We start from the raw sequence: 113,069 nt of genomic DNA, 5'->3' as shown, positions 1-113,069 counted from the left end.
GTTCGCCACGATTGACAGTCATGTTGATGTCGCGCAGCACATGGAACGTGCCATACCATTTGTTCATCGCCGTGATCTGAATGGCAATTTCATCGCTGATCTGCATCTGACTGGTGTCGATTGCGCGGTCAATGCCCGGATCAAGTTGGGTTTTATTCATAATGCCGCCTTTGCGAGGCTGCCTTACCACCTTTCAGCGGCAAGGCGATTTTCATTAGAGGGTGGGCAAGGGTGGCAGCGGCTGACCGAACCATTCTTGTGACAACTCGTTCAACTCGCCGCCCAATGTCTTGTGCATGATGAAGACATTGACCCATTGCAGCAGATCTGAATTGCCTTTCTTCACACCGATGAAGCAAGGTGAGTCGCGCATGATGAATTTCACATCCACGCTCAAGTTGGGGTTGTTGGCGGCAAGTTCTGCGGCGATTGTGTTGCCCGTTACCAACACATCCACCTGACCGGACTGAAAGGCCGAGAGAGTCGCGGCATTGTCGCCAAAGCGGATGATTTCGGCATCTTCAGGGGCAGTGCGGGTCAGTTCCAGATCCTCCAGCGCGCCACCTGTTACCCCTATCTTGAGGCCAGACAGGTCAGCCACCGCGGAAATGTCCAGATCAGCAGATGCGAAAGCGCCTGAATAGAACGGTGCATATGCGGCTGAAAACCAGATCGATTTGGCGCGTTCCGGGTTCGCACCCATCGACGAGATCACGAGATCGACACGATCCGTTTCCAGGTAAGGGATGCGCTGGTTGGAACTGACGGGAATGATGTTCAGCTCCACCCCCAGATCGGCGGCGATCAGCTTGGCTACGTCGACATCATAGCCTTCATGCTCGCCTTCCATCCCTAGCGCACCAAAGGGCGGGAAGCTTTCCGGAACGGCGATATTGATGCTACCGCGTGCCAGGATGTCCGAGAGATCTGCAAGTGCGGCGACGGGGGCTAGACCTGCAAGGCCAAGCCCTGCAGCTATCACGAGGGAACGTAGGGTTTTCATTGGTGTCATCCTTTCATGAATGTCAGTTGAATAGTCATGCAGTCGCAACCGGCTGCAGGGTCTTGACGGTGCCCATCCGGCGTTCGAGATGGCGCGAATAAAGCGAAAGTGGAAAACAAAGGCTGAAGTAAATCAGCGCCATGAGCGGGAAAATGATGTATGGCTCCGTGCCGACAACCGGAGCATTGGCCCAGCGTTTGCCGATGGTCATCAAATCGGTAAAGCCGATGATATAGGCCAGCGATGTGCCCTTGATGATCTGCACCATAAAGCCCACGGTGGGTGCAAGAGCAATGCTGATCGCCTGAGGTGCAACAACAAGGCGGAGCGTTGGCAGGAAGCGTAACCCAAGCGCGCCGGCACCTTCCCACTGACCCTGAGGAACTGCCTCCAAAGCGCCGCGCCAGACATCGGACATATAGGCACTGGAATAAAGCGTCAGCGAAATGCTGGCTGCATACCATGGGTCAATGTTTACGCCGAACAGGCGCGGCACACCAAGTCCCGTCAAGAACAACAGCATCAGAAGTGGGGTCGACTGGAACAGCCAGATATAGGCGATTGTTGCCCGCTTGCCCCATTTGTTGGGTGCGATCCTAATAAGCGCAATTAAAGCCCCCAGCAGGCCGCCCCCGACAAAGGCAATCAACGAAAGATAGATCGTGAATTGGGTCGCATCGAGCAACTGATAGAACACGATGCCATGCGGGCGCCCGAAAATGTCAATTAGCAGCTCTCTCATCGTTGCAAGCCCACCCATGGAAAAAGCAGTCGATACAGTCCGACCATCAGCCCCTTGAAGCTGAGCGAGATGGCGATGTAGATCACCGTCAGGGTCACGAAGACTTCGAACGTGCGGAACGTGCGGCTGTCTATGAAGATGCCTGCGTTGGTCAGGTCGCGCACCCCAATTTCAGAGATGATTCCAGTCGTCAGAAAAAGGAAGATGAATTGACTGCTCAGCGACGGGAACATCTTGCCGATGGCTTGCGGCAGCGTGATTTTGAGAAAAATGATAAATGGCTTGAGCCCCATGGCCTGCGCGGCCTCATCCTGTCCGTTACCCACAGTGTTGAAACCCGCGCGCAGGATTTCCGCAAAATAAGCTGAGAAGTTCAATACCAGCGCAAGCAGTGCATGCGCCCAAAATGGCCATTGATAGCCCAGAAGCAAAGGTAAACCGAACGCCACGAAGAAGAGCTGCACGATCAGCGGGGTGTTCCGGATGAACTCGACATAAGTAGCTGCGACCCAGTGAATACCGAAAACCCGCCTGTGGCGCAGGAATGAAAGGACAATGGCAATCACGAAGCCGATAATCCCCGCAGCCAAGGTCAATCCGGCACTGAGTGCTGCCCCTTCAAAGAGAAGCCGGACGTAGTCGACGTTCCGAAAAATCTCAAAAAACCGTAAATCCACTGCCAGCGCGCCCCATCCTCAATGTCTGGCAACACGCAAAACTACTTCAGGATGCGCGAGCCATATGATTTTTGCGGCAACAGCTTTCGGTTTTCTTTGAAAATAGGGCGTAATTCTACCTAAGCTTCTGATATGATGCTGCAATGTTGAAACCTAGGTGTATTTCGATTTGAAATCCATCGTCTGCCATCAGGACTTATTGCTTAAAAAATGTGCTGACTGATCACAAATAAGTCGCATTGCGATTAGCGGTAACGTCTCCAAATTGAGAAATTTTCTGTTCCCCCTGGCGCTTCGAAGAAACTTGGATTCGATTGCCAAGGCAGCAAAGAATTTGTGATTCACATCCTCCAAAATGAAATTTGGTGTTTGACCATTGACGCCTTGCAGGGGTTTATCAGCGTTCAGCGACCGTCTGAAAATTGCGCGTTCACCCGGGGCGCTGCATCCACAGATCCATAGATGACGCGCAGCCGAAACGGGCTTCGCAGCGCCTCCATAACCGCATCCGCCCCGCCGGAAGGCAGCATCTGGGCGAGACGGAGCAGATCCTGAGCCTTGGCGAAAGACATTTGACTCTGTGCCAGAAATTGACACCATCATAGGCTATTGATCAGCTTGCGCTTTGTCCGCCACTTGCCCTCGCGAAAGTGTTCTCCTGCCCTGGCTGCGGCCGGATTTTTTCGTTGTTTTCGGGGGGTATGCGGGTAGGGCTGAGCACTGGCTGCAGCGCCGGGAGGGCCGGAAGTGGTCTCTCGGGTTGGATGTTCTCCAGACCTCATGACTGCGCTATTTTTAGTGAATTTTGTGTAAGTATATGTAATTTAATGTATTTTTGAAATGTGTGATTGATCGCTGTCGATGACAGCGGCGTTCGTGGCAAGGAACGCAAATCGAATTTTCACCATCAGAACAGTTCAGCGCCGCTGTCGTCATGGATGCGCTCATTCGTCCAGAACGGGGATATCGAAATGAAGCACGTCTTCCCGCGCACCGAGTTTTTCGTAAAGCGCGATGGCGGGCGGGTCGACATAGTCGGCCTGAACGAAAATGACCTGAGCGCCGGCGGTTTGTGCAATGGGCTTCAGTGCGGCGATCAACGCAGTCGCGACACCCTCGCGGCGATGTGTTTCGCGCACCGCCAGATCGTAGATATACACCTCGCTTCTCGCCTGTTCGAACTTCTCAAGGACATATGCGACCAGACCGCCGATCAGGGCATCGCCGTCGAACGCGGCTAGCGCAATCACATGCGGTTTGCCAAGCCAGTCGCGCAGATAGCTATCATCCGGCGCTGCACCAAGATAAGTTTCCGCGTCTTCGAACGCCTCCGCGAAAAGTGCGTTCATGCGGCGCATGGCTGCCAGATCGGTGGGGCCAATACGGGTGATGACATGGGCCATTGTGCTGCACTTTCCTGCTGGGTGTGGTGTCGCGTTCAGCGACATTCCGAATTCTGATTGCGCCGACGCGGCCTGCGGACCTGGAAAAATTCTCGGCCCCTCTGGCGAACAGCGATTGCGACATCGACGTTGCCCGACGTGACTTGCAGCGGCAAGCAAAAATGGCCATTTTTATCGAAGATCCATGAGAAGGCGGGGGTATAAACCGGCTATAAGCTTATTGATCTGGTCGCGATTCATTGCTGAGTTCAGTCACCGTCATGGGGTCGTCCACGCCATCAAGAACCAGTGTCGGGCATTCAATCCTGCCAAGGCCCGCCCGGGCATCCATGCGCCCATATGTCCTACCGCATTCAAGGCGCAGTTTGCTTGTGCAAGATGAGTGGATTACTGCCCCAGCACCGTGATCTTGAGCAGCATCCAGATTGCCATGCCGATCATCATCAGGTTCTCGGTCAAGGAAACGAACCCCAGTGGCACGTTGCTGTCGCCACCAACGCAGGCGCATTTCAACTCTCGCTTGTCGATATAGACCGCCTTGAAGACTGACACTGCCCCGACTGTGCCAATGATCAGGGCAACCGGGATTGACAGCCACATCAGTGCCCCCGCGACCATCAGAACGCCGGCCAATCCTTCGGCAAAGGGATAGACATATCCATAGCGCACCCAGCGCTGCGCCAGCAGATCATAATTCAGAAACATGGTCGAGAAACTCTCGATATCCTTCAGCTTCTGCAGGGCCAACAGGCACATGGAAAAGGCAATGAACCATTCCGCGGCCGTGATGGTCAGTAACCGGCCATAGGCGGCCCAACTGCCCGCCAGTGCCATCGCGCCAGCCATTGCGAACAATGCGATGACCGGGGTGTAGGTGGTGGCATCCTTATCCGGCACATCCTTGCCGAAGTGGCGCAACACGTCGTCATAGCCGCCTATCCGCGCCCCATCGATGAAGATTTGCGGCGTGGTCGCCACCCCATGCTTTTCCTTGAAAGCATCGGTTTCATCACGGCTTGTCAGGTGGTGGTCCTCGACCTCATAGCCGTGCCGGTTGAGCAGATCGAGCGATTTGAGGCCATATGGACATGTGTGTTCCGGCATAACCATCCGGTAAAGGGCTGCTGTTTTCTGCGGGTTCTTGGTCATTTGGTAGCCTCGATGTGATGAAAAGACAGAAGTTTTCGGACCCTGCGTGAGAGATGCCCTTGAAGGACTTGCCGTGTTCGGCGATTTCGATACCAGGTCATCCGATCGGCATGACGGTATCAAAAAGACCTTCCCTGCCACCCACATGGGGCTTCCAGTGGGGGGAAGGTCAATGCCAGGCACCAAACGCGACAGACGATTACGTCACTTGACCATCAACAGACCGGAAACTCTATGCGCGCGCTTACGCATTCTTGTTTCCGGACAGTTTGATCGCGCCGGTTCCGGGTCTTGATCCGGGTGTGCTTTCAGGCGTGTTGTAAGCGGTTTGGGGGCTTTCTGGACTGACATGACCCATAAGAATTTGATCTTGCATAATAATTCTGTCAGGTTGAAATGCGCTGAGTATGGATGCATAGATGCCTCAAGCTTTTGATTTTAAACCGGATGAGCCGACGGCTGAACTAAGAACCATCCATGACCTGAAGTCATGGATGGTGAAAAACGGCTGTAATTTTCTCTCATATCAGATTGACAGTGCCCCTATTTACGAGGGCTTTATTCTCGCAGAAGTCCGTTCATTCTTTCACTGGATTTACACCGAGCGGGGCGTCGAAAGAACAGATATGGTCTTTCGCTGTGAATTGGACGCGGTTTCCTACGCCTACAAGCATATCAGAGATGACGGTTGGGCGTGGAGCCATATGGTTGGCTTCGCCAAAGACAAGGCTCAGCTTGGAGCGTTAAGGAACTGCCTGCAAAGTAGGAACATCGCTTACTATGAAGACGAAATACCCTTTGGCGGCAAAGATGATACAAGATATCGAATTTACGTTCATGGCTCTAGGGCTGAGGCTGTCGCCGATCTTAAACTAGAATTTGGTGCGTAGACACTGCAATCGCCCGGTCGGCAGGTTTCGACCATCCGTAAACTTCGAAAAACAGCCATTCCTTCATCGCGTAGCATCTGGCGGCCCTGTGCGCGATTGTGTGGGATGGCATGACCGGGCAAGTAAGGTCTCGCCCGGTCTGTTGTTCAGGCCCGCAGATGCAATGCTGCGTTTTGATATGGATACCCGAAATCATCCACATCGCGCCGTGAAACTTCGCTGAAACCCAGCGATGTGTAGAAGCGGACGGCCTGTTCGTTTTCGGTATAGACCTCAAGCGACAGTTCGCCCTTCAGGGCCAGCGCATGTGCGACAAGCTTGCGGCCCGCCCCCATTCCCTGCCGGTCCGGCGCGATGAAAAGCCCCCCGATAAAGCTGCCCAGCAGACTGATAAAGCCGATGGCATCATCAGAATGGCAGGCAACCCAGGTTTCTGCTTTCGGCAGGTATTCATCCGCGATCAGTTGACGTTGTTCAAGAAGCCTGCGCTTGCCGATGAACGGATGCGCTATCATCGATGCGTCAAACCAGATGGAGGACAGGATTTCGGTATCCGTCACCCTGTCAAAGGGCCGGATGAGTATGTCTTGGTTCATCATGTGAACTCCGGAAAATTCATGCAAAAGACCGGCACAAAATGTGCCGTGCGATGCCGCTATATGCGGCTCAATCGAAGCCTCTGCGCATAAATCTCCTTCTTGGACGTGACTGACGATAGATTGCGGCGCATTGATCGTCAATCGGCAGGCAAGGGGCCGTTTTGCCCCGCGACCATTCCAGGCGGTAGTTGCTCGTATTGCTGTTTTCGCAGCGCAGCCCGAAAGACTGGCTGATTACGCTTGCCAGTCTCATCACCTGAGTGCGGCACCCGCTGCGCGCAACATCTGTTGGTCTGCGCTTGCAATGACCGGCCCGCGCAGGCGCGCCGCGCGGGCGCGCAATGCATTTGCGCGGTTTTCAAGCGCAGTTGTTGTCAGAAGGTGTGCGTTTGGCCCGTCCTTCGCCTGACGCAACACATCCGAAATGGGCAACAGCGCAGGTGTCGGCCCGGAGGATGATGTCGCTGGCGGCAGATCAGGTCCGGCTGTGCAGGCTGCCAACATTGTCAGCAGCAACCAGATGACCGCGTGTCCGCGTTGAAACCCCGAAATTCCCATCATTCGCCCAGCAATTGCCCCGCCGCAGGATGCGCCAGTTCTGATACGGGCGCAAGGGCCGTAAGCGGCTGGATTGTGCAGGATGGTGCATGACTGGTGCAGATGCATCTTGAATTCCTGCGGAATTTGGGGCCAAGAGGCAAGCCATGGCCCGCAAGAAGAACTCCTCTGCCGAAGTGACCGGCCCGCGTATTCGCGCTGCCGCGCAAGAATTGTTTGCGCGCCATGGCTATGCGGCGGTGTCCATGCGCCAGATCGCTGCCGAAGTCGGCGTGCAGGCGGGGGCGCTGTATCTATATACCCCCGACAAGCAAAGCCTGCTTTTTGACATGATGCGCGACCATCTGGCGGAATTGCTGGACACGCACGCCGCCTTGCCCGAATGCGCCGACCCCATGGCCGCGCTGGAACAGTTCACCCGCTTCCATATCCGGTTTCACAACGCGCGCAGCGATTCGGTTTTTATTGCCTATATGGAATTGCGCAATCTGGAGCGCGCGAATTTCACCCGGATCGAAGCCATGCGCCGCAGCTATGAAGCGCGGTTGCAGGAGGTACTGGAGCGGGGCCGCGCGGCGGGCGTGTTCGATGTGCCCGACACCAAACTGGCCGCGTTTGCACTGATTGCCATGCTGACAGGTGTCAACACGTGGTTCCGCGAAACCGGCAGGCTAAGCCTGTCGCATGTGGAAGACATATACTGGGATATGGTGCGCAAATCCGTCGGGGGGTGACGGTGCTATCATGTTTTTAATTTGCCTGTTTTTTCGGCATATCCGAGGGTTTCGTATTTCTTAAACAATTTATCCTGTTATTCTGCAGAAACAATGAACAGGCGCAGCCAATCTGCGCGGACCAAGGAGGGATTACCATGCTGGATGTCAAGGAACCGGGCTTTCGCGAAAATGTGGATCTGATGTTCCGCCGTGCGGTGGCGCATCTGGATCTGCCCCCGGGACTGGCAGAAAAAATTCAGATATGTAACTCCACCTATACTGTCCGTTTCGGGGTGCGCTTGCGCGGCAAGATCGAAACCTTTGTCGGCTACCGCGCTGTGCATTCCGAGCATATGGAACCCGTCAAGGGGGGCATCCGCTATGCGCCCGAAGTTCACCAGAACGAGGTCGAGGCGTTGGCCGCGCTGATGACCTATAAATGCGCACTGGTCGAAACGCCCTTTGGCGGGGCAAAAGGCGGGCTGTGTATCGACCCGCGCAAATATGAAGAACACGAACTGGAACAGATCACGCGCCGCTTTGCCTATGAACTGGCCAAACGCGACCTGATTCACCCGGCCCAGAACGTGCCCGCCCCTGATATGGGCACAGGCGAGCGTGAAATGGCATGGATCGCGGACCAGTATGCCCGCATGAACACAACTGATATCAACGCGCGCGCCTGTGTGACCGGCAAGCCGTTGAATGCAGGCGGCATCAAGGGCCGGGTCGAGGCGACAGGCCGCGGGGTGCAATATGCGCTGCGCGAATTCTTCCGCCACCCCGAAGATGTCAAGGTCACGGGCCTGTCGGGAAGCCTGTCGGGTAAGCGGATCATTGTGCAGGGTCTGGGTAATGTGGGCTATCACGCAGCGAAATTCCTGCGCGAAGAAGATGACGCCGTGATCACCGGAATTATTGAACGCGACGGGGCCATCGTGAACCCGGCGGGGCTGGACCCGGATGCGGTGCGCGACTGGATTATCCAGACCGGTGGGGTCAACGGGTTTGCGGGCGCGGAATATATTGCCGATGGCGCAACAATTCTGGAATCGGAATGCGATATCCTGATACCGGCCGCGCTGGAAGGGGTGATCAATATCAATAATGCTGATCGTATTCAGGCCCCGCTGATCATTGAAGCGGCGAATGGTCCGATCACGGCGGGGGCGGATGAAATCCTGCGCGAAAAGGATATCGTCATCATTCCGGACCTTTATGCCAATGCCGGTGGTGTGACAGTGTCCTATTTCGAATGGGTCAAGAACCTCAGCCATATCCGCTTTGGCCGGATGCAGCGCCGCAATGAAGAAGCGCATGCGCTGCTGCTGGTCACGGAACTGGAACGCCTGTCGGCGGACAAACAGCTGGGCTGGGAACTGGCCCCCGATTTCAAACGCCGCTATTTGCAGGGCGCGGATGAGTTGCAACTGGTGCGTTCGGGTCTGGATGACACGATGCGCACGGCCTATCAGTCGATTTCCAAGGTCTGGCATGAACGGTCGGACGTGAAGGACCTGCGCACCGCGGCCTTCATCGTGGCGATTGAACGGGTTGCGGCCAGCTACCGCGCCAAGGGGCTTTGATCTGCCGGAACGTCATTTTCGCGCGCCATGACCTTCTGGCGCGCGAAGGCTGATTCACGGTCGGCAAGCCCCAGCAGGTTTGACACAAGGCGCATCAGTCCGTCTTCATTCTCATGCCTGCCGCCATCAGCCAGAATGACAGACCACAAATCTTCCAGCAGGGCGGGGCGATCTTCCAGTGGCACGATGTCCTTGATGGCGCGGGTCAGATGAACCGTGTCGCCTGCGCGTTGCTCAAAAGCGGCGGCCCGCAGGCGCAGGGCGTCGGCATCGGTGACTGGCAGCGTAAAACGCCGCGCCAGAATCGCATCGATCTGCGCAATCTGGCGGTCGTCATAGATGTCGCTTGCGCGGGCGGCCCGTACCAGCAATGCAGCAAGTGCCTGCTGCCCGTCAGGCAAGCCGGTTTCGGGCGCCCCAGACCCGGCATTCAGGGCGCCCATTATTTTCTTCAGTATATTAAGCACTTACAGGCAATCCTTCAACCACTCCAGTTTCATCAGGGGTAAATGTCATGGCCAGCCCGTTGATGCAATGCCGCTTGCCCGTGGGGGCAGGTCCGTCATCAAAGATATGGCCCTGATGGCCGCCGCAATTGCTGCAATGCACTTCAGTGCGGACCATGAAAAACAGGGTGCGGTCAATCTGCGTGCCGGTTGCGCCGTCAATCGCATCCCAGAAGCTGGGCCAGCCGGTGCGGCTGTCATATTTCGTTTCGGACCGGTACAGCCCCTGACCGCAGCCCGCGCAATTATAGGTGCCCGCGCGGGCCTCGTTCAGCAAGGGCGAGCGTTCGCCCAGCAACCGGTTGCTGAAGGCTTCCTCCGTCTTGTGGTCGCGCAGCACGGCGAACTGGGCGGGCGTCAGCCGCGCGCGCCATTCATCCGGTGACAGCGTCAGGGGGAAGCGCGTATCCTGCGCCTGGGCTGCATTTCCTGAAATAACTGCTGCGCCTGCCAATATGAATCCGCGTCTGCTGAACATGGCATTCCTCCTATGGGTTACCTGTGGATTATATGCGCTATACGGGCATCCGGGTGATATTGTTTCAACAGATAGTGCAATGCGCTATCACTGCTTCAACAAAGCTGCGTGATCTGTCATTATCCATCCCATGAGTCTGCCCCCTGGTTTCCTTGATGAACTGCGCAATCGTGTCTCGATCTCTTCTGTGGTCGGGCGCAAGGTCACATGGGATATGCGCAAGTCCAATCAGACGAAGGGCGATTTCTGGGCGCCATGCCCGTTCCATCAGGAAAAATCCGCGTCTTTTCATGTGGATGACCGCAAGGGGTTTTACTACTGCTTTGGCTGTCATGCCAAAGGGGATACAATTAAATTCCTGTGCGAAACGGAAAATATGGGCTTCATGGAAGCGGTGGAAGTGCTGGCGCGCGAGGCAGGCATGACCATGCCTGCACGTGACCCCAAAGCCGCGCAAAAGGCCGACAGGCTAAGCGAACTGGCCGCAGTGACGGAACAGGCCGTGCGCTATTTTCGGCTGCAACTGAACACCAACGCGGCCGCCACCGCGCGCGATTATCTGGCCGGGCGCGGTCTTGGGGCGCAGGCGCTGGAACGGTTTGAAATAGGCTTTGCGCCCGATACCCGGCATGGGTTGTGGGCGCATCTGACGGGGGCGGGCGTTGCCCCCGACAAGATTATCGATGCAGGCTTGGCCGCGCGCCCCGATGATGGTGGCGCGCCCTATGACCGGTTTCGCGGGCGCATCATCTTTCCCATCCGCGACATGCGGGGGCGGTGCATTGCTTTTGGCGGGCGGTCCATGGACCCGAATGCCCGCGCGAAATACCTGAATTCGCCGGAAACCATGCTGTTTGACAAGGGGCGGTCGCTTTACAATGCGGGGCCTGCGCGGGCCGCAGTCGGCAAGGACCACCCGCTGATTGTCGCCGAAGGGTATATGGATGTCATCGCCCTCGTCGAAGCAGGGTTCGGTGCGGCTGTGGCCCCCCTTGGCACCGCGATTACCGAAGATCAGTTGCGCATGATCTGGCGCATTTCACCGGAACCCGTCATCGCCCTGGACGGGGATGAGGCGGGATTGCGCGCGGGCTACCGACTGATGGATCTGGCGCTGCCATTGCTAAGTTCCGAGCAATCGTTGCGCTTCTGCCTGCTGCCCGAAAAGATGGACCCGGATGATGTGCTGCGCAGCGGCGGTGCGGGGGCCATGCGCAAACTGATAGATGGGGCGGTGCCGCTGGTGCGGCTGCTGTGGCAGCGCGAAACCGAAGCGCAGGTCTTCGACAGCCCTGAACGCCGCGACGCGCTGGACAAGCGCCTGCGCGCAGCACTCATGAAAATTGCAGATCCGGGCCTGCGCGCGCATTATGCCGAAGAATTGAAATCACTGCGCGCGGCCTTTTTCCGCGCCGCCACACCGCCCGGACGCGGGGCATGGCGGGCAGGGGGCAAATGGCAGCCGCCACCCGCATCCGCGCTGGCCGCCACACGCAATACATTGCTGGCAAGCGGGGACAGCACTGCCATTGCCGAGAAGATGCGCGAAGAGATCATTCTGGCGATATTGCTGCGCCACCGCGACCTGCTGCGCGAATTCGAATCCGATCTGGAACGTGCGGAAATGCGTGATATGCGCAACAGCGCATTGCGCCACGCCTTGCTGGAAGGGGGGGCACCGCCGGACCCGGAACAGGTTTCCGCGCTTATGGCATTGGGACATGTGCGGATTGCACCACCGGTGCAGAATGACGACATTGATCTTGCGCGCCTGTGCCTGCGCGAGGAATTCGCCAAGCTGCTGGCCCGTCGCGGCGCTGCTGCGGAATTGCGCGACGCGGTCGAGGATCTGGCCCATCTGCCCGATGAAGGGCTGACATGGCGGCTGAAGCAGGCTGCGGAATTGCGCAACCGGTCAGAGCGTTCGAACCTGTCGGATTCCGCCGATCTGGGCGAGGATCGCGCCGCACTTTCGGGGCAGTTAAGCCGATTCATCGAATCACAGGTGTGGATAAAACAGAAAAAATGACCGAATCGTTGCCTTTGCGCACGGTTTGCCCGGTCAAAATGCGTTCTGGAACTGGAAAAACACGTTTCTTTTGCCTACATCAGGTGCAGTCCGCGCTGGCCGCCTGGTGATTCGCCGAATCGATTCGCCTCAGGAATGCCGCGCCTCAGCTTTTCGGGAGCTTTCATGGCCGCCAAAGACACCGACGACACCAGGCAAGAAGATCAGGATAACGAAGGCGGGCAGATTGTCAGCCAGGCCTCGATCAAGCGGATGATCGCGCAGGCCAAGGAACGTGGCTATATCACTTATGAGCAGCTGAACAAATCACTGCCGCCCGAACAGGTCGCGTCCGAGCAGATCGAAGATGTCATGTCGATGCTGTCGGAAATGGGCATCAACGTTGTCGAAGATGATGAAGAAGGCGATGAACCCGACGCCAAGGGTGGCGAGTTGGTGGAAACCAGCGGGTCGCGCGAAGTCGCGGTATCGTCCGGAACGGGCAGCGAAACGCTGGACCGCACAGATGACCCTGTGCGCATGTATCTGCGTGAAATGGGGTCTGTCGAACTTCTGTCGCGCGAAGGCGAAATCGCCATCGCCAAACGGATCGAGGCGGGCCGCAACACGATGATCCTGGGCCTGTGCGAAAGCCCGCTGACATTTCAGGCGATCACCATCTGGCGGGATGAATTGCTGAACGAAGATGTCCTGCTGCGTGATGTTATCGATCTGGAAACCACCTTCGGCAATGCGCTGGACGAGGAAGAAGGCATTCCTGTGACTGACGGGATTGCCGATGCCGCCGCCGCTGCCAGCCCCAAGCGCGAGCGCAGCAACGAGCCGGAACTGGATGCAGACGGCAACCCCATCGCCTCCAATGATGATGATGAGGAAGACGACGAACAGTCGAACCTGTCGCTTGCCGCCATGGAAAGCGCGCTGAAGCCGCGTGTGCTGGAAACGCTGGACCGGATTGCGCGCGATTATGAATTCCTGTCGGAAATGCAGGATCAGCGCATGAATGCCACCCTTCTGGAAGCGGGGCGGTTTTCTGATGATCAGGAACAGAAATACCAGAAACTGCGTGCCGAAATTGTGGAACTGGTGAATTCGCTTCACCTGCATAACAACCGGATCGAAGCGCTGGTAGACCAGCTTTACGGGATCAACCGGCGCATCATGTCGATCGACAGCGCCATGGTTAAACTGGCCGATCAGGCACGCATCAACCGGCGCGAATTCATTGACGAATATCGCGGCGCCGAGCTGGACCCGACATGGTGCGACCGCATGGCCGACAAGGCCGGTCGCGGCTGGCAGGCCTTGATGGAACGTTCGCGCGACAAGGTTGAAGAATTGCGCAACGACATGGCGCAGGTCGGGCAGTATGTCGGCGTTGATATTCAGGAATACCGCCGCATTGTCGGTCAGGTCCAGAAGGGCGAAAAAGAAGCCCGTCAGGCCAAGAAGGAAATGGTCGAAGCCAACTTGCGGTTGGTGATCTCAATCGCCAAGAAATACACGAACCGCGGGCTGCAATTCCTTGATCTTATTCAGGAAGGTAACATCGGCCTGATGAAGGCGGTGGACAAGTTCGAATACCGCCGCGGCTACAAGTTCAGCACCTATGCGACATGGTGGATCCGGCAGGCCATTACCCGTTCTATCGCCGATCAGGCGCGCACCATCCGGATTCCGGTGCATATGATCGAAACCATCAACAAGCTGGTGCGCACCGGCCGGCAGATGCTGCATGAAATCGGGCGTGAACCCACGTCCGAGGAACTGGCAGAAAAGCTGCAGATGCCGTTGGACAAGGTGCGCAAGGTGATGAAAATCGCCAAGGAACCCATCAGCCTTGAAACCCCCATCGGCGATGAGGAAGACAGCCAGCTTGGCGATTTCATCGAAGACAAGAACGCGCTGCTGCCGCTGGACTCTGCCATTCAGGACAATTTGCGCGAAACCACCACGCGCGTGCTGTCATCGCTGACGCCCCGCGAAGAACGTGTGCTGCGCATGCGTTTCGGCATCGGCATGAACACTGACCACACATTGGAAGAGGTGGGACAGCAATTCAGCGTGACCCGCGAACGCATTCGTCAGATCGAGGCGAAGGCACTGCGCAAGCTGAAACACCCCAGCCGGTCGCGCAAGCTGCGTAGTTTTCTGGACCAGTAATGCGCTGACATCAGGGCAGGGCGTCCTGTTCCGGACGCCCTGCAATGCCACAGACTGGTTTGCTACAGCAGTGCATTGTATTTTTGCACATTTCCTGATCGATCTCCCTGAACATATTCAGTTTTGATGTATTCCATCGTGGAAAGTTCTATACACAGTCAAACAGCTGCATTTTTGAAGATGAGAATTGATGTCCGAACCGGAAAACGAATCAGATGTATTTCGTCGGAACCTTCTGCATTTCATGAAATTACGCGGCTTTTCGGCCGCATCCCTGTCCCGCAAGGCTGGTCTGAACAGCCGCGCGGTGAAAGATATTGAAGAACGCCGGACGGGTAGCCCACGAATTTCGACAGTGTTCAAACTTGCGCGCGCGCTGGACATGGCGCCGGAAATTCTGCTGGGCCTTACCGTTCCGCAGGCGGATCATCCGGGGCAGCAGCCTGCCCATGACCCGGAGATTGATGCATTTCTGTCTTCTCTTTCTCAATCAGAGCGAGAATCCCTTGCAGCGTCAATTCGTCATCTGATTCAGCTTGGGCAGAGATAAACTGCCGGAGTGCCCACAACTCCAGGGGGGTGTGGGGCGCGTCGCTTTTCAGGCCGTGAGAATTTTCACACATATTTTTCTTGCCTTCATCGACGCATTCGCGTTGAATTAAGGGTGTACCAGTGAGAGTCGTAGCCTGCGCGTTATTGACACCATAGTGAACACGATCCTGATAGTGCAACCCTAGGTTTAGCAAATCGACGTGAATTCTGGTTGAGTTGCACACTTTTAGGTTGAAAATGTGTTAAAACACATGGTATAGATAGTGTAAGGCGAATTCTCGCTCTGGCAGTCTCTGCCCCCGCAATGAAGGAAACCACTCATGTATGATTACGGAAACGATATGAGTATCCCGCCAATCCCGCGCTTCGACGGGGTTGCTGTGGCCTTCATGGCATTCTCTGACGAAACGCAGGACATGCAGAACTGGGTATATGACATTCTGCGCGTTAACATCATGGCTGTTTCATATTCGGATCGCGCGCTGGAATGGCTGAAAAGCAGCGCGATGAAACTGGATTTCGTCATTGTCGATGTTGAACATCTGGGCGGGGTGCATCAGGCACTTAACTTCTGTCTTGCAATCCGCGCGGCCCTGCCGGACCTGAAAATCATCCTGATCTCTGATGAGGTTGCAGGCGATGATTTCGGCAGCGAGCGCAAGCCTGTCTGTGACGGGACGCTGATGAAACCCATTTCGCAAACCCGGCTTCTGGATGCTGTGCTGATCTGCAGCCAGAACCAGCGCAGCCGTGCGGTGATGGAATACGCCTGATCGCGGCACGCACCACTGATAGTATAAGAAATGCGCCTTTTCAGGCGCATTTTTGTTATTCTGGATCAGGCTGTCAGGGCCGGTTCCTGCCGCGTTCCGTGCGGCCCGCACGCGAAAGGCGCTGTCCTGGCGTTATCGCACATCCGGGCAGGGCAGAACCGGTTCGCAGTATGCGCCACCCGCGCTAGCCATCGATTGTGTCGTCGTCATCCTCGTCTTCGATACTGGCGGCAAGGTCATCTTCTGAAATTTCGACCCAAAGCCCGTCCATCACTTCGCCAATCTTGACGAACTGATCATCGACCAGCTTGTATTCAGCAATTTTCTCACCATCAGCATTATACAGGTTCGCCTGATTGACAGCGTTCAGTTGCAGATTGTTTTCTTCCAGAAACGAAAGCGCCTGTTCATAGGCGTCTTCCAGCGTGAAATCATCATCGTTTTCCGGGGCCTGGATGGTCAGGAAGTAATTGGTTTCAGAAGGTCCGTTATCTTCGACATTCAGGAAGAACTTTACGGCACTGGCGTCCTCGGGCAGGGGGGTGCCGACCTTGTCATCGCCATCGTCATCTGTGATGTCGTCGTCATCATCATCTTTCAGGTCGTCATCGCAGGGGTCTTCATCTTTTGACAGTTTCTCGCGCAGCATGTCCGCTTTCGCCTTCAGCTTGTCAGCCGCGCATTCCAGTGCCGCCGCTTTCTTTGCGCCGACCGCTTCCAGCAGGTCTGCTTTCTTGTCGCCCAATGCACTGAACTTGGCGGCGAATTTCTCGCTCAGGTGGCCGGATTTGCAGGAATAGAAATCCGCTTTCTTGTCGTAAAGCGCGCGCATGCCATCCGCTTTGTCCTGATAATGGTCACGCAGGCTGTCGGCCTTCGCTTCCAGCTTGGCGGCTTTTGCTTCCAGAGCATCGATTTTCTTCTGGATCAGCTTTTCACGTGCCGCGTCGATGTTGCAGTCCTGCTTTATCGGCGCGGGTTTGAACGCGGGGAATTTGGCGGCCTTCATGGTGAATAAGTTTTTGGACAGGAAAGACATGTTTTACCTCATAAACAATCGTATAACATGCGGTTGTAAACGAAGACTTAATTCCCACAATAATCCAAATTGGAAACAATCGGTTTCTGCCAGGATGAACAATCCAAAATATAACCTAAAAATACGATATAAAATCAGTATATTATGGACAGATCTTAATGTTCATCCTGCAGGTCCATCTGCCTGGATAACGCGCCGCTGCGCCGTTCAAACACCAGCAAGGTCTGGTCTTCGGTCAGTACCAGAACCCAGTCCCGCGACAGGGTGACGGCCTGCGCGCGTGCGCCTTCGGGCAGGGAAATGCTGTCGGGCAACCCGATGGGTGCAGGGGCGCGGGCTATCTGGGTGACAAGCAGTCCAATGATGACTATGACGCCAAGGATCATCACACTGGTCAGCACGACAACCAGTCGTTTGACCAAACGCACGTCGGGGGATTGCCCCTCTGGCGGGGGCATGTCCGGGGGCAGGGTCATGGCAGAAACGCCTTTCACAGAATTGAATGTCATCATCGGGCCGCAGCCGCCTGCGCGCCTTGATAAAGCCTTGGCCCGCGATGTGCCAGAGCAAGCCGCGCTGTCGCGGTCGCGCCTTATGCGCATGATCGCCGATGGCGCGGTCAGCCGCGACGGTGTGGTGCTGGACAGCCCGCGCGCGCAGGTTGCCGAAGGCGATGTGTTGACGTTGCGCGTCACGCATGGCGCGGAAATTGCGACTGTTGCGCAGGACATCACGCTGGATGTGCTGTATGAAGATGATGATCTGATTGTCATCAACAAACCCGCGGGCATGGTGGTGCATCCCGCACCCGGTTCTCCCGACCAGACGCTTGTGAACGCATTGCTGCATCATTGCGGTGACAGCCTGTCGGGGATTGGTGGCGAAAAACGCCCCGGAATTGTCCACCGCATCGACAAGGACACAAGCGGGCTGCTGGTGGTGGCCAAAACCGACCGCGCCCATCATGGGCTGGCCACGCAATTTGAACGCCATACGGTGAACCGGCGTTATCTGGCGCTGGTCTATGGCTGTCCGGATGCGGGCGATCCGCGCCTGCGCGGCGCGCGCGGCGTCAGTTTTGAATCCGCGAATATCATGAAGATCACCAGCCAGCTTGCGCGCCATCGCACTGACCGGCAGCGTCAGGCGGTTATCTGGTCCGGCGGGCGGCATGCGGTGACCCGTGCGCGTGTGCTGCAGGCGTTCGGCACACCTGCGCAACTGGCGCTGGTGGAATGCTGGCTGGAAACCGGCCGCACACATCAGATCCGTGTGCATATGACCCATGCCGGGCATGCGCTGGTGGGCGATCCCGTCTATGGGGGCGGGCGGCGCAAATTGTCGCCCAAGGCCCTTAGCGCGCGCGCGATTGACGCCTGCAGCGCATTTCCACGACAGGCCCTGCACGCGGCGACACTGGGTTTCGTGCATCCGGTCACGGGGGATGCGCTGGAATTTGCAGCCCCCCTGCCGGATGATTTTGCCGCCCTGCTGGATGCGTTGCAGACATCACCGGATGACACAAGCAGGTGAGGAGTGTTTCAAACTCTCGTGCCGGTGCGTTTACCTGATAGAAATGATTTTGACGCAGGTTTGCTTGAAACTTCATGGTGTCACGCATATCTGCAACCGGTCGCGACAAGGGGATGTTCATGAGCAGCTATGCCAATCTTCCAGCACCCAGCCCGGAACAGGGGCTAAACCGTTACATGCAGGAAATCCGCCGTTTTCCCATGCTGGAACCGGAAGAGGAATTCATGCTGGCCAAGCGCTGGGTGGACCATCAGGATACGGAAGCGGCGCACAAGCTGGTCACCAGCCATCTGCGTCTGGCGGCAAAAATCGCCATGGGGTATCGCGGCTATGGCCTGCCGCAGGCCGAAGTCATATCCGAAGCGAATGTCGGGCTGATGCAGGCGGTCAAACGCTTTGACCCGGACAAGGGGTTCCGGCTGGCCACCTATGCCATGTGGTGGATCCGCGCCAGCATTCAGGAATATGTCCTGCGGTCATGGTCGCTGGTCAAACTGGGCACCACCAGTGCGCAGAAAAAGTTGTTTTTCAACCTGCGCAAGGCGAAATCCAAGATCGGCGCGCTGGAAGACGGCGACCTGCGCCCCGAAAACGTGGCCCAGATTGCGCGCGATCTGAATGTGTCCGAAGGCGAAGTGATCGCCATGAATCGCCGCCTGTCGGGCGGGGACAGTTCGCTGAACGCGACCATGGGCAGCGAGGAGGGGGCATCCAGCTGGCAGGACTGGCTGGAAGATGAAGACGCCAATCAGGCCGAGGATTACGCCGAACGCGATGAACTGGAATTGCGCCGTGAATTGCTGCTGGAGGCGATGGATGCGCTGAATGACCGTGAACGCGATATCCTGACCGCGCGTCGGCTGAGCGAAGAACCCGTCACGCTGGAAGATCTGTCGCAGCAATTTGACGTCAGCCGCGAACGCATTCGCCAGATCGAAGTGCGCGCCTTTGAAAAACTGCAGGCGCGCATGCGCACTCTGGCGCGCGACAAGGGAATCGTGGTTCCGGTCAACTGACCCGCGCGCAGGTCCGGCCCTGACTGCCCTGCGGCGGGAATGCCGGTCTGGGGTCTTACCTTGCCGGAGCCGCTGAGGGGCTTTCTTGTGGTATGGCGCTTCGTTTCCTGCCCGGATGGCGGCATGTCCGCGCGGCCGGGCAGAAAGCGGGGATGCGCCCCGCAGATGGATGTGCTCCCGAAACGGGAGAGGCAGGTGTCGGGAGCATTCTCATACAGTGGGGAAACTGCAAGGTTTATCGCTGCTCCAGCCTGAAACGGGGTGTGAAACATGCACAAAGCCCGCGCCACAGGTCGGGCCGGGGACTGCCGGTCCCACGCCCGGAGAAGTTCACTTTATGCAGGCGGCATACTCCGGCATTCAAGGCTTGATGTGTCGCTGGCGTACCCGGCAGGCCGCGGGACGGCCCGCCGATAGCGTGGGCCAGCCTTCGGCCTTTGCTCCGCGCCTTTGGGAAGCCCGCAGTTGCCCGCATCAGGCGAACCTCATCCGTAATAATATCTCAGCATTCGGTCTGATCGAGCCATGATTCCAGAAAAAAACCATCCGCCATGCCTGACGCTGATTCCTGAACGACCCCTCAGAAATCGACCGCGATTCCCTTCTTCTCCCAGTCGCCATAGCGCACGGGTTCAGGCCCCTTGCGCCCGCCCAACTCGCGCGGGCGGTCGGGGTCCGGGGTTGCGGCGCGGCGCGCTTCAGCTTCGGCCAGCGCACGTTGCGCCGCATCCGGCAGGGCTGCGCGGCGTTCTGCTTCGGTCAGATCGGGGGTTTCTGGGTCAATCGGGAGCATATGGGGCCTGCTTGTCATATCACTTCCTCTGATATACCCCGATTGTATCAAAGGACAAGAAACCTTCATGCCCCAATCCGCCACACTTGCACCGCGCGCCGCCGCGCTGGACCTGATACACACCGTATTCGAACACCGCCGCAGCCTGTCGGATGCACAGGGTGGTCTTGCCACCCTGCCGCCGGAGGCGCGCGCGCGCGCCGCGCGGCTGGCGCAGGAAGGGTTGCGCCAGATGGACCGGGCTGACCATCTGCTGCGCCGCGCCTTGCGCAAAACCCCGCCCGACCGCGTGTTGTGGGTGCTGCGTCTGGCGACAGTGGAAATGCTGGGCCTTGGCGCAGCTGCGCATGGGGTTATCAATGATGCCGTGGCGCTGACGCGGGGCTGGGCGGGGGAACCCAAGCTGACCGGGCTGGTGAATGCGGTCCTGCGCCAGATGGCGCAGCACAGCGCGCAGGACTGGGCGCAAACCCCTGTGCCGCGCCTGCCTGCATGGCTGCGCGGTGCGCTGCAAAACGCCTATGGCAATCCGGTAACCCAGGCGATCGAGGCTGCGCATCAACACCCCGCGCCGCTGGACCTGACCCTGCGCGATGGTGCGGAACCACCCACAGGGCTGGCGGGGCAGGCCCTGCCCACCGGAACCCTGCGCCTGCACCACGCGGGGCAGGTCAGCGCCCTGCCGGGCTATGACAGCGGCGCATGGTGGGTGCAGGACGCCGCAGCCAGCCTGCCTGCGCGCCTGTTGGGGCAGGTGCAGGGCGCGTCCGTGCTGGATATATGCGCCGCACCGGGGGGCAAGACCATGCAGCTTGCCGCCGCCGGGGCCAAAGTGACCGCGCTGGACATGTCCGGCCCACGGCTGGGGCGGCTGCACGAAAATCTGGCGCGCACCGGGCTGGATGCGGCAGTGGTGCAGGGCGATGCGCTGCACTGGACCCCTGACAGCCCGTTTGACGCCATTTTGCTGGATGCGCCCTGTTCGGCCACGGGCACCATACGCCGCCACCCGGAATTGCCGCATTTGCGCAACCGTGCGGATGTCAAGGCGCTGTGTGCCTTGCAAGCACAGCTTCTGGACCGCGTGCTGGACCCGGCGCAGGGGCTTTTGCGCGCAGGCGGGCGCGTGGTGTACTGCACCTGTTCGCTGCTGCCAGACGAAGGCGAGGCACAGGCCAGCGCGGCCATGGCCCGCCACCGGGTTCAGGCGCAACGGGTCTGCCTGCCCGGTCTGCCGGATGACTGGCGCACGCCCGAAGGTGGAATACGCACCCGCCCGGACTACTGGCCGGACTCTGGCGGGATTGACGGGTTCTATATGATAGTTTTGCAACATATGGGGTAATTTGCCTTCCCACCCGCAAGACTTGCGCGCAAGGGCTGACAATACTGCCGCTTATGGCTATTCTGCGCTGCAACAAACCCCACCGAATTCAGATCATGATTCCAGACAGGTCCGGTTCCCAGTGACGCAGTATTCCACGACAGGTACCCTACAGGTGGGAATGATGGATCGCCTTGCTGCACTGTTGCTGGCGCGGGGGCAGCCTGTGACCGCATTGGTCGCGCAGCCGCAACCGCGTGGCACCGGCCAGTTTGCACGCGGCAAGCAGATGCTTGCAGGCAATTTCCTGATGGCGGGGGAATTGCTGAAATCCGGTGACGCGGTGCCATTTCGCGCAACAACCGCAGATGCGGTGGATGCGCTGCACGGGTTTGACTGGCTGAATGATCTGGCTGCGGTCGGGGACCAGCAGGCCCGCAAACTGGCGCAAAAGGGGCTGGCGGACTGGCTGGCACAATTCGGGCGCGGGCAGGGGCCGGGCTGGGTGCCGGGTGTGGCCGGGCGCCGGTTGCTGAACTGGTTGTCACATGCTGTCCTGCTGATGCAGGGGCAGGAAAAACCCTTTCAGGACAGGTTCCTGCGCGCGCTTGCCCATCATGCCGGTTTTTTGGTCCGCCGTGCGGGGCGCGCAGCGCCGGGACTGCCCCGGATTGCGGCGCATACGGGGTTGTTGTTCGCGGCCTTGTCGCTGGAAGGGTGGGAACGGCGCATAGACCCGACTGCAAAGGCATTGCTGGCCGATTGCAACCGCCAGATTGACAATGACGGGGGTATCGCGACGCGCAGCCCCGAAGACCTGTTGCAGATATTCGTGCTGTTGTCATGGACCGCGCAGACACTGGATGACCTGGGCCGCGCGCCTGATGCCGGTATGCTGGATTTGCTGTCGCGGCTGGGGCGTGCCTTGCGCGCGCTGCGGCATGCCGATGGCGGGCTGGCGCGGTTTCACGGTGGCGGGCGCGGGAATGAGGCCGATCTGGTCGCGGCGCTGGCCATGCATGATGCGCTGTATCGCAATCCGGTTGCAGGCAGCGGGGCAGGGCCGGTCATGGGCTTTGCGCGGCTTGCTGCAGGGCGCAGCACTGTCCTTGTTGACGCGGCACCGCCGCCGGTTGTTGCCGCGCCGTCGCAGGCGCATGCCTCGACTCTGGCGTTTGAGCTGACATCGAACCGGCGTCCGGTCATTGTGTCCTGTGGCGATGGCACCAGTCTGGGCGTGGACTGGCAGCGCGCCAGCCGCGCCAGTGCGTCGCATTCAACGCTGTCGATTGACGGCTATTCCTCTGCGCGGTTTACCGGCACAGACCGTAACCGGCTGAAACTGACTGACGGGCCGCGCCATGTCGGGTGCGAATTTCGCCACACATCCTATTCGCGCGCGGTCGCGCTGTCGCATGATGGCTATATTGACAGCCACGGTCTGGAACATACGCGCTTTCTGGACCTGTCGGCAGATGGCCGGGTGCTGAGCGGCGAAGATATGCTGATTTCCGGCGGGCGCACAGCGCGCAAGCGCTTTGATGATGTGCTGGTGCGCACGCGCGGCGCGGGCATTGCCTATAGCCTGCGCTTTCATCTGCATCCCGAAGTCGAAGCATCGGTGGACATGAACGGCACGGCCGTGTCCATCATGCTGCGGTCGGGGGAAATCTGGGTATTTCGTGCCGAAGGTCATGCGCTGACACTTGCGCCATCGGTCTATCTGGAAAAAGCCCGCCTGAAACCGCGCGCCAGCCTTCAGATCGTGTTGTCCTTGCGCGCGCAAGGCTATACCAGCCAGGTGAACTGGGTTCTTGCCAAAGCGCAGGACACCCCCCTTGCCCTGCGCGATACTATGCAGGAAAACCCGCTGGCTGTGCCCGAACTTTAAGATCTGACCAAGGATGCCTTTTCCCATGACTGACCTTGCCCCGCTGAAACGCGCACTGATTTCCGTTTCCGACAAGACCGGCCTGATTGATCTGGCCAAGGCGCTGGCCGCGCGCAAGGTGGAACTGGTATCCACTGGTGGCACGGCGCGTGCGCTGCGCGAAGCCGGGCTTGCAGTGCAGGATGTGTCGGAACTGACAGGATTTCCCGAAATGATGGACGGGCGCGTGAAAACCCTGCATCCGGGCGTGCATGGCGGGTTGCTGGCGCTGCGCAATGACGAAGCGCATGTCGGCGCGATGGTCGCACATGGGATCAAGGCGATCGATCTGCTGGTGGTGAACCTCTATCCGTTTGAAGCGACTGTCGCACGCGGCGCGGATTATGCCGAAGCGATTGAAAATATCGACATTGGCGGCCCCGCGATGATTCGCGCCGCCGCCAAGAACCATGATTTCGTGACCGTTGTGACGGACCCCGAAGATTACATGCCGCTGCTGTCGGAACTGGACGCGCAGGACGGCAAGACGCGGCTGACCTTCCGGCGCAAACAGGCGCAGCGCGCCTATGCGCGCACAGCGGCCTATGACGCGGCAGTGTCCACTTGGATGGCGGGCGCGATTGATGATGCGGCGCCGCGCCGCCGTGCTTTTGCGGGCACATTGGCGCAAACGCTGCGTTACGGCGAAAACCCCCATCAGGGCGCGGCATTTTACCGCGACGGGTCCGACCGTCCGGGCGTGGCCAGCGCGACCCAGCATCAGGGCAAGGAACTAAGCTATAACAACATCAACGACACCGATGCGGCGTTCGAACTGGTGTCGGAATTCCTGCCATCTGATGGTCCGGCCTGCGCCATCATCAAGCATGCGAATCCTTGCGGTGTGGCGCGCGGGGCGACATTGGCCGAAGCCTATAGCCGCGCCTATGACTGTGACCGGACATCGGCCTTCGGCGGTATCATCGCGCTGAACATGAAGCTGGATCTGGACACCGCCAGGGCAATCACCGGTATTTTCACCGAAGTTGTGATCGCACCTGCCGCTGATCAGGCCGCGATTGATCATTTCGCCACGAAAAAGAACCTGCGCCTGCTGACCACCAAAGGGCTGGCCAATCCGGGCCTTGGCGGGCTTGCGTTCAAGCAGGTGTCAGGCGGGTTTCTGGTGCAGGACCGCGACAATGGCATGATTGGTCTGAATGACCTGAAGGTGGTCACAAAACGCGCACCCACGGATGCGGAATTGGCCGATCTGCTGTTCGCGTGGAAAGTGGCCAAGCATGTCAAATCCAATGCCATCGTCTATGTGAAGGACGGTGCGACAGTGGGCGTGGGGGCAGGCCAGATGAGCAGGGTGGATTCCACCCGCATCGCCGCGCGCAAGGCGCAGGACATGGCAGAGGTTCTGGGGCTGGATGCCGCACCGACCAAAGGGTCGGTTGTCGCATCGGACGCGTTCTTTCCCTTTGCCGACGGGCTGCTGAGTGCCGCTGCCGCAGGCGCGCGCGCCATCATCCAGCCCGGCGGGTCGATGCGCGATGACGAAGTGATCGCCGCTGCGGATGAAGCGGGCCTTGCGATGGTTTTCACCGGCCAGCGTCATTTCCGGCATTAAGGGACACATGGGTATGCGCATTGCAATCGGAGTTGCTGCAACCGTTCTGGTGGCCGATCAGGCCAGCAAATGGGCGGTTGTGGATGTGATGGGGCTGGACCAGCGCCTGTTCATTCCGGTGTTTGACCCGTTCCTGAATTTTGCAATGGCGTGGAATACCGGCATAAATTTCGGGCTGTTCAGTTCCGGAAGCGGGGCGGCGCGTGCGGTTCTGGTTGCGCTTGCGCTGGCCATCTGCGCCTGGGTCTGGGTCTGGGTGCGCCGCGATGGCGCGCGCAAATGGATGCAGGTTGCGGCCGGTTTTCTGATCGGCGGCGCGCTGGGCAATGTGATTGACCGGCTGCGCTGGGGCGCGGTGGCGGATTTCATCAACATGTCTTGTTGTGGTCTGCAAAATCCGTATTCTTTCAACATTGCGGATATTGCGGTTTTTGCCGGTGCTTTCGGGTTGATCCTGTTTTCCGGCCGGGGTGAAAAGCACAAGGATGCAGGTTAGGGCGTGAATCTGCGCGTCTGGACCGTGACAGGGCGTGACGTTGTGATAGGAATGCGCTAAGACCATGCGCGAATGGTAGGATTGAAGGGGGTCCGGAATGGCAGTCAGGCAGGTGATATTTGCAGCCCTTGGCGTGTCCGTGCTGGCATTGGGGGCCTGTTCGGGCGATGGCGATCCCATTCTGATGCACGCAGGTGCGCAGAATCGCGGCCCTGATGAATTTGCTATCCTGCCCACCAAGCCACTGGAGCTGCCCGATGATCTGGCGGCGTTGCCTGCGCCCAATCCGGGTGGTGCCAACCGTGTGGACCCGCAGCCGCGCGCAGATGTCGCGCGCGCGCTTGGCGGCAACCCCGCTGCTGCGGTCAGCCCCGGTGCCATGGATGGCGGGATCGTCAATTACGCCAGCCGTTTCGGGCGCAATGCGGATATCCGCGCGCAGCTTGCCGCCGAAGATCTGGCGCACCGCCAGCGCAATCGCGGGCGGTTGCTGGAACGTGTCTTTGCGGTGAATGTCTATCACAGCGCCTATGAACATATGTGGCTGGATAAATACAGCGAGCTGGAACGCTGGCGCCGTGCGGGCGCACGCACCCCATCGGCCCCGCCGCGTGAATTGCTGGATAACTGATATTCCTGTTTGGTGGGAAGGCTGTGTCCGACCGGTCGCGCATGTCGCGGGGCAGGGTGGGACGCGGGTTTATGCGCGCCGGAGGTGATGACCGGAAGCGGCGGTTGGGATGATTCCAAAGGCGCGGAGCAAAGGGCGCAAGCCCGCCGCGCCACCGGTGGGCCGTCCCGCGGCCTGCCGGTTACGCCAGCGTCACGCCAAGCGTTTGCGCTTAGGATTATGCCGCTTGCATAAAGTGAACTTCTCCTACGCCGGACCGGCAGACCCCGGCCCACCGCTGGCGCGGGCTATATAGGTGCCCCGATCCCCGTTTAACCCTCAATCCCGCGCCAGCACCATCGCTGCCCCCCACTGGTCACAACCGCGTTGCCCCCCTTGCAGCGCCCGGCGCAAGCTGTAACTTCTGGCACAGTTTCGATGTCCTGACCAAAAAGGTATGCGCAAACCATGTTTCCCCGTCTGACGGTCCTTGTCGTGCTTGGCTTGCTGGCGCTGCGCGCCGCCCATGCCGAACCAGTCACCCATGCCAGCCTTGATAACGGGCTGGAGGTTGTCATCATCGAAGACCGCCGCGCGCCGGTCGTGGTGCATATGGTCTGGTACCGCGTGGGGGCGGCAGATGAGCCACCGCAGCAATCGGGCATCGCGCATTTTCTGGAACACCTGATGTTCAAGGGCACCGACACAATGGAACCGGGCGAATTTTCCCGCGTGGTCGAAGCCAATGGCGGGCGCGACAATGCGTTTACCAGTTGGGATTATACCGGCTATTTCCAGCGCGTGGCGTCTGACCGTCTGGAACTGATGATGCAGATGGAAGCCGACCGCATGGCCAACCTGTCCTTCACCGAAGAAGACTGGATGCCTGAACGTGCGGTCGTTCTGGAAGAACGCGGGCAGGTGCTGGAAAGCCGCGTGGGCGGGCAGTTCAACGAAAGCATGATGGCCGCGCTCTATAAGGCGCACCCCTACGGCATTCCGATCATCGGCTGGCGCCATGACATGGAACGGCTGACCGGACAGGATGCGATGGATTTCTATCATCAGCATTACGGGCCGAATAACGCGGTTCTGGTGATCGCGGGTGATGTGGACACGGAACAGGCGCTGGATATGGCGCAGCGGATTTACGGCCCCCTTTCCCCCAATCCCGCAATTACCCCTGTCACCCGCCCGCACGAACCCCCGCATCTGGCCGAACGGCGGTTGGTGTTTGAAGATGCGCGCGTCGGCACCCCCTATGTGAACCGCATGTATCTGGCCCCGGTGCGCCGCGCCGGGGATCAGGCGGAAGCCGCCGCGCTGCAAATGCTGGCGGCCCTTCTGGGGGGCAGTTCCACAACATCGGTGCTGGAACGGCGGCTGAACTTTGAGCAGGGCGTGGCCCTGTCGGCATGGGCCGGGTATAACGGCATGGCGCGCGATTACGGTACATTCACCCTTGGGATTGCCCCCGTCGAAGGGGTGTCGCTGGAAGAAGCCGAAGCCGCACTTGACGCGGTGGTGGCCGAATTCCTGCAAGATGGCGTGGATCAGGCGCAGTTCGACCGCGTGCGCCACCAGATCCGCGCGTCCGAAATCTATGCGCTGGACGATGTGCAGGGCCGCGCGCGCCAATATGGTGTCGGGCTGTCCATCGGGCTGGGGGTGGATGATATTGATACCTGGGTCGACGCGCTGGACGCGGTGACCCCCGAAGATGTGATTGCCGCAGGCCAGATGCTGCTGGACCGACGCAATGCTGTCACCGGCTACCTGACCCAACCCGCGACCACCGCGCCAGAGGTGACACAATGACCCGTTTGCTGGCCCTGACCCTTGGTCTGTTCGTTTTGCTGGCGGCACCCCTGCGCGCAGAAGTCGCGATTACCCCTGTCACATCCGACAGCGGTTTGCAGGCATGGCTGGTGGAGGAACGCAGCATCCCCATTGTCACGCTGGAATTGATATTTGCAGGCGGGTCCACCCTGGACGACGACGCCACCGCCGGTGCGACAAGCCTGATGACCGCGCTTTTGTCCGAAGGGGCAGGCGATATGGACGCACAGGAATTTGCCGCCCGCAGCGAAGAACTGGCCGCGCGGATCGGCTTCAACGCGGGGCGCGACACGGTGTCGGTATCTGTGCAGTTCCTGACCGATGATGCGGATGCAGTGATCGACCATCTGCGCCTCGCCCTGACCGATCCGCGTTTCGATGCGGATGCGGTTGAACGGGTGCGCGGGCAGATGGTGTCGAAACTGCGCCGCGACGCGCTGGACCCGAACACGCTGGCCAGTCGCGCCTTTGCGCAGGCCGCGTATGGCGAACACCCGTATGGGCGGGCCAGTGATGGCAGCGTGGAAACCGTGGCCGCGCTGGACCGTGACACGCTGATTGCCGCCCATCAGGGCGCGATTGCGCGCGACCGGGTGTTCATTGGTGCCGCAGGCGATATCGGTGCCGAAGAACTGGCGCGACTGCTGGACCGGTTGTTTGATGGCATTCCCGAACAAGGCGCGGAAATTCCCGCCCGCGCCGAATTCGCCGCCCCCCCCGGCATAGAGGTGATCCCCTTTGACGGGCCGCAATCAGTGATTGCCTTTGGCCATGACGGTATTGCCCGCGATGACCCCGATTTTCTGACCGCCTATGTCCTGAATGAAGTGTTCGGCGGCGGGCGTTTTGGCACGCGGTTGATGGAAAGCCTGCGTGTGCAGCGCGGCCTGACCTATGGCGTGGGTAGTTTTCTGGCCGCGGGCCTGCTGGGCGAAAGCTATCAGGGGCGTATGTCCACTGACAATGCCAATGCGGCGGCGGCTATTGAGCTGCTGCGCGAAGAATGGGCGCAGATCGCGGAACATGGCATTTCGGATGATGACCTGTCGCGGATACAAACCTATCTGACCGGGGCCTATCCGCTGCGCTTTGACGGCAATGCCGCGATCGCGTCCACGATGGCGTCGATGCAGTATCAGGGCTTTGATATCGATTATGTGAACATCCGCAATGACCTGATTGACGCGCTGACGGTGGAACAGGTCAATGCCATGGCTGCGCGCCTCTATGATGCGGATGCGCTGTATTTCGTGGTGGTGGGCCAACCCGAAGGGCTGGAATAGCGGCTTGGCAGTGGCGCGGTGGGCATGCTATATTCTGTAGCATGAACACCGCACACCGCAATATCCGCCCCGAAATCCGTCAGCTTGACGAAGCCTGCGCCAACCGCATTGCGGCGGGTGAAGTGGTGGAACGCCCTGCATCTGCGGTCAAGGAACTGGTGGAAAACGCACTGGATGCGGGTGCCACACGCATTGATGTGGCCTATGGCGACGGGGGCAAAACCCTGATCCGCGTGCGCGATGACGGGCATGGCATGACGCCCGACGACCTGCCGCTGGCCCTGTCGCGTCACGCCACATCCAAGATTGACGGAAGTGATCTGCTCAATATCCGGTCCTTCGGGTTCCGGGGCGAAGCGCTGCCAAGCCTTGGGGCTGTGGGGCGGCTGGCCATCACCTCGCGCGCGCTGGGGGCGGATGGTGCGACCATTACGGTTACTGGCGGGCGCGTGGGGCAGGTCCGCCCGGAAGCCGCGCAACAAGGCACGCTGGTTGAATTGCGCGATCTGTTTCATGCCACGCCTGCGCGGCTGAAATTCATGCGGTCCGAGCGGGCAGAGGCGCAGGCCATCGCTGATGTGGTCAAGCGGCTGGCCATGGCCGAACCCTATGTCAGTTTCACCCTGTCGGATGTGTCCACTGATACCCCGCGCCAGATATTCCGTGCCGATGCCGCCCAAGGCGCGCTGTTTGACGCGCTCGAAGACCGGATGGCCGCTATTCTGGGGCGTGAATTTACCGATAATGCCATCCGCATTGATGCAGAACGCGACGGGTTGCACCTGACCGGGCTTGCGGGCCTGCCCACTTATTCGCGCGGTGCGGCAGTGGCGCAATATCTGTTCGTGAATGGCAGGCCCGTGCGCGACAAGCTGCTGATCGGGGCGTTGCGCGCGGCCTATATGGATTTTCTGTCGCGTGACCGGCACCCTGTTGCGGCGCTGTTTCTCACCTGCGCGCCGGATCTGGTGGATGTGAATGTCCACCCCGCCAAATCCGAAGTGCGCTTTCGCGATCCGGGGCTGGCGCGCGGGCTGGTGGTCAGCGGGTTGCGCCATGCGCTGGCCAATGCGGGGCACCGCGCATCCAGCACAGTGGCAGGGGCCATGCTGGGGGCCATGCGCCCGCAAACCGCGCCCCATGCGTCGCCCCCCTATCAGATGGACCGCCCGTCCGCGCAGACGCGCGCTGCCAGCTACCAGCTACAGGCGCCCATGGACATGGCCGAAGCACCCGCCTTCTGGACCGGGGCGGAGGCCGTTTCTGCCCGCCATGACAGCCCTGATGTAGGCCATTCCGTGCCTGATGATGCCCCCCTTGGGGCCGCCCGCGCGCAGTTGCATCAGAATTACATCGTGGCTCAGACCGCACGCGGCGTGGTCATTGTGGACCAGCATGCGGCACATGAACGGCTGGTCTATGAACGCCTGAAACGCCAGCGCGCTGAAAACGGCGTGGCAGGGCAGGCGCTGCTGATCCCCGAAATCGTGGAACTGCCCGGCGCGGATGCGGCGCAATTGCTGGCGTTGGCGGATGATCTGGCCGCCCTCGGGCTGGTGATAGAGGCATTTGGCGGCGGCGCGATTGTCGTGCGCGAAACGCCTGCGTTGCTGGGGCAGGTGGATGCGCGCGCGCTGATCCGCGACATTCTGGATGATCTGGCCGATCTGGGGCAAAGCCAGAACCTGCAGGCGCGTATCGATGCGGTCTTGTCGCGTATGGCCTGTCACGGGTCCGTCCGTTCAGGTCGTGCCATGCGGCTGGAAGAAATGAATGCCCTGCTGCGCGACATGGAAGCGACGCCGCATTCAGGCCAGTGCAACCACGGGCGGCCCACTTATGTCGAGCTGAGCCTTGATGATATCGAAAAGCTGTTCGGCCGGAAATGAGCGTTGACTGGACCGACCCGCTGGTAATTGCGCTGGCGCTTGGCGTGGTGGCGCTGCTGGTGTTGTGGCGGGTATTGCGGGCGCTGGCCCCGCTGTCGGGGCTGGATGCGCGCATGTCCAGCCTGTCGGACACCCAGAACCAGCTTGCGGGCGGGCTTGCGCATGTCGCCCAAAGCCAGACACAGGTTATAGGCCTGGTAGAGGCGCGTCTGGCCGATATGGGGCGCTATATGGGCGACACGCTGGCGGGCAATGCCCAGACCACAGCGGCCAGCATGGGGGCCTTGCGCGAACGCTTGCAGGTGATTGATGCCGCTCAGGCCAAGATTGAAGCGCTGTCGGGCAATGTGTTGTCCTTGCAGGATATTCTGTCCAACAAACAGGCGCGCGGCGCGTTTGGCGAAGTCCAGCTTGAAGCGCTGTTGTCAGACGCGCTGCCGCCCGATGCCTTCAGCCTGCAGGCAACGCTGTCAAACGGGCGGCGTGTGGATGCGCTGATCCATATGGCGCAACCGCTGGCAGTGGACGCGAAATTCCCGCTGGAAGCATATCAGGCGCTGACACGCGCACCCGATGACGGTGCGCGCATGACCGCGCGTCGTGCGCTGGCGCAGGCCATGCGCGCGCATATCAAGGCGATTTCCGAACGCTATATCCTGCCCGGCGAAACGGCAGATGGCGCGCTGATGTTCCTGCCGTCAGAGGCGGTCTATGCGGAACTGCACGCCAACCTGCCCGATGTGGTGCGCGAAGGGTTTGTTGCCAAGGTTTGGGTCGTGTCGCCCACAACCATGATGGCCACGCTGAACACATTGCGCGCCGTGATGAAGGATACGCGCCTGCGATCAGAAGCGCGCGCCGTACGCCGCGAAGTGCAGTTGCTGGTCGAAGATGCGGAACGCCTTGGCGCGCGGGTCGCCAAACTGGAAAGCCATTTCGCGCAGGTGCAGAATGACCTGTCGGGCATCCGCATTTCCGCCGACAAGATCACGCGGCGCGGCGCGCGGCTGGATGATTTCGATTTCACCAGATCACCGGAATAAGGGCAGGGCGCATATGCGCCCCGCTGCGGTGCAGGATGGGGCAGGTTGATGCTGTTGCGTACCCCCCAACGCGCGGAATCAAGGCCGACAGGACAGGCCGCCGCGCCACCGGTGGGCCGTCCTGCGGCCTGCCGGTTTTGCTGGTGCTGATTCAGCTCTTGGAGGTCGGGATTATGGAGCCAGCATAAAGCAAACGCATCTCACGTGGGACCGGCAGACCCCGGCCCACCGGTGGCGCGGCTTGGCGCATGACGCGCCATTCAGGCGCAAACAGACCCGCTACAGCAAGCGCCGCGCGATCACCTGCGCCTGAATCTCGCCCGCCCCTTCAAATATATTGAGGATACGCGCATCGCACAGAATGCGGCTGATCTGGTATTCCAGCGCGAACCCGTTGCCGCCATGAATCTGCAGCCCGTTATCGGCCGCGGCCCATGCCACGCGCGCGCCCAGCAGTTTGGCCATGCCCGCTTCCAGGTCGCAGCGGCGGTCTGCATCTTTTTCACGGGCGCTGAAATAGGTCAGTTGCCGCGCGATCATGATTTCCACGGCCATCATCGCCAGTTTGGACGCCACGCGCGGGAATTCGATCAGGGATTTGCCGAATTGCTTGCGGTCCCCGGCATATTGCATGGCAACTTCCAGCGCGTTCTGGGCCACGCCGATGGCGCGCGCAGCCGTCTGAATGCGGGCCGATTCAAAGGTCTGCATCAATTGCTTGAAGCCTTGCCCTTCGACCCCGCCCAGCAGGTTGTCCCCCTTCACCTTGAACCCGTCAAAGCCAAGTTCATATTCCTTCATCCCGCGATAGCCCAGCACCTCTATCTCGCCGCCGGTCATGCCGGGGGTGGGGAAGGGGTTTTCAACGCTGCCCGGTTCCTTTTCGGCCAGAAACATCGACAATCCGCGATAATCCTGCGTGTCGGGAATGCTGCGGGCCAGCACGGTCATGACATGGGTGCGCGCGGCATGGGTGATCCAGGTCTTGTTGCCGGTAATTTCCCAGTCATCGCCCACCCTGACTGCGCGGGTGCGCAAGCTGCCAAGGTCAGACCCGGTATTGGGTTCAGTGAAAACAGCAGTGGGCAGGATTTCCCCGGATGCCAGTTTCGGCAGCCAGTGTTCCTTCTGGTCCTGCGTGCCACCGCACAGGATCAGTTCTGCCGCGATTTCGGTGCGCGTGCCCAGACTGCCAACCCCGATATAGCCGCGCGACAATTCCTCTGATACCACCACCATCGCGGCCTTCGGCATGCCAAGCCCGCCGAATTCTTCGGGAATCGTCAGGCCGAAAACACCCATTTCCGAAAGCTGATCAATCACCGACATCGGGATCAACTCGTCTTTCAGGTGCCAGTCATGCGCATGGGGGGTGACCTGTTCTTCGGCATAGCGGCGGAACTGGTCGCGGATCATTTCAAGGTCGTCATCCAGCCCTGTTGCGCCGAATGTGGCGCGGCCATGGTTCTGGCGCATAAGGGCAACCAGCGCCATGCGCGCGGCATTGCTGTTGCCCTGCGCGCGCAGGTGCCCGGCGGCCCCATTGTCCAGATCAACGCTGACACCCAGATCCGACAGGCGCGCGACTTCGCCCTGATTCATGGGAATGCCGCCCGCGATCTGGTTCAGGTATTCGCCAAAGCCGATCTGGTGAATCAGGCGCTCCATCTCACCGAATTTGCCGTCAGTGTGCAGCCGTTCGGCCCAGCCCTGCATCTGGCGCAGGCTTTCGACATAGGTGGCCAGCCACGCCAGCGCATGCGCGGCATATTGGTCCGCTTCCAGCAGATCCGCATCCACCTTGCCGGACGGGGCCACCCGTGCGCGCATATTGTCCGTGGCCTGCGTCAGCGCATCTTCGACAGGGGCCAGCGCCGCCTGTGTCAGGGCAAGCAGATCATCAAGCAGGGTTGAAGGCATGGTTTGTCCATCATGCGGCATGGGTCACTCCGGTCATTGGATCGTGTATTTCGCATCTGCAGCATGACATAGATGGTTCGCCATGGCTGCGCAAGAAAAATTCAATTTAATGCTCAAATTCTTTATCATTCTGTCGCATCGTCCAGCGCGCGGAGCGTTGCCCCGGCTGATGGGCTGCACGCAAGCGGCTGCGTGTCTGAATCGGGGTGCAGTCGCCTTTGATACGGCCTATCCTGCGTCGCGATCACCATGCATCAGGGAGCTGAAATGCTGGAACTTCTTTCTGCGGGCCTGTCCCCGTCGGTATTTCTGGGCGCTGTCGCCATTTCGCTGCTTGCCGGTTTGGTCAAGGGGGCGCTGGGTTTTGCGATGCCGATGATCATGATTTCGGGGTTCAGTTCCATCATGCCGGTGGAACTGGCGCTTGCGGGGCTGGCGCTGCCCACATTGGTCACCAATATCAGCCAGGCATTCCGGCAAGGCAGTGCGGCCGCCTTCGCGTCGGTCAGGGTGTATTGGCGCATGTTGCTGGCGCTGGTGGTGTGCCTGCTGATCAGCGCGCAGATGCTGACATTCCTGCCGCGCGCAGTGCTGCTGGCCATCCTGGGCGGGCCGATTGTGGCTTTTGCCGTGCTGCAATTGCTGAAAGTTCCGTTGCGCGTGCGCGTGGACCGACGCAGGCGCGCGGAATGGATAAGTGGTGCGGTTGGCGGGCTGTATGGCGGGGTGTCGGGGGTCTGGGGGCCGCCGGTAATGATGTATCTGATTTCCGTTGATACCGGCAAACGCGACATGGTGCGTGTGCTGGGCGTGGTTTTCCTTGTCGGGGCTATTGCGCTGGTTGTGGGCCATAGCGCGTCGGGGGTGCTGAACGCGCAATCCATATGGTTTTCCACAGCGATGGTGGTGCCGGGGATGATTGGCCTGTGGCTGGGCTATGCCATTCAGGACCGCCTGAACGCCGACACCTTCCGGCGCTGGACATTGATCATGCTGGTGGTAACCGGGCTGAACCTGCTGCGGCAGGCAGCGGGGCTGTAGCGCACGCGGTGGTCAGGCCACCATATCCACCGCGCGCAAGGTCAGCCATGCAAGCAATGAATAGCGCGCGGTCTTGGCGATGGCGACAAGGACAGCGAATTGCCACAAGGGGGTGCGCATGATGCCCGCAACCAGTGTGAACCACCCCAGCAAGGGTGCCCAGCTCAGCAGCAGTGACCATACCCCATAGCGCGCGAACCAGCGTTGCGCGCGTTCCAGTTGCGCAGGGCGGGCGGGAAACCAGCGCCGGTCGCGGTAATGCTCGATCCGCGCGCCAATTGCGTAATTCACGAAGGCCCCCAGCGTGTTGCCCACTGATGCCACCGCCACCAGCATCACGACAGTTGTCAGATTCGCCGTCTGCATGGCCAGAAAGACCACCTCTGACTGAAAGGGAATGATGGTGGCTGCCAGAAATGCAGCAGCAAACAAGGCAGCCAGCGCTGCGATAATGGTGATCATGCCTGACGGCCAGTTCTGTCGGTTTTGCGTGTCATTGCCACCCTGATACGGCCATCGGCGCAAAAATGCCAGTTCGCAGGCAATCACCCCGATGTGTGGAACCGTGATGGGGTTGGCGGGTTACAGTGTCAGGGTAAGTCAATTACCTGTAACGCGAGGTGCCGCATCCGGCGCCCGACCATAAATGAATGAGGTACGAACATGATCAGGAGTTTCGCAACCGCTGCAGTGACCGCCAGCCTGCTGGCAGCGCCCGCATTTGCGCAATCGACATCCAAATCCGGCGCGCCGATGGCAGAGCCGCAGATAGCGCAACCCGCACAGCCAATGGCCCCCGCCGCACCACGTTTCAGCTGGACCGGTGGTTATGTCGGTGGGCAGCTGGGCTTTGGTCAGACCAGCGTGACCGGCGATTCAAATCGTCTGGGCGGTACAGCCGGTGTTTTTGCCGGTTATCGCATGGACATGGGTCAGGCCGTACTGGGCGTTGAAGGTGTTGTAACACCGGTATTGCCGGGCAGTTCAGACCTGCCGGGCGGCGACAGCATTCGCGGCACGGCATCGCTGCTGCTGTCAGCTGGTATGCCCTTCGGCCCTGATCAGCGCACGCTGGCCTATGTGAATGCAGGCCCGACAATCATGCGCACCGGCGGCAGCGGTGTGTCATCAGAGACATCGACCGGTGCGACTTTGGGTGTCGGCGTTGATTACATGCTGAACGACAACACGATGCTGCGGACCGGGCTGTCGCATACGCAGGTCAAATCGGTGGGCGCGGCCAATGCGCGCGTGCGCACCACAAGCGCGAATGTCGGTGTCGGGTTCAAGTTCTGATATCTGCAGCGCTTAAGTGACGAAAAAATGAAGGGGGTCTGCTGTCTGGCAGGCCCCCTTTGCCATTGTCATGTCAGGTTGGATGGCCCTGTTTTGCGGGTGGTCCCGGCGTGAAGCGGGCGTTCAGGCACCTACCAAGCCCGTGCGATCGGCAGGCCGCTGGACGGCCCATCGATCGCGCGGCGGGCTTCGCCCTTTGTTCCGCGCTATTGTATCCCTAACGTAGGGTTCAGGCAGGGTCATCCTGCCCCAATGCGGGTGCGGGGCGGCTGAAATCCAGATCACCGCCGGAGAAGGTGAAGGGCGAGCGCACGCCTTTCAGCCCACCCATGTCCAGTGCCAGCCCCCGCGCGATGACCTGCGGGTCGGCAAACACCTCGTCCATGGAATTGATCGGACCGGCGGGCACGCCCTGCGCTTCGCAGGCGGCCAGCAGATCAGCCTTTGCCCAGCCGCTGGTGCGCGCACAAATCAGGTCTGACAATGCATCGCGGTGACTGACGCGGGCGGCATTGGTCGCGTAATCGGGGTGATGTGCCAGATCATCCAGCCCCAGAACGGCGCAAAGGCGTTGATATTGCGCGTCATTTCCGGTGGCGATGATGATGTGCCCTTCTGCGCAAGGAACAACCTGATAGGGGGCAAGATTGGGGTGGAAATTACCTAGCCGCCCCGGCGCAGTGCCGGTCGCCAGATAGTTCATTGCCTGATTGGCCATGACCGACACTGCGCAATCCATCAGGGCCATGTCGATATGCTGGCCCTTGCCGGTCACAGTGCGCGCATGAAGCGCTGCCAGAATCGCCGTGCTGGCATAGATGCCGGTGAATATATCAGTAACGGCCACGCCCACTTTATGGGGTTGCCCGTCAGCAGGGCCAGTGACCGACATCAGCCCCGACATGCCCTGAATGATGTAATCATACCCCGCGCGGCTGGCATAGGGACCGGTCTGCCCGAACCCGGTGATGGAGCAGTAGATCAGCCGCGGGTTCAGCGCCGACAGGCTGGCATAATCCAGCCCGTATTTCACCAGCCCGCCCAGCTTGAAATTCTCGATCACGATATCCGCATCGCGGATCAGGTCGCGCACCTTTGCCTGCCCCTCTGGCGTGCGGAAATCGGCGATGACGGATTTCTTGCCGCGGTTGGTGGCGTGGAAATACGCGGCCTCCGGCGCGCCATCACGGTCAATGAAGGGCGGGCCCCAGCGGCGCGTATCGTCGCCGTCGGGGGATTCCACCTTGATGACATCGGCACCCAGATCGGCCAGTGTCTGGCCTGCCCATGGACCGGCCAGAATGCGCGCCAGTTCAACGACGCGCACGCCTTCAAGCGGCCCCATCGCTTCAGCCGCCCAGTTGTTCGTTCAGCACGCGCTGAAATTCGGCGAAGGGCATGTTGGAATATTGCTGCCCGTTGATCATGAAGGTAGGCGTGGCGCGGATGTTGTCGGCTTCGGCATTGGCCTGATAGAATTCTGTCAGTTCCAGCGCTTTTTCGGCATCTTCAAGGCAGGCATTCACTTCGGCGTCATTCATGCCGGCCTGACGCCCCAGCCGCCGCAGGTTGCTGGCAACTTCCATCGGGTCATTCGATCCGGCCCAGACGCGCTGCTGTTCATAGATCAGTTCAACCAGCCCGTGATAGCGCTGTTCACCGCCGCAGCGCGCGACCATGGCGGCCCACAGGCCATAGCGGTCGAAATAGACTTCGCGTTTCAGATACAGGATCTGGTCGGTATCGATGAATTCTTCCTTGATCTGCCGATAGGCGCCCTGATTGAAACTGGCGCAATGCGGGCAGGTGAAGGACGAATATTCAACCACCACCACCGACGCATCAGGGTTACCAAGCGGAATGTCCAGCGCGTGAATCTGATGCGCGCGGCCCTGCGCCTGTGCTGTCGTCGCGGTGACCTGGTTCTGGCCTTGCGACATGTACCACCAGCCGCCGCCGCCCAATGCGACAACAACAGCAAGCGCGGGGATAAGGGTTTTGTTCATCAGGTTTGTCCTTTGTTATGCGAGGCTCTGGAAAGCACATTTCCAGCCAGACGTTCAAGGGCTGTGCGCAGCCCGTCATCATGAACGCCATCTGCGACGGCCTTTGCCTGACGCAGTATTTGTGGATCGGGGGCCTTTGGGGCCGGTTGCGGGGCAGGGGTGAATGCGGCCTGCCCGTCGGCAAAGCCCATCGGCGCGGTCTGGGTCAGGCTGATACGCGCAATTGCGTTATAGCCGTAACAGGCGTTCACTTTTTCGCGCAATGCGGGCAGACGCATCTGCAGCATCGGCCCGGCGGCACCCGTTGTCAGCAGGGTCAGCGTGGCGCCAAGGCCCCCGCGCCCGTAACTGACCTTGACGGGGCGGCAACACGCGGCCAGTTCCGGCCCGGCGATTTCGGCCCAATGGGTCAGCAGGCGACTGACAGCAAAGCCGCGCGCTTCGCCCACCTTGCGGATCTGGGTGTTCAGCAGGCCCGACGCCGCTTCAAACCCGCGTCTGCGGCGCGGGGCCTGCGCGGCGGGGCTTTGCGTTTTTTGGGGCGGTTTTTTTGCCATTTTACCAGATGTGCTCTTGCGGGTTGTTTCGCGCAGTTTACCCTTTATGACGCCAAGGGCCAGAGGGCGCACGCGAATTTGACAAGAAGGACCATACCCATGCGCGACAGCGCTGACACCGGCATTTCATCGCGGCTGCTGGACTGGTATGACCGCCATGCCCGCGATCTGCCATGGCGCATTCCGCCACGGTCCGGCGCGCAGCCTGATCCATATCGCATCTGGCTGTCGGAAGTGATGTTGCAGCAGACCACGGTTGCCGCAGTGAAGGACTATTTTCACCGCTTCACCACCCGCTGGCCGGATGTGCAGGCACTGGCCGCCGCTGATGATGGCGATGTGATGGCCGCATGGGCGGGGCTTGGCTATTATGCGCGCGCGCGCAACCTGCTGAAATGCGCGCGCGTGGTGGCGGGGCAGGGCGGCTTCCCGGATACGCGCGCGGGGTTGCAGGAACTGCCCGGAATTGGCCCCTATACATCTGCGGCGATTGCGGCGATTGCCTTTGACCGGGTGGAAACGGTGGTGGATGGCAATGTCGAACGTGTGATGGCGCGGTTGTTTGATGAACACACGCCCTTGCCTGCGGCAAAGCCTGTGCTGACGGCGCTGGCGGCGGGGCTGACACCTGCGCACCGCCCCGGTGATTACGCGCAGGCGGTCATGGATCTCGGGGCCACGATCTGTACCCCGCGCAACCCGGCCTGCGGAATTTGCCCGCTGATGAAGGATTGCAGCGCGCGTGCAGCGGGTACTGCGGCGATGCTGCCGCTGAAGACGCGCAAAGCCGCGAAGCCTGTGCGTCTTGGTCTGGCTTATGTCGGGCGGCGCGTGGATGGGGCGTGGCTGATGGAACGCCGCCCCGGTCATGGGCTTCTGGGGGGGATGCTGGGCTGGCCGGGCAGTGCATGGGGCGACACCCCGCCGACAGATGCCGCGCCCGTGCCCGCCGACTGGTCGCCCGTGACTGCGGAAGTGCGCCACACCTTCACACATTTCCATTTGCGCCTGTCGCTGCGCGTGGCCCATCTGCCGATTGATGCGCCGGGGCTGTTTGTTGCAGCGCAGGATTTCACCCCGACCGCGCTGCCCACTGTCATGCGCAAGGCGCATGCGCTGGCACTGCCCTATTTCACCCAGACGGAGGCACCATGACTAACGACATCTCCCCGACCAGCGGCTATAAACTGACCCATACCATGCTGCGCATCAAGGATCCGCAGCGCGCGCTGGAATTCTATGAACAGGTGCTGGGCTTCCGGCTGATCACAAGGCTGGATTTTGACGATGCGCGGTTTTCACTTTATTTTCTGCAACCGCGCGGTCATGCCGACTGCGCCGACGGGTCGCTGGAAGAGACATTCAGCCGTATGGGATTGCTGGAACTGACCCATAACTGGGGCAGCGAAAATGATGACAGCACCATGCATTCGGGCAATTCCGACCCCAAGGGCTTTGGCCATATCTGTGTTGCAGTGCCCGATATTGCCGCCGCCTGCGCCCGGTTTGACGCCATGGGCGTGACATTCCAGAAACGTCTGGGCGAAGGCGGAATGAAAGAGATCGCTTTCATCCGCGACCCAGATGGGTATTGGATTGAAATTGTCCAGCCAGACCTGATGGAAGGGCTTCTGGCGCAGTACAGAGTGTGAATCTGTCGCATCTCTCTGGGCTTTGATGTGGTCTTGTTTCTGGTATCATGCGCCGCGAAGGGCGCCCCCTTTGTCGAAAGGCCCGTATTGTGACACCACAGCAGTTTCGCCGCCTCTCTGCCGCGCTACCCTTCTGGGCATCGCTGGGCTTTGTTCCACTGGTGGTTATTGCAGCGCTTTGGGGCGGGTGGTGGCTGGCGCTGATGCCGCTTTATGGCTGGGTGGCATTCACGGTGATGGATTTCATCACCGGCCTTTATAACGACAACCCCGACACTGAAACCCCGTTGGCGGACCTGTTCTGGTACCGGCTGATCACGCTGATCTGGTTTCCGGTGCAGTGCGTGGTCATTTTCGGCGCGCTCTGGTGGGCTGCCACCACCACACATCTGCACTGGCTGGAAGAACTGGCGCTGATGTTCGGGGTGGGTGTCATGTCGGGGGTGATCGGCATTGTCTATAGCCATGAATTGCTGCACCAGAAAACCGCACTGGAACGCTGGCTGGGCGATCTGCTGCTGGCATCGGTGCTGTATTCGCATTTCCGGTCCGAACATCTGCAGGTGCATCACCGCTATGTCGGCACCCCGCGCGACCCGGTGACCGCGCGACTGGGCGAAGGGTTTCAGGCCTATTTTCTGCGTGTGCTGCGCGATTGCCCGCCATCTGCGTTGCGCGCAGAAGCCGCGATGCTGGCACGCAAGGGCCTGCCGGTCTGGCACCACAGCAACCCGTTCTGGCGTTACGCCGCGCTTCAGGGTGCAATGCTGACGCTGGCCCTGGTGATCGGGGGGTGGTGGGGGGTGGTTCTGTTCATGTGGCAGGCACTGATTGCCATTTGGCAGCTGGAACTGACGAATTACATTGAACATTACGGGTTGACACGGCGGCATCTGGGGGACGGAAAATATGAACCCGTGCGCCCGCATCACAGCTGGAACGCCTCGCATCGGGCGTCAAACTGGCTGATGATCAACCTGCAACGCCATTCCGACCACCATTACAAACCCGACCGCCGTTTTCCGCTGTTGCAGACCTATGGTACGGATCAGGCCCCGCAACTGCCCTTCGGCTATCCGGCGTTGACGACATTGGCGATGGTGCCGCCCCTGTGGCGGCGGTTTATGAACCCGAAAGTGCGCGCCTGGCGGCGGCAGTTCTACCCCGATATTTCGGATTGGGGGGACTATGACCGTCATGAAACGCCCTTGCCGCGCGGGGCGTCGTGAGCGTGCAAAGCCCGCGCAATCGGTGGGGGCATATGCAAGGCTGTTGGTCTGAAACAGATGTCGGGAATCCAAAGGCGCGGAGCAAAGGCCGCAGCCCGCCGCGCCACTGGCGGGCCGTCCCGCGGCCTGCCGGTTACCCCGGTGCTATGCCAGGCGTTGAAAGCCGGAATATGCCGCATGGATAAAGTGAACTTCTACTACGCCGGACCGGCAGTCCCCGGCCCACCGATGGCGCGGCGGGCTGCGGCCTTTGCTCCGCGCCTTTGAGAACCATCAACCGCCGTTTCACCATACCCTACGGGCGCGCCACGTTGCTGGACATCAGTTCCGGCAGGAACAGCACCAGCGCGGGAAATGCGACAATCAGCGCGACCACCACGAAATCCGCAAGGATGAAGGGCAGCACGCCCCGGAACACCTCGGTCACTGTGACATAGCGGCTGGCCACATTCTTGATGACAAACACATTCATCCCCACAGGCGGTGTGATCATGCCGACCTCCAGCAGCTTGACGACCAGAACCCCGAACCACACCAGGCTAAGGCCCTGCGCATCGATCAGGGGCAGGAAAATCGGCAGGGTGACCAGCATGGCCCCGAAGGGTTCCATGAATGTACCAAGGATCAGATAGATGATGATGATCACCAGCAGCACTGTCACATAGGTCATGCCCGACCCCGCCACGAAGGACGAAATCAGGTTTGACACCCCCGACAGGCCCAGAAAACGGGTGAACATGGTGGCCCCGATGCCGATGATCAGCAGCGAACTGGTGGTGATGACAGTTTCGGTCACCGAATCGGTGAAGGCCTTGCGGGTCAGCCGCCCCATGGACGCCGCAAGAATGATGGTTCCCAGCGCGCCGACCGCACCGGCCTGCGTGGCGGTGAAAAGCCCGGAAAACAACCCGCCGAAAATAAACCCGATCAGCGTCAGTATCGGGGCCACCTGCGCAAGCGAACGCCACAGATGCGCCTTTTCCACATGTGCCTGACGCGGAATGATATCGGGACGCAGCCAGGCAATGACCAGCACGACCATGCAATAGGAAATCGCGGTCAGCAGCCCGATGGCAATGCCGCCAAGAAACACTTCTATGATCGATGTTTCGGCAATGACGCCATAGATGATCATCAGGATGGAGGGCGGAATAAGCGCACCGATAGTGCCACCCGCCGCAATACAGCCCGATGCGATGGACGGGCGATAGCCCGCCTTGACCATTTCAGGAATGGCAATGCGCCCCATCGCTGCTGCGCAGGCCAGTGACGACCCCGACACGGCGGCAAAACCTGAACAGGCAAAAACCGATGAAATGGCCAGCCCGCCGGGCAGTCTGGCAAGCAGCGCTTTCGCGGCCTCGAACAGGCCACCTGTCAGCCCGGTATGATAGGCTATGAACCCCATCAGCAGGAACATGGGCACGGCACTCATGGTCCATTTCGCCGCAAAGGAATAGGGCGTGTTCGACAGAATGCCCATGGCGGGGTTCCACCCGATCATGGCCCAGATCCCGGCGAAGGACACGATGATCAGCGCCAGCGCCACAGGCAGGCGCAGCACCAGCAGCCCCATCAGGATGGCAACACCCCAAAGACCGATTTCGACACTCATGTTTCATCGCTTTCTGTGGTGGTTTTCAGGGTCTGGCCGATGCTGACCGACAGGATTGCCAGTGCCATCAGCACACAGGCGAGTGTCGCAAGGGCAAAGCCCGCAGGCACAAGGAAATAGGAATGCCAGACCGGCATCTGCACACTCACCAGCTCAACATATGCGCCGGACTTCGCCTCGCGCAGCGCCTTAAGCCAGTTGGCATAGGTCATCACCGCATAAACACCCGCAGCGATGACATAAATCACGAAATCCGATACCAGCCGCACCGGGCGGGACATGGCAAAATCCAGCAATTCGACAGCAATCATCTGGTTGCGCAATGTCAGCCAGCCCAGCGGCAGAAAGGCCACGGCAACCATATAATAACGCGCCACGATTTCGGGCGTGGTGTTCATGGACAGGCGGAACAGGTTCAGCAGAACCACATCCAGACTGACATGCAGCATCATCAGCACCACGGCGACAGCGCCGATCAGGGACAGGCCCCGACACAGGCCCACCGCCAGTTTGACCAGAAAAATCATATCAGGCACCCCAAAAACCCCTTCGGCCGGACGCGGCCGAAGGGGAAAGGATCACTCAGGATCATTACAGCCCGTAGCTGGACAGATCGACATTTGCCCAGATTTCTTCCATGGCGCGGGCGGCCAGCGCGTCGGGATCATCGCCGGTTTCTTCAAGGATCGCTGTCCATTTCTCAACGGCTTCCGCGAACTGTCCGGCAAGTTCATCGGCGCTGATGCGCGCTTCTGCGTCGGCGGCGGCGAATGCCTCTGACGCTTCCAGCAATGCATCATCGGGAGCGATGACTTCGATCCCGGCAGCGTCCACGGCATTGCGCGCGGCTTCCGGCAACTGGAAACCCCAGCGGTCGGTCAGGGTCGGGTTGGCACGGTTTGCCGCACGGACAAGCGTTGCGCGGTCTTCGGCATTCATGGCTTCCCATGTGGACTGGTTCACCGTGAAGTTGGAGGTCACATGATAGGTGCCCAGCGGAACCGTGGTGACATATTGCGCCACATCGACCAGACGGAATGACAGCATGTCAACGATTGACGACATGGTGCCGTCAATCGTGCCCTGATTCATCCCCTCGAACTGCTCGCCCACTGGCATACTGACCGGGGTAGCGCCGAAATGTTCAGCCCAGCGCGAGAAGGGCGCCCCACCGGAGCGCAGGCGCAGACCCTGCAGATCTGCGGCAGTGCGCACAGGTGTCGTGGTCAACAGGACATAGGGGTCCGAAGCCCCGGCGCCCAGAAACACCATTCCCTTGTCGCGGAATTCCTGCTGGCAAGGCTCGCAGTTCACCACGAATTCGGTCATGGCCAGTGCCATTGCATGTGAAAGCCGCCCGATCAGCGCCATATCACCCGCAACATTGGTGCGCGGGAAATCCGCCGGAAAGAACAGCGGCAACAGGTTGCCGACATTGATCAGTTCTGATTGCAGGCCATCGGGGATCTGTGTCAGTGATACGACTTCAGGGCCGATCAGTGTCAGGCTCATGCTGCCGCCGCTTTCTTCTTCCAGATATTCGGCGAATTTTTCATACATATATGTCGAGGGGTGCGCCTGCGACGCACCGGGCGCGCCGCGCAGGTTCTGCGCCTGTGCGCCACTTGCGGCGGCAATGGCGAAAGCCGCGCCCATCATCAGTGTTTTCGTCAGTTTCATGGTACTTTTCCTCCCAGATGTTGACCATTCAATCATATTACCCTGCGGATGTGGCGCTGGTTGTCAGCGCTGTTTCCGCTGTCGGGCCAATTCCGCAGTATTTCCGCAGCAGGCGGTTCAGTTCCTGCTGTTCTGTTGCTGTCAGCCCCCCGCGTTCATGGGGGGATGAAGCGCTGTAAAATGCGCGCGCCATGTCCAGCGCGGCCAGCCCCGCAGGCCGGACCGACAGCATGACTGTGCGCCGGTTCTTGGGCGGGATGATGCGCATGACCAGACCGCGATCTTCAAATCCGCGTATCAGGCGCGTCATCGCCGCAGGCTTTATATACAGCGCGCGGGCAAGCTGGCCCTGCCGCACACCGGGGGTCTGGGCGATGACCTGAAGGATGGTGAATTCTGCCGCACTCAGGCAGAGGGTGCCATCGCCATTGCCCAGTGTTTCACGCACCTGCAGCCATGCCATACGCAGCAGGAATCCGGTATTATGGCGCAACCCCCCGAAATTCAGCCCGTCTTCCGGGTCCGTTATCATCGGGAAATCATTGCGTTGCGCTGCCGCGCCCTGTGCGTGTTCCGGCATGACAAATCCCCCTCCGAAAGATATGTTATGCTATTAACTGTTCCAGATCAAACAGTTTTTAATGGTGCTTTTCGCCGGATCCGGCCTGTATTCATACCCGGATGATCCCGTCACTGTCGCTGAACAGTTCCGCAATGCGCGGGGCATGGCTGTCGCGCATCGCACGTTGGTTCAGGCTGCCTTTTTCCGTGATCTCGCCCTTGTCGAAACTGGGGACCGTTTCCACCACCAGCGCCCGGCGCACGCGGCTGGCGGACCCGGTCGCCTGTTTTGCGGCCTTCGCCAGACGGTCCTGCAACACTGCGGTCAGTTCATCCGCCGGCATGGTGCGGGCCTTGTCCGACAGCAGCAGCAATGCCCCCAGTTCGGACTGGTTTTCCCCCACGATCACGGCGTCACGAATCAGCCCGCCCATAGCATCGACCAATGCCGCGCGGACCGCGCCCACGGAAACCCACGTGCCTGTCGACAGCTTGAAGTTTTCCGCCACGCGCCCGTCAAAATAAAACCCTTTGGCCAGATCCTGCGGGTCTGCGGGGCGCAGCGCGTCGCCCAGACAATAGAACCCCTCTTCGTCGAACGCATCCGCAGTGCGGGCGGGATCGCCGAAATAGCCGGGTGTGATGGTCGGCCCTTTCAGGCGTGCTTCCAGCTTGTCGCCTGAAGGAACCAGTTTCAGCGTCAGCCCGCGCGACGGCACCCCCAGATTACCCGCCTTGTCCTGAATATCGGTGCAGGCCAGCGCGAAGGGCGCGGTTTCCGTGGCACCAAGGCCGGTGGCCAGCAGCACGTCGCGCCCCGTCACCCTGCGCCCCAGCGCCGACAGGCGGTCCCATGTGTGCTGTGCCATGCCCGCGCCCGCATAAAACAACATACCAAGTTTCGCATAGAATTTCTGCGCCAGCGCGTCGTCCTGTTCCATCGCGTCAATCAGCATGTCATAGCCGACCGGCACATTGAAATACCAAGTGCAGGAAATTTCACGCAGGTTGCGCAGGGTTTCGTCAAATTTACCCGGAACCGGACGGCCATCATCAATGTAATAGGTGCCGCCATTGGTCAGCACCAGATAATTGACCTTGTTGCCCGCGGCAGTATGGTTCCAGGGTGCCCAGTCCAGCACCACAGGTGGTTCCCATGTCAGAAAGCGATAGCAATCGCGCAGCATTGCGGCCATGGCGCAGATCATGCGGTTGGTATTGATCACGGCCTTCGGGCTGCCGGTGGACCCTGATGTGAACAGATATTTGACAACTGTATCAGGGCTCAGGGCTGCGCGTGCCGTATCCGCCGCAGCCGGATCAGCCGTCAGCAGATCGTCAAACGCGACCGTATCCGAACCACCACCGCGCAGGGTGATGACCGACTGGCGCGCTGCCGCAATGGCCTGAAGCGCAGGCGCGAATGCCGCCCCGTCATCGGCGAATACCGCGCCGGGTTGCAGCAGCGCGACAATGTCGCGTAGTTTGCCATGGTCCTTGGACACCAGCGAATAGGCGGGCGACACCGGCGCATAAGGAATGCCCGCATAGGTGCAGCCAAGCCCCAGCAGCGCATGTTCCAGACTGTTTTCGGACAGCACCAGCAAGGGCCGGTCCGGCCCCAGACCAAGCCCCAGCAAAGCCGCGCCGATGTGCCGCGCCATATCGCGCGCCTGCGCGTAGCTGATGCGCCGCCAGTCCCCGCCAGCGTCGCGCCGCGCCATCCAGGTGTTATCAGGTGTCGCATCTGCCCATTTGTCCAGGTAATCCGCAATCAGCGGCATATGCGCGGGCAGGGGGTCAGTCTGGCGCATCAGGATCGTGCCATCCGGGCGGTGCTCATATTCAAATTCCGGCGACCAGAAACGGGCTTGGGCGGGGGGCTGGACAGTCATGGGATTGAATTCTCCGAATGGTTTGGTGGCATTGGTCAGCAGGGGCGGGCGCAGTATTTCATGGCGTGGAATCATTTCCATGGGCGTGGCGCAATTTGCGCAGCATGTGCAGAAGCTGTGCCTGTTCCTGCGGGTTCAGCGGCGACAGCAAATTCGCTTCATGTGCCTGCACCTGTTGCAAGATGGCGCGGATCCGTTTGTGGCCTTGCGCGGTTGGTACCAGCGCCTGCGACCGCCGGTCCCCCGGCACGGCTGCGCGCCGGACAAGACCGCCCTTTTCCAGTTCATCAATGATCGCAACAAGGCCGGAACGTTCGATGCCCAGCCTGCGCGCCACATCGCTTTGTGTGATCATCGGCATTTCCACGATCTGCGCCAGTACCGACATTGCGCGCGGGGTCATTCCGGCATTTTCAACACTGTTGCGGAAATCATCACGGAAAATCATATAGGCGCGCTTCAGGTTATAACCGAGCAGCGAATCTATGCTGCCAGCTGCCGCGTTATCTGTATCCGCTTTCAGCACTTTCCCCATGCCTCCCCCGCATTCATGAAGCTGTGGCGCTTGCACGCAGGTAACGATTAGCAGGTTGATCGTTACCTTACAATACTGTTTACTATGTGACGTATTTCTGCAATATGACATCTGACCAGACAGGAGGAAGACATGGACGGCACCACGCAAACGCTTGTGACATATGAGCTTCAGGGCGATATCGCCGTCATCGGGCTGAACCGCCCCGAGAAGCGCAACGCCATTTCCGACCGCTTTGTCGAGGCGCTTCACGTCGCTGCCACGCGCGCCCGGTCCGAAGCCCGCGCCGCGGTGATTTACGGCGTCGGGGATCATTTCTGCGCTGGTCTGGACCTGGCCGAGCATAAGGAAAAACCCCTGTTTGAAGCGATTCAGGGCTCGCGGCGCTGGCATGCGGTATTCACGGAATTCGAACGCGGGGAAATTCCGTTCATCAGTGCGCTGCATGGCGCAGTGGTGGGCGGCGGGTTTGAACTGGCCGCGGCGACCCATATCCGCGTGGCCGATGAAAGCACCTTTTTCGGCCTGCCCGAAGGCCAGCGCGGCATTTTCGTGGGCGGCGGCGGGTCCGTGCGTGTGGGGCGCCTGATCGGGGCCGCGCGCATGACTGACATGATGCTGACCGGGCGCACCGTGTCCCCCGCACAGATGGAACAATGGGGCGGCGTGTCCTATGTCGTGCCCAAAGGCCGCGCGCTGGAAACCGCGAAGGAACTTGCGCGCGCTGCTGCGTCAAACGCGCCGCTGTCGAATTATGCGGTTCTGAACGCCCTGCCGCGCATCGCGGAAATGTCGGTCGAGGATGGCCTGTTCACCGAATCGGTTGTATCCGCGCTGACATCGGAAACACCCGAAGCAAAACAGCGCCTGCGTGATTTTCTGGAAAAACGCACCGCCCGGCTGAAAGCCCCGGACGCGCCGTGACCGGCCTGTTGCCTGTCCCCCTTCACACTACCTGCGAAAGGATCAGCCGATGAACCTGGACGAGATTATCGCAATCGACTTTCACACCCATGCGGAAGAACCCTGCAACTGCCACCGCGATGATGGCTATAACGAATTCCAGCAAGGGATGGCCGCGTATTTCAAAAACCCCGCCGGGGTGGACGGTATGCTGCCCACGGTGCCGCAAACCGCCGCATATTACCGCGAACGCAAGATTGCCGCAGTGATTTTCGGTGTCGATGCCGAACGCGAAACCGGGTTTTACCGGCACACGAACGAAGAAATCGCGCAACATTGCGCGGAAAATTCGGATATTTTGATTCCCTTCGCCTCGATCGATCCGGCCAAGGGGAAACTTGGCGCGCGCGAAGCTCGCCGCCTTGTGCGGGACTTCGGGGTCAAGGGGTTCAAGTTCCACCCGACAATGCAGGGTTTCTTCCCGAATGACCGCATGGCCTATCCCTTGTATGAAGCTATTGCCGAAGAAGGCGCGGTGATGCTGTTCCATACCGGCCAGACAGGGGTGGGGTCCGGTATGCGCGGCGGCATGGGCATGCGGCTGAAATATTCCAACCCGATGCATCTGGATGATGTCGCGGTGGATTTCCCCGATACGCAAATCGTCATGGCGCACCCGTCCTTTCCCTGGACGGAAGAAGGGCTGTCCGTCGCGCAGCACAAACCGAATGTCTATATCGACATGTCGGGGTGGTCGCCGAAATATTTTCCGCCGATATTCACGCATTACGCGAACACGCTTCTGAAACGGAAAATGCTGTTCGGGTCGGACTGGCCTGCCATCACGCCGGACCGCTGGCTGAGTGACTTTGCGGAACTGCCCATCCGTGACGAGGTACGCCCGCTGATCCTGAAGGAAAACGCGGCACGCCTGCTGAAACTGAAATAGCGGAAAGGGGGCCTTTTGCGGCCCCTTTTTCACGTCTTGGGCGGGGTTGGTGGCGCGGGGAAAACCCGTCCGTCCAGAATTTTGCGGGCCGTGCGCATGACGCCTGCGCGCGTCACCGTACCGCCTGCATCCGTTTCGATCAGCACTTCGGCGGCCCCGGTCGGGTGTTCAACGCTGTAGCGGCCATCTTCGGGCCTGCGCGCCAGCGGATACGCCACACTTCCCGGCAGCGTGCAGGCCGTGGCAACCGACACGGCGGCAAACACGCCGATGGTCGCATGGCAACGATGCGGAATGAAACTGCGCGTGGAAATCGCACCGCCTGCACTCGCTTCGGACACCAGCGTCATCTTGGGCACGGATTTATCGCGCACATCACCAAGATTCATCATCGGCCCGACCGCCAGACGAATTGCCTCCAGCCGCGATTTCAGGTCCGCATTGGCGTCCAGATCCTCGCGGCTTTCCTGTCCGCTGATCCCGAAATCAGCCGCGCGCAGCACGACAATAGGCATGCCATTATCGATGCAGGTCACCTCGGTGCCTTCCACCACATCCACCACATGTCCAGTGGGCAGCAGCGCCCCGCACATGGACCCTGCAATATTCTCAAACAGCAAGGGCAGGGCGGCATGCTGGCCCGGCACCCCGTCAATGGCGGTATCCCCATCGTAGCTGACATGCCCGCCCGGCGTCTGCACCCGCGCCAGCGCAACTTCGCCCGTGTTGCGCATGTGAATGCGCACCGGCGTTTCCCCGTCCTGCGCTGCAACCAGCCCGCGCTCAATCGCCGCTGGCCCGACACCAGCCAGAATATTGCCGCAGCCCTGCGCATCTGACACCAGCGCCTGATCCACGAAAACCTGCAGGAACAGGTAATCGACATCGGCATCCGCGCGCGTTGACGGGGCCAGAACCGCCACTTTGGATGTCAGCGGATCGCCGCCCCCGATCCCGTCAATCTGGCGCGGATCAGGGCTGCCCATGATGCGCAGCAACAGCGCATCGCGCGCGCCACTTTCCGCAGGCAGGTCCGCGGCCAGCAGGTAGACCCCTTTCGATGTCCCCCCCCGCATCCACAGACAGGGAATTCCCTGATGCTCGGTCTCGTGCATGAAAACCCTTTCATCTTGCCGGAAACGCCCCCGGGGCACGTATCAGATGTATTTCAGGCCCTTCTCGGCCAGTCTCTGGCGCATATTATAGATATCCAGCCCCAGTTCGCCTGCGGCCAGACGCACGCGCTTGGCCTCTTCCGCGTCCAGCCGTTCTTTGGCCTTGCGCGCCACATCCGCGGCCTGCGCCTGTGGCACGACAACCACGCCATCATCATCGGCAATGACCACATCGCCCGCCGCAATCGCCTGACCCGCGCAGACAATGGGCACGTTCACCGACCCCGGCGTTTCCTTGACAGTGCCCTGCGCCGAAATAGCCTTCGACCAGACCGGAAAGCCCATCTCCTGCAAATCGGTCACATCACGCACACCGGCGTCAATGATCAACCCGCGACAGCCCCGCGCCATGGCGCTGGTGGCCAGCAGATCCCCGAAATAGCCATTGTCGCAGGGGCTGGTCGGGGCCAGCACCAGAATATCGCCTTGCTGCAACTGCTCAATCGCGACATGCAGCATCCAGTTATCGCCGGGCGGCGCGCTGATGGTCACCGCCGACCCCGCAATCCGTGCGCCGCGCCAGATGGGCCGCATATGCGAGGCCAGACAGCCCGTGCGCCCCTGCGCTTCGTGCACGGTTGCCACGCCCGCGCGGCCAAGCGCGTCAATAACGGCGGGGTCTGCGCGTGGAATGTTCTGAACGACAACGGACATGGATCAGCCTTTCTGTGGCACGGGGGGCGTGCCGTGCGTATGGAATGTGTCGATGGTTTTCAGCCCCCAGGCCTGCCCCTTCCTGCGGTCAGACTCGGTCCAGCAGACCGGTTCCCAATCGGGCGCAAGGATCAGCCGCGCACCCGCATTGGCCAGTTCCACGCGATTGCCCGCAGGCTCCCACACATACAGGAAAAACGTACCCTGAATGGCGTGCTTATGGGGGCCGGTTTCAATATGCACCCCGTTTTGCAGGAAAATATCCGCTGCGCGCAGAATATCCTCGCGTTGGTCCGTGGCATAGGTGAGGTGATGCAGCCGCGCATGCCCGCCGCCATGTTCCTCAGTGCAGGCCAGATCATAGGTCTTGTTGTTGATGGTGAACCAGCACCCCCCGATACGGCCATTGTCCAGCTGAATATATTCGGTCACGCGCGCGCCAAGGCAGGTTTCCATGAAGCGGCGGAATTCGCGCACATCGGCGGCCAGCAGGTTCAGATGGTCAATGCGGCGCGGGGCAGCGCCCGTAAATGCGCTGGCCGTGTTTTTCAGCGCGGGGTGGTCGGGGGCTTCGGGTTCGGCGCGGCGGGTGTCGTAGTATATTTCAAACACATGGCCGAACGGGTCTTCGAACCGGAAGGCGCGGCCATGGCTTTCGTCGCCGTCATGCCAGCCATGCACCCTGAACCCCGATGCCTCGATCACCGCCACACGGCGTTCCAGCGCGTCCGGGCTGGCGGCGCGATAGCCGATATGGCCAATCCCGGTTGTGTCTGCGCGCGTCAGTTTCAGGCTGGCGAATTCGTAATCGTCCCAAGCGCGCAGATAGGCGCTGGTCGCGTCCTGTGCAGACAGTTTCAACCCATAGACGCGCGTGAAGAAATCCAGACTTTCATCGAACTTGTCGGTCAGCATTTCGACATGGCCCAGATGGGCAATATCAAAGCTGGGGTTTGTGGGTATGCTCATGTCCCGCTCCGCTGTTAAAGTTCATCCACCGTGCGCGGAAAGACGGACTGGAACCCTTCGGCATATTTGCAATCACGCCCGCCTGACATGCCGCCCGAATTACGTTTGAAATGATTGGCACGCTGCTGGGCGACGCGGGTGTAATACTCCCACAGATGAACCTGCCCGTTCATATGTTCCATGGCCGCGCGTTTCTTGTCCCAGACCGGTGTGATGTCCAGAAACGTGTCCGGTTTCCAGCCCATCTGTTCGGTCTGGTGCGGCTCAAACAGGTAAAGTTGCGGTGCCCCCAGTACTTTCTCACCCGGATTATGCCCCCAGGCCTGCGCGATCATGCGGCATTCCAGCGCGATCTGCGTGGTATACATGTGATCGGTGTTATAGGGGTCATACTGGCTGTGGCACAGCATGAAGGCGGGCTGCACCTTGCGGATCAGATCGACCAGCCGCAGCTTGTCATCCTGTTCCAGATGCAGCGGGTAATCGCCAAGGTCAAAGCATTCCAGATGATGCACCCCCAACACATCGGCGGCGGCCTCTGCCTCGGCGCGGCGGATGGATTTCACCTCCTCCAGTGATTTCCCCTCTTTCCACAACCGCGCGCTTTCGCCGCGTTCGCCGAATGACAGGCAGGCCACCGTGACCTGATAGCCCATTTCGGCATGCAGCGCGATGGCGCCCCCGCAGCGCCACACGAAATCGGCTGCATGAGCAGAGATGACAAGTGCGGTTTTCGGCGTTGTCATTGGCGACTCCCTGAATTCTGATCATGACTCTGATCCCATGCGTACTGGGGGTCATGCAAATCTGAAGCGCGTTCATTAGCATAACAAATAGCTATAGTTGGATATTGTGCGCTGGTTCCGTCTGCCGATATCACTACTGCGGCTCTGCAACCTCCGGCCGGGTGGACGCTGCGTATCACTGGTCCCAAAGATCAGCGGCGCTGACAGTTTTCGCTGGGGAAAATGCGGCACCATGCGCCAGCCGAAGGGATTGGTCCCGCATCAGCAACGCTTCGGTTGCCACAACCGGATTGCATGTTCCGTCCCGGTCCAGTGTTTCCACAAGTGCAGTCAGGAACTGCGTCAATCCTTCTAGGCCCTGACGCAGGATATCGGCATTTTGCAGATCGCGCGTCACACCAGGATCAGCTTGCGCAAGCGCGGCCCCGATATTGGCATCCAGTCGTGCGGCTTGTTGCGACAAAAGCCTGGCTTCATCGGCGGCGCGCAACAATCCGTCCGAAAGGGCGACGCGCCCGTTCTCAACCGGGGGGGCGGGCGCCTGCGCGCGTGCATAGGTCATTGCAATTTCCCTGTGACAGATTCAACACAACGCAGCAGTGCTTCCTTGGTGAACGGCTTTGTCAGGAAATTGTTCATTCCCGCGCGCTGGCCACGCTCCAGCAAGGGGCGGTCTGCTTTGCCAGTAATCAATATGAAACCCATACGGTGCGTGGTCTTATTGGAGCGAAGCGCCTCCAGCAGGCTAATTCCATCCATTCCGGGCATGTTATAGTCGGAAATGACAAGGTGAACCGGCGCAGCAACCAGCCGTTTCAGTGCGCTTGCGCCATCCGCTTCATATTGCACATTTGATATTCCCGCCCAGTCAAGCGCCTGTTCAATAAGGCCGCGGCTGACCGACATATCATCAACGACCATGACGCGAAGCTGAGATTTTAGCAGCATGGATTTATCTTTCCTATACAGATTGCCCGGCCGGTGAAGGCGCGGTATTTACATAATGGGTGGGTCCGGCGAGGCGGAAGGTGGCGCTTGCCGGTCCGTCGAGTCGTTCTGAATGGCCAATGAACAAATGCCCGCCCGCATGAAGCTGCGCTGCAAATCGTTGCCACAGCAGCCTGCGTGCATCCCCGTCAAAATAGATGACGACATTGCGGCAGAAAATGACATCGAACTGCCCGGAAAATGGCCATTCGTGATGCAGGTTCAGTTCGGCGAATCGCATGATGCTTCGCAAAGGCGCGCCAGCTTCATATGACGTGCCGGTGCGCGTGAAATGCGTACTGAGTTTCGCGGGCGCCAGCCCCTGCACAGATGTTTCGGGAAATACCCCGGCCTGCGCTTTGGCAACCATCACGGGGTCAATATCGGTGGCCAGGATAAGCAGATCATATCGGGCGGCATCAGGAAAACACTCCAGCACCGATATGGCCATCGAATAGGGCTCTTCGCCGGATGAACAGGCGGCCGACCACAACCTTACCCGCCGACCCTTGCGCGCGGCTTCGATCAGCGGTGGCAGAACCTGCCGTGTCAGAGCATCAAAATGATGGGATTCCCTGAAGAATGCGGTCACATTCGTCGTCACTGCCGACAGCATATGCCGCCGTTCGGACGCGCCGCCGGGACTGTTCAGGAGCGCGCAATATGCCCCGTATTCGGCAAGTCCCAGCGCCCGCAGACGCCGGTTCAGGCGGGCCATCAGCAATCCGCGCTTTGCCTCTGTCAGCACGATTCCCGAATCGTCATGGACGATCCGGGCCAGCCGACTGAACTGATCGGTGGTCAGGGACGGTGGCGTTTCAACCCGCATGGTGTTCACGCGCTCGCCAGCTGTGGTGCCGGCAGCAATTGCGCAAGGTCGATCTTGCGCAATATCCGCCCATCGTCGAAAGTGATCATTCCGGTGATGAATTCCCTTGAGGGATCAGATGCAATATCCGGGACCGCCTGAATATTTTCTTCGTTGATTGTCACGATATCCGAAACAAGATCAGCCAGTAATCCGACGATCCGGCCCTCGTGGAAAGCGATGATGACAACATGGCGCTGCGAAGGATCTGACGGACCGAAACCCAGCCGGGCAGACAGATCCACCACCGTGACCACCGATCCGCGCAGGTTTATCACGCCTTTTACGTAGCATGGGGCATGGGGCAGGACAGTGGTTGGTGCCCATCCCCGGATTTCGCGCACCAGACTGATATCGATGCAGAAATCCTGTTCAGCCAGTTTGAAGGCGACAACATCTTGTTTTCCTGCGGAATTATGAGACATGGTTTCTAGCATTGCGTTACCCGTTTACTGCGAAAGCGATTGCAGAGCGACCTTGCTCGGACAATGATGAAAGAACGATTTCTTCAGGATCGATGATCAGCGCGATGTTGCCATCACCCAGGATCGTCGCGGCCGAAACCCCCGGCACGCGGCCATAGTTTTCTTCCAGGCTTTTGATGACGACCTGGCGTTGGTCGAATATCCCGTCAACGTGCAAGGCCGCACGTTTGTTGCTGTCTGTTTCGACGACAATCAATACCCCGCCATCAAGCGGTGCAGGCGCATCCCGCAGCCCGAATGAACAGGCGAGGTCGATGATCGGGATCAACTCGCCCCGATTGGAAAGTACCCTGCCATTTTTGCCGATGCCGTGCAGTGTTGCCGATGTCGGGCGCAGCGTTTCCTGCACTGCCGTTATCGGCAGCACCATTGTCTGGTCGCGCAGCTGGATAAGCATGCCTTCCAGCACTGCAAGCGTCAGGGGTAATGCGATGGAGAAGGTCGTGCCTTCCCCTTCTTTTGACTGGATCATCACCCGCCCGCCCAGCGACATGATTTCGCGCCGGACCACGTCCAGTCCGACGCCGCGCCCGGACAGTGCCGACACTTCGTCCTTTGAAGAAAAGCCCGGCAGGAACAGCAGCGAGTCAATCTCGTTCGGGGAAAGGGTGGCACCCGCTGAAATAAGGCCGCGATCTTCGGCAATCTGGCGGACACGGTCACGGTTGATACCGCCGCCATCGTCGGACACCTCGATCTGGACGCGCCCGGAGCGGTGGGCAGCAGAAAGCGTGATTGTGCCTTCCTGCGGTTTGCCGCGGCGCTGACGGGTGATCGCATCTTCCAGCCCATGATCGATGGAATTTCGGATCATATGGGTCAGGGGGTCGATCAACCGCTCGATCATGGTTTTATCGACTTCGGTATTTTCGCCTGACGTATCCAGACGGACTTTTTTTCCGGTCGCGTCTGCGGCTTCGCGCAGGATACGGTGCATGCGCTGGAACACGAGTTTCAGCGGTTGCGCCCTGATCGACATGACGCTTTCCTGAATGTCGCCTGCAAGCTGACGGATGCCTTCAAGCGCCGTCACGACATCCGGTTCTTCCGTGAAACCTGCTGTTTCGATGACCTGATACAGCATTGCTTCCTTGATGACCAGTTCACCGATCATGTTCATCAGCTTGTCCACACGGTCCAGACTTACCCGGATTGTCGCTGCCTGCCCGGCAGGCGCAGCCGCCGCGGCCCGCGATGCGACGGGTTCCTGCGCCGTGGCGGTCTTGTCATTCCCCACGGTATCCGTGGGCTGCGTGGGCGGTTCCACGGGGGCCATCCCTGTCGCGGGCGCAACTGCGTCCGGCGGCGCGTCAGGCATGGGCTGATCCGGTTCCCGGGTGATTTCCAGCTGGCAACAATCGACGACGAATTCGAAAATATGCTCGATATCCGCCAGTGTGGCTTCTGTGTGAAGGTTTATGTCCCACCGCAGGCGGGCCTCATCCTGCGACCATACTGAAAGTTTGGGAACGTTCTTTGTATCCAGCGTCACTGCGGCATCGCCAAGCTGCGCCAAAGCATGCAACAATGCCGCCGGATCGTTGCCTGTGCGGTATAATTCCGGGTCCGGCATCATGCTGATCCGGTAGCGCGCCCGTGGCGGGGGGGGGGGACTCGATCGGCGCGAAATCGAGCGTGATGGGAACGAAAGCCGCCTGCAGGTCACTGTCATCCTCTGCATCGTCGTCATCGCCAATCAGCCGGTCCAGTTCTGCCAGAAGGTCCTGCATGCGTGTGGAATCCGCCGGGATAGATTGCCGGGCCGCGGCAACGAGATCCGTCAGCAGATCGGAGGCGCGATGCAGCACTGTCATTACATCCTGATCGGCTGTCAGCCTGTCGCTGCGCAGCAGATCAAGAACAGTCTCGAACCGGTGGGCGAAGGTGACAAGATCGGTCAGTCCGAATGCGGCTGCGGCCCCTTTCATGGAATGCACTGCCCTGAAAACGGAATGCACGGTTTCCATTTCGTGACCGGGTACGTCCATTGCCCGCAATCCGGTGGCGAGACTGTCCAGCAACTCGTCGCATTCGGTAAAGAACATTTCCAGGAATTCGTCCCTGTCCGTCATCGCGATTACCTCCCCAATACCCGGTCGATCACTGTAAGGAAGCGCTCATCATCGAAGGGTTTGACAATCCAGCCGGTCGCCCCGGCATTGCGCGCGCGTGCCTTGAGCGCGTCGCTGCTTTCGGTGGTCAGAACGAGTATGGGAATGCTGGAGTAGCTTCCGGTCGCGCGCACTGACTCGATCAGGCCAAACCCATCCATCTTGGGCATGTTGATATCGGTGATGATAAGGTCGGGATCGGCATCCGCCAGTGTTCCCACACCCTCAACTCCATCTGAGGCCAGGAAAACCTCGAACCCTGCCTTGCGCAGAACATCAGCAACGAGTCCTCGTATCGTCGGGGAATCATCGACCGCCAGAATACGCGCCGTCATTTGCAGGCCTCCAGGTTCAGGGTCTGTGGATCAGCATCAAGAATTGCCAATGTGCGCAATGCGGCGTCTGACCAGTTTTCGATTTCGAAACGCGCGCCGTCTTCCTGCCATTGACGGTGCGCGGCAATCAGCATTTCCAGGCCGACTGCCCCCAGTCGCGTGATTGCGGATGCATCAATCCTCATGTCTTGCCCCGTTCGCTCCAGCAGTTGCGTGGCGACGATCTGCGCGCCGCGCTGGTCAAGGACTTCCGGCAGTTTCAGGTCTGGCATGGCACCCCCTTTGACGCGGCCCGCTGCGGGCCGATGACGCATCTGAACATTGTACTTTGCGATAGTCGGTTCGCATTTCACTGATGGTTAGCACCGCTCCCTTAAGAATTGGTTTCATCCAGATCGGTTCTTTTGTCCGGGGCGGTCCCGGATGCACAGAGTTTCTTAAGTAGTATGGGCTAGGGTCAGTCCGATTGCTGAAGGAGTCTCAAGTGACTGATCCGGTTATTCTTATTGCCGACCCGAATCGCGCCCGGCGGAAAATGCTGCTGGCCGCCTGTGCGGATGCGGGCATCTACACTGCTATTGATGCCGGTACTTTGGGTGAAACCTATCAACATGCGGAAATGCACATGCCCAGGCGCGTTGCTGTCGCTGCGGAATTCGCCCGCGCGCATGAATTTGATGCGCTGATCGACATGCTGAAAATGATTTCTGCCGATCTGGTGGTTTATGGCGGGGCGGCGGAGGCTGTGGCCGGGAATGTATTCCGGCTTGAGGGGCGTGATTCGGCATGCCGTCTGGTCGGATTGCTGAGTGCGGGGCTGGGCATTGATGCGCGTCCGCCGCCTCCACGTCAGGCTTCCGCGCGACCTGCTGTGGTTCCTGCTGCGCCGCCTGTCAGCAAGATGGTGATGATCGGGGCGTCAACCGGCGGTATTCCCGCGCTGGAGACGATTCTTTCCGCGTTTCCCGTTGATTGCCCGCCGACAATGGTGGTTCAGCACATCCGCCCCGGTTTTGCCGAGCGGATGATTCGCCGACTGGATGACATGGTTCTCCCCAATGTTGTCCCCGCGGACGACGGTATGCCGCTGCGCAGCGGGACAGTTTACATTGCCGCCGGGAATGACCGTCATCTTGGTGTCGTGCGGCGGGGCGGGTTGGTGACACGCCTTCTCGACAGTGGCGCGGTATCGGGTCATTGCCCGTCTGTGGATGTCCTGTTCGGACATGGTGCCGCATTGGCGGGCCGGGTGCCGGTCAGTGCCGCCATTCTGACGGGAATGGGTGCTGATGGTGCAGCGGGAATGCGTGATCTGCGCGCGGCCGGGGCCTATACCGTGGCACAGGACAAGGGCAGTTCCGTGGTCTGGGGCATGCCGCGGGTTGCGGTCGAACTGGGCGGTGCGGTCGATGTATTGCCGCTGGCGTTCATCGCGAAGGCGCTTTTGCGCGATCAGGCGCGGTCTGCCGGCCTGCAGGGACGGGCATTGCCATGACCGGTCCGCAAAACAAGGTCATTCATATTGTCCAGGGGGAGCATCAGATTTCCGGGCAGCCGGGAACTGTCATCACCACTGTGCTGGGGTCATGTGTTGCGGCCTGCATTTATGATCCGGAATGCGGAATCGGGGGGATGAACCATTTTCTGCTGCCGGAATCTGCCTCGGGCTCGGGGGATATACGCTATGCGGCTGCCGCGATGGAAGTGCTGATCAACGGGTTGTTGCGGCAGGGGGCGCTGCGCAACCGGATGCAGGCAAAGCTGTTTGGTGGCGCGCGCATGATACCGACATTGCCCGATATCGGACGGCGCAACGCCGAGATGGCCCAGAGGATTCTTCAGAATGACGGCATCCGCGTCGTGAGCGGGGATCTCTGCGGGAATGAGGCCCGGCGGATCCGGTTCTGGCCGACCACGGGGCGGGTTCAGATGCAGCTGCTGGGCAATGAAGCCCCCCCACCTGCCGAGAAGCCGGTGCGCACGGCCCCCGGCGAGGTTGAACTTTTCTGAGGCAAAGAATGTCATGCAACACGCCGGTACACGGCCCGGAAGGGCGGGCGCGATAATCACTCATTAATACGCAGCGGGTATGCTGATGCCAACGCGAAGGGAACTGAAGTGATGCAATTCCTGTCTGAATATATATCCCCCCTTGCGGTGTCCCTGTCGGGCTTGATCGCATTGAGCGTGCTGCATGTCCTGCCGGACACGCGCGATGATACGGCCGCGCTTATATTCCCGCCCACAATGTCGCGCGCGATGATTCTGCGCGAAGTTGCGCAGCTGGGTCTGCCGATCCGCGACCTGCGCTGGAACGGCTATCTGGTGGAACTTGACCTGACCAACCAGCCTGAACAGCTGCGCACGGGTCTGGCAGGTCTTGTGTCGGTGCCCGTGATCCGCCTTGCGGCCCGTCCGGCCGCCTTTTGCGCCACAGCCCCCGTTGCAAAGGAAATCTAGGAATGGCTACGAACACCAACAGCTTTGCGAAGATGCCGGTCATTCGCCGCTGGGGCGCGCTCGGAATCGGCTTTCTGCTATGGGGAATGGTTGTTCAGGCGGCGGTCATCGGCTGGGCGCTTTCTGTTCCCTCGCTCTATATACTTGTCTGCATGTCGCTTCTGGCGGCCATCGTCACGCTGGAATACCGGCGCAACCCCGAAGGGGAAGCCGTGCAACTGACTTCCGCGGCGGCGCTCGCGGTGGGTGTTGCATTGCTCGTCGCACAGTTTTCCGGACATCCGTGGCAGCCGGATATGCATATGCAGTTTTTCGCCGCTTTAGCTGTGCTCGGGATCTATTGCAACTGGCGGGCGATCATCCTTTATGCCGGAATTGTTGCGATCCACCATCTGATACTGACGATTGTCGCGCCCGCAGCTGTGCTGCCGGGGGGCACGGATATCGGGCGTGCATTCCTGCATGGATCAATCCTTCTCATCGAGGCTGCGGCACTTGTCGTCATCGGGGAAATCCTGCGACGCACGTTGACCGGGGCTGCTGATGACGCAGAAAAAGCGCAGATGGCCATGCAGGAAACAGAGAAGCTGCGTCTTGAACAGGCGGAAATGGCTGATCGCGCCGCAGCACAAAGGGCGGCATTGGCTGCGCGCCAGCAGCGCGTTGTCCGGGATGTCGAAGCGGGCCTTATCCGCCTGTCGGAGGGGAACCTGAAAACCCCTATCGACAATCCCGATGATGACCCTTTCCCCGAAGAATATGAGACGATCCGCCAGGCCTATAATCAGACCTTGCGGTTGCAGGATGAGTTGATGGTCCGGGTTGATCTCGTCGCCGGATCTGTGCGGGCCGAAGCTGTGGAAATCGAACGTGCGGCGCAGCAGCTGTCGGAGCGTGCGGAAGCCCAGACCGCCAGCCTGCGCGAGGGGCGGAGTGCATTGCAGCGCGTCATCGAACTGGTGGAATCCAGCCAGTCCGACTCGCGCAAGGCGACCGCCGAAAGCCGCGAAAACGAAAATCAGGCGGCAGCGGGGCGGTCCATCATGCAGGACGCCGTAGACGCAATGCGCGCGATTGAGGACAGCTCTGAACAGATTTCGCGGATCATCGGAGTGATCGAAGATATTGCCTTTCAGACCAACCTTCTGGCCCTGAACGCGGGCGTCGAGGCCGCACGTGCGGGCGATGCGGGGCGCGGTTTTGCCGTGGTGGCGGCAGAGGTGCGCGGGCTGGCGGAACGCGCCTCCGGCTCTGCCCGTGAAATCCGTGCGCTTATCGCGCAAGGGACCAGCCATGTCAGCACTGGGTCCGGTCTTGTGCGCCGCACGACCGAAGCCTTGTCCGGCATTGTTGAACGCGCATCAGAGGTCCGCAATCTCATGGACCGGATTGCCGTGACTTCAACCGATCAGGTGACGGGGCTGCATCAGACAGGCGCAGTGATTGATCACGCAGATGCCATCAATCACCAGACCCAGTCCGCCGCCCAGGATGCGCAATCCGTGGCCGTCAGCATCAGCAAACAGGCAGATGAACTGGTGGCAACATTGCAGGCATATCTGACGACACCGGGGCGCATGGACTGGTCCGACGTCGTGCATCCGCAAGCGATGCCCGACCCCGTCCCTATCATAAGCTTTGCCAGGGAGGCGTGATGACTGAACATGATCGCGAAGATGCGACACGCCAAAACCAGACGGGTTCCGGCCCGACCAAACAAGTTCCGCCAAAACCAGCCAAGTGCCGAGGGTAACCATGATTAAAAATACCAACATATCAACACAAATCGCCGGCGGTTTTGCCGTTGTCCTGATCCTGATCATTGGCTTGGGATTGTTCAGCTGGCAGCGGCTCGCCGCAATGAGTGGCGCCGTCTATGGTATAGAGGACGCCATGGAAGTTGCCATTTCCGCGGCCGAACTCGGACGAGAGATCGCAGAAGCGGGCCTGGCCGTCCGTGTTTTCACGCAAACAGCTGATCCGGCGGATGGTGACACCGCAGTTTCCGAAATGCTGGATGTCCGCCGCGCCGCTGTGGCACTCGTCGATGCTGGATTCGCAACTGCGCGGCATATGGTGGTGTTGAAAGATCGTCATATCGAGGAGCTTTCAACATTTGTGGCGCTTTACAAGCAACGTGAAGAACTGAAGGAAAAGCTGCAGGATCTGGGGATTGAGCATCGCCGCAATCTGGGGCGGCTCGTGACGTTACTGGAAACGCGCGATGCGGATGCGGCTGCATATCTTGCACTGCGGGCGTCTGAAAATTTCCTGGTGACAAGGGTGCGTGTCGACAGATTCGTCGATGGAATGCCGCTCTCGGAACTGGATACGGCGACGGCACCTTATGAAACTACGCTTGAATATGTGTCCCGTTTGCCTGTCGGTGCGCTTATGGCAGAAGAACGCGCGCTCCTCGGGGCCGCACAACGTGGCCTGAGTGATTTCTGGGCCGTTGTGAATGATATGCGTGACGCTGAAATGACCAGCCGCGCAGCCCTGTCAGCGATTCATGAAACAACCACAGAGGTTATCGCGCAACTCAGCACGGTGCAGGCCGAAATCCTTGCTGAACGGGAAAAACTGAATGCTTCCGCGCATAATCTGATCGACGGAACCGTTTTTTCGGTCCTGGCCGGAGTGGCCTTTGCCGCGCTGCTTGGGGCCGCGATCGCCGGGGTGTTGTCCGTGACGCTTTCGCGCCGCCTTGCGATGCTTCTTCAGCAGACCAATCGCCTTGCCGAGGGGGATCTGTCCCTTGAGATCGCCAGTTCAGACGGCAAGGGCGACCTGACACAAATGACGCAGGCCCTGCGGGTTTTCAAGGATAACGCGGTCGCGCGACGTGATGCGGAAGAAGAGGCGCGCCGCACCGAAGCGGTGGCGAATGAGAAACAGGAGCAAGAGCGCCGGCGTCAGGCGCGTGTCGTGCGCGATATTGAGGATGCACTGACGCGCCTTGCACAGGGGGAGTTGACCCACGCTATTCCAAGCCCGGAAAATGACCCTTTCCCTGCGGAATACGAAGAACTGCGCACCGCGTTCAACACTGTTGCGTCAAACCTGGCCGACACGATGTCACGCATTGTTGGTGTCGCGGAGCAGGTGCGCGGGGGGTCTGAGGAGATTACATCAGCGGCCCAGGATTTGTCTGGTCGTGCCGAAACCCAGGCCGCAACGCTGGAGGAATCGGCCGCAGCCCTGAATGAGCTGACCGAGAGCGTGCGCTCCACAGCGGCGCTCGCGAAAACCGCCGAGAACATGACCCGCGATAATCGTATGATAGCAGAGGAGGGGACCAGCATTGTGCGGGACGCGATTTCCGCAATGCAGAAGATTGAGAAATCCTCTGATCAGATAAACAGGATCATCGGCGTAATCGACGATATTGCCTTTCAGACCAATCTGCTGGCCCTGAATGCCGGCGTTGAGGCTGCCCGCGCGGGAGAAGCCGGTCGTGGTTTTGCTGTCGTCGCCTCTGAAGTTCGCGGGCTGGCACAGCGCGCTTCTGAATCGGCGCGGGAAATCAAGGGGCTGATCTCTGAAAGTGCGCAACAGGTCGAAGCCGGCTCGTCGCTTGTTACAAGAACAGGCGGAAGTCTGGAGCAGATACTGCACAAGGCGAAAGATGTGTCCGATCAGGCATCTGCAATCGCAATCGCCGCGGCGGATCAGTCAAGTGCATTGGGCGAGATCAATTCCGGTGTGAATCAACTTGATCAGGTGACACAGCAGAATGCGGCTGTTGCCGAAGAAACCAACGCCGCCGCCGATTCTCTGCAGCAGCAGGCGGATATATTGCTGAGCGAATTGTCCAATTTCAGATTTGAGAAATCTGCCGGACGGTCCGCACGGGTTCTGCAAATGCCAAAGAGCGAAACAGCAATATCCGCCGGTGGGTTTCAGTCCAAACGGGTTGTCGGACGGCAAGCGGATGGGGCACAAGCCAGACTGGTCGAGTTCTGATGTGCGATACCCGCCTGGCAGTGAGGGCATGGCGTGCGACAAACTGGGTACCGGTTTTCTGCTTCCCGGATATGCGTGATGTCAAAATATCAGGGCGTGGCCGCGTGAAGGCGAATGAACGCGACACGCATCCAGGATGCCGCTGCGGGACCTGATGCCGCAGGTCACGTCCGGCCCCCGGCACCATCTTGTTCATTCCTGAGCAACAGGGCAATGACCGCAGAACAGATGTGGTTGTAGAGGCGCCCCCGGGGTTTTCCCCCGGGGGCGTTTTCCATGCCATCTGAGTGCAGAACCCGTCGCAACACGCAATGGCGGGAACCGGGATTGCGTGCGCCCCGCATGTGCGGAAACAATACGACAGTGCCAATCGCACGAATGCGAATGAACGCGCGCAGGTTCCGGGACGATATGCGATGCGCCCTTAGCGGGGGGGAACTGCGGGTGGCCTGTCCGGCTGATCGGCAAGACAGCGCATTGCCCGTTTTATCAGTTCGCGCCTTTCCGCCGCGCCCAATACCTGTGTGCCCAATAATTCAGCACTGCGTAACCCGTCCACTGCCAGATAGGCCAAGGTTGCCAGGTCAGGGTCTGACGCGTTCGATCTGATGCGTTGCAGGAAAACAGCGGTATGTTCGCGCACAGGTGTCAGCATCTGCGGGTTTTCCGCAAGTGCTGCCAGTAGCCCTGATGGCGGATGCGTGTTCCGGTCCTGTTCGTCAAGGAAATGCTGCAGATACGATATGATGACGGCGTTTTTCTGCCCTGAATTTTCTTGCTTTTTCAATGAAATATCCAGGTTTTTCAGATGGTTTTCCACAACACCTTCCAGCAGCCGCGCCTTGGACGGGAAATGATACAGCAACCCGCCCTTTGACACGCCTGCTGCGGCTGCGACAGCATCAAGAGAAATATTGGCAGGCCCAAGCGTGCGCGCAAGCGTTTCGGCGGCATTCAGAATGCGGTGCCGCGTGGACAACCCTGAGCCGGTGTTTTTCGCTTCTGACATATGCCCCCCAATCTTGACTAAACCGTCTGGACGGTATAGTTGACCGCTGCAAGATGCAATCACTTATCTGATGGATATGCCCCCCCATGCTGAAACGCTTTATCATCGCAGCCGTGCTGCTTGTTGTGCTGGCCGGTGGCCTGATCGGGTTTAACCTGTTCCGGGACCAGATGATTGCGCAGTTTCTGGCCAACCGACCAGTGCAATCCATGCCGGTGGAAACGATTGAGGTGCAGCCGGAAACATGGTCGCCGGTGCTGAATGCCATTGGCACCGTGAATGCCGCGCAAGGGGTTGAACTGACAGTGGAAGCAGCGGGCATCGTGCGCGAGATCGGCTTTTCGTCGAATGCCGAAGTCATGCAAGGCGATATCCTGTTGCGCCTTGACGATGAGGTGCAGCGCGCCGACCTGAATGCGACGCAAAGCCAGCTTGCGCTGGAGCGCCTGAACCTTGATCGCGCGCTTGAGCTACAAAGCCGGGGCGTCACAGCGAATGTCCAGCTTGACCAGACGCGCGCCGCGTTCGATGTGGCAACCGCGCAGATGGCACGCGCGGAAGCGGTCATCCAGCAGCGCCGCCTTGTGGCCCCGTTTGCAGGTGTTATCGGCCTTCCGCGTGTGGATGCGGGCCAGCATATCACGCCCGGCACGGTCGTCGCGACGTTGCAGGAACTGGACCAGATGCGGGTGGATTTCAGCCTGCCGGAGCAGGCGCTGCCCGCGTTACATATCGGGCAGGCGCTGGATATCCGCGTGCAGGGTGATGACCGCCGTTTCCGCGGCGAGATTAGCGGCATTGACCCGCGCGTCGATCCGAATTCGCGCATGGTTGCCGTGCGCGGCACAGTTGAAAACCCCGGGCGCAGCTTGACACCTGGCCAGTTTGCGCGGGTTGAAATCCGGCTGCCGCAGGAAGATGGTGTCATTGCCCTGCCGCAGAATGCCGTTGTCACCAGCCTGTATGGTGATTTCGCCTATGTCGTGCGCCCGTCAGAGGAGGATGCGGACCAACTGGTGGTGCGCCAGACCTTTGTCACGACGGGGCGGCGCAATAATGGCGTGGTTGAAATTGTCGAGGGTATTGCAGACGGGGACCGTGTGGTCAGCGCGGGTCAGAACCGGTTGTCGAACCGCGCGCCCGTGACCCTTGCAGAGACGACCACACCAGAGGTGGCGCAATGAATATTTCCGCCCCGTTCATCAAACGCCCTGTCGGATCTGCCGTGCTGGGGTTGATGATTGTGTTGTTGGGCCTGATGGGGGCCTTCGGGTTGCAGACCCGCCAATACCCGCAGGTGGATGAAACCGTCATTTCCGTGACAACAATTTATCCCGGCGCGTCTGCTGAACTGATTCAAGGGTTTGTCACGGCCCCGATTTCCGCCGCTGTCGCATCGGCCGAAGGGGTGGATTACGTCACCAGCCAGTCCCGGCCATCGGCGTCGGTTGTGACAGTGAATATGGCATTGGGCCAGGACCCCGACATTGCCCTGACCGAAGTCATGTCCAAGGTGCAGGAGGTGCGTTCGCGCCTGCCATCGGATGCGATGGACCCCAATATCGTCAAGGGCACGGGCCAGACATTCGCCACCATGTATCTGGCCGTGCAGAACCCCGCGATGAGTGCTGAACAGGTCACCGAATACATAGAACGGGTGATTGTCCCGCGCATGTCCACTATCGAAGGGGTGGCTGAATCCCAGGTGATGGGGGCGGCGAATTATGCCATGCGGGTCTGGATTGACCCGGTGCGACTGGCCGGGCAGGGCCTGACCGCGGGAGAAGTGGCGCAGGCCATCAATGCCGCGAATTTTCTGGCAGCGCCGGGGCGTACCCGCAATGAACTTGTCGGCTATGCGATTGACATTGATTCAACCCTGCAAACGCCTGAAACCTTTGGGCAATTGCCATTGGCAGGGTCGGGCAACGATGTTGTGCGCCTGCGCGATGTGGCGCATGTGGAACTGGCGGCGGCCAGCACCGACATGGTGGTGTCCTTTGACGGGCGGCCCGGCACATTCATCGGGGTGTTTCCCAACCCGGCGGCCAACCCGTTGGATGTTGCAGCGGCAGTGCTGGCGGAACTTCCGGCCATTCAGGCAAGCCTGCCTGACGGCATGACCATGGACATGATGTATGACGCGACCGAACAGATTTCGGCCTCCATCAACGAGGTTCTGGTCACGATTGTGCTGGCCACGGCCATTGTTGCGCTGATCATCCTGCTGTTTCTGGGGTCGGTGCGGTCAGTGTCCATCCCGCTTGTGGCGATTCCGCTGTCGCTGGTGGGCGTGTTGTTCATGCTGTTTGTCGCGGGGTATTCGATAAATCTGCTGACACTGCTGGCCATGGTGCTGGCCATCGGGCTGGTGGTGGATGACGCCATCATCGTGGTGGAAAATGTCCAGCGCCATATCGAGAACGGGCAAACCCCGTTGCAGGCCGCGTTCACATCGATGCGCGAATTGTCAGTGGCCATCATTTCCATGATGATGACGCTGATTGCCGTGTTCCTGCCGCTGTTTTTCATTGGTGGGCTGACAGGTGCGCTGTTTCGGGAATTTGCTGTGGCGCTGGCAGGGGCGGTGTTCATTTCCGGTGTGGTCGCGCTGACCATATCACCAATGATGGCGGCGCGGGTATTGCGCGCGGGCGGTGGTGGCAACCGGTTTCAGAAAGCACTGGACCGCGGGTTCGACCGTCTGGAAACATGGTATGCACGGCGTCTGACATCGACATTGCGGTTCACGCCGGTCACGTTGATGATTGTCATCGTGCTGACCGGGGTGACAGGGTTCCTGTTCACCAAGACATCAAGCGAACTGGCCCCGGAAGAAGATATCGGCGCGCTGTTTTCCTTCGTCAATGCGCCATCATATGCGACGATTGATTATACCAGCCATTATATCGCGCAGATGGCGGACCTGACATCGGACCTGCCAGAAGCGCGGGCGAATTTTTCGATCGTTGGGTTCGGTGGTGCGACCAATAGCGGCATCATGCTTTGGGCCTTCGATGACTGGGCCGACAGGGACCGCAGCCAGGCCGAAATCCAGCAGGATCTGCAGGCGCGGCTGTCCCCGATTGCGGGTGTGCAGGCCTTTGTCTTTGCGCCGCCCAGCCTGCCCGGCGCGGGTGGGGGATTGCCGATTTCACTGGTGGTGCAGTCCACCGGTGACCCGTCCGAAGTGTATGAGATGTCAGAGCGTATAAAGCTGGCGGCCGAGGCATCGGGGCGGTTTCTGGTGGTGCAGAATTCCATGTCCTTTGACACCACACAGGTTGTCGTGTCCATCGACCGCGACCGCGCCGCCGCGCTGAATATCCCCGCCAATCAGATCGGGTCTGCCCTTGGTTTGCTGGTGGGGGATGGAGCGATTGCGCAATTTGACCGCGATTCCAAAAGCTATGACATCATCATGCAGGTGCCGCAGGCTTATCGCGACAACCCCGAACGGCTGGGTGAATTCCATATCCGGTCCATGTCGGGTGAGATGGTGCCGCTGTCGGCTGTGACAGAAATCAGCACCGCCGTTGCGCCCCAGTCGATTGAACAGTTCAACCAGCTGAATTCCGCGACACTGACCGCCATGCCGATGATCGGCACCTCCACCGGGGACGGGCTGGCGGCGCTGGAAGATATTGCGCGCGCGGAACTGGCGGACGGGTTCTTTCTGGATTACGCGGGCCAGTCGCGGCTGGAACAATCCGAAGGCAATACAATCCTGCTGGCCTTCGGGTTGGCGATTGTCGTGATCTATCTGGTGCTGGCGGCGCAATTTGAAAGCCTGCGTGACCCGTTCATTGTGCTGATGTCAGTGCCCTTGTCGATTTTCGGGGTGATTGTTCCGCTGAATCTGGGTCTGGGCACGCTGAATATCTATACGCAGGTCGGGCTGATCACGCTGATCGGGTTGATTACCAAGCACGGCATTCTGCTGGTGGAATTCGCCAACCAGTTGCGCCGCGACAAGGGGCGTGACCGGGCAGGCGCCATCGTCACATCCGCGCGGCTGCGGCTGCGCCCCATCCTGATGACCACGGCGGCAACGGCGCTGGGTGTTGTGCCGCTGATGGTGGCCAGCGGGGCAGGGGCGGCGGCGCGGTTCTCGATGGGGTTGGTGATCTTTTCGGGCATTACCATAGGCACGCTGTTCACGCTGTTTGTGGTGCCGGCATTCTATGTCCTGATTGCGCGCCGGACATTACTGGCCCCGGTCCGGGATATGGCAGAACACCCGGCGGAATGACACGGGGTGCTGGCAGTTTCGGGTGTCGCGTGATGATCAGGTTGGAACATGCCCTTTGCGGGGTGCTGGTGTAAAACAGCGCCGCCGCGCACCCAAACGCGCGGAGCAAAGGCCGCAAGGCCGCCGCGCTACCGGCGGGCCGTCCTGCGGTCTGCCGGTTACGCCAGCGACAAGCCAAGCCTTTGAGCTTTGGATTGTGCCGCCTGCATAAAGTGAACTTCTTTCACGTGGGACCGGCAGACCCCGGCCCGCCGGTAGCGCGGGCTACAAGCCCCGACATACACGCGTTACCCCGAATTCAGCCACCCGTGCAACCGGACGTGATCTAACTGTCGCTCTGGCGCAGGTCGATCAGACCGCCGCCAAACAGCCGGTCGCGCGAATGTTCCAGATGGGCGCGCATCTGGTGCGCGGCTGCTTCCGGGTCGCGCGCGGCCACTGCTTCGCGAATGGCGCGATGTTCGGCCAGCACGTCCTCCAGCCCTTTTGCGCCGTCATTCATCAATGACTGTCCGTGCAGTTTCATACCCACATTGATATGTGCGCGCAGGGCGCGCATGGTGGTGTCGAAATACTGGTTGTTGGCGGCCTTGCCGATGGCAAGGTGAAAGGCGAAGTCAGCATCCTCGCGGTGTTGCAGCGACCCTGTTGCATCCTGCAAAAGCTGCAGGGCGCGGTCGATTTCCGCCAGCGCGGCTGTGTTATGGCGCAGCGCTGCCAGACTCGCGGCCTCTGATTCCAGCAGAATGCGGAATTCATAGCAGCGCTGGATATCGGCCAGCGTTTCAACCCGCGCATACCCCACACCGGCAGAAACCGGGATGCGCGCATAGCTGCCTGCGCCCTGGCGCGAATAAATCAGCCCTTCTTCGCGCAGCCGTTCCATGGCCGCCCGCAGCACAGGGCGCGACACCCCGAATTCCAGCGACAGCGCGGCTTCGGTCGGAAGTTTCTGATTGGCCTGATAGTCGCCATTCGTGATGCGCGTCAGCAGAAGGTGATAGACCTTCTCGCTCAGGGGCGGGCGGGCGCGTGGTTTGTCATCCTTCATGAGTCCGGGCGTGCCTTTGCTGTGGCTGGCGGGGTGGTGGTCGGGCGATGGGAATCCACATGCGCAATCAGGTTGCTCAACAGATCCCTTGTTCCAAAGCCACCCGATTTCGTCACAATAATCAAGCCCGTATCCGCGCAGCGCGACAGGGGTACGCCGGGCAGAACCTCTCCCAGCAGGTCAAGCCGCACGATGCCAAGGTGTTTCAGGATGGCTTGCGCAGTTTCCCCGCCACAGGCAAACAGGCTGCGCGGCCCATTGCGCAGGGCACTGGCAATCCCGGTGGCGAAACTGTCAGCGGCAAGTCCCGGGTCCAGATCGGGGGTGTTTTCCGTCATTTGTATAACTGTAACCGGGTGCAGCGCAAAAGATGGGACAATGCCGTCGGGTGCGGCAACCACGGACTGCGACATGGCATCCAACTGCGACAGGGTTACCGGGTCGCGCGACCCGATGGCCAGCAGCAACGGCACCGGCAATGGCGGCAGGGGCGGGCAGTGTGACTGGCCTGCCAGGCGGCGCGCAAGCGCTTCCGCCAGCCCGGCGGCCCCGATATACAGGTTGTCGTCAAGCCGCGATGGCAGCGCGGCGTCTATGTCGCTGTCGGTGGTTGCGTCAACGATGGTGCGCGCAATGCCCACGCGGCCTGCGACATCAATGGGGACGGGCACGCCTGCGCCGGTAACCGCCCCGTCAATGACAAAACGATTCAGGCGCGGAATTGCCGGACAAGCCAGTGGGGGGGCATGGCGGAACCGGCGCAATTGCGCGATTTCAGCCGCGACATGGCCTTTTAACCGGCTGTCGACCTTCTTGAACACCAGCCCGTCGAATTCCTGCAAGCTGGCACCGATCATGCAGATTGTGGCTGTTGCATTGTCGGCGGTGCCTTCGCGGGTGCCGGTTGACACTGCGACCACCTGCAAGCCGGGATCGCGCAGCGCATCGATGAAACCGGCGGTTTCTGTCACGACACGGGTTGTCAGATTCTGCATTGCAAATGCCGCGGCACTGTCAAGCGCGCCGGTCAGATCATCCGCAATTATGGCGATACGCTGCATGCCTGCCCTTTGGTTTACAAGTATGTAATTTTGTATATTTGCCTGCCCCCGCGATGGCAAGTCACGAAACCGCAGCGCAGGTGCCGCAGCCAACGGGTGTGCCGCCCGCGGGTGGCTGAAACCCAGCGTATGCTGCGGTGCAGCGCTGCAAAAGCAAGTGGCAGATGGGCGAAGTTGTCCATAGGGAAGCTGTGCAGGAATGCGATATGGAATTGACTCTTTGGTCAAACTTATCCAGCCTTTACCCAGTCCCCGAAACGGTGTGCAAATCACCGAAACGGGATGTCACCTCATGACAGGGAGATTGTTATGTCGATAAATCTTAACCAGACCGGGCTTCGCGCACGTCTGATGCTGGGGGCCGCTGCTGTTGCGCTGGCCTTCGCGGGTGCTGCAAATGCCGAAACGCTGCGCTGGGCGCGCGTGGGCGATGCGCTGACACTGGACCCGCACAGCCAGAACGAAGGTCCGACCCATACGCTGAACCACCATATCTATGAAACGCTGGTCGGGCGGTCGGTTGACGGTACGCTGACCCCGCGCCTTGCGACAGAATGGGGTATCAGCGAAGAAGATGATACGATCTGGGAATTCAAGATCCGCGAAGGTGTCACCTTCCATGACGGGACTGCCATGACAGCGGAAGATGTCGTCTTCTCGCTGGACAGGGCGCGTACACCGCCATCGGGCATGTCCGCGCTGCATGCCGCAGTGGAAGAAGTGACTGCTGTTGACGACACGACCGTCCATGTGCGTCTGTCCGGCCCTGCGCCGCTTTATGTGCAGAACCTGACCAACACATTCATCATGTCCAAAGCATGGGCCGAAGAAAACGGCGTTGAAACCGCGCCCAACTTTGCGGCCGGTGAAGAAGCCTATTCGGTGCGCAACACCAATGGCACCGGTCCCTATATGCTGGTGGAACGCGACCCCGAAGTGCGCACTGTGCTGCAGGTGTTCGACGGCCATTGGGGCGACGCCCCCGCTGTGACCGAAATCATCTATACCCCGATTTCCGAAGCTGCGACCCGTGTTGCGGCCCTGCTGTCGGGCGAAGTTGACGTGGTGCAGGACGTGCCGGTGCAGGATATTGCACGGCTGGAACAGACCGATGGCATCAAGGTTGTGCGCGGGCCGGAAAACCGCAACATTTTCTTCAGCTATGACATGACATCGGACAAGCTGGCCACGTCCGACGCCGAGGATAACCCCTTCGCCAAGCCCGAAGTGCGCGAAGCGATGGCCTTGTCGCTGGACCGCAACGCCATTCGTCAGGTGGTGATGCGCGGTGAATCGCAGCCATCCGCAGCGCCTTTGCCGCCCTTCGTCAATGGCTGGACCGAAGAAATGGATGCGTTCGGTGAACCCGATTATGCACGCGCTGCCGAACTGGTGGCCGAGGCGGGCTATCCGAACGGGTTTACCGTTGACCTGAACTGCCCCAATGACCGCTATCTGAACGATGAAGCAATCTGCCAAGCATTGGTGGGGATGCTGGCGCGCGCCAATATCCGTGTCAATCTGGTGTCGCAGACCCGTTCGCTGCATTTCCCGCTGATCGAAAACTGGGATACCGATTTCTACATGCTGGGCTGGGGGGTTCCGACCTTTGACAGCCAGTATGTGTTCGATTTCCTGGTGCATACGCGCGAAGGGTCTTACGGGTCGTTCAACGGCACCCGCTATTCCAACCCCGAACTGGATGCCAAGATCGAATCGATTGCGACAATGACCGATCTGGATGCGCGCGACGCGGTGATTGCGGAAATCTGGGAACAGGTGATGGAAGACCGCATCTTCCTGAACGTGCATAACCAGATGCTGGCCTATGCCATGCGCGACGGGATCACCCTTGATGTGCATCCTGAAAACCAGCCGCATATGACCACCGTGACCTTCGACTGATCACGGCCCGCATCAGACGCCCGCGTGATTTACCCCACGCGGGCGTTTCTTTACAGCGCGCGCATCGTGTCGGTTTGAATTCGCGCACGCATGCTCTAAACTATTGATAACGCATGTCCGGAAAGCGGAAAGCCGGTTCCCGCTTTGTCCCGTGGCATGCGCCAGTTCAGCAAAGCTGACCTTTGTTCCGCCTGGAGGGTTCTGCCATGCTTGCTTTCATCCTGCGACGGGTGCTGCAATCCGTGATTGTCATGCTGACCGTGGCGTTGGTGGCGTTTTCGCTGTTTCGCTTCGTGGGCGACCCGATCGTGTCGATGCTGGGGCAGGAAGCAACCCTGGCAGAGCGCGTGGAACTGCGCGATGCGCTGGGCCTGAATGACCCGTTCGTGGTGCAGTTCTTTACCTTTGTGTCCCGTGCAATGTCGGGGGATTTCGGCATTTCCTACCGGCTGCAACAACCGGTGATGGAACTGATCCTGTCGCGCCTGCCAGCCACGCTGGAACTGGCGCTGGTATCGGGGATTGCGGCGTTTCTGTTCGGGGTGGGGTTCGGCGTCTATACCGCCTTGCGGCGCGGTGGCTGGCTGTCCAGTTCCATCATGACCGTGTCGCTGATCGGGGTGTCGCTGCCGACATTTCTGATTGGTGTGCTGCTGATCTGGGTTTTCGCGGTTGAATTGCAGTGGCTGCCGTCCTTCGGGCGCGGCGAGGTGGTCCATGTGGGGGGCGGGTGGCGCACTGGTTTTCTGACCGAAAGCGGGCGCATGTCGCTGATCCTGCCTGCCATCACGCTGGGCCTGTATCAGATGACCCTGATCATGCGTCTTGTGCGCGCTGAAATGCTGGAAGTGCTGCGCGCCGATTACATCAAATTCGCCCGCGCGCGGGGGCTGTCAAACCGCGCTGTGAATTTCGGCCATGCGCTGAAAAACACGCTGGTTCCGGTTATCACCATTACCGGGCTGCAACTGGGGTCGATCATTGCGTTTTCGATCATCACGGAAACCGTGTTCCAGTGGCCGGGTGTGGGGGCGCTGTTCATCAATTCGGTCCGCTTTGTCGATGTGCCGGTGATGGCGGCCTATCTGATGCTGATTGCGCTGGTGTTCGTCGTGATCAACCTGATCGTCGATCTGCTGTATTATCTGGTTGACCCCCGCCTGCGGCTTGACCGCAGTGCCGCGGGCCACTGAAAGGAGCACAGGCCATGAATGAGACGCAAAAACCGCGCGCCCCTGGCAGATTTGCCGGCGCATGGGACAGCGACATTGCCTATTCCTTCCGCCATTCGCCTGTCGCTGTGGTCGCGGCAGTGGTGTCGCTGATCATCATTCTTGCGGCGGTATTTGCGCCGCTGATTGCGCCATATGACCCGTTCAACCCCGCATCGCTGAACCTGATGGACGGGTTCACCCCGCCCATGGAACCCAATGCGTTTACCGGCAATGTCTATTGGCTGGGCACCGATAATCAGGGCCGCGATGTGTTTTCGACCATTCTGTATGGCGCGCGGATTTCACTGTTCGTGGGGTTTGCAGCAGTGCTGTTCGCCATGACACTCGGCATTACGCTGGGGCTGATCGCGGGCTATCGCGGCGGCTGGGTGGACAGCCTGCTGATGCGGGTGGCCGATGTCCAGCTGACATTTCCGTCCATTCTGCTGGCGCTGCTGATTTTCGGCGTGGCGCGCGGTTTCATCCCGCCCGCGTACCGCGAAATCATGGCGATCTGGGTGCTGATCGTGGCGATTGGCCTGTCGGACTGGGTGCAATATGCCCGCGTTGTGCGCGGGGCGACCATGGTGGAAAAAAACAAGGAGTATGTGCAGGCCGCGCGCGTGATCGGGGCGCATCCCGTGAAAATCCTGCTGCGTCATATTCTGCCCAATGTCATGGGGCCGGTGCTGGTGATTGCCACAATCGGGCTGGCGCTGGCCATCATCGCCGAAGCCACGCTGTCATTTCTGGGGGTGGGGGTGCCCCCCACGCAGCCCAGCCTTGGGACGCTGATCCGTATTGGCCAGCAATACCTGTTTTCCGGCGAATGGTGGATTCTGCTGTTCCCGTCGATCACGCTGCTTGCGCTGGCGCTGGCGGTCAATCTGCTGGGCGACTGGCTGCGCGATGCCCTGAACCCGAGGTTGCGCTGATGATGACGGCTGAACCGCTGCTTTCCGTTCGTGACCTGATCGTGGAATTCCCCACGCGGCGCGGCACATTGCGCGCGCTGGATCATGTGTCCTTTGACATTGCCAAGGGCGAGGTTCTGGGCATGGTGGGCGAATCCGGCGCGGGCAAATCGCTGACCGGCGCGGCCATCATCGGCCTGCTGGAACCACCGGGGCGCATAGCCGGGGGGGAAATCCGGCTGCGGGGGGAACGTATCGACAACCTGGCCCCCGAAAAGATGCGCCGCATTCGCGGGCGCCGTATCGGTATGGTGTTTCAGGATCCGCTGACCAGCCTGAACCCGCTATATACTGTCGCACAACAGCTGATCGAAACCATCCGCACCCATATGGATGTATCCGAGAAAGAGGCCCGCGCGCGCGCCGTGGCGCTGCTGGACCGTGTTGGCATTCCGGCTGCCGCGCGCCGGATTGATGATTACCCGCATCATTTTTCGGGCGGCATGCGTCAACGGGTGGTGATTGCACTGGCGCTGGCCGCAGAACCGGAACTGGTGATTGCCGATGAACCGACCACTGCGCTGGATGTGTCGGTTCAGGCGCAGATCATCGATGTGCTGAAGGAAATCTGCGCTGAACGGGGCGCCTCTGTCATGCTGATCACCCATGATATGGGGGTGATTGCCGAAACCGCCGACCGTGTTGCAGTACTCTATGCCGGTCGGGTGGCCGAAATCGGCCCGGTGCGCGATGTCATTCAGGCGGCTGAACACCCCTATACGGCAGGGTTGATGGGGGCCATTCCGACATTGACGCAGACCGCCCCCCGCCTGACGCAGATCCCCGGTTCCATGCCGCGCCTGAACGCCATACCGCAGGGATGTGCGTTCAACCCGCGTTGCCCGCATGTGTTCGACCGCTGCCGCACGCAACGCCCCGAATTGATTGACCGCGCAGGCGGACGACAGGTCGCGTGCTGGCTCTATGACCCCGCCACGCAGGAGGTGCGCCATGACTGACACCCCTTTGTTGCAGGTCAAGGGCCTGACCCGCTATTTCGATGTGTCCAAACCCTGGCTGAACCGCGTTCTGGAACGCGAGGAAAAGCAATTCCTGACTGCCGCCGCGGATGTGGATTTCGAAATCCGGCGGGGTGAAACATTCGCCCTTGTAGGGGAATCCGGTTCGGGCAAATCGACGATTGCGAAAATGATCGTCGGGTTGCTGGACCCGTCGCGCGGGCAAATCCTGTTTGACGGGCAGGAAATGCGCTTTGAACAGGGGGCGGCCATGCGCCAGCTGCGCCGCCGGTTCCAGATGATCTTTCAGGATCCCTTTGCCAGCCTGAACCCGCGCTGGCGTGTGGGCGCCATCATCGCCGAACCCATCCGCACCTTTGGCATTGCCAGCGGCGCGGATATAAACCGCGAGGTGGGCCGCCTGCTGGAGGTGGTTGGCCTGTCGTCCAATGACGCCGATAAATTCCCGCATGAATTTTCCGGCGGCCAGCGCCAGCGCATTGCCATCGCGCGCGCCTTGTCATCGAAACCCGAATTCATTGTCTGCGATGAACCCACATCGGCGCTGGACGTGTCAGTGCAGGCGCAGATCCTGAACCTGATGCGCGATCTTCAGGATGAATTCGGCCTGACATATCTGCTGATTAGCCATGACCTTAGCGTGGTGCGCCATATGGCCAACCGCATTGGCGTGCTGTATCTGGGCCGTCTGGTCGAAGAAGCGGATGCCAAGCGCCTGTTCACCGACCCCCAGCACCCCTATACCCGCATGCTGCTGGACGCAGTGCCCGATCTGGCGCTGTCGGGGCGCAGGCGCACACCGGTGACCGGTGAAATCCCGAACCCGATCAACCCGCCGCCGGGCTGTGCGTTTCACCCGCGCTGCCCTTCGGTCATGGATGTCTGCAAGCAGAAGATTCCGGAGCCCCGCCGCACCGCCACAGGATGCGCTGCGTGTTTTCTGATCGCGGAAAATGAATGAGTTTGCAGCCGGGGGGCAGATTGTGCGCTATGGATTGACCTTTGCCCATGGTAATTGCTAATTTTGACAACAATCTGGTGTGCGGGGTGTTGGTTCAGTCCGGTCCGGTGCAATAAGCTAAGGGAGGGGCCGCATGCCCGACAGTTTCAAGGGCGATAACACCGATGCGGGCGACCTGCCGGTGACGGATGCGTTTCTGCGCCGCTATATCGGCTACAGGATGAAGCGTGCCTATGTGCATATTCACAGCAATGCACAGGCCGCGATTGAAACCTTCGGCCTGCGGGTCACAACATCATCGGCGCTGCATATCATTGTTGAGAACCCGAACCTCAGCCAAAGCCAGCTTTCGCTTGCGTTGAGTATCGAACGTTCGCGTGCGGTGCTTCTGGTGGATGAACTGGAAAAGCTGGGCCTGATCACCCGCAACAGGGTGCCGCAGGACCGCCGCTCCTATGCGCTGCGCGCTACCCCGGCGGGAGAGGCGTTGCTGGAAAAGGTTGTTGAAAGCCTGATCCGGCATGAAGAAACCCTGCTTGCCGGACTGACCGCCGCAGAAAAAACGCAACTGGCCGGATTGCTGGACAAGATCGAACGCAGAGCGATCGATGCGCGCAAGGCCGGGGCCTGACGGGGCTTTCGTTTGCGAATATCGTGGTTGCGGCGCGGCAGGGCCGTGCTTTTCCAGAATCAGGCTTGATCCTGCGCGCCCGGCCCCTTACTAAGACCGAAATTCCCCAGGCCGCCGTTCAGGCGGCCTGTCACCTTATCTGAGGACGCCCATGCAAGTTACCGAAACCCTGAATGACGGCCTGAAGCGCGGTTATACCATCACTGTGACCGCAGCCGAGCTTGAAGCGAAGGTCAATGAAAAGCTGATCGAGGCACAGCCCGAGGTCGAAATGAAGGGCTTTCGCAAGGGCAAGGTGCCGATGGCACTGCTGAAAAAGCAATTTGGCCAGCGCCTGCTGGGCGAAGCGATGCAGGACGCCGTTGATGGCGCGATGAACAAGCACTTTGAGGACAGCGGCGACCGCCCCGCAGTGCAGCCTGACGTCAAGATGACCAATGACGACTGGAAAGAAGGCGACGATGTTGTCGTGGCGCTGAACTACGAAGCGCTGCCCGCGATCGAAGCGCCGGACCTGTCCGGCATTTCGCTGGAAAAGCCCGTCGTCAAGGCAGATGATGCCGCCGTGGACGAAGCGCTGCAGAACCTGGCGAAATCGGCACAGAACTTCGACGACAAGGATGGCGCTGCCGAAAACGGCGATCAGGTCACCATGAATTTCCTGGGCAAGATCGATGGCGAAGCCTTTGAAGGCGGCGCTGCCGAAGATTTCCCGCTGGTGCTGGGGTCCGGTCAGTTCATTCCCGGGTTTGAGGAACAGCTTGTCGGCGTGAAAACCGGTGACGAAAAATCCGTGACCGTCAGCTTTCCGGAAGAATACGGTGCCGCGCATCTGGCGGGCAAGGAAGCCGTGTTTGACTGCACCATCAAGGCCGTGAAAGCACCCGCCGAAGCAGTGATCGATGACGAACTGGCCAAACAGTTCGGCGCCGATGATCTGGCCGCGCTGAAAGCCCAGATTGCGGAACGTCTGGAAGCAGAATATGCGCAGGCATCGCGTGCGATCCTGAAGCGCGGCTTGCTGGACGCGCTGGACGAAGCCGTGAATTTCGACCTGCCGCCCTCGCTGGTCGAAGCGGAAAGCAAGCAGATCGCGCATCAGCTGTGGCATGATTCCCAGACCGATGTGGACCAGCACGATCACAGCCATGGCGATATCGAAACCACCGAAGAAAGCGACAAGCTGGCCGTGCGCCGCGTGAAGCTGGGTCTGCTGCTGGCCGATATCGGCCAGAAAGCAGAAGTGGAAGTGACTGATCAGGAAATGACGCAGGCTGTCATCGCACAGGCCCGTCAGTACCCCGGTCAGGAGCGTCAGTTCTTCGAATTCATCCAGAAGAACCCGCAGATGCAGCAACAGCTGCGCGCACCCATCTTCGAAGACAAGGTTGTCGATCACATTGTCGGGCAGATCACTGTGACTGAAAAAGAAGTCACCAAGGACGAGCTGCAAAAGGCAATCGAAGATCTGGAAAACGAAGGCTGATCTGCGGCCCAACCCCCGCGATTTGCCGGAGCGAATGACACGGGCGACCCAATGGGTCGCCCTTTTTCTGTCCGGGGGGAGCAGGGTGATTTCAGAAGTAGCTTACAGGGGGGCCGACCCGCGCCGCGCTGCGCAAGAATTCCGCGCGTCTGTTCAGTTTTCGCTCAGCAGGGTCAGTGGCACCACCTGGCTGTTGCGGGTTTCGGGGTCAACCGCACCGCTATCGGCGGTCAGATAGGGGCGGATGATGCCCGCAATCTGCGCGCTCAGCGCATCGGGCATCAGGGCGCGGTACATGATGTTCGTGTCGTTCAGGTTCGCAACGGCGGGCGCGACAAGCTGGCGGTAGGACGCGCTGTCATGCACGGCCATGGTAACGCTTTTGGCCAGTATCAGCGTGGCAGTCAGGATCAGCGTATAGCTGACCGCCCCCCGCATGACGCGCAGGCGCATACTGCGCCGGGCCGCGCGAATTCTGGGATCATTGCGCAAATGGGTCTTGATGATTGCAGAGCGGCGCATTCTGAAATCATCGTGTTGTTCCGCGCTCATGTCGTTTCCCCTGAATTATCGCACATGATCATAGCTGGTTCCGGTTATCAGAACCTAAACCGGTAATCTGGCGAAAATTGGGCGGGGCGTATCCTGTATGTGACCGCCCCCGATCCGACCTGTATCAGGGCAATCTGGTCAATGTCAGCGTGGCCCAGTCGCCGATATCTTCGCGGTGATGCAGCGAAAATCCTGCCGCTTCATAGGCTTGCAGAACCTTGTCGGCCTGTTCCACCAGAAGCCCCGACAAAATGGCATACCCGCCCGCGCCGGTCAGCCTGCCCATATCGGGGGCCAGATCAATCAGCGGGGCCATCAGGATATTGGCGAAGACCAGATCATATGGCGCATGGGCCTGCAGGTCAGGATGGTCGAACCCTGTGGCCTCCACGCAGTGAACGCGGCCTTGCAGGTCATTGGCGGTGATATTGGCCTGCGCCACGTCCACGGCCACTTCGTCAATATCGCTGGCCAGAACAGGGTCGGGCCAGATTTTGGCGGCGCCCATGGCCAGAACTGCCGTGCCACAGCCGATATCGACAACTTTACGGCCGCAGAACCCGTCAGTGTCCAGCCGGTCGAGCGCGCGCAGACAGCCCAATGTGGTGCCGTGATGGCCGGTGCCAAAGGCCATGGATGCTTCGATCAGCAGGCCCACGCGCCCGGCAGGCAGTTTGTCCGCATCATGGCTGCCATAGACGAAGAAGCGACCAGCCTCTACGGGGGACAGGTCGCGGCGCACTTTGGCAACCCAGTCGATTTCCGGCAATTCGGTCACAAGAAAGGGTTTCGCGCCAAAGGCTTCGGCCAGAAGCGTCAGTTCGATGTCATCAGGGGTTTCAGTGAAATACCCGCCGACTTCCCACAGGCCGGAGCCATCCTCCAACTCGAACACGCCGACACCGGTGGGTTCGGGTTCCATGTTTTCCATGGCTTCGGACAGGGCATAGGCTGCCTGGGATGTGGGCAGGGTGGTCAGCGCGGTGAAAGTGGGCATGGCAGGCAGCCTTTGGCTAATGCGATTTCGCAAGGGTCAGCGCCGCGATACATGCCGCGCACATAAGCGTCAAGCTGTTGCGCCGCCTTGATGGGGTGCGCCCCACCCGCCCACCCATGCGCCCCCCATCAAGGCGGCGCAACAGGCGGGCATTCTGTCAGCCGGGCAGGCCGATGGGGCAAGTGACACCGGTTCCGCCAATCCCGCAATAGCCCTGGGGGTTCTTGTGCAGGTATTGCTGGTGGTAATCTTCGGCATAGTAAAATTCCGGCGCATCCAGAATTTCAGTGGTGATGGCCCCATGCCCCGCCTGTGCCAGACGCGCGGCGTAGGTGTCGCGGCTGGCTTGCGCAGCGGCCTTGTGTTCTGGCGTGTGGCAATAGATGCCGGATCGGTATTGCGTGCCGCGGTCATTGCCCTGACGCATGCCCTGGGTCGGGTCGTGCCCTTCCCAGAAGCGTTGCAGCAGCGCGTCATAGCTGACAATGGCCGGGTCGAAGGTGACTTGCACAACTTCGTTATGGCCGGTCTTGCCAGAGCAGACCTCTTCATAGGTGGGGTTGGGGGTGAACCCGCCTGCATAGCCCACAGCTGTCAGCCACACGCCCGGAACCTGCCAGAAAATCCGCTCCACCCCCCAGAAACAGCCCATGCCGAACAGCGCAATCTGCATGCCGTCGGGCGGGGGTGCCTGTAGCGGGCGGTTGAACACCGCGTGGGTGTCGGCAGTGGGGATGGGCGTTGCGCGACCGGGCAGGGCGTCTGCGGCGCCGATCATCCGGGTTTTCTGGTCCGGCAATCCAAACATGGGCATGGTCCTTCATCTGTGCTGGAACAACAGGTAACGCGGCGGGGCCAATCCGCAAGCAGTTACAGAAAACTTTGCGGGTCAATATCGATGGACAGGCGCAGATCGCGCGTCAGTTTATGCGGGGCAACCCATGCACGCAGCGCCGCTTGCAGGGGCGCGCCCTTGGGGGCCTTGACCAGCAGGCGCACCCTGTGGCGGCCACGGATGCGGGCAATCGGCGCAGGGGCGGGGCCAAAGACCTGCGCACCGATACGCGCCAGCGGGGCCGCCTGCATGGCCAGCCGCTGGCCCAGCGCAAAGGCATCTTCCATATTGGTGGAGGAGATGATGATCCCCGCCAGCCGTCCATATGGGGGCATGCCCAATGCGAAACGGGCGTCTGCTTCGGTACGCCAGAACGCTTCTTCATCGCCCGACAGGATGGCGCGGATGACGGGGTGGTCCGGCTGGCTGGTCTGCACCAGCGCCAGCCCGGCCTTTTCGGCGCGCCCTGCGCGGCCTGCGACCTGCCGCACCAGTTGGAACACACGTTCCGCCGCCCGCAGGTCGGACCCCGACAGGCCCAGATCGGCATCAATCACCCCCACCAGCGTCAGCAGCGGGAAATTATGCCCTTTGGCCACGATCTGGGTGCCGATGATGATGTCGGCGCCCCCCGCAGCAATGGCCGCGATATGATCCTTCAGCGCACGCGCGGACCCGAACAGGTCCGATGACAGCACCAGAACCCGCGCATCGGGCCACAGGGCGCGGGCTTCTTCTTCCAGCCGTTCAACACCGGGGCCGACAGGGGCCATGCGGTCCTCGGCCCCGCAGGCGGGGCAGGCCGTGGGAATAGGCGCGCTTGCCCCGCATTGATGGCACACAAGGCGTTTCAGGAACCGGTGTTCGACCATGCGCGCGTCACATTCGCTGCAGCCGACCTGATGGCCGCAGGCGCGGCACAGGGTCAGCGGCGCATAGCCGCGCCGGTTCAGGAATAAAAGCGCCTGTTCACCGGCCTGAATGCGCGCGTTGACCGCGCTTTGCAGGCTGGGGGAAATCCAGCGATTGGCGGGCAATTCTTCGGCGCGCAGATCAATGGCGCGCATATCGGGCAATGTGTTGGGGCCAAAGCGCGTGGTCAGATCAAGGCGCGCATATTTCCCGGATGCCGCATTGGCCCAGCTTTCCAGCGATGGCGTGGCAGAGGCCAGCACCGCCTGCGCCCCGTTCAGTGATGCGCGCAGCACCGCCATGTCGCGGGCATTATACAACGCCCCTTCTTCCTGTTTGTAGGATGTGTCATGTTCTTCATCCACCACCACCAGACCCAGATCGCGGAAGGGCAGGAACAGTGCGGAGCGCGCGCCGACCACCAGCTGCGCATCGCCCTGGGCCACCATACGCCAGCAGCGGCGGCGTTCGGTCACGGTAACGCCGGAATGCCATTCGGCCGGGCGCGCGCCAAAGCGCCCTTCCACGCGGGTCAGGAATTCCGATGTCAGCGCGATTTCCGGCAGCAGAACCAGCGCCTGCCGCCCGCGTGCTAAGCAGGCCGCGATCGCTTCCAGATAGACTTCGGTCTTGCCAGATCCGGTGACGCCCTTCAGCAATGTGGCCCCGAATTTGTCCTGCGTGACCGCATCGCGCAGATGTTGCGCCGCCTGTGCCTGATCATCGCTTAACGCGCTGCGGGGCAGGGCGGGGTTCAGTGGCGCATAGGGCTGATCGCGGGGCGCGTCCTGTTCAACCAGCCCGCCGGTCTTGACCAGCCCGCGCACCACGGCACCGGACACGCCCGCCGCCTGTGCCAACTCGCCCGGTGTCAGGCCTGCGCCGCCGAAGCTGTCCAGCGCCGCCAGAACACGTTCGCGCGCGTCGGTCATGCGCGGTGGCAGGTCTGGGCCGCGAAACAGCAGCTTACGGGTGGCAGGCCCGTCACCCAGCCCCGGCACGCGCGTTGCAAGGCGTAGCATCGCGGGCAGGGGGGTCAGGGTGTAGTCGGCCACGCGGGTCAGGAAATCACGCAATTCCGCGCGCAGGGGGGCGGCATCCAGCACCCGGATGACCTGGCGCAGCTTGTTGCGGGCAAACTTGCCTTCGGCCTGCCCCCAGACCACCCCCACCACGCGGCGCGGCCCCAATGGCACATCGACAAAGGCCCCCAGCCAGCACCCGCCTTCGGGGGCCAGATAATCCAGCACGCCACTGCCCACCGGTTCGGTGGTCAACACAGCGCAGGGCGTGCCTTCGTCAAAGAAATCGGGGGCGGGGTTATGGGGCATGGCGCAAATTGGGGTTCCTGCAAGCGGCAAGATCAGGTATGACGCCGCCAAACACTGGCTGCAACCCGAAGGGGGCATGAAATGAAGTTCTTTGTCGATACCGCCGATGTAACCGCCATCCGCGAATTGCATGATCTGGGCATGGTGGACGGGGTGACAACCAACCCCTCGCTGATCCTGAAATCGGGGCGCGACATTATTGAAGTCACGCGCGAGATCTGCGGCATTGTCGAAGGCCCGGTTTCCGCCGAAGTTGTGGCGCTGGACGCTGATGCCATGATCGCCGAAGGGCGCAAACTGGCGGACATCGCGCCCAATATCGCAGTCAAGCTGCCGCTGACATGGGACGGGCTGAAAGCGTGCAAGGTGCTGACAGGCGAGGGCAAGATGGTCAATGTGACCCTGTGCTTCAGCGCCAATCAGGCGTTGCTGGCGGCCAAAGCGGGTGCCACCTTCATTTCGCCCTTTATCGGGCGGCTGGATGATCTGGCGCTGGACGGGATGGAACTGATCGAGGATATCCGCACTGTCTATGACAATTACGGGTTTGAAACCCAGATTCTGGCCGCGTCCATCCGGTCGGTGAACCATGTTCTGGACGTGGCGCGGATTGGCGCCGACGTCATGACCGCCCCGCCCGAAGTCATCCGCAAACTGGCCAGCCATCCGCTGACAGATGCAGGTCTGGCACAATTCATGAAGGATTGGGAAAAAACAGGTCAAAAAATCCTGTAGATTTGCTATAGTCCGCAGGAACAATAAAAAAGCAGCAGTCAACGGACAGGCATAACCATGGCAGAAACAGCAGTCAAACCCGACGGGCTTGAAGAATTCCGCGCGCGGATCAAATCGGACCCCGGCCTTGTTCTGGACGACAAGGACGTGATGCGCGTGCTGGTGTCGGCCAGTGAACGCGGCATGGGGGAAAATATCGTTGACCTGCGCGGTCTGGCGATGGAACGGCTGGAAGCGCGGCTTGACCGGCTGGAAGAAACCCACCGCGCGGTGATTGCCGCAGCCTATGAAAACCTGTCGGGCACGAACCAGATACACCGCGCGATCCTGCGCATGCTGGACCCTGACCAGTTTGAGGATTTCCTGCGCAATCTGGGCAGTGATGTGGCCGAAATCCTGCGGGTGGACGCGATCAAGCTGGTGCTGGAAAGCCCGGCTGCCGCCCCGGACCCCGCGCTGGAACGGATTTCCAAAGTTCTGTGCGTGGTGGAACCGGGTTTCATCGACAGTTATATGTCGGCAGGGCGCGCGCAGCCCAGTGGCAGGCAGGTTATCCTGCGCCAGAGCATTCCGCAGACAGATCAGCTTTATGGTCCGCGCAGTGCGGAATTGCGGTCTGAAGCCTGCATGCGGCTTGATCTGGGGGCGCAGCGCATGGGCGGTCTGCTGGTCATGGCGTCGGATAATCCGCATATGTTCAAGCCGGGGCAGGGCACGGATCTGCTGGCATTCTTCGCGGGGATATTCGAACGGTCCATGCGCCGCTGGCTGGCATGACAGGTGGCGGGCTGCATCTGTCCGCAGGTCAGCGTGACGCATTGCAGACCTGGCTGGACCAGCTTTCTGCGCTGAATGATGCATCCGCGCATACGCTGGACGGCTATACCCGCGATGTGGCGGGGTTTCTGGGCTTTCTGACACATCATCACGGTGGCGCGCAGGGCACTGGTGCGCTGGCCAATGTCACCTTGTCGGATATGCGCGCCTGGATGGCCTCGGAACGCGCGCGCGGCATTGGCGGGCGCAGCCTTGCGCGGCAATTATCAGCGGTGAAGGGGTTTGCCCGCTGGCTGGCCGAACGTGACGGTATGGATATTTCCGCGATTCTGGCTGCGCGCGCGCCCAAACACATGCGCAACCTGCCGCGCCCGCTAAGTGAATCTGCCGCGCGCGACATGCTGTCATCCGTCGGCACGCAGACTGCGCAGGACTGGACCGGTCTGCGTGACACGGCCGTTCTGACGCTGCTTTATGGCTGCGGGCTGCGCATATCCGAAGCGCTGTCGCTGACGGGCAGCGATGTGCCGCTGCGCGATCTGCTGCGCATTGTGGGCAAGGGTGGCAAGGAACGTCTGGTTCCGGTTCTGCCTGTGGCGCGCGCGGCGGTTGCGGAATATGTCGCGGCCTGTCCCTATGCGCCATCTTCCGATGCACCTTTGTTCCGCGCCACGCGGGGGGGGGCGCTGTCGCGCCGCCATATCGCGCGGGTCATGGAAAGCGCGCGCATGCAGCTTGGCCTGCCCGCCACCGCGACCCCGCATGCGCTGCGCCATTCCTTTGCCACCCATCTTCTGGCCGCAGGCGGTGACCTGCGCGCGATACAGGAATTGCTGGGGCATGCCTCGTTGCAGTCAACGCAGGTTTACACCGCTGTGGATTCGTCCAGACTGATGGAGATTTATGACGCCGCCCATCCCCGTGCGCAGGGCTGATTTCAGACCGCGCCGGCATCCGTAACCCACGCCCATCTGTCGGCCAGAAAAACCGAGGACAACGTGAAAGCAAAACTTCCCGCCTATTCGGTCCATCTGTTCACCGCCACAGGTGCCGTGTTTTCCATGCTCGCCCTGCTGGAAGCCGCAAAGGGCGACTGGCCGATGATGTTTTTGTGGCTGGTCGTGGCCTTTGTCGTGGATGGCATCGACGGGCCATTGGCACGGCACTATCATGTCAAGGCGAATGCCCCCAATATTGACGGCGAATTGCTGGATCTGATCATTGATTATCTGACCTATGTGTTCATTCCGGCGTTTGCGTTGTTTCAGTCCAATCTGCTGCCGGGCTGGACGGGCTGGATCGCGATTATCGTGATCACCTTTGCCAGTGTGATCTATTTTGCCGATACGCGCATGAAAAACCCCGACAACAGTTTTCAGGGGTTTCCGGCCTGCTGGAACATGGCAGCGATTGTCATTTTCGCCGCGCAGCCGTCATTCTGGGTCATTCTGGCGATTGTGGGTTTTCTGGCCGTGGCCATGTTCAGCCCGCTGAAATTCATCCATCCCGTGCGCACCAGACGCTGGCGCGCGCTGTCGCTTCCGGTGGCGCTGGTCTGGACAGTGCTGGCGGGGTGGGCAGCATGGACAGGATTCGCGCAGCCGCAGCCTGTCACGCTGGGGCTGATTGCGACAACGCTGTATCTGTCTTTTGCCGGGATCGCGCAGCAAATGCTGCCTGAACGGCGCTAGCGCAGGATCGCCTCTCGCAGGGGTGCGGCGGATACGGGGAAGCCCAAGGCGCGGGCTTAACACCGCAAGGCTGGCTCACGCCATCGGCGGACCGTCCCGCAGCCTGCCGGTTTGGCTGATCTTGACTCACGCCTTGAAAGCCGGAGTCATGCCGCCTGCATAAAGTGAACTCCCCCCACGCCGAACCAGCAGTCCCCGGCCCGCCGCTGGCGCGGGCATCAGCATGTTGCGGGACAAGCTGGGAACTGGTTTGCGTTTCCCGGACATGCGTAGTCAAAGGGGGGGTACGGCGTGACTTGCGTGAATGTGAATGAACGCGGGCACGCTATGAAGCGGGTCCGCCTCTCGCGGGGGGGGCGCGGCGATATAACGAACCCCCATGGCGCGGCGCAAAGGCCGATAGGGTTTGAAGGGACCGTCGCGCCAGTGGCGCGGCGAAAGCCCGGAAAACGCGCTATCGGCGGGCCGTCCCGCGGCCTGCCGGTTTTGCTGATGTCACGCCAGGCCTTGAAAATCGGAGTATGCCGCCTGCATAAAGTGAACTTCTCCGGGCGTGGGACCGGCAGTTGGCGCGGGCTATTCGCCCCAGCGCCGTTTCAGCCCCGTTCAGAGCAGCCTCCCGCCCTCGACCGGCAGCGCGGCTACTTCCTGAAGCGTGGTTCGGTCCGGGCCAGCAGGCGGCGAATGTTCTCGCGGTGGCTGTAGAAGACCAGCAGCTTCATGACCACCAGCAGCGCCACAAGTGGCATATAGCCCAGAAATGCGGCATAGATTGAACTGAACCCGCAAGCCACCAGCGCCGAAAGCGACGAATAGCGGCTCAGTTTGAACGTCAGCAGCCATGTCGCGCAGGTCGCCAGCCCCACCGGCCAGGCCAGCGCGAGCGCCACCCCGATGAAGGTTGCAACCCCTTTGCCGCCCCTGAACCCAAGATAGACAGGGTACAGATGCCCCAGAAACGCGGCCAGTGCAGCAACCTGCGCCGCATCCGGCCCGATGGCCCACCACGCCAGCAGCGCGGCAATGCCGCCCTTGGCCGCGTCCAGAAGGAACGTCAGCCCCCCCGCCAGCTTGTTGCCGGTGCGCATGACATTCGTGGCACCAATATTGCCCGATCCGATCTCGCGCAGATTGCCCAGCCCCATCAGCTTCGCAATTACCACGCCAAAGGGGACGGACCCCAGCGCGTAGGCCAGCACGGCCACGAGTGCCAGAATCCAGAATGGTGTCAGAAATTCGGGCATGGTTCAGCCTTCCTGCCGGTGAACACAGACGCCGCCGACATAGGTTGCCAGCACCCGCCCTTCCATCCGGGCACCGTCAAAGGGGGTGTTCCTGGATTTCGATTGCAGCGTGAAACGGTCCAGCACAAAGGGGGCGTCGGGGTCAAACAGCACCAGATCCCCCGGTGCGCCTACGGACAGCCGCCCTGCTGGCAGGCCCAGCCGCCGCGCCGGGTTCAGCGACATGGCGCGCCAGATCTGCGGCAGCGACACCCCACCGGAATGATAAAGCCGCATTGCCGCAGGCAGCAGCGTTTCCAGACCGACCGCACCCGCCGCTGCTTCTTCAAACGGCAGGCGCTTTGATTCCTCGTCCTGCGGGGTATGCATGGAACAGATGATGTCAATCAACCCCGTTGCCACCGCCTCGACCATGGCGCGGCGGTCATCCTCGTGGCGCAGGGGCGGCGTGAACTTGAAGAAGGTCCGGTAATCGCCGACATCCAGTTCATTCAGGGTCAGGTGATGAATGGAAATCCCCGCTGTCACATCCAGCCCGTTGGCTTTCGCGCGTTCCAGCGCAGGCAATGTGCGCGCACAGGTGATCTGATCGGCATGATAGCGCACGCCTGTCATCTCGACCAGGCCCATGTCGCGGTCAAACCCCATCCGTTCCGCCATGGGTGACACTGCGGGCAGGCCCCGCAAGGACGCAAATTTGCCGCTGGTCACACAGGCCCCGCGCGACAGGCCCTGATCCTGCGGATGCCCGACAATCAGCGCCCCCAGTCCCTTCGCATAACTCATGCAGCGCGCCAGTATCCTTGTATCGGCGGTCACATGGTCGCCATCGGTAAATGCCACAGCGCCTGCATCCATAAGAAAGCCGATTTCGGCCATTTCACGGCCTTCGCGCCCGCGCGTCAATGTGGCCATCGCCCGGATATTGACCGGCGTGCGCGCCGCCGCGCGGCGGGTGACATATTCCAGCACCTCTGGTGTATCGATCGCAGGCACAGTGTCGGGGCGCATGATGATGGTGGTGACACCACCCTTCGCGGCAGCAAGCCCCGCCGTGCGCAGGCTTTCCTTATGCTGCGCGCCCGGTTCGCCCACCTGAACCCCCATATCGACAATACCGGGGGCCAGACATTTGCCTTTGCACTCAACCACTTCCGCACCATCGGGGCAGGGGGCGTCGATTTCCGCAATCACGCCCTCGCGCAGCAACAGCGTGCCGTTACGTTCTGCCCCGGCTTCAGGGTCAATCAGGCGGGCATTCCCGAACCATGTCATCATCTGCGCAATTGTCCCTGTGCTTCATCTTGCCGGAAATACGCGCGGGCGGAATGGGCCGCAGGCCAAAGGGGGGCAGACAGCCCCCCTGCCTTGGCGGAATGCATGGGGATGGCTGCCATCATCATGCCCCCTTGCGCCTTGCGCGTTTGTCGCGTGCGGCCTCGATCGCGGCCATGATCGCTTCAGCGCCTGCGACATGTTTGATCAGATGCTTGTCGCCGGATCTGGTGATGATCTGGATGTCGCCGAACAGGCGGCGCACCTTTTCCAGTTCCAGCAGATAGACCTGCCGCCCGCCGGGGCCGATCAGGCGCATATTGGTCAGGGTCCAGCAGAATTTCATCTGCTCGGAATAAAGCCATACGCCCCGCACAGCCAGCGCCAGCACGGCACCAAGTGACCCGATGGCCACATGTTCCGACCCGATAAAGGCCAGCACCATGCCCACCACGCCCATGCCCAGCACCGCCATCACGCCATGATCGCGCCAATAGGTGGTCTTGTCGGACCGGATGTCGCGCAGCTTCTTTTCACCCGGCTCCGGGTCAAAAACCGTGTCGCCAGAACCGCTTGCACGAACTTGTTCACCCATGACCTACCCCCCGCAACCGCTGACTTTCGCGCCTGCGGCGCAGATTGCCCGCCAGCAGGTCCATCGCGGCCATGCGCACGGCAACGCCCATTTCCACCTGTTCCTGAATGACGGATCGGTTGATGTCATCGGCAATCGCACCGTCGATTTCCACGCCGCGGTTCATGGGGCCGGGATGCATGACAATCGCATCTTCCTTCGCATAGGCCAGTTTTTCGGCATCCAGCCCGTAGCGGTGAAAATATTCGCGTTCCGACGGGACAAAGCCGCCATCCATGCGTTCGCGTTGCAGGCGCAGCATCATGACAACATCGGCCCCTTCCAGACCGGCGCGCATGTCGTCAAACACTTCGACCCCGAATTCGGCCACTTGGGCTGGCATCAATGTGGGCGGGCCGACCAGCCGCACGCGGTTTTCCATCTTGCCCAGCAGCAGCAGGTTCGACCGCGCCACCCGGCTATGGGCAATATCGCCGCATATGGCCACGGTCAGCCGGTGCAGCCGCCCCTTGGCACGCCGGATGGTCAGCGCGTCCAGCAGCGCCTGGGTGGGGTGTTCATGCCTGCCATCGCCCGCATTCAGCACTGCGCAATTCACCTTCTCGGCCAGCAGGTTGACCGCGCCGGAACTGCCATGGCGCACGACCAGCAGGTCGGGATGCATGGCGTTCAGCGTCAGTGCCGTGTCGATCAGGGTTTCACCCTTCTTCAGGCTGGACTGCGCCATGGCCATATTCATCACATCCGCGCCCAGCCGCTTGCCTGCCAGCTCGAAACTGGCCTGCGTGCGGGTTGACGCTTCAAAGAACATGTTGATCTGCGTCATGCCCGACAGCGCGGTTGCGTGTTTCTCGGCGGAGCGGTTCAGCGCGACATAATCTTCGGCCAGATCAAGGATTGTGGTGATTTCCGCAGGCTGCAGCGGTTCGATCCCCAGAAGGTGATTTTGCGTGAATGTCATCTCTCGCCCTCTGACGCCGCGAATGGCCCCGTTATAGAAACCGCGCGCCATAACGACAAGGCCGCTTTACGCGCGCGGCGCGCTCCGGCATATGTTTGTGTATGACCGCAACGGACCCTTGGGAAACTGACTGGCAACTCGCGCGCGCTGCCCTTGAATGGCAGGTGGAAATGGGTGCGGATGACGCTATATGCGACGCGCCCCTGTGCCGCTATGACCTGCCTGAAAAGCGTGAAACCGCGCAGGCGGCGGCATCTGCGCCTGCCGCAGGCCCCGTCAGCACCCCTGTGGCTGTCGGGCCGGAACCGCTGGCCGACCCTGTGGCCATCGCAACGCAGGCGGCCGAATCAGCCCCCGATCTGGATGCGTTGCAGGACGCTTTGGCCGCGTTTGATCATTGCGACCTGAAACTGGGCGCCCGCAATCTGGTTTTTGCCGATGGCCAGCGCAATGCCCGCGTCATGATCATTGGCGAAGCGCCGGGGCGCGAGGAAGACCGCCAGGGCCGCCCCTTCGTGGGCGAGGCGGGCCAGCTTCTGGACCGGATGTTTGCTGCCATAGACATGGGGCGCGAAAACCCGGACCCGGCCCATGCGCTTTATATCACCAATATCCTGCCATGGCGGCCCCCGCAGAACCGCGACCCGTCAGCGGAAGAACGCGCAATGATGCGCCCCTTTGTGCAGCGTCATATCGAATTGATTGATCCGGAATTCGTCATCCTGATGGGGCGCATTTCGGCGGGCACCATGCTGAACACGACCGAAGGGATTACCCGGCTGCGCGGGCAATGGTGCGACCTGGTGGGCCGCCCCTGCCTGCCGATGCTGCACCCGGCCTATCTGCTGCGCAACCCGGCGATGAAACGCCATGCATGGGCGGATCTTCTGTCCCTGCAGGCGAAGCTCAGGACATGACCAGATGACCCCGCTTGATGATACCAGACCCTTTCTGCCAGTGCGTTTTGCGGTTCTGACGGTTTCGGACACGCGCGATGCGGGGTCCGACAGATCGGGCGACACGCTTGCAGAACGGATCAGCGCGGCAGGCCATGTTCTGGCCGCGCGTGACATCCTGCGCGATGAACGCAGCGATATTGCCGCCAGATTGCGCGCATGGTGTGCAGATCCCGGAATTGATGCAATTCTGACCACCGGCGGCACTGGCCTGACGGGCCGCGATGTCACCGTAGAGGCCCACCGCGATGTCTATGAAAAAGAGATAGAGGCATTCGGCACCATCTTCACGATTGTTTCCATGCAGAAAATCGGCACATCGGCCATCCAGTCGCGGGCCTGTGCGGGGGTGGCGCAGGGCACATATCTGTTTGCGCTGCCGGGATCGCCCGGTGCCTGCCGCGATGCCTGGGATGAAATATTGGCCCGTCAGTTCGATTACAGGCACCGTCCTTGTAACTTTGTCGAGATTTTACCCCGTCTGGACGAACATCTGCGACGGAAATAAAATATTCTGCGTTATCATGGGGTGAACCAGGGTCGCGTTTGCGGCGTAACACCTGTCATGCGCACAGCGCGCCGAACCGGAGTAGTCATGCGTTTTCTGACCCGAAGTCTTGTTGCCCTGTTACTGGCGGCGTGTTCAGTGGCGGCGCTCGGCTATGCCGGATATACCCTGTTTTCTGCAATTCAGGACCGCAATGAAGCAACCGGCAGGCCCGCGACCGGGCGTGAACGGGTGTTCACAGTGCGTGCGGTTCCGGTAACCCCGGCAGAAATATCGCCCACCCTGTCGGCCTTTGGCGAAGTGCGCACCCAGCGGGCGCTGGAATTGCGCGCGCCTGTCGGTGGGCGGGTGCTGGAAGTGGCGCAGGGGTTTGAAGATGGCGCAGAAGTCACCGAAGGGCAGTTGCTGTTCCGGATTGACCCTGCGGATGCGATATCTGCGCTGGCGCTGGCGCAATCGGACCTGTCGCGCGCGCAGGCCGAATTGCGCGATGCCGAACGCGCCCTGTCGCTTGCCGCCGAAGATGTGGATGCCGCGCAGGCGCAATATGACCTGCGCGAACGTGCCCTGATCCGCAGGCAGGGGCTGGCCGAACGCGGCGTTGCCACCGAAGCCGCGCTTGAAGAAGCCGAACTTGCGCTGTCATCGGCACGTCAGGCCGTTGTCGGGCGCAGGCAGGCGCAGGCGCAGGCAGATGCGCGCGCGGATCAGGCGCGCACCGCGCTGGAACGGCAGCGCATTTCCGTGAATGAGGCGCAGCGCAGACTGGATGACACGCGCGTTCACGCCAGTTTCACCGGCACGCTGGCAGATGTGAATATCGTCGAAGGGCGCATTGTGAATACCAGCGAACAGCTGGCACGCATCATCGACCCTGCCGCGCTGGAAGTGTCGGTGCGCCTGTCCACGGCGCAATATCTGCGCCTGCTGAATGATGACGGCGCGCTGCGTGATGCGGGTGCTGAAATCGCGCTGGAAGTGGCAGGGTTCGAAATCACGTCACCGGGGCGGGTGCTGCGGGCCTCTGCCACTGTGGAACAGGGGCAAAGCGGGCGGCGGCTATTCGTGGAACTGAACGCCCCGCGCGGTTTTCGCCCCGGTGATTTCGTGACCGTGCGCCTGCAGGAACCCGCGTTGCAGAATGTGGCGTTGCTGCCCGCATCGGCGGTGAATGCGGCGGGGAATGTGCTGGTCATCAATGACGATAACCGCCTGACGGCGATGCCTGTTTCCGTGCTGCGCAGACAGGGCGATGATGTCATCATCCGCGCGGACGGGCTTGCCGGGCGCGAGGTTGTGCGCGAAGTCACCCCCAATCTGGGCACTGGCATTCAGGTCAGCCCGCGACGCGAAAGCGCCGATGGCGGGCCGTTGCCGGAAGCCGCCGAAATGGTGACCCTGGATGCCAGCCACCGCGCCCGCCTGATTGCCCAGGTCGAAGGCAATTCCCGCATGCCCGAACAGATACGCGCGCGCCTTCTTGCGCAATTGTCGCAGGATCAGGTGCCCGCACAGATGATCGAACGCATCGAAAATACCGGTGCCGGACAGGGCGGTGCAGGGCAGGGCGGCGGTCCTATGCGCGGGGGCTGAATACATGACCGATCAGACCACATTGCGCAGCGCAAAGGACCGGCTGGCGGTTCAGGCGCTGGGGGCTTTCCGCTATTTCACCCGCCATAAAACAGCGGCAAACCTGCTGCTGGTCATCATGCTGGTCTCGGGGCTGGCCGCAATCCCGCAGATGCGGGCGCAGTTTTTCCCCGATGTGGTGGTGGACAATATCCGCGTTGATATCCCATGGCCCGGTGCCGGGGCCGAAGATGTGGATGCCGCCATCGTGCAGCTTGTCAGCCCCACACTTCAGGCGGTCGAAGGGGTGGCAAGGGTGTCCAGCCAGTCCACCGAAGGGCGCGCGCGCTTCACTGTGGAATTCGAAACCGGCTGGGATATGGGCCGCGCCAGCGCCGATGTGCAGGACGCGCTGGACACGGTCGGAAACCTGCCCGATGACGCCGAAGACCCTGTTGCGCGCCGGTCCGGCTGGTCTGACCGGGTGACGAATCTGGTGGTGACCGGCCCGGTTGCCGTGGAACAGCTTGCGCGTTTCGCAGATGAATTTTCCGCGCGCCTGTTTGATGACGGGATCACGCGGGTCAGCGTGTCGGGTGTCGCCAGCGCCGAAGTGGTCGTTGAACTGCCGCCGCGCAATCTGGTTGAACATGACATTGGCATGGCCGATATCGCGCAGGCCATCCGCGCCACGATCAGCATGGACCCGACGGGCGAGCTGTCATCAGGCGCGGCGCGGGTGCGTACTGGCGCGGAACGGCGCAGCGCAACCGATATTGCCGCAATTGCGCTGCGCACGCGCCCTGATGGGTCGGTGCTGCGCATTGGCGACGTCGCAGATGTCACCGAAGGGATGATCGACCGCGACCGCGCGTTTTTCGTGGGGGAAAACCCCGCCATTACCATGCGGGTGGACCGGTCGGAACAGGGCGATGCCATCGCCATTCAGGCGCGGGTGCAGGAACTGGCCGCGCAGATGAACGCCAACCTGCCCGATGGCACGCGCATCGAACTGGTATCGACGCGGGCGGAATTCATTTCCGGGCGGATCATGCTGCTGGTCAAGAACGGGCTGCTGGGGCTGGGGCTGGTGGTTGTGCTGCTGTTCCTGTTTCTGAATGCGCGTACGGCCTTCTGGGTGTCTGCGGGTATACCAGCGGCGATGCTGGCGGCGATTGCGGTCATGTATCTGATGGGGCTGAGTTTCAACATGATCTCGCTTTTTGCGCTGATCATCACCCTTGGCATCGTGGTGGATGATGCCATCGTGGTGGGGGAACATGCCGATTACCGCGCCCGCGAACTGGGCGAAGACCCCGCGCAGGCCGCCGAAAACGCCGCAACCCGCATGGCGCAGCCGGTTTTCGCAGCCACCATCACCACCATTCTGGCCTTCGGGGCGCTTGTCCTGATCGGCGGGCGATTCGGCACATTGATCGCCGATATTCCGCTGACAGTGATCGCAGTGCTGATCGCATCGCTGGTGGAATGCTTCCTGATCCTGCCCAATCACATGTATCACGCCATTGCCAGCGGGCTGAAACAGCGCTGGTATGACTGGCCGTCGCGGCAGGTGAACCGCGGGTTTCGCTGGGCGCGCGAACGCCTGTTCCGCCCCTTCATGCGCTTTGTGGTGTTTGCCCGCTATCCCGTTGTGGCGTTGCTGATTGCACTTCTGGCCACGCAGGTGGCGTTCCTGCTGCGCGGCGATCTGCCCTTCCGGTTTTTCAACCCGCCCGAACAGGGATCTGTCACTGGCAATATTGTCATGACAGACGGGGCCAGCCGCGAAGACACGATCGAAATGTTGCGCGAATTGCAGCGCGCCACGGATGCCGTCATTGCCGGTGTGGTGGATGAAGAAGGGCGCAACCCTACCACTTTTGTGATGGTAGAAGTGGGCGGGCAGTCCGGCCGCCCGTCTGCGGCGGCGGAAAACAAGGATGCGCATCTGCTGGGGTCCATCAGCATTGAACTGGTCGATGTTGATTCCCGAACCATCACGTCCTTTGCCTTCGCATCTGCCTTGCAGGACGAAGTGCGCCCCCATCCCCGGATGGAAGAACTGTCCTTCCGGTCCTGGGGCACCGGGCCGGGCGGGGACACGCTGTCGGTTGATCTGGCTGGCGGTGATTCCGAAACCCTGAAGGCCGCCGCCGAAGCGCTGCGCGTGGCCTTGGCCCCGTTCCCCGAAATCACCGGGCTGGAAGACAACCTGCCCTATGACAAATCTGAACTTCTGCTGGAACTGACACCGCAGGGGCAGGCGCTTGGCTTCACCATAGACGCGTTGTCGCGCGACCTGCGCAACCGCCTGTCGGGCGTGGAAGCTGCGACCTTCCCCGATGGTATCCGCACCGGGCGCGTGCGCGTGGAACTGCCCGAAGCCGCGCGCGCTGCTGATTTTCTGGACAGCATGATGATGCGCGCCGAAGCTGGCGCCTATGTGCCGCTGGGCGACATTGTGTCCGTGCGCGAACGGCAGGGGTTTTCCACTGTGCGGCGTGAAAACGGCGTGCGTGTTGTCACTGTCAGCGGCGATCTGTCCGAAGATGACCCGGCGCGCGCGCGCGAAGTGTCCCTTGCGCTGAGCACACAGATATTGCCGCAGATAGAGGCCGATTTCGGCATCACCACCCGCCTGTCCGGGCAGGCGGAGCAGGAACGCGAATTCATGTCCGATGCCGCAATCGGGCTTGGTCTGTGCCTGATCCTGATTTACCTGACGCTGGCCTGGGTGTTTTCCAGCTGGACACGCCCGATGGTTGTCATGTCGGTCATCCCCTTTGGCATGATCGGTGTGATATACGGCCATGTCAGCTGGGACATGGCCATGTCGATGTTCTCGATTGTCGGCATGGTGGGCATGGTGGGGATCATCATCAATGATTCCATTGTTCTGGTGACCACTGTGGACCAGTATGCCCGTGATCGCGGGCTTGTGCCGTCCATCATTGATGCAGCCTGCGACCGGTTGCGCCCGGTGCTGCTGACCACGCTGACGACGGTTCTGGGGCTTAGCCCGCTGCTGTTTGAAAATTCGACCGAAGCGGCATTCCTGAAACCCACTGTCATTACACTGGCTTATGGGCTTGGTTTCGGGATGGTCATTGTGTTGTTGCTGGTGCCTGCGGTTCTGGCCATCGGGCATGATGTGCAGCGCCAGTTCGCATCCTTGCGGCGGGTGTTTGCATTGCCTGTGCGGGGGCGTGGTGTGCTGGCAGTGCCGGTGCTGGTGGCGGGCATTCTGGCGCTGTGGTTCATGGCCACGATGGGGGCCGTGTTCCGCGACGGGGCGCTGCCGGGCGGGCTGGCATGGCTGGCATCAGATATGGGGGCCGACCCGCTGGGCCACGCAATGGCGCTGTTTCTGGCGGGATCGGTGCTGGCACTGGGGCTGGGCTGGGTTATCGGGGCGTTGGCTGTCTGGCTGTCGGCGCGCGCTACCCCTGCACAGGATCACGGCGCGAGCGAGCAGCCCTGATGACTAAGCGTGCCATTCTCGCTGACAAGACTGACCTTGATGGCAGACCGGTCAATCGCGCCCACCTGACCGGATTTCGTGCGCAGGCGGGTCTGCCCGGTGATGGTGCCGCCCTCGCGGTGCGATGGCAGAACATGGCTGCGTGCGCCCTGTCCGGGCAGTTCCACCAGCAGGAATTCCTGATTGCCGGTGCTGGGAATATCCATCTGCACGCTCAGCCGCAGGCCCCGGCTGTCGGGGTCAAGCGCGCATGTCAGGCCGCGTAAACCGGCGGCGCGGGCAGTGCCGGGCCGGTGCGTCAATGCGGATGCAATAACGCTGTCATGCTGCCCGCCACCATTCAGTGATGTCTGCATCCGCAGATCGACGGGCACGCAGATATCGTTGCATACGCCAATGCTCAATGTCGCGTCAAAGCTGATTGGGGCCGCCGCATCCTGCGGTGTCAGTTCAACGGGCAACACAAGTTCCCCCGCATAGCCGATACTGTTGAAACCCGCCTTCAGGAACAGGCGCGGCTCTGGCCAATGCACCCTGACATGCGCCAGATTGGACGATGCGCCCCAGTCCAGCCGGGGTGCGATACCGCTTTCGCCCGGATGGCGCCAATAGGTAATCCAGTCCGGCGACAGTTTCAGATGTAGCGCCGCGATATAGGTGCCCGACGCGGTTTTCCAGCCGGGCCTTATGCCGGCCTGCACCAGATCCGACGGCGCCGGGCTTTGGGCTTGCACCGCGAAGGGCGACAACAGGGCAGCGGCAAGCGCCAATGCGCGAAAAGGGGGGCATATCTTCATACGGCCTAGATTCCCTTTCCGGGGCTGAAACGGAAGTCACAAATCAGCGACCACAAGCAGCTGTGACATATTCGTTTGGGTATGGTCCGGTTCTTTCGCTTGGCAACCTGCGCGAAGCTGGGCATTGTGCGCAATATCCGCCAAAGATGAATGCCCATGACCAGCCTGACAGGAAAACTGCTGATTGCCACCCCCGCCATGCCCGACCTGCGCTTCGCGCATGCGGTGATTTTTCTATGCGCGCAATCAGATGATGGCACAATGGGGCTGATCATCAACAAGCCCCTGCCGGACCTGTCGATACAGAAGCTGGCGCAACATCTGCAACTGGTGGGAGAGGGCGCGCACCCGGAACCGGCCGATGGCCCCATTCATTTCGGCGGGCCGGTGGAAACGGGACGGGGGTTCGTGCTGCATTCGCAGGATTATTTCAGTGCTGATGGCAGCGTTCACGTGATTGACGGGGTGGTGCTGACAACATCATGCGATGTTCTGGCAGAACTGGCGCGCGGGCAGGGACCGGCGCAGGCGATTGCCGCGCTGGGTTACGCTGGCTGGGGGCCGCAGCAACTGGAACAAGAACTGCATGCCGGTGGCTGGCTGCTGGCCGATCCCGACCCGGAGCTGTTGTTTGCCACCAGTGATAGCGAAAAATGGAACAAGGCCCTGCGCAAGATTGGTGTGGACCCGCGCATGCTGTCGGGCCGGACCGGCCATGCGTAGGGGGGGGCTGGTCGGGGTGGTTTGTGCCAAGCCCGCGCCAGCGGTGGGCCGGGGTCTGTCGGTCCGACGTAGTAGAAGTTCACTTTATGCAAGCTCCATACCCCGTCATTCAAGGCTTGGCATAACGCCAGCGGAACCGGCAGGCCTCGGGACGGCCCACCGGTGGCGTGGGCCAGCCTGCGGCCTTGGCTCCGCGCCTTTGGGACTCGCGCCCCCGCTTCACCCCGCAATCAACCCGCCTTGCCCCGGCGCTATCCTAGCCCTCTGCCTCCGTCCCCACCAGTGCGGCGGCAAATTCCGCGGGGTCGAACGCCTGCAGGTCGTCAATCTGTTCACCCACGCCGATGGCATGAATCGGCAGTCCGAACCGGTCAGCCAGCGCAACAAGCACCCCGCCGCGCGCCGTGCCATCCAGTTTCGTCATGATCAGCCCTGACACATTGGCCAGCTTCCGGAATATATCGACCTGATTCAACGCATTCTGCCCGGTCGTTGCATCCAGCACCAGCAGGGTGTTATGCGGCGCGTCCGGGTCCAGTTTGCGCAGCACACGCAGGATCTTGGCCAGTTCTTCCATCAGGTCCGCGCGGTTCTGCAACCGCCCTGCAGTGTCGATCATCAACAGATCAATCCCTTCGGCCTTCGCGCGCGACAGCGCGTCAAAGGCAAGGCTCGCAGGGTCCGACCCTTCGGGCGCGGTCAGTACCGGCACGCCCGCACGTTCCCCCCAGACCTGAAGCTGTTCCACGGCGGCGGCGCGGAATGTGTCGCCTGCCGCAATCATCACGGATTTGCCCGCCCCGCGCAGCTGGCTGGCCAGTTTGCCGATGGTCGTGGTCTTGCCTGCGCCATTCACGCCGACCACCAGCACCACTTGCGGGCGCGCGGGATAAAGCGGCAGAGGGCGCGCCACCGGTTCCATGATGCGCGCAATCTCATCTGCCAGAAGCGCCTTGATTTCCGCCACCGACAGTTTGCGCCCCATATGCCCCTCGGCCAGATTGGCAGTGACACGCATGGCGGTGTCAACGCCCATATCTGCCTGAATCAGCACATCTTCCAGTGCCTCCAGCATGGCGTCATCCAACGCGCGGCGCGGCGCGTCACTGCGCCCCAGAAACCGGCCCAGCATACCGGGTGCTGCGGGGGCCGGGGCGCTGTTGCCGGGTGCGCCCTGTGGTGCGTCAGGGGGCGGGGCGGTATCCGCCGGGGCAGTGGTGTCGTCAATCAGCGCCTCCAGCCCCTCGTCCAGTCTGGACGAGGATTTGAACATCCGTTCTTTCAGCTTCTTGAAGAATGACATTGCACATCCCCTGGCGCATGTTCCTGCATCACGCCATGACAGCTAAACCAACTGCGCCGGATTGAAAAGTGATTGCGCCAGAATGCTTGACCCCACAGGCCCGGCGGTCCAATAGGCAGCATGGTCAACCCCACCCCCGATAGCGCGCCGGATGCGGCGCGACTGCTGCGCGCCGCGCGGGAATTGCCGCATCAGCGCGTTGCGGCAATTGAACTGGATGGCCGCCGCTACTGGATCAAACGGCCAGAGGCAGCGCCCCTGCGGTTGCGCCTGCAAAAGGGGAATGGCGCAGCGGCGTTTCAGCGTGAAATGGCCCGCCTGACAGCTTTTGCCGAACGGGGCGCACCGGTGCCCGCGATCATGGCGCAAAGCCCGGATATGGTAATTCTTGCCGATGCGGGCTTGCCCCTGTCCCATCTGGCGCAGCATGGCCCTGCGGAAGATATGGTCTTTTTGCTGGCGCAAGCAGCACGCGCGCTGGCGGGGTTGCATGCGGCGGGGCTGGCGCATGGGCGCCCACGCCTGCGCGATATATGCTGGGATGGGGCCGATATCCGGTTTCTGGACCTTGAAGCAGGCGCGCGGCTGGATGCACCACGCTGGCGGCGCGCGCGCGATCTGCTGATTTTCCTGCATTCCATCTTTCAGCATGACACCGACATGTCGGCATTGGCAGGGGGGGCGCTGGCCGCCTATGGCGATGCCGACCACGCGCAGGTCGCGCCACTGGCCCGCAAGATGGCGCGCGGGTTGGCGGTGGTGGCGTTCCTGGTCGCGCCCCTGATCCGGCGCGACCGCAAGCGGGGCAAAAAGAACAGCGAATTTGTGGCGCTGGCCGATTTGCTGAATTTCCTGTCCTGAGGCAATTTGCGCGGCTGTGCAGCATGGCAAACCGTGCTATCCCTTCTACAGGGTTTTCAATGTGATGGGATGTCATGCGTTTACCGGTTCTGCCTTTTGCGCTTGCCAGTGTCGCGCCGGTCCCCCTGCTGGCCTATGGCGGGTTCGCCGGGGGGGCGGCGCTGTGGGGTGCGGTGATCTATACGTCGTTCTTTGCCTTCGTGATGGATGAAATATTGCCGGGCCCGGACCCTGACGGCGCGGGAAGCGGGGAATTTCCCGCCGCTAATGCCCTGTCCGTTGTCCTGGCCCTCAGCCATCTGGCGCTGATGCCGCTTGCGGTCATGGCGGTTGCAGGGCTGACAGGGCTGGGGGGCGGCGAACGGGTGGGCGCGTTTTTCGGCTTCGGGCTGTATTTCGGCCAGGTCAGCAATTCCAACGCGCATGAACTGATTCACCGGGGCAACAGGGCGCTGTTTTCGCTGGGCAAGTGGGTCTATATTTCAATGCTTTACGGGCATCATACGACGGCGCACAGATTGTTGCACCATGTCCATGTGTCCACCCCGCTGGACCCGAATTTCCCGCCCAAGGGGCGCAGTTTCTATCGCTATTTCCTGCGCGGCTGGGTGGGCAGTTTCACGCGCGGCTACCGGGTGGAGCAACAGCGCGCGGCACGCGCGGGGCGCATGAATCCCTATGTGGAATATGTGGGCGGGGGGCTGGCATTTCTGGCGGTGTTCGGGCTGGCCTTTGGCTGGGGGGGCGTGCTTGCCTGGCTGGGCCTGTGTTTTTATGCGCAATCGCAACTGGCGATGGTGGATTACCTGCAACATTACGGGCTGGCGCGGCGCCGATTGCCCGATGGCAGTTATGAGCCGCAGGCCAGCCACCATAGCTGGAACAGCCCGCATTGGTTTTCATCCCATATGATGGTCAATGCGTCGCGCCATTCCGACCATCATGCGAACCCGTCGCGTATTTATCCGGCGCTGCGCCTGCCCGAAGATCATCCGGTCCTGCCCTATTCGTTACCTGCAATGGGGATTGTTGCACTGGTGCCCGCCTTGTGGTTCAAGCTGATGGATAAGCGCGTGGACAGGGTTCTGGCCAATGCGCAACCCGCAACGGAGGCGTAGATGAACATGGTTAAACGGTATATGCGCGGTGGGCTGGCCGCGCTGGCGCTGATGCTTCCCGCGCTGTCGCTTGGCGCGCAAACCCCCATGAGCGCAGAGGAATTTGAAACCTATGTCACGGGCCGCACCCTGACCTTCGGGTCTGGCGGGGCGCCCTATGGTGTTGAAGAATTCCGCCCCGGCCGCCGCACGCTCTGGGCCTTTATCGGCGACGAATGCCGCGAGGGGAGCTGGTTCCCCCGCGATGAGCAGATCTGCTTTGTCTATGATGACGCGCCGGGGTCAGAGCATTGCTGGATTTTCTGGCGCAGCGATCGGGGGCTGAATGCCCGTTTCATGGGCGATACATCCGATACCGAACTTTATGAGGTGGAAAACAGCCCCCGCCCGCTGATCTGCCACGGCCCCGAAGTGGGGGTCTGAGCGGCGGGTAAGATCACACCGGAACATTGCATCAGAGCATGTTGTGGGACAAAGTGGGAACTGGTGTTCCGCCCCTCGAACCTGCGAAATCAAGGCACGCAATAATGGGTGGATCCGGTATGTGGCGGATGTGCGTGTATGAATATAGCCCGCGCCATCGGCGGGCCGGGGACTGCCGGTCCCACATTGGATTAGTTCACTTTATGCAGGCGGCACACTCCCAAGTTCAAAGGCTTGAACCGACATCAGGTCATCGGCAGGCCGCGGGACGGCCGGGCCTGTGGCGTGGGCCAGCCTCGCGGCCTTGATTCTGCACCTTTTTGATGCGCCGGAACCCGCCATAGCCCAGCCCACCGATAGCGCGGCTCAGTCCCGGCCCGTCAGAACAGATCCCCCTGTTGCGGTGGGGCCGGGGGTTTGGATTTGGCGGGTTTTTCCGGCTTGCGGGGCAGCACATCCAGCGTTCCGTCTGAAAATTCGATCTGCAAGGCGGGTTTGCGCCCTGCGCCCTGCGCGGTTGTCAGCACCGCGCCCGCATCATCGCGCACCACGGCATAGCCGCGCTTCAAGGTCGCGGGATAGCCAAGTGACTGGCGCAGGCGGTCAAGGGCCGCAAGCCGGGTGGCCTGCCGGTCAAGGGAATTTGTGACAGCGCGGGTTGCGCGGGCCGCGCGTTCGTCCAACCGCTCGCGGCCCTTGTCGATCTGATGGGTGATGGTATTGGCACGCAACCCGGCTGCAATGCGGCGCAATTCCTGGGTTTTGCTCAGAAGGGCTGCGCGCAGCGATCCGGGGAAACGCTCGGCCCATTGGTCAAACCGCTGCACCGCAGGGGCCAGCAGCGTGTCCGCGCGGGGCAGGGCGCGCGCCACATCGCGCAGGCGTTGCTGGCGCTGGGAAATGGCATGCCCGCCCGCACGCAGCAGCCGTGCATCCAGATTGGCCAGATGCGCGGCCAGATCAGCATGGACCGGCACGGCAATTTCCGCAGCCGCGCTGGGGGTGGGCGCGCGCTGGTCGGCGGCATAATCGATCAATGTCGTGTCGGTTTCATGCCCCACGGCGGAAATCAGCGGAATGCGGCTTGCAGCGGCAGCGCGCACGACAATTTCTTCGTTAAACCCCCACAGGTCTTCGATAGAGCCACCGCCACGCGCCACGATCAGCACATCCGGGCGCGGGATGGGGCCGTCATGGGGCAGGGCGTTGAACCCCTTGATGGCGCGCGCCACTTCGGGCGCGCAACCCTGCCCCTGCACCGCGACCGGCCACAGCAGCACATGCACCCCGAACCGGTCGCGCAACCGGTGCAGGATGTCGCGGATCACCGCGCCTTGCGGCGATGTCACCACACCGATCACGCGCGGCAGATAGGGCAGGCGTTGCTTGCGCTCCGCGCCAAACAACCCTTCGGCGGCCAGCGCCGCCTTGCGTTTTTCCAGCATGGCCATCAGCGCACCCGCGCCCGCAGGTTCAATGCTTTCGACCTGAAGCTGGTATTTCGACTGCGGCGCAAAGGTGGTCAGGCGGCCTGTGGCAATGACCTCCATGCCTTCTTCGGGTTTCACGGCCATGCGCGCGACCTGACCCTTCCAGCTGACACTGGCAATGACCGCGCGGTCATCTTTCAGGTCGAAATACATATGCCCCGTGCGCGCAATCACCACGCGCCCCACTTCGCCACGCACGCGCACGCGCCCGAATTCCCCTTCCAGCACGCGCTTGACCGCGCCTGAAATTTCGGACACGGAAAATTCCGGGGTGTTGCTGGCTGGTTCGTCTATCAGGTCCATTATCGCGCCATTGCTTGTCATGGGGGCAAAGGCACCCTAGAACGCAAGCGCGTAAAGGCCAAGAGAGGGCAGCAATGAATATTCTGGTGTTGGGCAGCGGCGGGCGTGAACATGCCCTGGCCTGGGCGATCATGCAAAACCCCAAATGCGACCGGCTGATCTGTGCGCCGGGCAATGCGGGCATGGATGCGATTGCCGAATGCGCCGCGCTGGACATCAATGATGGTGGCGCGGTTGTTGCATTCTGCGTGGAAACCGCGATTGATTTCGTCGTCATCGGGCCAGAGGCACCGCTGGCCGCCGGCGTGGCCGACAGGTTGCGCGCGGCGGGCATTGCCTGTTTCGGCCCGTCGGCGGCAGCGGCACGGCTGGAAGCGTCCAAGGCATTTACCAAGGAAATCTGCGCCGCCGTGAATGCCCCGACAGCCGGCTATGCCCATTTCACCGATGCGCAATCGGCGCGCGCCTATGTGCTGGAACAGGGCGCACCGATTGTCATCAAGGCCGACGGGCTGGCCGCCGGCAAGGGCGTCATTGTCGCCATGACAGAAGCGGAAGCGCTGGACGCGGTCGCCACCATGTTCAGCGGTGAATTCGGCGCCGCCGGGGCCGAAGTCGTGATCGAGGAATTCATGGAAGGCGAAGAGGCCAGCTTCTTCGTGCTGGTCGATGGCGAAACCTGCCTGCCCATCGGCACCGCGCAGGACCACAAGCGCGTGGGCGATGGCGACACCGGCCCCAATACCGGCGGCATGGGCGCCTATTCGCCCGCCCCGGTCCTGAGCGATGCGATTGCGGGCGCGGCGCTGGACCAGATTGTACGCCCGACAATGGCGGAAATGGTGCGGCGCGGCATGCCCTATCAGGGGGTGCTGTATGTCGGGCTGATGATCAGGGACGGCCAGCCCCGGCTGGTGGAATATAACGTGCGCTTCGGTGACCCGGAATGTCAGGTGCTGATGATGCGCCTTGGCGCGCAGGCGCTGGACCTGATGCTGGCCTGTGCTGATGGGCGGCTGGACCAGATGCGCGTCAACTGGGCCGATGATCACGCGATGACAGTTGTGATGGCCGCGCAGGGCTATCCCGGTGCCTATGCCAGAGATACCGAAATCAAAGGGGTGGAGAATTGCCCAGAGGACAGCGCGCATATGGTGTTCCATGCGGGAACCGTGCGGGTGGATGGCAGGCTGCTGGCCAATGGCGGCAGGGTGCTGAACGTGACCGCCCGCGGCGCAACCCTGGCGCAGGCACAGGCGCGCGCCTATGCCATGGTGAACCAGATCGACTGGCCAGAGGGGTTTTGCCGCCGCGATATCGGCTGGCGGGCGCTATAATCGCGCCCGTCTGTTGAATGACTGCTGAATGACGCGCCCTGGCCTGCGCGAACGCGACGCGCGTCCCGGGGGCAGGGTGCGCCTGCTATTTTCACGTCAATATGGTGCGGGTGGAGGGACTTGAACCCCCACGCCTCGCGGCGCCAGAACCTAAATCTGGTGCGTCTGCCAATTTCGCCACACCCGCATTGCGCTGTCTCTAGCAAAAGCGAAAAGCGGATGCGAGGGGTTTTTTGCCGGATGCTGCCATATCCTTTCCGTGTTCCTGCCCAAGTCCTGCCATAGTTTCCCTTGATTGTGTCCAATATGGAAACATTGACACTATCCGCAGGCGTTAACCTTGCCGTTACATCTTTCCGGCAAGACTACAGCAGGAGATTCGGACATGTTTGAAAGCACAGTTTCCCTTGCACCGGCCTTGCGGCAACGACCGTCACGCCACCATCCCGGTGCGGGCATTGCACCCCGGGGTCTGGCCGCCGGGACATTGGTGCGTACCATTGCCGGGCCACGCCGGGTGGAAACCCTGCTTGCGGGGGATCTGTTGCTGGATGTTGATGAACAAATCGTCGAAATCCGCGCGATCCGCAAATATGAAGCGCGCGCCGATGATCTGGTGCAGGTTGACCCATCGGCGCTGGGGCTTGGCATGGCGCCGGGGCGGCTGGACCGTGCGCTGACTATCGGGCGCGGGCAGAAACTGGCGATACAGGACTGGCGCAGTCAGGTCGTGTTCGGCAAACCGGCGTTAAGTGCCGCCGAAGCGTTGATCGATGATATCAATGTGCGCAAACGCACGGATGCGGGCGCGTTGCTGTGCGAACTGACGTTCGAGCGGCCGACTGTCATTCTGGCGGACGGGATTTGCGTCCTCGCCGGGGTCTGAACCCGCGCGCGCCGCGCCCCTGCGCTGTCACATGCTGAAACGGATGCGGGCGCGGTTTCAGCCAGAACCGAAGATTCCGGTCCTGTGACAAATGCGCGTACCAGTCGTTCTGGCGCATGCCCGGAATGTGGTTGCGCCTGTCCTGTCATGGGCGTTTCAGCGCATTTTCCAGCACAAACACCCGGATCGCCGAAGCCAGCCCGATATCGCCCCGGCTTTCATCAATTTCCGTGGCAAGCATGTTCAGCGCCATCCTGCGTTCCGCAGCGATCCGGCGGAATTCCCGCCAGAAGATATCTTCCAGCGATACCGATGTGCGATGTCCGCGCAAGGTCAGGGAATGTTTGACGGGCCGCCCGTTCATTCCTCTCTCGTGCGCATATGGGCGTCCAGATGGGCACGCGCCTTCGCGGTCGCTGCCTGATTCTGCTGGCGTTCCGACTTGCTGCGGCCATGCTTCGCGGCAGCCTCGTCCGCCTGCTTGCGCGCGGCAGCCCTGGTGGCCTGTTTGCGGGCCATGCGAAGGTTGATGATCTTGCTCATGCCCGCATGGTAGCGGGGCGGGGGCAGGGGGCGCAACCGGGAATGTTGGGGGGGTGTTCCCATAGCTTTGCGACAAGACCCCGCGCCCGAACCGAGGGGCGGTTCGGGCGCTGCCCGTGCATCGCACGGGCAGGATACGGGGCGGGTGGCTACTCTTGCCGAAGTCTGAACTGCGGCAGAGTGCTCCTTATCTTCAGTCCTTCGGGCCGATCATATCCTCTGGCCGCACAACGCGGTCAAAGGTTTCGCCATCGACAAACCCCAGCGCGATGGCTTCCTCGCGCAGGGTGGTGCCGTTCTTATGCGCGGTCTTGGCCACCTTGGTCGCGTTGTCATAGCCGATGGTGGGCGCAAGGGCGGTGACCAGCATCAGCGATTCCTTCATCAGCTTGTCGATGCGTTCCACATTGGCGCGGGTGCCTACGACCATGTTGTCAGTGAAGCTTGATGCCGCATCGCCCAGAAGCTGCATGGATTGCAACACGTTATAGCTCATCATCGGGTTATAGACATTCAACTCGAAATGCCCCTGTGACCCTGCAAACCCCACCGCCGCGTCATTGCCCATGACATGCGCGCAGACCATGGTCAGCGCTTCGGCCTGTGTCGGGTTTACCTTGCCGGGCATGATGGAACTGCCCGGTTCATTTTCCGGCAGGATCAGTTCGCCCAAGCCCGACCGCGGGCCAGACCCCAGCAGCCGCATGTCATTGGCGATCTTGAACAGCGACCCGGCCACGGTTTTCAGCGCGCCAGAGAACATGACCATCGCGTCATGCGCGGCCAGTGCCTCGAATTTATTGGGGGCCGTGACGAAGGGCAGGCCGGTGATTTTGGCGATATGGCCCGCCACATTCACATCCCAGCCCTTGCGGGTGTTCAGCCCGGTGCCGACCGCCGTGCCGCCCTGTGCCAGTTCATAGATATGGGGCAGGCACATTTCCACCCGCGCGATGCCCATTTTCACCTGATGGGCATAGCCGCCGAATTCCTGCCCCAGTGTCAGGGGCGTGGCATCCTGCGTATGGGTGCGGCCGATCTTGATGATATTCTTGAATTCTTCCGCTTTCGCGGCCAGCGCGTCATGCAGCTTCTGCAACCCCGGCAGCAGCACATCGCGCGCATGCATGCCGATGGCCACATGCATGGCGGTGGGGAACGTGTCGTTGCTGGACTGGCCCATATTGCAATGGTCATTGGGGTGAACGGGCTTTTTCGACCCCATTTCGCCGCCCAGAATTTCAATCGCGCGGTTGGAAATCACTTCATTGGCGTTCATGTTGGATTGGGTGCCTGACCCGGTTTGCCATACGACCAGCGGGAAATTGTCGTCAAACCGGCCTTCGAACACTTCCTGCGCCGCCTGGGTGATGGCATCTGCCAGCGCCGCGTCCAGCGTGCCCTGTTCGCGGTTGACCAGTGCGCAGGCCCATTTGATGGCGCCAAGCGCGCGGATAATGGGCACAGGCTGGCGTTCCCAGCCGATGGGGAAGTTGATGATGGAGCGTTGCGTCTGCGCGCCCCAGTATTTGTCTGCGGGAACGTCCAGCGGGCCGAAACTGTCGGTTTCAATACGGGTGGTGGTCATGGGCAGGCTCCATTCATGGGACAGGATTTGCCCAGTGCTTAGCGGCTTGACAGGGGGAAATCAATTAGTATGCGATTGCATACTGATACCCCGGCGGATCGGGCCGGAATATGTTGTTCGGGGTGGGGAAGAGGCGGCGGCTGCCTTGCACCCAACCTGCGCGGAGCCAAGGGCGCAAGCCCGCCGCGCCACAGGTCTGGCCGTCCCGCGGCCTGCCGGTTACCCCAGCGTCATGCCAGGCCTTGAAGGCCGGAGTATGGAGCCAGCATAAAGTGAACTTCTATAACGCAGGACCGGCAGACCCCGGCCCACCGCTGGCGCGGGCTTGGTGCGTGTTGCCCCGCGCCTTGGGGAGTCCCGACACCCGTTTCACGCCATATCCGCCCGGCCTTGCATGTTCCGCCAGATACTGAGCGCACGCCTATTTGCGGAATTTGTCCAGACTGACGACTTCACCGCTTTTTTCTTCGGATGGGGCATCTTCCATCATCGGGGCTTCGTCAAAGCCATCCTCATCCTCGTCGTCGTCATCATCTTCGCTTTGCAATTCGAATCGCAGGCCGAATTCCACCGACGGGTCAACAAAGGTCGAAATCGCATCAAACGGAATATAAAGCGGCTCCGGCGAATTGCCGAAATTCAGCGTAATGGCAAAGCCGTCCTCATCCACAGTCAGATTGTCGAACCAGTTCTGCACCACCAGCGTGATTTCTTCAGGATAGCGGTCATGCAGCCAGTCGGCCATCTGCATGTCGGGATGGCCGGTATCGACAGTGATGAAGAAATGATGCGCGCCGGGCAGGCCGTTCTGCGCAACACTTTCCATCACGCTGCGGATCAGGCCGCGCATGGCTTCATGCATCAAATTGCCGTAATCTATGCCGCGTGTCATCTGCTGGTCCAACCTTCGTATTCTGCGATGCCCCATGTGGCGTGCCCCATGTGACATGCCCGTCTGCATGCCCGTGCAGCATAAGCAAATCATCCCCGAATGAAAGAGGGGGACCGCGCTTTTTACCACTTTTTGCCAGGTGGTGCCGGGTTGCGCAATTGCGCGCCGATTTCTGTCCAAATGTCTGAAAATGCAGGCTTCTGTTGCCAGGTGCCTGCGAACCCCGCCTTACGCGGCTAAGCGCAAGGGCTTAAGTTTCGGTTTGGTTACTGCTTACGCAGCAACTGCTACCGGAGCACGGTTGTCATTTGCAACTGTACGATTTGCACCGATAACGGTGGTGGCTCACCGAGACAAAGCTAACCCCTTTAGACGTTCGTCGATCCTGTTTCGGCCCCATTGTCCCCAAATGAAGGATGGATGGTGGAGCCGCCGGGTACCGCCCCCGGGTCCGATCCGCTTATTACGAGCGCGTTTATGTCCATAGTCCCTTGCGGAACAGTTCAAATGTAAGGGCTGGGCGGGGCGGATGCAAGGGGGCGTGGCCGCATTCCTGCCCTTTGCAGCGGCGCGGCGCTATCGCGTGTTCCGGGCGCGGCGGTCCAGCAGCATGATGCTGCCGATCCCCCAGGCGAGGGCCGTAAACACCACCAGTCCCAGGCCAAGGAAAATTGCCCAGAATCCGTATTGCATCCAGAACCCGTGCGGGCGCACCTGATCGGGGTAGTCGGGGTTATAGAGCACCGTCACAGTGGAATGCAGCGCAAAGCTGTAATCCGACGCGGCGATATGGGTCCGCGCCTCTGCAATGTCGCCGGTCGGGGTTTCGAACCGGAATGCGGGGCGGAACAGGTCGCCATCCTCGCGCGCCATCCGCCCGCTGTCGATCACGGTCGCCTCGACCTTCACGGCCCGGGTGGAAAAGCGCATCTCTTCCAGAATGAACCACCCGCCAAGGCCTGCAAACCCAAGCGGGATCATCATGACAAACGCCAGAACGACCAGATTACCCAGGCCCCTGACATGCAGACTATTCGCACCACGCCCCCGGTCCATCATCCCATCCCCCCGATCCGGCTGGCCCCGGCCCGCCGCGTTTCACCAAGCCGCCCCCCCCGGGGACGGGCAAAGATCAGACGCGCAAAGATTAGGGGGAGAGGGGGCGCGGATGCAAGCAGGCTTTGCGCGGATGGCCCGGCATTCACGCTGACCGGGGCGCCTAGTGGTCTACATATATCTGCAGCGCTTCACCCCGGCCATTGCGGCCATAGATGTCCACCCGGACTGTCGTCCCGCCCGCAACCAACGCACGGGCCGCTGACGGGTCAATGCGGCCATTTTGCAGCATGCGTTCCATGATCGCGCGATTCCCGGCATCGCCGAAGAAGCCGTCCCATTCATCGCCGGGATGCGAAATGCCGAAACGATGGTAATTCGCGCGGTCCTGCCGCAATATCTGCCATGGCTGCGTCAGGCGCTGGCCGTTGGAATTGAACAGATCTTCCTTGCCGATATACGCCCGATACGATTCAATCAGCGTTTGTGCCTGCGCAGGTATGCCACTTTGCAAGACCAGCAAAAGCGCCAGAAGGGTAACAGATTTCACGACATACTCCTTGCGCGACAATGATCTGGTGCCTCGTACTCTTGTCAGAACCGCGCCTTTGGTCAAGCCTGTTTATCGGCGGCGGTCAGGGGGACATGCCCCCCGCGCCGGGCCCGGTCGCCGGTTTGCGACAAAAGAAGATGTGCGGGAGAGGGGGGGCGGGTAGGGTGGTATGGACGCGCGGAACTGACGTCGTCACAATGATATACTTGTAGTCGGCCAACGTTTGCGGGGCTTGCATCGTTATACATACACTGGACAATCTTTACCCTGACGTTGGCCGTTATGGTCTTGTTGAAATTACCGGTTTTGGACTAGTACTACAGTTGCATATAATATGGATATCTGATTCAATCCTGCCTGAGCAATTGGGGAGGAATTTCGATGTCCGTATCGGATTGGGCTGGAGTGATTTCGGATTGGCGCGCCGCGCTTGAAGGTATGAAGGCGCGGATTGCAT

The 113,069-nt window shown here is 60.7% G+C and carries 107 protein-coding genes, 1 tRNA gene, 1 other RNA gene and 2 pseudogenes; 53 read left to right on the top strand and 58 right to left on the bottom strand.

Annotated features, from left to right (window positions below):
• The 6 genes and pseudogenes from PUT78_RS15330 to PUT78_RS15305 form a co-directional block, all read right to left on the bottom strand.
• Positions 1–160: pseudogene (locus PUT78_RS15330) on the bottom strand (amino acid ABC transporter ATP-binding protein); the annotation flags it as partial.
• 54 nt (positions 161–214) lie between these two features.
• Positions 215–1,003: a transporter substrate-binding domain-containing protein gene (locus PUT78_RS15325; RefSeq protein ID WP_274353142.1), complete on the bottom strand. Its 789-nt coding sequence runs from the start codon at positions 1,001–1,003 to the stop codon at positions 215–217.
• Positions 1,004–1,037: 34 nt separating this feature from the next.
• Positions 1,038–1,745, bottom strand: coding sequence for an amino acid ABC transporter permease (locus tag PUT78_RS15320; RefSeq protein WP_274353141.1), 708 nt, complete (start codon positions 1,743–1,745; stop codon positions 1,038–1,040).
• On the bottom strand, positions 1,742–2,422 hold the full coding sequence (locus PUT78_RS15315; protein ID WP_274353140.1) for an amino acid ABC transporter permease: 681 nt from the start codon (positions 2,420–2,422) through the stop codon (positions 1,742–1,744). The genes PUT78_RS15320 and PUT78_RS15315 overlap by 4 nt, the downstream gene beginning before the upstream one ends.
• A 944-nt stretch (positions 2,423–3,366) precedes the next feature.
• A complete protein-coding gene (locus tag PUT78_RS15310; RefSeq protein ID WP_274353139.1) occupies positions 3,367–3,825 on the bottom strand; it encodes an AAC(3)-I family aminoglycoside N-acetyltransferase in 459 nt (152 codons plus the stop codon).
• 387 nt (positions 3,826–4,212) lie between these two features.
• On the bottom strand, positions 4,213–4,974 hold the full coding sequence (locus PUT78_RS15305) for a glutaredoxin (RefSeq protein WP_274353138.1): 762 nt from the start codon (positions 4,972–4,974) through the stop codon (positions 4,213–4,215).
• 419 nt (positions 4,975–5,393) lie between these two features.
• Between PUT78_RS15305 and PUT78_RS15300 the strand changes: the two genes are divergently transcribed.
• Positions 5,394–5,864, top strand: coding sequence for a hypothetical protein (locus PUT78_RS15300; protein ID WP_274353137.1), 471 nt, complete (start codon positions 5,394–5,396; stop codon positions 5,862–5,864).
• A 146-nt stretch (positions 5,865–6,010) separates the two neighbouring features.
• On the opposite strand, the gene PUT78_RS15295 is transcribed toward PUT78_RS15300, so the two are convergent.
• On the bottom strand, positions 6,011–6,463 hold the full coding sequence (locus tag PUT78_RS15295; RefSeq protein WP_274353136.1) for a GNAT family N-acetyltransferase: 453 nt from the start codon (positions 6,461–6,463) through the stop codon (positions 6,011–6,013).
• A 252-nt stretch (positions 6,464–6,715) separates the two neighbouring features.
• Complete coding sequence (locus PUT78_RS15290) at positions 6,716–7,024, bottom strand: hypothetical protein (RefSeq protein ID WP_274353135.1); 309 nt, start codon at positions 7,022–7,024, stop codon at positions 6,716–6,718.
• Positions 7,025–7,167: 143 nt separating this feature from the next.
• Between PUT78_RS15290 and PUT78_RS15285 the strand changes: the two genes are divergently transcribed.
• On the top strand, positions 7,168–7,755 hold the full coding sequence (locus tag PUT78_RS15285; protein WP_274353134.1) for a TetR/AcrR family transcriptional regulator: 588 nt from the start codon (positions 7,168–7,170) through the stop codon (positions 7,753–7,755).
• 137 nt (positions 7,756–7,892) lie between these two features.
• On the top strand, positions 7,893–9,323 hold the full coding sequence (locus tag PUT78_RS15280) for a Glu/Leu/Phe/Val family dehydrogenase (RefSeq protein ID WP_274353133.1): 1,431 nt from the start codon (positions 7,893–7,895) through the stop codon (positions 9,321–9,323).
• Here PUT78_RS15280 and PUT78_RS15275 read toward each other — a convergent pair.
• Together PUT78_RS15275 and msrB are read right to left on the bottom strand one after the other, a co-directional pair.
• Entirely contained in the window at positions 9,302–9,766 is a 465-nt protein-coding gene (locus PUT78_RS15275; protein ID WP_274353132.1) for a tellurite resistance TerB family protein, read from the bottom strand. The genes PUT78_RS15280 and PUT78_RS15275 overlap by 22 nt on opposite strands.
• 16 nt (positions 9,767–9,782) lie before the next feature.
• Positions 9,783–10,307, bottom strand: a complete 525-nt coding sequence (msrB, locus tag PUT78_RS15270) for a peptide-methionine (R)-S-oxide reductase MsrB (protein ID WP_274353131.1) — start codon at positions 10,305–10,307, stop codon at positions 9,783–9,785.
• A 130-nt stretch (positions 10,308–10,437) separates the two neighbouring features.
• On the opposite strand from msrB, the gene dnaG reads away from it, so the two are divergent.
• The 4 genes from dnaG (at position 10,438) to PUT78_RS15250 (ending at position 15,824) form a co-directional block, all read left to right on the top strand.
• On the top strand, positions 10,438–12,336 hold the full coding sequence (dnaG, locus tag PUT78_RS15265; RefSeq protein ID WP_274353130.1) for a DNA primase: 1,899 nt from the start codon (positions 10,438–10,440) through the stop codon (positions 12,334–12,336).
• Positions 12,337–12,501: 165 nt separating this feature from the next.
• Positions 12,502–14,499, top strand: coding sequence for an RNA polymerase sigma factor RpoD (rpoD, locus tag PUT78_RS15260; protein ID WP_274353129.1), 1,998 nt, complete (start codon positions 12,502–12,504; stop codon positions 14,497–14,499).
• 190 nt (positions 14,500–14,689) lie between these two features.
• Positions 14,690–15,049: a helix-turn-helix domain-containing protein gene (locus PUT78_RS15255; RefSeq protein ID WP_274353128.1), complete on the top strand. Its 360-nt coding sequence runs from the start codon at positions 14,690–14,692 to the stop codon at positions 15,047–15,049.
• Positions 15,050–15,371: 322 nt separating this feature from the next.
• On the top strand, positions 15,372–15,824 hold the full coding sequence (locus tag PUT78_RS15250; RefSeq protein ID WP_274353127.1) for a response regulator: 453 nt from the start codon (positions 15,372–15,374) through the stop codon (positions 15,822–15,824).
• Positions 15,825–16,008: 184 nt separating this feature from the next.
• Here the strand turns inward: PUT78_RS15250 and PUT78_RS15245 are convergent, their stop codons facing one another.
• Together PUT78_RS15245 and PUT78_RS15240 are read right to left on the bottom strand one after the other, a co-directional pair.
• Positions 16,009–16,863 carry a hypothetical protein gene (locus tag PUT78_RS15245; RefSeq protein ID WP_274353126.1) on the bottom strand — a complete coding sequence of 285 codons (855 nt, stop codon included), beginning with the start codon at positions 16,861–16,863 and terminating at the stop codon, positions 16,009–16,011.
• A gap of 155 nt (positions 16,864–17,018) precedes the next feature.
• Positions 17,019–17,339, bottom strand: a complete 321-nt coding sequence (locus tag PUT78_RS15240) for a DUF6476 family protein (RefSeq protein WP_274353125.1) — start codon at positions 17,337–17,339, stop codon at positions 17,019–17,021.
• Between PUT78_RS15240 and PUT78_RS15235 the strand changes: the two genes are divergently transcribed.
• Complete coding sequence (locus PUT78_RS15235) at positions 17,338–18,396, top strand: RluA family pseudouridine synthase (RefSeq protein WP_274353124.1); 1,059 nt, start codon at positions 17,338–17,340, stop codon at positions 18,394–18,396. The genes PUT78_RS15240 and PUT78_RS15235 overlap by 2 nt on opposite strands.
• Before the next feature lie 119 nt (positions 18,397–18,515).
• Entirely contained in the window at positions 18,516–19,412 is an 897-nt protein-coding gene (rpoH, locus tag PUT78_RS15230; RefSeq protein WP_274353123.1) for an RNA polymerase sigma factor RpoH, read from the top strand.
• A 580-nt stretch (positions 19,413–19,992) separates the two neighbouring features.
• Here rpoH and PUT78_RS15225 read toward each other — a convergent pair.
• Positions 19,993–20,205 carry a DUF1674 domain-containing protein gene (locus PUT78_RS15225; protein WP_274353151.1) on the bottom strand — a complete coding sequence of 71 codons (213 nt, stop codon included), beginning with the start codon at positions 20,203–20,205 and terminating at the stop codon, positions 19,993–19,995.
• Positions 20,206–20,272: 67 nt separating this feature from the next.
• Here PUT78_RS15225 and PUT78_RS15220 point away from each other — a divergent pair, with 67 nt between their 5' ends.
• The 9 genes from PUT78_RS15220 (at position 20,273) to PUT78_RS15180 (ending at position 32,195) form a co-directional block, all read left to right on the top strand.
• Positions 20,273–21,550: an RsmB/NOP family class I SAM-dependent RNA methyltransferase gene (locus tag PUT78_RS15220; protein WP_274353122.1), complete on the top strand. Its 1,278-nt coding sequence runs from the start codon at positions 20,273–20,275 to the stop codon at positions 21,548–21,550.
• Positions 21,551–21,710: 160 nt separating this feature from the next.
• Positions 21,711–23,420 carry a heparinase II/III family protein gene (locus PUT78_RS15215; protein ID WP_337994689.1) on the top strand — a complete coding sequence of 570 codons (1,710 nt, stop codon included), beginning with the start codon at positions 21,711–21,713 and terminating at the stop codon, positions 23,418–23,420.
• A 25-nt stretch (positions 23,421–23,445) separates the two neighbouring features.
• The gene (gene purH / locus PUT78_RS15210; protein WP_274353121.1) at positions 23,446–25,035 is read left to right on the top strand and encodes a bifunctional phosphoribosylaminoimidazolecarboxamide formyltransferase/IMP cyclohydrolase; all 1,590 of its coding nucleotides are present in this window, start codon (positions 23,446–23,448) and stop codon (positions 25,033–25,035) included.
• 13 nt (positions 25,036–25,048) lie between these two features.
• Positions 25,049–25,531 carry a signal peptidase II gene (gene lspA / locus PUT78_RS15205; RefSeq protein WP_274353120.1) on the top strand — a complete coding sequence of 161 codons (483 nt, stop codon included), beginning with the start codon at positions 25,049–25,051 and terminating at the stop codon, positions 25,529–25,531.
• A gap of 97 nt (positions 25,532–25,628) precedes the next feature.
• A complete protein-coding gene (locus PUT78_RS15200; protein ID WP_274353119.1) occupies positions 25,629–26,162 on the top strand; it encodes a DUF3035 domain-containing protein in 534 nt (177 codons plus the stop codon).
• A 447-nt stretch (positions 26,163–26,609) separates the two neighbouring features.
• Entirely contained in the window at positions 26,610–27,959 is a 1,350-nt protein-coding gene (locus PUT78_RS15195) for a M16 family metallopeptidase (protein WP_274353118.1), read from the top strand.
• Complete coding sequence (locus PUT78_RS15190) at positions 27,956–29,263, top strand: M16 family metallopeptidase (protein ID WP_274353117.1); 1,308 nt, start codon at positions 27,956–27,958, stop codon at positions 29,261–29,263. Before PUT78_RS15195 ends, PUT78_RS15190 begins: the two co-directional genes overlap by 4 nt.
• Before the next feature lie 41 nt (positions 29,264–29,304).
• Entirely contained in the window at positions 29,305–31,152 is a 1,848-nt protein-coding gene (gene mutL / locus PUT78_RS15185; protein WP_274353116.1) for a DNA mismatch repair endonuclease MutL, read from the top strand.
• Positions 31,149–32,195 (top strand): DNA recombination protein RmuC, encoded by a 1,047-nt coding sequence (locus PUT78_RS15180; protein WP_274353115.1) that lies wholly within the window; start codon positions 31,149–31,151, stop codon positions 32,193–32,195. Before mutL ends, PUT78_RS15180 begins: the two co-directional genes overlap by 4 nt.
• A 279-nt stretch (positions 32,196–32,474) precedes the next feature.
• On the opposite strand, the gene PUT78_RS15175 is transcribed toward PUT78_RS15180, so the two are convergent.
• On the bottom strand, positions 32,475–34,136 hold the full coding sequence (locus tag PUT78_RS15175; RefSeq protein WP_274353114.1) for an acyl-CoA dehydrogenase family protein: 1,662 nt from the start codon (positions 34,134–34,136) through the stop codon (positions 32,475–32,477).
• Between the two features lie 246 nt (positions 34,137–34,382).
• On the opposite strand from PUT78_RS15175, the gene PUT78_RS15170 reads away from it, so the two are divergent.
• On the top strand, positions 34,383–35,156 hold the full coding sequence (locus tag PUT78_RS15170) for a sulfite exporter TauE/SafE family protein (protein ID WP_274353113.1): 774 nt from the start codon (positions 34,383–34,385) through the stop codon (positions 35,154–35,156).
• Between the two features lie 12 nt (positions 35,157–35,168).
• Here the strand turns inward: PUT78_RS15170 and PUT78_RS15165 are convergent, their stop codons facing one another.
• Positions 35,169–35,618: a YqaA family protein gene (locus PUT78_RS15165; protein WP_274353112.1), complete on the bottom strand. Its 450-nt coding sequence runs from the start codon at positions 35,616–35,618 to the stop codon at positions 35,169–35,171.
• A gap of 201 nt (positions 35,619–35,819) precedes the next feature.
• Here PUT78_RS15165 and PUT78_RS15160 point away from each other — a divergent pair, with 201 nt between their 5' ends.
• A complete protein-coding gene (locus tag PUT78_RS15160) occupies positions 35,820–36,452 on the top strand; it encodes an outer membrane protein (RefSeq protein WP_274353111.1) in 633 nt (210 codons plus the stop codon).
• A gap of 229 nt (positions 36,453–36,681) precedes the next feature.
• Here the strand turns inward: PUT78_RS15160 and PUT78_RS15155 are convergent, their stop codons facing one another.
• The 3 genes from PUT78_RS15155 to PUT78_RS15145 are packed head-to-tail and all read right to left on the bottom strand — an operon-like array spanning position 36,682 to position 39,015.
• Complete coding sequence (locus PUT78_RS15155) at positions 36,682–37,797, bottom strand: CaiB/BaiF CoA transferase family protein (protein WP_274353110.1); 1,116 nt, start codon at positions 37,795–37,797, stop codon at positions 36,682–36,684.
• Between the two features lie 4 nt (positions 37,798–37,801).
• Positions 37,802–38,458: a thioredoxin domain-containing protein gene (locus PUT78_RS15150; RefSeq protein ID WP_274353109.1), complete on the bottom strand. Its 657-nt coding sequence runs from the start codon at positions 38,456–38,458 to the stop codon at positions 37,802–37,804.
• Positions 38,458–39,015 carry a DUF721 domain-containing protein gene (locus tag PUT78_RS15145; RefSeq protein ID WP_274353108.1) on the bottom strand — a complete coding sequence of 186 codons (558 nt, stop codon included), beginning with the start codon at positions 39,013–39,015 and terminating at the stop codon, positions 38,458–38,460. The genes PUT78_RS15150 and PUT78_RS15145 overlap by 1 nt, the downstream gene beginning before the upstream one ends.
• 99 nt (positions 39,016–39,114) lie before the next feature.
• Here PUT78_RS15145 and PUT78_RS15140 point away from each other — a divergent pair, with 99 nt between their 5' ends.
• From PUT78_RS15140 to PUT78_RS15130, 3 genes are all read left to right on the top strand, one after another.
• Positions 39,115–40,170: an A/G-specific adenine glycosylase gene (locus PUT78_RS15140; protein ID WP_274353107.1), complete on the top strand. Its 1,056-nt coding sequence runs from the start codon at positions 39,115–39,117 to the stop codon at positions 40,168–40,170.
• Positions 40,167–40,667, top strand: a complete 501-nt coding sequence (gloA, locus tag PUT78_RS15135) for a lactoylglutathione lyase (protein ID WP_274353106.1) — start codon at positions 40,167–40,169, stop codon at positions 40,665–40,667. Before PUT78_RS15140 ends, gloA begins: the two co-directional genes overlap by 4 nt.
• Positions 40,668–40,753: 86 nt before the next feature.
• Entirely contained in the window at positions 40,754–41,896 is a 1,143-nt protein-coding gene (locus PUT78_RS15130) for an alkane 1-monooxygenase (protein ID WP_420793505.1), read from the top strand.
• 295 nt (positions 41,897–42,191) lie between these two features.
• Here the strand turns inward: PUT78_RS15130 and PUT78_RS15125 are convergent, their stop codons facing one another.
• The 6 genes from PUT78_RS15125 to PUT78_RS15100 all read right to left on the bottom strand — a co-directional run bounded on the left by PUT78_RS15125 (position 42,192) and on the right by PUT78_RS15100 (position 48,182).
• Complete coding sequence (locus tag PUT78_RS15125; RefSeq protein ID WP_274353104.1) at positions 42,192–43,511, bottom strand: TRAP transporter large permease; 1,320 nt, start codon at positions 43,509–43,511, stop codon at positions 42,192–42,194.
• A complete protein-coding gene (locus PUT78_RS15120; RefSeq protein WP_274353149.1) occupies positions 43,508–44,038 on the bottom strand; it encodes a TRAP transporter small permease in 531 nt (176 codons plus the stop codon). The genes PUT78_RS15125 and PUT78_RS15120 overlap by 4 nt, the downstream gene beginning before the upstream one ends.
• Before the next feature lie 64 nt (positions 44,039–44,102).
• Positions 44,103–45,191, bottom strand: a complete 1,089-nt coding sequence (locus PUT78_RS15115; RefSeq protein ID WP_274353103.1) for a C4-dicarboxylate TRAP transporter substrate-binding protein — start codon at positions 45,189–45,191, stop codon at positions 44,103–44,105.
• 37 nt (positions 45,192–45,228) lie between these two features.
• Positions 45,229–45,771: a MarR family winged helix-turn-helix transcriptional regulator gene (locus PUT78_RS15110; RefSeq protein WP_274353102.1), complete on the bottom strand. Its 543-nt coding sequence runs from the start codon at positions 45,769–45,771 to the stop codon at positions 45,229–45,231.
• 91 nt (positions 45,772–45,862) lie between these two features.
• Positions 45,863–47,728: a feruloyl-CoA synthase gene (locus PUT78_RS15105; protein WP_274353101.1), complete on the bottom strand. Its 1,866-nt coding sequence runs from the start codon at positions 47,726–47,728 to the stop codon at positions 45,863–45,865.
• Positions 47,706–48,182: a MarR family winged helix-turn-helix transcriptional regulator gene (locus PUT78_RS15100; protein WP_274353100.1), complete on the bottom strand. Its 477-nt coding sequence runs from the start codon at positions 48,180–48,182 to the stop codon at positions 47,706–47,708. Before PUT78_RS15100 ends, PUT78_RS15105 begins: the two co-directional genes overlap by 23 nt.
• Positions 48,183–48,314: 132 nt before the next feature.
• Between PUT78_RS15100 and PUT78_RS15095 the strand changes: the two genes are divergently transcribed.
• Both PUT78_RS15095 and PUT78_RS15090 read left to right on the top strand, forming a co-directional pair.
• Positions 48,315–49,106: a crotonase/enoyl-CoA hydratase family protein gene (locus tag PUT78_RS15095; protein WP_274353099.1), complete on the top strand. Its 792-nt coding sequence runs from the start codon at positions 48,315–48,317 to the stop codon at positions 49,104–49,106.
• Between the two features lie 49 nt (positions 49,107–49,155).
• Positions 49,156–50,034, top strand: coding sequence for an amidohydrolase family protein (locus PUT78_RS15090; RefSeq protein ID WP_274353098.1), 879 nt, complete (start codon positions 49,156–49,158; stop codon positions 50,032–50,034).
• Between the two features lie 29 nt (positions 50,035–50,063).
• Here PUT78_RS15090 and PUT78_RS15085 read toward each other — a convergent pair whose 3' ends face one another.
• The 12 genes from PUT78_RS15085 to PUT78_RS15030 all read right to left on the bottom strand — a co-directional run bounded on the left by PUT78_RS15085 (position 50,064) and on the right by PUT78_RS15030 (position 58,636).
• Positions 50,064–51,149, bottom strand: a complete 1,086-nt coding sequence (locus PUT78_RS15085) for a 4-oxalomesaconate tautomerase (RefSeq protein ID WP_274353097.1) — start codon at positions 51,147–51,149, stop codon at positions 50,064–50,066.
• Positions 51,150–51,191: 42 nt separating this feature from the next.
• Complete coding sequence (locus PUT78_RS15080) at positions 51,192–51,863, bottom strand: 4-carboxy-4-hydroxy-2-oxoadipate aldolase/oxaloacetate decarboxylase (protein ID WP_274353096.1); 672 nt, start codon at positions 51,861–51,863, stop codon at positions 51,192–51,194.
• 3 nt (positions 51,864–51,866) lie between these two features.
• Positions 51,867–52,832, bottom strand: a complete 966-nt coding sequence (locus PUT78_RS15075) for a VOC family protein (RefSeq protein WP_274353095.1) — start codon at positions 52,830–52,832, stop codon at positions 51,867–51,869.
• A gap of 14 nt (positions 52,833–52,846) precedes the next feature.
• Positions 52,847–53,578: a PIG-L deacetylase family protein gene (locus tag PUT78_RS15070; RefSeq protein ID WP_274353094.1), complete on the bottom strand. Its 732-nt coding sequence runs from the start codon at positions 53,576–53,578 to the stop codon at positions 52,847–52,849.
• Positions 53,579–53,753: 175 nt separating this feature from the next.
• Positions 53,754–54,140: a hypothetical protein gene (locus PUT78_RS15065; RefSeq protein WP_274353093.1), complete on the bottom strand. Its 387-nt coding sequence runs from the start codon at positions 54,138–54,140 to the stop codon at positions 53,754–53,756.
• Positions 54,137–54,526, bottom strand: a complete 390-nt coding sequence (locus PUT78_RS15060) for a response regulator (RefSeq protein WP_274353092.1) — start codon at positions 54,524–54,526, stop codon at positions 54,137–54,139. The genes PUT78_RS15065 and PUT78_RS15060 overlap by 4 nt, the downstream gene beginning before the upstream one ends.
• A 13-nt stretch (positions 54,527–54,539) precedes the next feature.
• On the bottom strand, positions 54,540–55,394 hold the full coding sequence (locus PUT78_RS15055; RefSeq protein WP_274353148.1) for a CheR family methyltransferase: 855 nt from the start codon (positions 55,392–55,394) through the stop codon (positions 54,540–54,542).
• Positions 55,395–55,399: 5 nt separating this feature from the next.
• On the bottom strand, positions 55,400–55,858 hold the full coding sequence (locus tag PUT78_RS15050; protein ID WP_274353091.1) for a chemotaxis protein CheW: 459 nt from the start codon (positions 55,856–55,858) through the stop codon (positions 55,400–55,402).
• 16 nt (positions 55,859–55,874) lie between these two features.
• Complete coding sequence (locus PUT78_RS15045) at positions 55,875–57,032, bottom strand: chemotaxis protein CheA (protein ID WP_274353147.1); 1,158 nt, start codon at positions 57,030–57,032, stop codon at positions 55,875–55,877.
• Positions 57,033–57,357: 325 nt separating this feature from the next.
• Positions 57,358–57,990, bottom strand: coding sequence for an Hpt domain-containing protein (locus tag PUT78_RS15040; protein ID WP_274353090.1), 633 nt, complete (start codon positions 57,988–57,990; stop codon positions 57,358–57,360).
• Positions 57,991–57,995: 5 nt separating this feature from the next.
• A complete protein-coding gene (locus PUT78_RS15035) occupies positions 57,996–58,364 on the bottom strand; it encodes a response regulator (protein WP_274353089.1) in 369 nt (122 codons plus the stop codon).
• Positions 58,361–58,636, bottom strand: coding sequence for an STAS domain-containing protein (locus PUT78_RS15030; protein ID WP_274353088.1), 276 nt, complete (start codon positions 58,634–58,636; stop codon positions 58,361–58,363). Before PUT78_RS15030 ends, PUT78_RS15035 begins: the two co-directional genes overlap by 4 nt.
• A 212-nt stretch (positions 58,637–58,848) precedes the next feature.
• On the opposite strand from PUT78_RS15030, the gene PUT78_RS15025 reads away from it, so the two are divergent.
• The 5 genes from PUT78_RS15025 to PUT78_RS15005 all read left to right on the top strand — a co-directional run bounded on the left by PUT78_RS15025 (position 58,849) and on the right by PUT78_RS15005 (position 64,790).
• Positions 58,849–59,859 (top strand): CheB methylesterase domain-containing protein, encoded by a 1,011-nt coding sequence (locus PUT78_RS15025; RefSeq protein ID WP_274353087.1) that lies wholly within the window; start codon positions 58,849–58,851, stop codon positions 59,857–59,859.
• Entirely contained in the window at positions 59,856–60,374 is a 519-nt protein-coding gene (locus tag PUT78_RS15020; RefSeq protein WP_274353086.1) for a chemotaxis protein CheD, read from the top strand. The genes PUT78_RS15025 and PUT78_RS15020 overlap by 4 nt, the downstream gene beginning before the upstream one ends.
• 111 nt (positions 60,375–60,485) lie before the next feature.
• On the top strand, positions 60,486–60,824 hold the full coding sequence (locus PUT78_RS15015; RefSeq protein ID WP_274353085.1) for a hypothetical protein: 339 nt from the start codon (positions 60,486–60,488) through the stop codon (positions 60,822–60,824).
• Between the two features lie 2 nt (positions 60,825–60,826).
• Positions 60,827–62,479, top strand: coding sequence for a methyl-accepting chemotaxis protein (locus PUT78_RS15010; protein ID WP_274353084.1), 1,653 nt, complete (start codon positions 60,827–60,829; stop codon positions 62,477–62,479).
• A 100-nt stretch (positions 62,480–62,579) separates the two neighbouring features.
• The gene (locus PUT78_RS15005) at positions 62,580–64,790 is read left to right on the top strand and encodes a methyl-accepting chemotaxis protein (protein ID WP_274353083.1); all 2,211 of its coding nucleotides are present in this window, start codon (positions 62,580–62,582) and stop codon (positions 64,788–64,790) included.
• A 424-nt stretch (positions 64,791–65,214) separates the two neighbouring features.
• Here the strand turns inward: PUT78_RS15005 and PUT78_RS15000 are convergent, their stop codons facing one another.
• Positions 65,215–65,799 (bottom strand): TetR/AcrR family transcriptional regulator, encoded by a 585-nt coding sequence (locus PUT78_RS15000; RefSeq protein ID WP_274353082.1) that lies wholly within the window; start codon positions 65,797–65,799, stop codon positions 65,215–65,217.
• Between the two features lie 86 nt (positions 65,800–65,885).
• On the opposite strand from PUT78_RS15000, the gene PUT78_RS14995 reads away from it, so the two are divergent.
• Both PUT78_RS14995 and PUT78_RS14990 read left to right on the top strand, forming a co-directional pair.
• The gene (locus PUT78_RS14995) at positions 65,886–66,983 is read left to right on the top strand and encodes an efflux RND transporter periplasmic adaptor subunit (protein ID WP_274353081.1); all 1,098 of its coding nucleotides are present in this window, start codon (positions 65,886–65,888) and stop codon (positions 66,981–66,983) included.
• Positions 66,980–70,051, top strand: coding sequence for an efflux RND transporter permease subunit (locus PUT78_RS14990; RefSeq protein ID WP_274353080.1), 3,072 nt, complete (start codon positions 66,980–66,982; stop codon positions 70,049–70,051). The genes PUT78_RS14995 and PUT78_RS14990 overlap by 4 nt, the downstream gene beginning before the upstream one ends.
• A gap of 325 nt (positions 70,052–70,376) precedes the next feature.
• Here the strand turns inward: PUT78_RS14990 and PUT78_RS14985 are convergent, their stop codons facing one another.
• A complete protein-coding gene (locus PUT78_RS14985) occupies positions 70,377–71,102 on the bottom strand; it encodes a FadR/GntR family transcriptional regulator (RefSeq protein WP_274353079.1) in 726 nt (241 codons plus the stop codon).
• Positions 71,099–72,163 (bottom strand): four-carbon acid sugar kinase family protein, encoded by a 1,065-nt coding sequence (locus tag PUT78_RS14980; RefSeq protein ID WP_274353078.1) that lies wholly within the window; start codon positions 72,161–72,163, stop codon positions 71,099–71,101. Before PUT78_RS14980 ends, PUT78_RS14985 begins: the two co-directional genes overlap by 4 nt.
• Before the next feature lie 309 nt (positions 72,164–72,472).
• On the opposite strand from PUT78_RS14980, the gene PUT78_RS14975 reads away from it, so the two are divergent.
• From PUT78_RS14975 to tig, 7 genes are all read left to right on the top strand, one after another.
• Entirely contained in the window at positions 72,473–74,068 is a 1,596-nt protein-coding gene (locus tag PUT78_RS14975; RefSeq protein ID WP_420793504.1) for an ABC transporter substrate-binding protein, read from the top strand.
• A gap of 206 nt (positions 74,069–74,274) precedes the next feature.
• Positions 74,275–75,261 (top strand): ABC transporter permease, encoded by a 987-nt coding sequence (locus PUT78_RS14970; protein ID WP_274353077.1) that lies wholly within the window; start codon positions 74,275–74,277, stop codon positions 75,259–75,261.
• 14 nt (positions 75,262–75,275) lie between these two features.
• Positions 75,276–76,217: an ABC transporter permease gene (locus PUT78_RS14965; RefSeq protein ID WP_274353076.1), complete on the top strand. Its 942-nt coding sequence runs from the start codon at positions 75,276–75,278 to the stop codon at positions 76,215–76,217.
• A gap of 2 nt (positions 76,218–76,219) precedes the next feature.
• Complete coding sequence (locus tag PUT78_RS14960; RefSeq protein WP_274353145.1) at positions 76,220–77,215, top strand: ABC transporter ATP-binding protein; 996 nt, start codon at positions 76,220–76,222, stop codon at positions 77,213–77,215.
• Complete coding sequence (locus PUT78_RS14955) at positions 77,208–78,197, top strand: ABC transporter ATP-binding protein (RefSeq protein ID WP_274353075.1); 990 nt, start codon at positions 77,208–77,210, stop codon at positions 78,195–78,197. Before PUT78_RS14960 ends, PUT78_RS14955 begins: the two co-directional genes overlap by 8 nt.
• A 133-nt stretch (positions 78,198–78,330) precedes the next feature.
• Positions 78,331–78,828: a MarR family winged helix-turn-helix transcriptional regulator gene (locus PUT78_RS14950; protein WP_274353074.1), complete on the top strand. Its 498-nt coding sequence runs from the start codon at positions 78,331–78,333 to the stop codon at positions 78,826–78,828.
• A gap of 151 nt (positions 78,829–78,979) precedes the next feature.
• Positions 78,980–80,314 (top strand): trigger factor, encoded by a 1,335-nt coding sequence (gene tig, locus PUT78_RS14945; protein WP_274353073.1) that lies wholly within the window; start codon positions 78,980–78,982, stop codon positions 80,312–80,314.
• A gap of 153 nt (positions 80,315–80,467) precedes the next feature.
• Here the strand turns inward: tig and PUT78_RS14940 are convergent, their stop codons facing one another.
• The 4 genes from PUT78_RS14940 to PUT78_RS14925 all read right to left on the bottom strand — a co-directional run bounded on the left by PUT78_RS14940 (position 80,468) and on the right by PUT78_RS14925 (position 84,941).
• Positions 80,468–80,866, bottom strand: a complete 399-nt coding sequence (locus PUT78_RS14940; RefSeq protein ID WP_274353072.1) for a hypothetical protein — start codon at positions 80,864–80,866, stop codon at positions 80,468–80,470.
• A 124-nt stretch (positions 80,867–80,990) separates the two neighbouring features.
• Complete coding sequence (locus tag PUT78_RS14935) at positions 80,991–81,863, bottom strand: 50S ribosomal protein L11 methyltransferase (protein WP_274353071.1); 873 nt, start codon at positions 81,861–81,863, stop codon at positions 80,991–80,993.
• A 157-nt stretch (positions 81,864–82,020) separates the two neighbouring features.
• On the bottom strand, positions 82,021–82,671 hold the full coding sequence (gene msrA, locus PUT78_RS14930; protein ID WP_274353144.1) for a peptide-methionine (S)-S-oxide reductase MsrA: 651 nt from the start codon (positions 82,669–82,671) through the stop codon (positions 82,021–82,023).
• A gap of 62 nt (positions 82,672–82,733) precedes the next feature.
• Positions 82,734–84,941: a primosomal protein N' gene (locus PUT78_RS14925; RefSeq protein WP_274353070.1), complete on the bottom strand. Its 2,208-nt coding sequence runs from the start codon at positions 84,939–84,941 to the stop codon at positions 82,734–82,736.
• A gap of 81 nt (positions 84,942–85,022) precedes the next feature.
• On the opposite strand from PUT78_RS14925, the gene fsa reads away from it, so the two are divergent.
• From fsa to PUT78_RS14905, 4 genes are all read left to right on the top strand, one after another.
• Complete coding sequence (gene fsa, locus PUT78_RS14920; RefSeq protein WP_274353069.1) at positions 85,023–85,676, top strand: fructose-6-phosphate aldolase; 654 nt, start codon at positions 85,023–85,025, stop codon at positions 85,674–85,676.
• A 57-nt stretch (positions 85,677–85,733) separates the two neighbouring features.
• A complete protein-coding gene (locus PUT78_RS14915; RefSeq protein WP_274353068.1) occupies positions 85,734–86,453 on the top strand; it encodes a DUF484 family protein in 720 nt (239 codons plus the stop codon).
• Positions 86,450–87,388: a tyrosine recombinase XerC gene (locus PUT78_RS14910; RefSeq protein ID WP_274353067.1), complete on the top strand. Its 939-nt coding sequence runs from the start codon at positions 86,450–86,452 to the stop codon at positions 87,386–87,388. The genes PUT78_RS14915 and PUT78_RS14910 overlap by 4 nt, the downstream gene beginning before the upstream one ends.
• Before the next feature lie 126 nt (positions 87,389–87,514).
• Positions 87,515–88,144: a CDP-alcohol phosphatidyltransferase family protein gene (locus PUT78_RS14905; protein WP_337994690.1), complete on the top strand. Its 630-nt coding sequence runs from the start codon at positions 87,515–87,517 to the stop codon at positions 88,142–88,144.
• Between the two features lie 641 nt (positions 88,145–88,785).
• Here PUT78_RS14905 and plsY read toward each other — a convergent pair.
• The 4 genes from plsY to PUT78_RS14885 all read right to left on the bottom strand — a co-directional run bounded on the left by plsY (position 88,786) and on the right by PUT78_RS14885 (position 92,219).
• Positions 88,786–89,388, bottom strand: coding sequence for a glycerol-3-phosphate 1-O-acyltransferase PlsY (plsY, locus tag PUT78_RS14900; RefSeq protein ID WP_274353065.1), 603 nt, complete (start codon positions 89,386–89,388; stop codon positions 88,786–88,788).
• 3 nt (positions 89,389–89,391) lie between these two features.
• Positions 89,392–90,666, bottom strand: a complete 1,275-nt coding sequence (pyrC, locus tag PUT78_RS14895) for a dihydroorotase (RefSeq protein WP_274353064.1) — start codon at positions 90,664–90,666, stop codon at positions 89,392–89,394.
• A 121-nt stretch (positions 90,667–90,787) separates the two neighbouring features.
• Positions 90,788–91,258: a hypothetical protein gene (locus PUT78_RS14890; protein WP_274353063.1), complete on the bottom strand. Its 471-nt coding sequence runs from the start codon at positions 91,256–91,258 to the stop codon at positions 90,788–90,790.
• Positions 91,251–92,219, bottom strand: a complete 969-nt coding sequence (locus PUT78_RS14885; protein ID WP_274353062.1) for an aspartate carbamoyltransferase catalytic subunit — start codon at positions 92,217–92,219, stop codon at positions 91,251–91,253. The genes PUT78_RS14890 and PUT78_RS14885 overlap by 8 nt, the downstream gene beginning before the upstream one ends.
• Positions 92,220–92,320: 101 nt before the next feature.
• On the opposite strand from PUT78_RS14885, the gene PUT78_RS14880 reads away from it, so the two are divergent.
• The 4 genes and pseudogenes from PUT78_RS14880 to PUT78_RS14865 all read left to right on the top strand — a co-directional run.
• Positions 92,321–93,136, top strand: coding sequence for a uracil-DNA glycosylase (locus tag PUT78_RS14880; RefSeq protein WP_274353061.1), 816 nt, complete (start codon positions 92,321–92,323; stop codon positions 93,134–93,136).
• Between the two features lie 4 nt (positions 93,137–93,140).
• Positions 93,141–93,683 carry a molybdenum cofactor biosynthesis protein B gene (gene moaB / locus PUT78_RS14875; RefSeq protein WP_274353060.1) on the top strand — a complete coding sequence of 181 codons (543 nt, stop codon included), beginning with the start codon at positions 93,141–93,143 and terminating at the stop codon, positions 93,681–93,683.
• A gap of 87 nt (positions 93,684–93,770) precedes the next feature.
• The gene (locus PUT78_RS14870) at positions 93,771–95,276 is read left to right on the top strand and encodes an efflux RND transporter periplasmic adaptor subunit (RefSeq protein ID WP_274353059.1); all 1,506 of its coding nucleotides are present in this window, start codon (positions 93,771–93,773) and stop codon (positions 95,274–95,276) included.
• A gap of 4 nt (positions 95,277–95,280) precedes the next feature.
• Positions 95,281–98,379 (top strand): annotated as a pseudogene (locus PUT78_RS14865) (efflux RND transporter permease subunit); the annotation flags it as partial.
• A gap of 335 nt (positions 98,380–98,714) precedes the next feature.
• Here PUT78_RS14865 and PUT78_RS14860 read toward each other — a convergent pair.
• Entirely contained in the window at positions 98,715–99,536 is an 822-nt protein-coding gene (locus tag PUT78_RS14860) for a protein-disulfide reductase DsbD domain-containing protein (RefSeq protein ID WP_274353057.1), read from the bottom strand.
• A 156-nt stretch (positions 99,537–99,692) separates the two neighbouring features.
• On the opposite strand from PUT78_RS14860, the gene PUT78_RS14855 reads away from it, so the two are divergent.
• Entirely contained in the window at positions 99,693–100,259 is a 567-nt protein-coding gene (locus PUT78_RS14855) for a YqgE/AlgH family protein (RefSeq protein ID WP_274353056.1), read from the top strand.
• A 256-nt stretch (positions 100,260–100,515) separates the two neighbouring features.
• Here the strand turns inward: PUT78_RS14855 and ftsY are convergent, their stop codons facing one another.
• A complete protein-coding gene (gene ftsY, locus PUT78_RS14850) occupies positions 100,516–101,562 on the bottom strand; it encodes a signal recognition particle-docking protein FtsY (protein WP_274353055.1) in 1,047 nt (348 codons plus the stop codon).
• Positions 101,563–101,682: 120 nt separating this feature from the next.
• On the opposite strand from ftsY, the gene PUT78_RS14845 reads away from it, so the two are divergent.
• The 3 genes from PUT78_RS14845 (at position 101,683) to PUT78_RS14835 (ending at position 103,964) form a co-directional block, all read left to right on the top strand.
• Positions 101,683–102,423 carry a BUD32 family EKC/KEOPS complex subunit gene (locus tag PUT78_RS14845; protein ID WP_274353054.1) on the top strand — a complete coding sequence of 247 codons (741 nt, stop codon included), beginning with the start codon at positions 101,683–101,685 and terminating at the stop codon, positions 102,421–102,423.
• 74 nt (positions 102,424–102,497) lie between these two features.
• Positions 102,498–103,541, top strand: a complete 1,044-nt coding sequence (locus PUT78_RS14840; RefSeq protein ID WP_274353053.1) for an alkane 1-monooxygenase — start codon at positions 102,498–102,500, stop codon at positions 103,539–103,541.
• Positions 103,542–103,964 carry a hypothetical protein gene (locus PUT78_RS14835; RefSeq protein WP_274353052.1) on the top strand — a complete coding sequence of 141 codons (423 nt, stop codon included), beginning with the start codon at positions 103,542–103,544 and terminating at the stop codon, positions 103,962–103,964. It abuts the gene before it with no gap.
• 380 nt (positions 103,965–104,344) lie between these two features.
• Here the strand turns inward: PUT78_RS14835 and xseA are convergent, their stop codons facing one another.
• Entirely contained in the window at positions 104,345–105,760 is a 1,416-nt protein-coding gene (gene xseA, locus PUT78_RS14830) for an exodeoxyribonuclease VII large subunit (protein ID WP_274353143.1), read from the bottom strand.
• Between the two features lie 71 nt (positions 105,761–105,831).
• On the opposite strand from xseA, the gene purD reads away from it, so the two are divergent.
• Positions 105,832–107,094, top strand: coding sequence for a phosphoribosylamine--glycine ligase (gene purD, locus PUT78_RS14825; RefSeq protein WP_274353051.1), 1,263 nt, complete (start codon positions 105,832–105,834; stop codon positions 107,092–107,094).
• A gap of 102 nt (positions 107,095–107,196) precedes the next feature.
• On the opposite strand, the gene PUT78_RS14820 is transcribed toward purD, so the two are convergent.
• A tRNA-Leu gene (locus tag PUT78_RS14820) sits at positions 107,197–107,281 on the bottom strand.
• Between the two features lie 198 nt (positions 107,282–107,479).
• Between PUT78_RS14820 and PUT78_RS14815 the strand changes: the two genes are divergently transcribed.
• Positions 107,480–107,980 (top strand): Hint domain-containing protein, encoded by a 501-nt coding sequence (locus PUT78_RS14815; protein WP_274353050.1) that lies wholly within the window; start codon positions 107,480–107,482, stop codon positions 107,978–107,980.
• Between the two features lie 145 nt (positions 107,981–108,125).
• On the opposite strand, the gene PUT78_RS14810 is transcribed toward PUT78_RS14815, so the two are convergent.
• The 7 genes from PUT78_RS14810 to PUT78_RS14780 form a co-directional block, all read right to left on the bottom strand.
• Complete coding sequence (locus PUT78_RS14810; RefSeq protein WP_274353049.1) at positions 108,126–108,344, bottom strand: ribbon-helix-helix domain-containing protein; 219 nt, start codon at positions 108,342–108,344, stop codon at positions 108,126–108,128.
• On the bottom strand, positions 108,341–108,523 hold the full coding sequence (locus PUT78_RS14805) for a DUF4169 family protein (protein WP_274353048.1): 183 nt from the start codon (positions 108,521–108,523) through the stop codon (positions 108,341–108,343). Before PUT78_RS14805 ends, PUT78_RS14810 begins: the two co-directional genes overlap by 4 nt.
• Positions 108,524–108,716: 193 nt before the next feature.
• Positions 108,717–110,111, bottom strand: a complete 1,395-nt coding sequence (fumC, locus tag PUT78_RS14800) for a class II fumarate hydratase (protein WP_274353047.1) — start codon at positions 110,109–110,111, stop codon at positions 108,717–108,719.
• 421 nt (positions 110,112–110,532) lie between these two features.
• Positions 110,533–111,003 (bottom strand): SspB family protein, encoded by a 471-nt coding sequence (locus PUT78_RS14795; protein ID WP_274353046.1) that lies wholly within the window; start codon positions 111,001–111,003, stop codon positions 110,533–110,535.
• A 189-nt stretch (positions 111,004–111,192) separates the two neighbouring features.
• Positions 111,193–111,542, bottom strand: a transfer-messenger RNA (tmRNA) gene (gene ssrA, locus PUT78_RS14790).
• Positions 111,543–111,579: 37 nt separating this feature from the next.
• Positions 111,580–112,062: a DUF3592 domain-containing protein gene (locus PUT78_RS14785; protein WP_274353045.1), complete on the bottom strand. Its 483-nt coding sequence runs from the start codon at positions 112,060–112,062 to the stop codon at positions 111,580–111,582.
• Positions 112,063–112,222: 160 nt separating this feature from the next.
• Complete coding sequence (locus PUT78_RS14780) at positions 112,223–112,609, bottom strand: hypothetical protein (protein ID WP_274353044.1); 387 nt, start codon at positions 112,607–112,609, stop codon at positions 112,223–112,225.
• Between the last annotated feature and the right edge of the window lie 460 nt (positions 112,610–113,069).

Origin of the sequence: Roseinatronobacter alkalisoli (genome assembly GCF_028745735.1) — a bacterium.
In the GTDB taxonomy this organism is placed as follows: domain Bacteria; phylum Pseudomonadota; class Alphaproteobacteria; order Rhodobacterales; family Rhodobacteraceae; genus Roseinatronobacter; species Roseinatronobacter alkalisoli.
Note: the sequence above shows the minus strand (reverse complement) of the source record. Positions and strands in the feature narration are given on the sequence as shown.

Bases quoted from the DNA above. Each gene is read 5' to 3' on its own strand.
- PUT78_RS15325 (WP_274353142.1), bottom strand. From the start codon at position 1,003: ATGAAAACCCTACGTTCCCTCGTGATAGCTGCAGGGCTTGGCCTTGCA.
- PUT78_RS15320 (WP_274353141.1), bottom strand. From the start codon at position 1,745: ATGAGAGAGCTGCTAATTGACATTTTCGGGCGCCCGCATGGCATCGTG.
- PUT78_RS15310 (WP_274353139.1), bottom strand. From the start codon at position 3,825: ATGGCCCATGTCATCACCCGTATTGGCCCCACCGATCTGGCAGCCATG.
- PUT78_RS15305 (WP_274353138.1), bottom strand. From the start codon at position 4,974: ATGACCAAGAACCCGCAGAAAACAGCAGCCCTTTACCGGATGGTTATG.
- PUT78_RS15300 (WP_274353137.1), top strand. From the start codon at position 5,394: ATGCCTCAAGCTTTTGATTTTAAACCGGATGAGCCGACGGCTGAACTA.
- PUT78_RS15295 (WP_274353136.1), bottom strand. From the start codon at position 6,463: ATGATGAACCAAGACATACTCATCCGGCCCTTTGACAGGGTGACGGAT.
- PUT78_RS15290 (WP_274353135.1), bottom strand. From the start codon at position 7,024: ATGATGGGAATTTCGGGGTTTCAACGCGGACACGCGGTCATCTGGTTG.
- PUT78_RS15285 (WP_274353134.1), top strand. From the start codon at position 7,168: ATGGCCCGCAAGAAGAACTCCTCTGCCGAAGTGACCGGCCCGCGTATT.
- PUT78_RS15280 (WP_274353133.1), top strand. From the start codon at position 7,893: ATGCTGGATGTCAAGGAACCGGGCTTTCGCGAAAATGTGGATCTGATG.
- PUT78_RS15275 (WP_274353132.1), bottom strand. From the start codon at position 9,766: ATGGGCGCCCTGAATGCCGGGTCTGGGGCGCCCGAAACCGGCTTGCCT.
- msrB (WP_274353131.1), bottom strand. From the start codon at position 10,307: ATGTTCAGCAGACGCGGATTCATATTGGCAGGCGCAGCAGTTATTTCA.
- dnaG (WP_274353130.1), top strand. From the start codon at position 10,438: ATGAGTCTGCCCCCTGGTTTCCTTGATGAACTGCGCAATCGTGTCTCG.
- rpoD (WP_274353129.1), top strand. From the start codon at position 12,502: ATGGCCGCCAAAGACACCGACGACACCAGGCAAGAAGATCAGGATAAC.
- PUT78_RS15255 (WP_274353128.1), top strand. From the start codon at position 14,690: ATGTCCGAACCGGAAAACGAATCAGATGTATTTCGTCGGAACCTTCTG.
- PUT78_RS15250 (WP_274353127.1), top strand. From the start codon at position 15,372: ATGTATGATTACGGAAACGATATGAGTATCCCGCCAATCCCGCGCTTC.
- PUT78_RS15245 (WP_274353126.1), bottom strand. From the start codon at position 16,863: ATGTCTTTCCTGTCCAAAAACTTATTCACCATGAAGGCCGCCAAATTC.
- PUT78_RS15235 (WP_274353124.1), top strand. From the start codon at position 17,338: ATGGCAGAAACGCCTTTCACAGAATTGAATGTCATCATCGGGCCGCAG.
- PUT78_RS15240 (WP_274353125.1), bottom strand. From the start codon at position 17,339: ATGACCCTGCCCCCGGACATGCCCCCGCCAGAGGGGCAATCCCCCGAC.
- rpoH (WP_274353123.1), top strand. From the start codon at position 18,516: ATGAGCAGCTATGCCAATCTTCCAGCACCCAGCCCGGAACAGGGGCTA.
- PUT78_RS15225 (WP_274353151.1), bottom strand. From the start codon at position 20,205: ATGCTCCCGATTGACCCAGAAACCCCCGATCTGACCGAAGCAGAACGC.
- PUT78_RS15220 (WP_274353122.1), top strand. From the start codon at position 20,273: ATGCCCCAATCCGCCACACTTGCACCGCGCGCCGCCGCGCTGGACCTG.
- PUT78_RS15215 (WP_337994689.1), top strand. From the start codon at position 21,711: ATGATGGATCGCCTTGCTGCACTGTTGCTGGCGCGGGGGCAGCCTGTG.
- purH (WP_274353121.1), top strand. From the start codon at position 23,446: ATGACTGACCTTGCCCCGCTGAAACGCGCACTGATTTCCGTTTCCGAC.
- lspA (WP_274353120.1), top strand. From the start codon at position 25,049: ATGCGCATTGCAATCGGAGTTGCTGCAACCGTTCTGGTGGCCGATCAG.
- PUT78_RS15200 (WP_274353119.1), top strand. From the start codon at position 25,629: ATGGCAGTCAGGCAGGTGATATTTGCAGCCCTTGGCGTGTCCGTGCTG.
- PUT78_RS15195 (WP_274353118.1), top strand. From the start codon at position 26,610: ATGTTTCCCCGTCTGACGGTCCTTGTCGTGCTTGGCTTGCTGGCGCTG.
- PUT78_RS15190 (WP_274353117.1), top strand. From the start codon at position 27,956: ATGACCCGTTTGCTGGCCCTGACCCTTGGTCTGTTCGTTTTGCTGGCG.
- mutL (WP_274353116.1), top strand. From the start codon at position 29,305: ATGAACACCGCACACCGCAATATCCGCCCCGAAATCCGTCAGCTTGAC.
- PUT78_RS15180 (WP_274353115.1), top strand. From the start codon at position 31,149: ATGAGCGTTGACTGGACCGACCCGCTGGTAATTGCGCTGGCGCTTGGC.
- PUT78_RS15175 (WP_274353114.1), bottom strand. From the start codon at position 34,136: ATGCCGCATGATGGACAAACCATGCCTTCAACCCTGCTTGATGATCTG.
- PUT78_RS15170 (WP_274353113.1), top strand. From the start codon at position 34,383: ATGCTGGAACTTCTTTCTGCGGGCCTGTCCCCGTCGGTATTTCTGGGC.
- PUT78_RS15165 (WP_274353112.1), bottom strand. From the start codon at position 35,618: ATGATCACCATTATCGCAGCGCTGGCTGCCTTGTTTGCTGCTGCATTT.
- PUT78_RS15160 (WP_274353111.1), top strand. From the start codon at position 35,820: ATGATCAGGAGTTTCGCAACCGCTGCAGTGACCGCCAGCCTGCTGGCA.
- PUT78_RS15155 (WP_274353110.1), bottom strand. From the start codon at position 37,797: ATGGGGCCGCTTGAAGGCGTGCGCGTCGTTGAACTGGCGCGCATTCTG.
- PUT78_RS15150 (WP_274353109.1), bottom strand. From the start codon at position 38,458: ATGAACAAAACCCTTATCCCCGCGCTTGCTGTTGTTGTCGCATTGGGC.
- PUT78_RS15145 (WP_274353108.1), bottom strand. From the start codon at position 39,015: ATGGCAAAAAAACCGCCCCAAAAAACGCAAAGCCCCGCCGCGCAGGCC.
- PUT78_RS15140 (WP_274353107.1), top strand. From the start codon at position 39,115: ATGCGCGACAGCGCTGACACCGGCATTTCATCGCGGCTGCTGGACTGG.
- gloA (WP_274353106.1), top strand. From the start codon at position 40,167: ATGACTAACGACATCTCCCCGACCAGCGGCTATAAACTGACCCATACC.
- PUT78_RS15125 (WP_274353104.1), bottom strand. From the start codon at position 43,511: ATGAGTGTCGAAATCGGTCTTTGGGGTGTTGCCATCCTGATGGGGCTG.
- PUT78_RS15120 (WP_274353149.1), bottom strand. From the start codon at position 44,038: ATGATTTTTCTGGTCAAACTGGCGGTGGGCCTGTGTCGGGGCCTGTCC.
- PUT78_RS15115 (WP_274353103.1), bottom strand. From the start codon at position 45,191: ATGAAACTGACGAAAACACTGATGATGGGCGCGGCTTTCGCCATTGCC.
- PUT78_RS15110 (WP_274353102.1), bottom strand. From the start codon at position 45,771: ATGCCGGAACACGCACAGGGCGCGGCAGCGCAACGCAATGATTTCCCG.
- PUT78_RS15105 (WP_274353101.1), bottom strand. From the start codon at position 47,728: ATGGAAATGATTCCACGCCATGAAATACTGCGCCCGCCCCTGCTGACC.
- PUT78_RS15100 (WP_274353100.1), bottom strand. From the start codon at position 48,182: ATGGGGAAAGTGCTGAAAGCGGATACAGATAACGCGGCAGCTGGCAGC.
- PUT78_RS15095 (WP_274353099.1), top strand. From the start codon at position 48,315: ATGGACGGCACCACGCAAACGCTTGTGACATATGAGCTTCAGGGCGAT.
- PUT78_RS15090 (WP_274353098.1), top strand. From the start codon at position 49,156: ATGAACCTGGACGAGATTATCGCAATCGACTTTCACACCCATGCGGAA.
- PUT78_RS15085 (WP_274353097.1), bottom strand. From the start codon at position 51,149: ATGCACGAGACCGAGCATCAGGGAATTCCCTGTCTGTGGATGCGGGGG.
- PUT78_RS15080 (WP_274353096.1), bottom strand. From the start codon at position 51,863: ATGTCCGTTGTCGTTCAGAACATTCCACGCGCAGACCCCGCCGTTATT.
- PUT78_RS15075 (WP_274353095.1), bottom strand. From the start codon at position 52,832: ATGAGCATACCCACAAACCCCAGCTTTGATATTGCCCATCTGGGCCAT.
- PUT78_RS15070 (WP_274353094.1), bottom strand. From the start codon at position 53,578: ATGACAACGCCGAAAACCGCACTTGTCATCTCTGCTCATGCAGCCGAT.
- PUT78_RS15065 (WP_274353093.1), bottom strand. From the start codon at position 54,140: ATGACCTATGCACGCGCGCAGGCGCCCGCCCCCCCGGTTGAGAACGGG.
- PUT78_RS15060 (WP_274353092.1), bottom strand. From the start codon at position 54,526: ATGCTGCTAAAATCTCAGCTTCGCGTCATGGTCGTTGATGATATGTCG.
- PUT78_RS15055 (WP_274353148.1), bottom strand. From the start codon at position 55,394: ATGCGGGTTGAAACGCCACCGTCCCTGACCACCGATCAGTTCAGTCGG.
- PUT78_RS15050 (WP_274353091.1), bottom strand. From the start codon at position 55,858: ATGTCTCATAATTCCGCAGGAAAACAAGATGTTGTCGCCTTCAAACTG.
- PUT78_RS15045 (WP_274353147.1), bottom strand. From the start codon at position 57,032: ATGATCGGTGAACTGGTCATCAAGGAAGCAATGCTGTATCAGGTCATC.
- PUT78_RS15040 (WP_274353090.1), bottom strand. From the start codon at position 57,990: ATGACGGACAGGGACGAATTCCTGGAAATGTTCTTTACCGAATGCGAC.
- PUT78_RS15035 (WP_274353089.1), bottom strand. From the start codon at position 58,364: ATGACGGCGCGTATTCTGGCGGTCGATGATTCCCCGACGATACGAGGA.
- PUT78_RS15030 (WP_274353088.1), bottom strand. From the start codon at position 58,636: ATGCCAGACCTGAAACTGCCGGAAGTCCTTGACCAGCGCGGCGCGCAG.
- PUT78_RS15020 (WP_274353086.1), top strand. From the start codon at position 59,856: ATGACCGGTCCGCAAAACAAGGTCATTCATATTGTCCAGGGGGAGCAT.
- PUT78_RS15015 (WP_274353085.1), top strand. From the start codon at position 60,486: ATGCAATTCCTGTCTGAATATATATCCCCCCTTGCGGTGTCCCTGTCG.
- PUT78_RS15010 (WP_274353084.1), top strand. From the start codon at position 60,827: ATGGCTACGAACACCAACAGCTTTGCGAAGATGCCGGTCATTCGCCGC.
- PUT78_RS15005 (WP_274353083.1), top strand. From the start codon at position 62,580: ATGATTAAAAATACCAACATATCAACACAAATCGCCGGCGGTTTTGCC.
- PUT78_RS15000 (WP_274353082.1), bottom strand. From the start codon at position 65,799: ATGTCAGAAGCGAAAAACACCGGCTCAGGGTTGTCCACGCGGCACCGC.
- PUT78_RS14995 (WP_274353081.1), top strand. From the start codon at position 65,886: ATGCTGAAACGCTTTATCATCGCAGCCGTGCTGCTTGTTGTGCTGGCC.
- PUT78_RS14990 (WP_274353080.1), top strand. From the start codon at position 66,980: ATGAATATTTCCGCCCCGTTCATCAAACGCCCTGTCGGATCTGCCGTG.
- PUT78_RS14985 (WP_274353079.1), bottom strand. From the start codon at position 71,102: ATGAAGGATGACAAACCACGCGCCCGCCCGCCCCTGAGCGAGAAGGTC.
- PUT78_RS14980 (WP_274353078.1), bottom strand. From the start codon at position 72,163: ATGCAGCGTATCGCCATAATTGCGGATGATCTGACCGGCGCGCTTGAC.
- PUT78_RS14975 (WP_420793504.1), top strand. From the start codon at position 72,473: ATGTCGATAAATCTTAACCAGACCGGGCTTCGCGCACGTCTGATGCTG.
- PUT78_RS14970 (WP_274353077.1), top strand. From the start codon at position 74,275: ATGCTTGCTTTCATCCTGCGACGGGTGCTGCAATCCGTGATTGTCATG.
- PUT78_RS14965 (WP_274353076.1), top strand. From the start codon at position 75,276: ATGAATGAGACGCAAAAACCGCGCGCCCCTGGCAGATTTGCCGGCGCA.
- PUT78_RS14960 (WP_274353145.1), top strand. From the start codon at position 76,220: ATGACGGCTGAACCGCTGCTTTCCGTTCGTGACCTGATCGTGGAATTC.
- PUT78_RS14955 (WP_274353075.1), top strand. From the start codon at position 77,208: ATGACTGACACCCCTTTGTTGCAGGTCAAGGGCCTGACCCGCTATTTC.
- PUT78_RS14950 (WP_274353074.1), top strand. From the start codon at position 78,331: ATGCCCGACAGTTTCAAGGGCGATAACACCGATGCGGGCGACCTGCCG.
- tig (WP_274353073.1), top strand. From the start codon at position 78,980: ATGCAAGTTACCGAAACCCTGAATGACGGCCTGAAGCGCGGTTATACC.
- PUT78_RS14940 (WP_274353072.1), bottom strand. From the start codon at position 80,866: ATGAGCGCGGAACAACACGATGATTTCAGAATGCGCCGCTCTGCAATC.
- PUT78_RS14935 (WP_274353071.1), bottom strand. From the start codon at position 81,863: ATGCCCACTTTCACCGCGCTGACCACCCTGCCCACATCCCAGGCAGCC.
- msrA (WP_274353144.1), bottom strand. From the start codon at position 82,671: ATGTTTGGATTGCCGGACCAGAAAACCCGGATGATCGGCGCCGCAGAC.
- PUT78_RS14925 (WP_274353070.1), bottom strand. From the start codon at position 84,941: ATGCCCCATAACCCCGCCCCCGATTTCTTTGACGAAGGCACGCCCTGC.
- fsa (WP_274353069.1), top strand. From the start codon at position 85,023: ATGAAGTTCTTTGTCGATACCGCCGATGTAACCGCCATCCGCGAATTG.
- PUT78_RS14915 (WP_274353068.1), top strand. From the start codon at position 85,734: ATGGCAGAAACAGCAGTCAAACCCGACGGGCTTGAAGAATTCCGCGCG.
- PUT78_RS14910 (WP_274353067.1), top strand. From the start codon at position 86,450: ATGACAGGTGGCGGGCTGCATCTGTCCGCAGGTCAGCGTGACGCATTG.
- PUT78_RS14905 (WP_337994690.1), top strand. From the start codon at position 87,515: ATGCTCGCCCTGCTGGAAGCCGCAAAGGGCGACTGGCCGATGATGTTT.
- plsY (WP_274353065.1), bottom strand. From the start codon at position 89,388: ATGCCCGAATTTCTGACACCATTCTGGATTCTGGCACTCGTGGCCGTG.
- pyrC (WP_274353064.1), bottom strand. From the start codon at position 90,666: ATGATGACATGGTTCGGGAATGCCCGCCTGATTGACCCTGAAGCCGGG.
- PUT78_RS14890 (WP_274353063.1), bottom strand. From the start codon at position 91,258: ATGGGTGAACAAGTTCGTGCAAGCGGTTCTGGCGACACGGTTTTTGAC.
- PUT78_RS14885 (WP_274353062.1), bottom strand. From the start codon at position 92,219: ATGACATTCACGCAAAATCACCTTCTGGGGATCGAACCGCTGCAGCCT.
- PUT78_RS14880 (WP_274353061.1), top strand. From the start codon at position 92,321: ATGACCGCAACGGACCCTTGGGAAACTGACTGGCAACTCGCGCGCGCT.
- moaB (WP_274353060.1), top strand. From the start codon at position 93,141: ATGACCCCGCTTGATGATACCAGACCCTTTCTGCCAGTGCGTTTTGCG.
- PUT78_RS14870 (WP_274353059.1), top strand. From the start codon at position 93,771: ATGCGTTTTCTGACCCGAAGTCTTGTTGCCCTGTTACTGGCGGCGTGT.
- PUT78_RS14860 (WP_274353057.1), bottom strand. From the start codon at position 99,536: ATGAAGATATGCCCCCCTTTTCGCGCATTGGCGCTTGCCGCTGCCCTG.
- PUT78_RS14855 (WP_274353056.1), top strand. From the start codon at position 99,693: ATGACCAGCCTGACAGGAAAACTGCTGATTGCCACCCCCGCCATGCCC.
- ftsY (WP_274353055.1), bottom strand. From the start codon at position 101,562: ATGTCATTCTTCAAGAAGCTGAAAGAACGGATGTTCAAATCCTCGTCC.
- PUT78_RS14845 (WP_274353054.1), top strand. From the start codon at position 101,683: ATGGTCAACCCCACCCCCGATAGCGCGCCGGATGCGGCGCGACTGCTG.
- PUT78_RS14840 (WP_274353053.1), top strand. From the start codon at position 102,498: ATGCGTTTACCGGTTCTGCCTTTTGCGCTTGCCAGTGTCGCGCCGGTC.
- PUT78_RS14835 (WP_274353052.1), top strand. From the start codon at position 103,542: ATGAACATGGTTAAACGGTATATGCGCGGTGGGCTGGCCGCGCTGGCG.
- purD (WP_274353051.1), top strand. From the start codon at position 105,832: ATGAATATTCTGGTGTTGGGCAGCGGCGGGCGTGAACATGCCCTGGCC.
- PUT78_RS14815 (WP_274353050.1), top strand. From the start codon at position 107,480: ATGTTTGAAAGCACAGTTTCCCTTGCACCGGCCTTGCGGCAACGACCG.
- PUT78_RS14810 (WP_274353049.1), bottom strand. From the start codon at position 108,344: ATGAACGGGCGGCCCGTCAAACATTCCCTGACCTTGCGCGGACATCGC.
- PUT78_RS14805 (WP_274353048.1), bottom strand. From the start codon at position 108,523: ATGAGCAAGATCATCAACCTTCGCATGGCCCGCAAACAGGCCACCAGG.
- fumC (WP_274353047.1), bottom strand. From the start codon at position 110,111: ATGACCACCACCCGTATTGAAACCGACAGTTTCGGCCCGCTGGACGTT.
- PUT78_RS14795 (WP_274353046.1), bottom strand. From the start codon at position 111,003: ATGACACGCGGCATAGATTACGGCAATTTGATGCATGAAGCCATGCGC.
- PUT78_RS14785 (WP_274353045.1), bottom strand. From the start codon at position 112,062: ATGATGGACCGGGGGCGTGGTGCGAATAGTCTGCATGTCAGGGGCCTG.